The organism is Winogradskyella sp. SYSU M77433 (assembly GCF_029911945.1).
Lineage (GTDB): Bacteria > Bacteroidota > Bacteroidia > Flavobacteriales > Flavobacteriaceae > Winogradskyella.
In genome coordinates, this window is the sequence record NZ_JARYTG010000001.1 from 692060 (window position 1) to 785927 (window position 93868).

73 protein-coding genes and 2 tRNA genes (1 of these 75 only partly in view) are annotated in these 93868 nt (G+C 33.9%); 25 read left to right on the plus strand and 50 right to left on the minus strand.

All coding sequences use genetic code 11. The features are described from left to right. On the plus strand, positions 1–514 hold the 3' portion of the coding sequence (locus QGM60_RS02865; RefSeq protein WP_281138721.1) for a LacI family DNA-binding transcriptional regulator. Its footprint begins 512 nt before the window's first position; 514 of the gene's 1026 nt are visible here — the last part of the coding sequence; its start codon lies off the left edge, out of view; the stop codon is at positions 512–514. A gap of 28 nt (positions 515–542) precedes the next feature. Here QGM60_RS02865 and QGM60_RS02870 read toward each other — a convergent pair whose 3' ends face one another. The 17 genes from QGM60_RS02870 to QGM60_RS02950 all read right to left on the minus strand — a co-directional run bounded on the left by QGM60_RS02870 (position 543) and on the right by QGM60_RS02950 (position 22750). Continuing rightward, complete coding sequence (locus QGM60_RS02870) at positions 543–2156, minus strand: altronate dehydratase family protein (RefSeq protein WP_281138722.1); 1614 nt, start codon at positions 2154–2156, stop codon at positions 543–545. A gap of 20 nt (positions 2157–2176) precedes the next feature. After that, complete coding sequence (locus QGM60_RS02875; protein WP_281138723.1) at positions 2177–3637, minus strand: tagaturonate reductase; 1461 nt, start codon at positions 3635–3637, stop codon at positions 2177–2179. An 11-nt stretch (positions 3638–3648) separates the two neighbouring features. After that, positions 3649–4944, minus strand: coding sequence for a TRAP transporter large permease subunit (locus QGM60_RS02880; RefSeq protein ID WP_281138724.1), 1296 nt, complete (start codon positions 4942–4944; stop codon positions 3649–3651). Between the two features lie 2 nt (positions 4945–4946). Beyond that, positions 4947–5402 (minus strand): TRAP transporter small permease, encoded by a 456-nt coding sequence (locus QGM60_RS02885; protein WP_243473804.1) that lies wholly within the window; start codon positions 5400–5402, stop codon positions 4947–4949. 4 nt (positions 5403–5406) lie between these two features. Further along, entirely contained in the window at positions 5407–6387 is a 981-nt protein-coding gene (locus tag QGM60_RS02890; protein WP_281138725.1) for a TRAP transporter substrate-binding protein, read from the minus strand. A 9-nt stretch (positions 6388–6396) separates the two neighbouring features. Further along, complete coding sequence (locus QGM60_RS02895; protein WP_281138726.1) at positions 6397–6744, minus strand: cupin domain-containing protein; 348 nt, start codon at positions 6742–6744, stop codon at positions 6397–6399. Between the two features lie 10 nt (positions 6745–6754). After that, positions 6755–8155 (minus strand): glucuronate isomerase, encoded by a 1401-nt coding sequence (uxaC, locus tag QGM60_RS02900; protein ID WP_281138727.1) that lies wholly within the window; start codon positions 8153–8155, stop codon positions 6755–6757. Positions 8156–8167: 12 nt separating this feature from the next. Continuing rightward, the gene (locus QGM60_RS02905) at positions 8168–8935 is read right to left on the minus strand and encodes an SDR family NAD(P)-dependent oxidoreductase (protein ID WP_281138803.1); all 768 of its coding nucleotides are present in this window, start codon (positions 8933–8935) and stop codon (positions 8168–8170) included. Continuing rightward, positions 8935–9774: a 5-dehydro-4-deoxy-D-glucuronate isomerase gene (kduI, locus tag QGM60_RS02910; RefSeq protein WP_281138728.1), complete on the minus strand. Its 840-nt coding sequence runs from the start codon at positions 9772–9774 to the stop codon at positions 8935–8937. The genes QGM60_RS02905 and kduI overlap by 1 nt, the downstream gene beginning before the upstream one ends. Before the next feature lie 255 nt (positions 9775–10029). Further along, a complete protein-coding gene (locus QGM60_RS02915) occupies positions 10030–11646 on the minus strand; it encodes a sodium:solute symporter (protein WP_281138729.1) in 1617 nt (538 codons plus the stop codon). A gap of 3 nt (positions 11647–11649) precedes the next feature. Next, positions 11650–12960, minus strand: a complete 1311-nt coding sequence (gene xylA, locus QGM60_RS02920) for a xylose isomerase (RefSeq protein ID WP_281138730.1) — start codon at positions 12958–12960, stop codon at positions 11650–11652. A 29-nt stretch (positions 12961–12989) separates the two neighbouring features. Further along, entirely contained in the window at positions 12990–14474 is a 1485-nt protein-coding gene (locus QGM60_RS02925; protein WP_281138731.1) for an FGGY family carbohydrate kinase, read from the minus strand. A 60-nt stretch (positions 14475–14534) separates the two neighbouring features. Then, positions 14535–15587, minus strand: a complete 1053-nt coding sequence (locus QGM60_RS02930) for a glycoside hydrolase family 43 protein (RefSeq protein ID WP_281138732.1) — start codon at positions 15585–15587, stop codon at positions 14535–14537. 18 nt (positions 15588–15605) lie between these two features. After that, complete coding sequence (locus QGM60_RS02935; protein ID WP_281138733.1) at positions 15606–17033, minus strand: MFS transporter; 1428 nt, start codon at positions 17031–17033, stop codon at positions 15606–15608. 33 nt (positions 17034–17066) lie between these two features. Beyond that, positions 17067–19682, minus strand: a complete 2616-nt coding sequence (locus QGM60_RS02940; protein WP_281138734.1) for a glycosyl hydrolase 115 family protein — start codon at positions 19680–19682, stop codon at positions 17067–17069. Between the two features lie 6 nt (positions 19683–19688). After that, positions 19689–21611 (minus strand): sialate O-acetylesterase, encoded by a 1923-nt coding sequence (locus tag QGM60_RS02945; RefSeq protein WP_281138735.1) that lies wholly within the window; start codon positions 21609–21611, stop codon positions 19689–19691. Positions 21612–21616: 5 nt separating this feature from the next. After that, positions 21617–22750 carry an endo-1,4-beta-xylanase gene (locus QGM60_RS02950; protein WP_281138736.1) on the minus strand — a complete coding sequence of 378 codons (1134 nt, stop codon included), beginning with the start codon at positions 22748–22750 and terminating at the stop codon, positions 21617–21619. A 98-nt stretch (positions 22751–22848) separates the two neighbouring features. Here QGM60_RS02950 and QGM60_RS02955 point away from each other — a divergent pair, with 98 nt between their 5' ends. Both QGM60_RS02955 and QGM60_RS02960 read left to right on the plus strand, forming a co-directional pair. Beyond that, positions 22849–23835, plus strand: a complete 987-nt coding sequence (locus QGM60_RS02955; RefSeq protein ID WP_281138737.1) for an aldo/keto reductase — start codon at positions 22849–22851, stop codon at positions 23833–23835. A gap of 83 nt (positions 23836–23918) precedes the next feature. Further along, on the plus strand, positions 23919–24950 hold the full coding sequence (locus tag QGM60_RS02960; RefSeq protein ID WP_281138738.1) for a LacI family DNA-binding transcriptional regulator: 1032 nt from the start codon (positions 23919–23921) through the stop codon (positions 24948–24950). A gap of 52 nt (positions 24951–25002) precedes the next feature. On the opposite strand, the gene QGM60_RS02965 is transcribed toward QGM60_RS02960, so the two are convergent. The 7 genes from QGM60_RS02965 to QGM60_RS02995 form a co-directional block, all read right to left on the minus strand. Beyond that, positions 25003–27270, minus strand: coding sequence for a glycoside hydrolase family 3 C-terminal domain-containing protein (locus tag QGM60_RS02965; RefSeq protein WP_281138739.1), 2268 nt, complete (start codon positions 27268–27270; stop codon positions 25003–25005). 228 nt (positions 27271–27498) lie between these two features. Then, positions 27499–29118: a sodium:solute symporter gene (locus tag QGM60_RS02970; protein ID WP_281138740.1), complete on the minus strand. Its 1620-nt coding sequence runs from the start codon at positions 29116–29118 to the stop codon at positions 27499–27501. Positions 29119–29137: 19 nt separating this feature from the next. Then, complete coding sequence (locus QGM60_RS02975; RefSeq protein ID WP_281138741.1) at positions 29138–30322, minus strand: aldose epimerase family protein; 1185 nt, start codon at positions 30320–30322, stop codon at positions 29138–29140. Between the two features lie 28 nt (positions 30323–30350). Next, positions 30351–31847 (minus strand): L-arabinose isomerase, encoded by a 1497-nt coding sequence (gene araA / locus QGM60_RS02980; RefSeq protein WP_281138742.1) that lies wholly within the window; start codon positions 31845–31847, stop codon positions 30351–30353. 15 nt (positions 31848–31862) lie between these two features. Beyond that, complete coding sequence (locus QGM60_RS02985; protein WP_281138743.1) at positions 31863–32564, minus strand: L-ribulose-5-phosphate 4-epimerase; 702 nt, start codon at positions 32562–32564, stop codon at positions 31863–31865. After that, positions 32548–34239, minus strand: a complete 1692-nt coding sequence (locus tag QGM60_RS02990; protein WP_281138744.1) for a ribulokinase — start codon at positions 34237–34239, stop codon at positions 32548–32550. The genes QGM60_RS02985 and QGM60_RS02990 overlap by 17 nt, the downstream gene beginning before the upstream one ends. Further along, positions 34236–36197 (minus strand): glycoside hydrolase family 127 protein, encoded by a 1962-nt coding sequence (locus QGM60_RS02995; protein ID WP_281138745.1) that lies wholly within the window; start codon positions 36195–36197, stop codon positions 34236–34238. The genes QGM60_RS02990 and QGM60_RS02995 overlap by 4 nt, the downstream gene beginning before the upstream one ends. Positions 36198–36333: 136 nt before the next feature. Here QGM60_RS02995 and QGM60_RS03000 point away from each other — a divergent pair, with 136 nt between their 5' ends. The 4 genes from QGM60_RS03000 to QGM60_RS03015 all read left to right on the plus strand — a co-directional run bounded on the left by QGM60_RS03000 (position 36334) and on the right by QGM60_RS03015 (position 44525). Continuing rightward, positions 36334–37023, plus strand: a complete 690-nt coding sequence (locus tag QGM60_RS03000) for an NUDIX domain-containing protein (RefSeq protein ID WP_281138746.1) — start codon at positions 36334–36336, stop codon at positions 37021–37023. 534 nt (positions 37024–37557) lie between these two features. Further along, positions 37558–40686, plus strand: coding sequence for a TonB-dependent receptor (locus QGM60_RS03005; RefSeq protein WP_281138747.1), 3129 nt, complete (start codon positions 37558–37560; stop codon positions 40684–40686). Between the two features lie 11 nt (positions 40687–40697). Next, positions 40698–42614: a RagB/SusD family nutrient uptake outer membrane protein gene (locus tag QGM60_RS03010; RefSeq protein ID WP_281138748.1), complete on the plus strand. Its 1917-nt coding sequence runs from the start codon at positions 40698–40700 to the stop codon at positions 42612–42614. 375 nt (positions 42615–42989) lie between these two features. After that, the gene (locus QGM60_RS03015; protein ID WP_281138749.1) at positions 42990–44525 is read left to right on the plus strand and encodes a carbohydrate binding domain-containing protein; all 1536 of its coding nucleotides are present in this window, start codon (positions 42990–42992) and stop codon (positions 44523–44525) included. A 259-nt stretch (positions 44526–44784) separates the two neighbouring features. Here QGM60_RS03015 and QGM60_RS03020 read toward each other — a convergent pair whose 3' ends face one another. The 12 genes from QGM60_RS03020 to mutS all read right to left on the minus strand — a co-directional run bounded on the left by QGM60_RS03020 (position 44785) and on the right by mutS (position 61117). Next, complete coding sequence (locus QGM60_RS03020; RefSeq protein ID WP_281138750.1) at positions 44785–45912, minus strand: glycoside hydrolase family 88 protein; 1128 nt, start codon at positions 45910–45912, stop codon at positions 44785–44787. Positions 45913–45954: 42 nt separating this feature from the next. Then, positions 45955–47088 (minus strand): endo-1,4-beta-xylanase, encoded by a 1134-nt coding sequence (locus QGM60_RS03025; RefSeq protein ID WP_281138751.1) that lies wholly within the window; start codon positions 47086–47088, stop codon positions 45955–45957. Between the two features lie 92 nt (positions 47089–47180). Next, positions 47181–48494: a glycoside hydrolase family 30 beta sandwich domain-containing protein gene (locus tag QGM60_RS03030; protein WP_281138752.1), complete on the minus strand. Its 1314-nt coding sequence runs from the start codon at positions 48492–48494 to the stop codon at positions 47181–47183. 33 nt (positions 48495–48527) lie between these two features. Continuing rightward, entirely contained in the window at positions 48528–50306 is a 1779-nt protein-coding gene (locus tag QGM60_RS03035) for a glycoside hydrolase family 43 protein (protein WP_281138753.1), read from the minus strand. A 116-nt stretch (positions 50307–50422) separates the two neighbouring features. Further along, entirely contained in the window at positions 50423–51565 is a 1143-nt protein-coding gene (locus tag QGM60_RS03040) for an endo-1,4-beta-xylanase (protein ID WP_281138754.1), read from the minus strand. Positions 51566–51792: 227 nt separating this feature from the next. Next, complete coding sequence (locus QGM60_RS03045; RefSeq protein ID WP_281138755.1) at positions 51793–53751, minus strand: sialate O-acetylesterase; 1959 nt, start codon at positions 53749–53751, stop codon at positions 51793–51795. A gap of 106 nt (positions 53752–53857) precedes the next feature. Continuing rightward, positions 53858–54997 (minus strand): mannonate dehydratase, encoded by a 1140-nt coding sequence (uxuA, locus tag QGM60_RS03050; protein ID WP_281138756.1) that lies wholly within the window; start codon positions 54995–54997, stop codon positions 53858–53860. A gap of 27 nt (positions 54998–55024) precedes the next feature. Next, positions 55025–55765 carry an SDR family oxidoreductase gene (locus QGM60_RS03055; protein WP_281138757.1) on the minus strand — a complete coding sequence of 247 codons (741 nt, stop codon included), beginning with the start codon at positions 55763–55765 and terminating at the stop codon, positions 55025–55027. A 15-nt stretch (positions 55766–55780) separates the two neighbouring features. Beyond that, positions 55781–57961 carry an alpha-glucuronidase family glycosyl hydrolase gene (locus tag QGM60_RS03060; RefSeq protein ID WP_281138758.1) on the minus strand — a complete coding sequence of 727 codons (2181 nt, stop codon included), beginning with the start codon at positions 57959–57961 and terminating at the stop codon, positions 55781–55783. Between the two features lie 247 nt (positions 57962–58208). Then, a tRNA-Leu gene (locus tag QGM60_RS03065) sits at positions 58209–58293 on the minus strand. A 44-nt stretch (positions 58294–58337) separates the two neighbouring features. Continuing rightward, a tRNA-Gly gene (locus QGM60_RS03070) sits at positions 58338–58409 on the minus strand. A 95-nt stretch (positions 58410–58504) separates the two neighbouring features. Next, on the minus strand, positions 58505–61117 hold the full coding sequence (gene mutS / locus QGM60_RS03075; protein WP_281138759.1) for a DNA mismatch repair protein MutS: 2613 nt from the start codon (positions 61115–61117) through the stop codon (positions 58505–58507). A gap of 122 nt (positions 61118–61239) precedes the next feature. Here mutS and QGM60_RS03080 point away from each other — a divergent pair, with 122 nt between their 5' ends. After that, positions 61240–61776 (plus strand): RNA methyltransferase, encoded by a 537-nt coding sequence (locus QGM60_RS03080; protein WP_281138760.1) that lies wholly within the window; start codon positions 61240–61242, stop codon positions 61774–61776. A 289-nt stretch (positions 61777–62065) separates the two neighbouring features. Beyond that, positions 62066–62716, plus strand: a complete 651-nt coding sequence (locus QGM60_RS03085; RefSeq protein WP_348634883.1) for a class I SAM-dependent methyltransferase — start codon at positions 62066–62068, stop codon at positions 62714–62716. 65 nt (positions 62717–62781) lie between these two features. Here the strand turns inward: QGM60_RS03085 and folK are convergent, their stop codons facing one another. Beyond that, a complete protein-coding gene (folK, locus tag QGM60_RS03090) occupies positions 62782–63909 on the minus strand; it encodes a 2-amino-4-hydroxy-6-hydroxymethyldihydropteridine diphosphokinase (RefSeq protein WP_281138762.1) in 1128 nt (375 codons plus the stop codon). A 72-nt stretch (positions 63910–63981) separates the two neighbouring features. On the opposite strand from folK, the gene QGM60_RS03095 reads away from it, so the two are divergent. The 4 genes from QGM60_RS03095 (at position 63982) to rpsU (ending at position 68733) form a co-directional block, all read left to right on the plus strand. Then, positions 63982–64686, plus strand: coding sequence for a queuosine precursor transporter (locus tag QGM60_RS03095; RefSeq protein WP_281138763.1), 705 nt, complete (start codon positions 63982–63984; stop codon positions 64684–64686). A 105-nt stretch (positions 64687–64791) separates the two neighbouring features. Further along, a complete protein-coding gene (locus tag QGM60_RS03100) occupies positions 64792–67461 on the plus strand; it encodes an AsmA-like C-terminal region-containing protein (protein WP_281138764.1) in 2670 nt (889 codons plus the stop codon). 112 nt (positions 67462–67573) lie between these two features. After that, the gene (locus tag QGM60_RS03105) at positions 67574–68437 is read left to right on the plus strand and encodes an RNA polymerase sigma factor RpoD/SigA (RefSeq protein ID WP_281138765.1); all 864 of its coding nucleotides are present in this window, start codon (positions 67574–67576) and stop codon (positions 68435–68437) included. 101 nt (positions 68438–68538) lie between these two features. After that, complete coding sequence (rpsU, locus tag QGM60_RS03110) at positions 68539–68733, plus strand: 30S ribosomal protein S21 (protein ID WP_281138766.1); 195 nt, start codon at positions 68539–68541, stop codon at positions 68731–68733. Positions 68734–68805: 72 nt separating this feature from the next. Here rpsU and QGM60_RS03115 read toward each other — a convergent pair whose 3' ends face one another. Together QGM60_RS03115 and QGM60_RS03120 are read right to left on the minus strand one after the other, a co-directional pair. Continuing rightward, a complete protein-coding gene (locus tag QGM60_RS03115) occupies positions 68806–69060 on the minus strand; it encodes a hypothetical protein (protein WP_281138767.1) in 255 nt (84 codons plus the stop codon). A gap of 66 nt (positions 69061–69126) precedes the next feature. After that, complete coding sequence (locus tag QGM60_RS03120; protein ID WP_281138768.1) at positions 69127–69918, minus strand: DUF2797 domain-containing protein; 792 nt, start codon at positions 69916–69918, stop codon at positions 69127–69129. A gap of 53 nt (positions 69919–69971) precedes the next feature. Between QGM60_RS03120 and QGM60_RS03125 the strand changes: the two genes are divergently transcribed. Both QGM60_RS03125 and QGM60_RS03130 read left to right on the plus strand, forming a co-directional pair. After that, positions 69972–71489 (plus strand): GH3 auxin-responsive promoter family protein, encoded by a 1518-nt coding sequence (locus tag QGM60_RS03125; RefSeq protein WP_281138769.1) that lies wholly within the window; start codon positions 69972–69974, stop codon positions 71487–71489. Positions 71490–71625: 136 nt separating this feature from the next. After that, positions 71626–72822 (plus strand): hypothetical protein, encoded by a 1197-nt coding sequence (locus tag QGM60_RS03130; protein ID WP_281138770.1) that lies wholly within the window; start codon positions 71626–71628, stop codon positions 72820–72822. Positions 72823–73084: 262 nt separating this feature from the next. Here the strand turns inward: QGM60_RS03130 and clpX are convergent, their stop codons facing one another. From clpX to QGM60_RS03160, 6 genes are all read right to left on the minus strand, one after another. Further along, positions 73085–74317: an ATP-dependent Clp protease ATP-binding subunit ClpX gene (clpX, locus tag QGM60_RS03135; RefSeq protein WP_281138771.1), complete on the minus strand. Its 1233-nt coding sequence runs from the start codon at positions 74315–74317 to the stop codon at positions 73085–73087. Between the two features lie 77 nt (positions 74318–74394). Continuing rightward, positions 74395–75069, minus strand: coding sequence for an ATP-dependent Clp protease proteolytic subunit (locus QGM60_RS03140; RefSeq protein WP_281138772.1), 675 nt, complete (start codon positions 75067–75069; stop codon positions 74395–74397). An 88-nt stretch (positions 75070–75157) separates the two neighbouring features. Continuing rightward, positions 75158–76480 (minus strand): trigger factor, encoded by a 1323-nt coding sequence (gene tig / locus QGM60_RS03145; protein WP_281138773.1) that lies wholly within the window; start codon positions 76478–76480, stop codon positions 75158–75160. A gap of 63 nt (positions 76481–76543) precedes the next feature. After that, the gene (locus tag QGM60_RS03150) at positions 76544–76909 is read right to left on the minus strand and encodes a phage holin family protein (protein WP_281138774.1); all 366 of its coding nucleotides are present in this window, start codon (positions 76907–76909) and stop codon (positions 76544–76546) included. An 18-nt stretch (positions 76910–76927) separates the two neighbouring features. Beyond that, on the minus strand, positions 76928–77692 hold the full coding sequence (locus QGM60_RS03155; protein ID WP_281138775.1) for an alpha/beta fold hydrolase: 765 nt from the start codon (positions 77690–77692) through the stop codon (positions 76928–76930). A gap of 6 nt (positions 77693–77698) precedes the next feature. Then, positions 77699–78412 (minus strand): pyridoxine 5'-phosphate synthase, encoded by a 714-nt coding sequence (locus QGM60_RS03160; RefSeq protein WP_281138776.1) that lies wholly within the window; start codon positions 78410–78412, stop codon positions 77699–77701. Positions 78413–78503: 91 nt separating this feature from the next. Between QGM60_RS03160 and QGM60_RS03165 the strand changes: the two genes are divergently transcribed. From QGM60_RS03165 to murI, 8 genes are all read left to right on the plus strand, one after another. Further along, positions 78504–79160: a CBS domain-containing protein gene (locus tag QGM60_RS03165; RefSeq protein WP_281138777.1), complete on the plus strand. Its 657-nt coding sequence runs from the start codon at positions 78504–78506 to the stop codon at positions 79158–79160. Positions 79161–79162: 2 nt separating this feature from the next. Further along, complete coding sequence (locus QGM60_RS03170; protein ID WP_281138804.1) at positions 79163–80041, plus strand: NAD kinase; 879 nt, start codon at positions 79163–79165, stop codon at positions 80039–80041. Positions 80042–80151: 110 nt separating this feature from the next. Continuing rightward, on the plus strand, positions 80152–80841 hold the full coding sequence (locus QGM60_RS03175) for a DUF6089 family protein (protein WP_281138778.1): 690 nt from the start codon (positions 80152–80154) through the stop codon (positions 80839–80841). Then, a complete protein-coding gene (locus QGM60_RS03180) occupies positions 80842–81585 on the plus strand; it encodes an isoprenyl transferase (protein ID WP_281138779.1) in 744 nt (247 codons plus the stop codon). Beyond that, positions 81554–84178 (plus strand): outer membrane protein assembly factor BamA, encoded by a 2625-nt coding sequence (gene bamA, locus QGM60_RS03185; protein WP_281138780.1) that lies wholly within the window; start codon positions 81554–81556, stop codon positions 84176–84178. The genes QGM60_RS03180 and bamA overlap by 32 nt, the downstream gene beginning before the upstream one ends. A 151-nt stretch (positions 84179–84329) precedes the next feature. Then, on the plus strand, positions 84330–85445 hold the full coding sequence (locus QGM60_RS03190) for an OmpH family outer membrane protein (RefSeq protein ID WP_281138781.1): 1116 nt from the start codon (positions 84330–84332) through the stop codon (positions 85443–85445). A 29-nt stretch (positions 85446–85474) separates the two neighbouring features. Beyond that, entirely contained in the window at positions 85475–85975 is a 501-nt protein-coding gene (locus tag QGM60_RS03195) for an OmpH family outer membrane protein (RefSeq protein ID WP_281138782.1), read from the plus strand. 64 nt (positions 85976–86039) lie between these two features. Further along, complete coding sequence (murI, locus tag QGM60_RS03200) at positions 86040–86819, plus strand: glutamate racemase (RefSeq protein ID WP_281138783.1); 780 nt, start codon at positions 86040–86042, stop codon at positions 86817–86819. Between the two features lie 6 nt (positions 86820–86825). Here murI and QGM60_RS03205 read toward each other — a convergent pair whose 3' ends face one another. From QGM60_RS03205 to QGM60_RS03215, 3 genes are read right to left on the minus strand one after another with little or no spacing between them, the layout of a single operon-like run. After that, a complete protein-coding gene (locus QGM60_RS03205; RefSeq protein WP_281138784.1) occupies positions 86826–87344 on the minus strand; it encodes a gamma carbonic anhydrase family protein in 519 nt (172 codons plus the stop codon). A 2-nt stretch (positions 87345–87346) separates the two neighbouring features. After that, positions 87347–88081 carry a LytTR family DNA-binding domain-containing protein gene (locus QGM60_RS03210; protein WP_281138785.1) on the minus strand — a complete coding sequence of 245 codons (735 nt, stop codon included), beginning with the start codon at positions 88079–88081 and terminating at the stop codon, positions 87347–87349. Position 88082: 1 nt separating this feature from the next. Next, positions 88083–90242 carry a histidine kinase gene (locus tag QGM60_RS03215; RefSeq protein ID WP_281138786.1) on the minus strand — a complete coding sequence of 720 codons (2160 nt, stop codon included), beginning with the start codon at positions 90240–90242 and terminating at the stop codon, positions 88083–88085. 215 nt (positions 90243–90457) lie between these two features. Between QGM60_RS03215 and QGM60_RS03220 the strand changes: the two genes are divergently transcribed. Next, positions 90458–91492, plus strand: a complete 1035-nt coding sequence (locus tag QGM60_RS03220) for an SIMPL domain-containing protein (protein ID WP_281138787.1) — start codon at positions 90458–90460, stop codon at positions 91490–91492. A 4-nt stretch (positions 91493–91496) separates the two neighbouring features. After that, positions 91497–92669 (plus strand): vWA domain-containing protein, encoded by a 1173-nt coding sequence (locus tag QGM60_RS03225; protein WP_281138788.1) that lies wholly within the window; start codon positions 91497–91499, stop codon positions 92667–92669. 44 nt (positions 92670–92713) lie between these two features. Here QGM60_RS03225 and QGM60_RS03230 read toward each other — a convergent pair whose 3' ends face one another. Then, a complete protein-coding gene (locus tag QGM60_RS03230) occupies positions 92714–93727 on the minus strand; it encodes a type IX secretion system membrane protein PorP/SprF (RefSeq protein WP_281138789.1) in 1014 nt (337 codons plus the stop codon). Between the two features lie 6 nt (positions 93728–93733). Further along, on the minus strand, positions 93734–93868 hold a 135-nt coding region (locus QGM60_RS03235), incomplete at its 5' end, for a T9SS type B sorting domain-containing protein (protein ID WP_281138805.1).

The window sequence follows — 93868 nt, forward strand, 5'->3', positions numbered from 1 at the left end:
AGCCACAAAACATCTTATTGAGCAAGGTTGCAAGCGTATTGCTCATCTTTCTAACAATCGTTCGTTAGAAATATTTAAAAACCGTTATCTAGGCTATAAGCAAGCCATAATAGATCATGGTTTAGAGTTCGACGAAAGCATAGTCATAGAAACTTTTAGTAAGGTTTTAGAAGGTAGAAAAACAACGAAAAAGTTGTTGAATATGGATAACCCACCTGATGCTATATTTTCATCTAGTGACTTCACTGCATTAGGAGCTATTCAGGAAATAAAGGAACAAGGTTTAAGAATACCGGAAGATATCAGCGTTATAGGATTTAGTAACGAGCCTTTCACAAAGTTTATGGAACTATCCATTACTTCTGTGGATCAATCTCCAATAGAAATGGGAAGAATTGCCGCTAAAGTATTCTTAGAAGAAGTTGATAGCGATACACCAAACCAAAAGAATGAAAAAATAGTGTTACAGCCAGAACTTATAATTAGAGATTCCTCTCTGAAAGTTAAAGCGTAACACTATCCAAGAAAACTAATTTATATTTTTAGAGTGAAACTCCTCTTTTCCAAGGAATAAAATCGTCTTGATTTAAAATACTTGCTTTTGATTTTATGGTGCCACTAGCAACATCAACAATATATTGAAGCATCGTTTCTGCCATTTCCTCTATCGTCTTTTCACCTTTGATTACATCACCAGTATCAACATCAATAATATCGCTCATTTTTGCTGCTAATTCAGAGTTTGATGATACTTTTATTACTGGTGTAATTGGATTTCCTGTTGGTGTTCCCAAACCTGTTGTAAACAACACTATATTGGCTCCAGAACCTACCATAGCCGTAGTACTTTCCACATCATTTCCTGGCGTGCACAATAAGTTAAGTCCTGGATTAGTTACATATTCTCCATAATCCAAAACATCTACAACTGGTGATGTTCCACCTTTTTTAGCTGCACCAGCAGATTTCATGGCATCTGTTATCAATCCGTCTTTGATATTTCCTGGTGAAGGGTTCATATCAAAACCAGAACCAGCATCTACAACAGATTTTTCAAAGGCTTGCATTAAGCCTAAAAACTTGTTCGCTTTGTCCTCTTCTACACATCTGTTTACCAATTCCTGCTCTACACCACAAAGCTCTGGGAATTCGGCTAAAATTGCCGTTCCACCAAGCGCCACTAACATATCCGAAGTATAACCCAAGGTTGGGTTAGCTGATATACCTGAAAAACCATCAGAACCACCACACTCTAAACCTACTTTAAGCTTCGATAAAGGAGCTGGTTGTCTCTCAATTTTATTAGCCTCTTTAATGGCTTCAAAAGAATTTTTTATAATAGCTGTTAGCATTTCATCAACCGTACCCATCTGTTGCTGTTCGTACATCAACACTGGCTTTTTGTTGTTTGGGCTAATTGCCTCTAATGCTTTATTGAATATATCAATCTGAAGATTTTGACACCCTAAACTCAATACTGTTGCACCTGCTACATTTGGGTTTTTCACATAACCAGCTAACAAACGTGCTAAACTTTCAGAATCTTGACGAATACCACCACAACCTCCAGGATGCGTAATGAATTTCACTTCAATATTATCAAAAACATTTGTGGTTTGTTCTGGTTCAACCGCAGTATTTCCATCACCTTCATTAACCAACGAACGTAATAACATTCTGTGGTTATTAGACTTTTGAGTCAATAGTTCTTTTTCAAAAATATCTTTTAATAACTCAATGTTTCTGTTTTCGCAAAAAACCAAAGGAAAGAATAACCACGTATTGGCAGTACCAACTTGTCCATCTTCTCTGTGGTAACCCATGAATGTTTTGTCTTTCCACTTATCTACATTTGGTGCAGACCAACCTGTAGTATCTGTTTTCTGAGTGACTTTGGCACTTTCGTGTTTTACATTGTTTATGGTTAAAACATCACCGAGCATAATCGGTGTATTAGCTTTACCAACCAAAACACCGTACATAATGATTTTGTCTCCAGATTGCAAATCAGTAAGAGCAATCTTATGCTTTGCCTTAACATCTGAAACTACTTCTATATCTTGTCCTTCGAATGTTACAACTTCACCTGCTTTTAGGTTTACTAAAGCAACTGCTACATTATCACTTGGATGTACTTTTATTAATTTCTTTTGCATCACCTTTCGGTTTATTAATCTTAAATTTTATCCTTAAAGTTTTTCAAACCTTGCTCAACTCCATTAGCATCAATTTCTTCTAGAGCTACTGCTATAGTTTCAACAAGATTATTGACTTTAGTAAGGTCTTCATCCCAAAAATCTGTCTTTTCAAGTGTAGCACTTGCAACACTTTTATAGTCATTATTAGACCAAATTGTTTTGAACGTCTCTACAATAACTTCGCTATCATTTATAGGCAATGCTTTACCATGCCATTCTCCTTTGTAGAATCGAATTAAACAAGCAAAGGCAAATGTTAAATGTGCTGGTAATTTTTGGAATTTTTCGTTGTATTCCAATAAACTTGGTAATACTCTCACCTTAAATTTAGAAATAGAATTCAAAGCGATATCAGCTAATTTATGCTTGATGAATGGATTTCTAAAACGGTCTAGGATTTCTTCAGCAAAACTATCTAATTCTGCTTTATCCATTGGTAACACATGATTGATTTCATCAAAAATTGCACTGTTTACAAAAGCTCCTGTAAATTCATTATCAACAGTTTCTTTTACCGTTTCATTTCCGTAAAGCAATGAAAATGGTACCATAGAAGTATGCGCACCATTTAAAATGCGTACTTTTCTAGTACGGTAAGGCTGCATATCCTTAACGATTTTTACATCCAAATCCGTTTTATCGAAAGGTAGTTTTGCTTTTAGGTCATCACCTCCTTCAATAACCCAAAGTAAAAAGGTTTCCGCTGAAACTATTAAATTGTCTTTATAATCTAACTGCGCGTTATATTCTTCAATTTGATCTTTTGGATAACCAGGAACGATGCGATCGACTAAAGTGTTGTGGAACGAACAGTGTTCAGTTAACCATGCTTTAAAGCCTTCTTCAAGATTCCAGTCTGCACAATATTTTAAAATAATTTCTTTTAAAGTATCTGAGTTGTAATTGATTAACTCACATGGAATAATCGTCAATGCTTTATCTGAAGCGCCATTAAAATGCTGAAAACGTTTATGTAATAACATCGTCAGTTTAGCTGGAAACGAGCTTGGTGGCTGCATTTCCATAGTATCACTTTCTACATAAGCGATACCTGCTTCAGTTGTATTAGATATAATAAATTGTAATTCTTCTTCTTTTGCTAGATCTAAATACTGCTGAAAATCCGCATAAGGATTGATACCTTTAACAATATTAGTAATAAGTTCTTTAGTCTGAATTTCTTCCCCTTTTTGAACACCCTTCAAAAACAGGGTATACAGTCCGTCTTGATCATTCAACATATCAACCATACCTCTATCAATAGGCTGCACTACAGCTACACCTGCATTGAAATCTGCTGACTTGTTTAATTGCTGAATAGCATAATCTACAAATGCTCTAAGGAAATTACCTTCACCAAACTGTATAACTTTTATAGGTAATCTTTCTTCTAATCCTAAGTTTGATCTATTTAATTTATTGTCTATCGTTACTGACATTCTAATCTATTTTAAAGGTTAAATACACTTGGCAACCAAAGTGTTAATTGCGGGAAATACGTTACTAAAAATAAAGCTACTACCATAGCCAAGAACAACGGTAATAATGGTTTCATTACCTTCTGAATGGTTGTTTCGGCTACACCAACTCCAACAAAGAGGACGGATCCAACGGGTGGTGTACATAGTCCAATACATAAGTTAAGAACCATGATAATACCAAATTGAATTGGATCCATACCAAGATCTACTACTACTGGTAAGAAAATTGGAGTAAATATTAATACTGCTGGTGTCATATCCATAAATATGCCCACAAACAATAAGATTAGATTGATGATTAAAAGTATAATTATAGGATTATCACTTATTGCTAATAATGATGTGCTGATACTTTGAGGTATGTTTTCAAAAGACATTACCCAAGACATACTCATTGACGCTCCAATCAATAACATAACCACTGCTGTTGTAGAAGAAGAGTCTAATAAAATCTCTGGTAAATTTTTAAAACTGATTTCTTTGTAAGCAAAACCAAGAATTAATGTGTATAGAACTGCTATTGCTGAGGCTTCTGTTGCCGTAAAAATACCTGTAACAATTCCACCAATGACAATTACCAATAAGAAAAGGCTTGGTACAGCATCAATAAATGTTTTAAAAACTTCCTTTAAAGAACTACGCTTTCCTAATTTATATTTTTTCTTTTTAGCCCAAAACATTGCTACTAACATTAGGAATAAACCAGTAAGAATTCCAGGAATATAACCTGCTAAAAACAATGCTGCAATAGACACACCTCCACTCGCAAGTGAATATACAATAAGGACATTACTAGGTGGAATAATTAAGCCTGTAGTTGCAGAAGTAATATTAACTGCTGCACCAAATTCTTTAGAATACCCTTCTTTCTCCATTTCTGGCCCAAGAATACTTCCCATCGCAGAAGCCGAAGCCATTGCCGAACCTGCAATTGCTCCCATAAGCATTGCACCAATTACATTTATGAGTGCTAATCCACCAGGAAGAGAACCTACTAAAGTCTTTGCAAAAGCAATGAGTCTATGGGCTATACCTCCTTTATTCATCAATTGACCAGATAAAACAAAAAATGGTATAGCCAATAATGCAAAACTATCTAAACCAGTTCCCATACGTTGTGAAACCGTAGTAAAGGCTGGCATCGCAGGAATGCTAACTAACATTGTAAGTACTGAAGAAATGGAAATACTCCAAGCTACAGGTGTACCAATGGACAATAAACCCACAAAACTTATAACTAATACTAAAATTGGGATATAATCCATAACTACTTAATATTTATAATGTCTGAAACTTTATAATAAATAATCAACAAACCGCTTACAGGAATTGCTAAATAGACAATAGCCAATGGGATTTGTAATGCTGGTGATTGTTGATCTAAAACATAGGTAATATATACAAGTCTACTTCCTCCTATTACCATAGCAAAAAGTGCAAATAGAATTATAAGTACATATACTACTATCTTTAATTTCTTCTGTGTTTTATTTGATGCTTTTTGAGGTAAAACATCAATAGCCACGTGCATATTTCTACCTGAAACATAAGCCGCACCTAAAATACCCAACCAAACCATAAGGTATCTTGCCAATTCATCTGTAAATGAACTTGGAGTACCTACAACAAACCTTGTAAATACTTGCCAAATAACATTGATAACCATGACACCCATTATAACAATGAGAAGGTTTCCTAAAATCTTATCTATCTTTTTTCTCATCGATCTAATTATTCTTAATACGATTGATTAGGTCTTTCATATCCTCATCTTCACTATAGGTTTCATAAACATCTTTCACATCTTCTTCAAAAGCTGTTTTATCTGGCCTTACCACAGTTACTCCTGCTTTCTGCACCTCTTCTAAAGCTTCTTGTTCTGCTTCTGCCCAAAGTTTACGTTGATAACCAACAGACTTATCTACAGCTTCTTTTAACCAAGCTCTTTGCTGCTCAGATAATCTATCCCAAATATGTGTTCCTATGATTAGTACATCTGGTAATACTGTATGCTCGTCTAACGAGTAGTATTTACATACTTCATAATGTCTAGATAAATAAAAACTTGGAGGATTATTTTCTGCTCCATCTACAACGCCTTGTTGCAAAGACGTGTATAATTCTCCCCAAGATATTGGAGTTGGTGAGCCACCTAAGCTTTTTACCATGTCCATAGCAGTTACACTTTCCATAACTCTAACCTTAAGACCTTTTAAATCTTCAGGTGTGTTAATTGGCTTATCTTTGGTGTAAAAACTTCTACTTCCAGCATCGTAATAACACATGCCTTTAATCCAGTACTTGGTACCTTCATCTAAAAGTTCTTGACCAATTGGACCATCTAAAACCTCAAAAGCATGCTCTCTATCCTTGAACAAATATGGCAATCCAAAAACCTTCATACGAGGAGCGAAATTTTCCATAACTCCTACTGAAACTTTGGTCATATCCAAGCTTCCGATTTGAAGTAGTTCTATACACTCACGCTCGGTTCCTAATTGTTGACTTGGGTAAATTTCCAACTGCATTTTTCCGCCTGAAATCTCAGCCAAATCTTCACCCATTTTAACCATAGCTTTGTGCACAGAATGATTAACGTCAAGACTATGCGCCAACTTTATGGTTTCTACATCACTCATTTCACCACAACTAAAAACTGACAGCATAGTTGCTAGAAAAAGAATAAAATATTGGGATGTTTTCTTCATAATTTCTCTTTAAATTTTATTCTCTAAAAAATCTTTTCTAACAGGATTAAAAACATCTATCAGCATTCCTTCTTCTAAACAAACTACTCCGTGCATTATATTTGATGGTACAAAAAAGGAATCTCCTTCTTTCAATATTTTTTTCTCATCACCGATAGTGACTTCAAATTTACCACTTGATATATGTGTAGACTGTGTGTGTATATGATTGTGAATTTGCCCTACTCCATCTTTCTTGAACTTTACATTAACCATCATCATTGTATCATCATAACCAACGATTTGACGACTAATTTTATCCTCTAGAATTTCCCATTCCATCTTATCTTGCTCAAAAAAAACATTTGCCTTAGACATACTCTACTGCTTAAAAGTTGAAATATTCCTTAGCGTTAAAATAACTAATATCTGAAACGATTTTACCAATCCATTCTAGCTCTTCTTTTGGCAATTCACCTCTTTGTATTTCGTCACCAAGTAAATTACATAATAATCTTCTGAAGTATTCGTGTCTTGGGAATGAAAGGAAACTTCTAGAATCAGTTAACATACCAATAAAGCAACTGATAAGTCCCATATTAGATAAGGCATTCATCTGTTTAGTCATGCCGTCTTTTTGATCTAAAAACCACCAACCAGAACCGAACTGCACTTTACCTTTCACACTACCATCATTAAAGTTACCAATCATGGTCGCCATTACTTCATTGTCAGCCGGATTTAAATTATAAATTATAGTTTTTGTTAATTTATCTTTTCCGTCTAATGTGTTTAAGAACGCTGATAGTTTTTCGGCTTGTGGATAATCACCAATAGAATCCCAACCCGTATCTGGACCAAGAATACTATGCATACGTGCATTATTATTTCTTAGTGCACCAAGGTGAAATTGTTGTACCCAACCAAATTCGCGATAAGTTTCAGACAAGTATAGAAGGATAGCTGTTTCAAACTTAAGTACCTCTTCTTTTTCTAAAGTTTCACCACTTAATTTCTTTTTAAAAATAGCTTCAACTTCATTGTCTGTATATTCAACAAACGAAATTTGATTCAATCCATGATCACATAATCTGCAACCATTATCATTGAAATAATTTATTCTGCTTCTTAAGGCATCTTTTAGATCTTGATATGTAGAAATTTCAATATCTGCAGCTTTGCCTAAAGCATTTATATAATCGTTATAACTGTCATTAGCTATTAAAATAGCTTTATCTGGTCTAAACGCTGTACTTACTTTTATTTCTAAATCACTTTTAGCTAATGATTGATGATGTTCTAAGGTATCGATAGGATCTTCAGTAGTACAAACCAATTCAGCATTAACTTTACGTAACAAGTTTCTACAGCTATAATCTGCTGAACTTAATTGTTCTGAAGTCGATTCGAAAATACGCTCTGCTGATTTTTCATTCAACAAATCCGTAATACCAAAATAACGTGTCAATTCTAAATGCGTCCAATGATACAAAGGGTTACGCATGGTGTATGGTACGGTTTTAGCCCAGTTTAGAAACTTATCTTTATCTGAAGCGTCGCCTGTGATATATTTTTCGTTAATACCCAAAGTACGCATAGCTCTCCATTTGTAATGGTCACCATTAATCCACACCTTAGTAAGGTTATTATAAACTTTATCCTCTAGAATTTCTTGAGGAGGTAAGTGATTGTGATAATCTATTATTGGCTGATTTTTTGCATAATTGTGATATAGCTCTTCGGCATATTTATTTTCAAGCAAAAAATTATCGTGTATAAACTGTTTCATTTCTTTTAAAATTTATCTACCCATCCAACCGCCATCAACGGTTAAAATTGAACCTGACATATAATCACTTGCTTTTGATGCAAGGAATACAATAGGACCTTTAAAATCTTCTGGTTTTCCCCATCTACCTGCTGGAATTCTAGCTAAGATAGACTGACTTCTATCTTCATCATTACGTAAAGCTTCCGTATTATCTGTAGCGATGTAACCTGGAGCAATAGCGTTGACTTGTACATTTTTTGAAGCCCATTCGTTAGAAAGTGCCATTGTTAACTGACCAATTGCACCTTTTGAAGCGGCATAGCCAGGAACTGTAATTCCACCTTGAAATGTAAGCAACGATGCGGTAAAAATGATTTTACCAGAACCATTAGCAACCATATCCTTACCTATTTCTCTACTTAGAATAAACTGCGCATTTAAGTTAACCTCAACAACTTTATCCCAATATTCATCAGGATGTTCTGCTGCTGGCTTTCTTAAAATTGTACCTGCGTTATTTACTAGAATATCTATTTTAGGGTGATTAGCTTTTACAGCCTTTATAAAGTCGTAAAGTGACTCTCGATTAGAAAAGTCACATTGGTATGCTGTGAATGTTTTGCCTATTTCAGCAACTCTTTTACCTATTGCAGAGCCTTCTTTTTCTAATGATGCCGAAACACCAATAATATCTGCACCAGCCTCTGCTAAAGCTTCTGCCATTGCAAAGCCAATACCTCTTTTACAGCCAGTAACGAGTGCTGTTTTCCCTGTTAAATCAAACATAATATCAAGGATTATCTTAACTCATTAATCTTACAAACATCCATATCTCCATAATCCAAGTTCTCACCTGCCATTCCCCAAATAAAAGAATAACTAGCTGTACCTGAACCAGAATGAATAGACCAAGGCGGAGAAATCACTGCCTCTTCATTACCCATCCAAATGTGTCTTGTTTCTTGTGGTTGCCCCATAAAGTGGCAAACAGCTTGATCTTCTGGAACTTCAAAATAGAAATAAACTTCCATTCTTCTGTCGTGCACGTGAGCTGGCATAGTATTCCAACTACTTCCTGTTTTTATGGTTGTCATTCCCATTTGTAACTGGCACACATCCACAACACTGTTTACGATGTATTTTCTCAATGTTCTTGCATTTGCAGTTTCTGCAGAACCCAACTCTATAACCTCAACATCATTAGTTCCTATTTTTTTGTTTGGGAATTTTTTATGTGCAGGTGTAGAGTTTAAATAGAATTTAGCTGGCTCACTAGCATCTTTGCTAGAAAACTCAACATCTTTATTTCCCTGACCAAGATATAAGGCTTCCTTATGATCTAACTCATAAGTATCTCCATCTACAGTTATAACTCCAGAACCACCTACATTGATAATTCCTAATTCTCTCCTTTCTAGAAAAAATGATGATTTAAGTGGATCTATCGTTTCTAGTTTTATCTTTTTGTTAACTGGCACAAGTCCTGCTACCATAAACCTGTCGTAATGCGTATAAACCCATTCCAACTCATCTACTTTCATCATATTTTCAATCAAGAATTCATCACGTAATTCTTGCGTGTCATACTTTTTTACTGCTTGTGGACTTGATGCGTATCTTGTCTTATAATTGGTCATAATTTTTTTAAATTGTAATCGATTACACAAATATATAAAGAAATAATTTAAAACCTATTTTAGAAATTGAAGAATATAGATTTCGTTTCTAAAAATAAGGAAAATATATTTTAGGATTTTACCTCTCATATTAAAAAACCATTACAATATTAAAAGAACAATTTTTAGTAGTGACCTCATCATAAAGCAATACTAAGTGAACATAAGTTTAAAAAACGTAGAAAATAATTAACTCATAAACTGCGCTACTTATTTTCAACCCGTAAAGTATGTTAAAACACCTATAACTACTATAACTAGCACAACTGATAATATAACATCAATTGTATCAAAGCTGTCTTTATTGTCTTGTTGTTGTCCTTCTGACAATGTACCAAAGGCTAAACCTTTTATTCTTTCATAATTTGGTGCTTGTGTTGCTAAACTTACCGACACACATATTATTATTGAAAATATGAACATGAAAATTGCCATATGAGCAAAATTGATTGTTGCAAAAGTATGAGCTACACCAGATAAGCTTTCGACACTTAATTCTGCAGCAATACGTAATACAGCTACAACCAAACCTGACATTAAAGTCACAATTGCTGCTTTAGCATTAACACGTTTCCATAAAATACCCAACACAAAAACTGCGGTTATAGGTGGTGCTATATAAGATTGAACACTTTGAAGATACTTATACAAAGTACCGCCACCTATTTTCTCCATAATTGGTATCCAGATAATACCTAAAACAACCACAATAGCTGTTGCAATTCTTCCTATTCTAAGAAGCTTTTTCTCTGGCATATCTGGTTTTAACTTCTTATAAATATCTATAGTAAATATTGTTGAGCACGAATTAAACACCGAAGCCAAAGAACTCATCAATGCAGCCATCAATCCACCTGCTACTAATCCTTTTAAACCCGTTGGCAGTAATGTTTTAACCATTACAGGAAATACTTCATCTGCTCTATCATAACTTAAAACCCCTTGTTTTGAAAGTGCAAAAGCTATGATACCAGGAATTAAAAAAATGAAAATCGGTAAAATCTTCAAGTAAGCACCAAAAATAGCTCCTCGTCTTCCAATCTTTATGTTTTTTGCGGCCAAAGTACGTTGTACAATATACTGGTCTGTACACCAATACCAAACACCTACTACAGTACCTCCAAACAATAAACCTGTCCACGGAAAGTCTGGATCGCTCATTGGCCTCCACATATTAAAATGTTCAGAGCCAACTGTAGCTCGCAATTCACTCCATCCACCAACTTGTTCTAAACCTAAATAAGTTATAATTACAGAACCAAGAATTAAAATAACCGTCTGAAGAGTTTCGGTATAAATTACAGCTTTCATACCGCCAACAATGGTGTATAAACCTGTAAACACAACAATACCTATGGCTCCATACCAAAAAGGAATACCTAATAGTTCTGAAACTACAATACCACCTGCATATATTGTTACCGAAACTTTGGTAAGTACATAACCCACTAATGAGAAGACAGACAAAAACCATCGCGATCGTGTATCGAAACGTTTTTCTAAAAATTCTGGCATTGTAAATGCTCCACTTCTTATGTAAAAGGGTAAAAATAACCACCCAAGTAAAAGAACAATCCAAGCATGCAATTCATAATGGGCCATTGGCATTCCTGACTCTGCACCTGTACCTGCTAAACCAACCACATGTTCTGATCCGATATTTGAAGCAAAAATTGAAGCACCAATAACAAACCAACCCACGTTTCTACCTGCAAGAAAATAATCCTCGGTATTCTTATTTTTCTTTAAAATCACCCAAACTGCTACAGCTATGAGTGCTAAAAAATACAGTCCTAGGACTACCCAATCTAACCCATTAAGTATGCTATTCATTTATTAAATGTATTGGTTGATAATATTTTCGAAAAGTTCTTGTTTTCCACTCTTAAGCTTTAACTCTCCATTTTCATGAGCTATATCATATAACGCTTCTAAATTCAGTTTCCCTTGTTCAAAATCCTTTCCTTTACCAGAATCAAAAGAACTATAGCGTTCCTCACGAAGCTTTTTATAAGGAGATGATGACATAATCTTATCTGCTGTAATTAGTGCACGTGCAAAAGTATCTGCACCACCAATATGCGCGTGGAAAATATCCTCTAAATCCGTTGAGTTTCTTCTTATTTTTGCATCAAAATTCACACCTCCACCTTGAAGTCCACCTGCCTGTAAAAACACAAGCATAGCTTCTGTTGTTTCAAGTATATTATTTGGAAACTGGTCTGTATCCCAACCATTTTGATAATCTCCTCTGTTAGCATCTACACTACCTAACATTCCTGCTTTTGCTGCCACTTCAAGCTCATGCTGAAATGTGTGTTGCGCCAATGTTGCATGGTTGACTTCAATATTTATTTTAAAATCTTTCTCTAAACCATATTCTCTTAAGAAGCCTATAGCGGTAGCGGTATCAAAATCATACTGATGCTTAGAAGGTTCCATTGGTTTAGGTTCAATAAAGAAAGTTCCTGTAAACCCTTGCTTTCTTGCATAGTCTCTCGCCATAGTTAAGAATTGAGCCATATGATCTAACTCTCTTCCCATATCTGTATTTAGCAAAGACATGTAGCCTTCACGACCTCCCCAGAACACATAATTTTCACCGTTGAGAGCCATAGTAGCATCTAAGGCTAATTTAACTTGCCCACCTGCTCTAGCTACCACATCAAAATCTGGATTGGTTGCAGCTCCATTCATATATCTTGGATTTGAAAAACAATTGGCTGTTCCCCAAAGAAGCTTGATTCCTGTAGCATCCATTTTAGGTTTGATATAATCCACTATTTGAGATAAACGCTTTTCAGATTCTGCAAACGTTGCACCTTCTTGAACTAAATCGTAATCATGAAAACAGAAATAGTCAAATCCCATTTTTGAAATAAATTCAAACGCAGCATCAGCTTTATCTTTTGCAGCCTGTATTGGATCTGAAGCTTGGTCCCATTCAAAATTTTGCGTACCTGGACCAAATGGATCTGCCCCTTGCCCACAGAATGTATGCCAGTAAGCTATAGCGAACTTAAAATGTTCGCGCATAGTTTTTCCAGCCACCACTTTGTCTGGATCATAATATTTAAAAGCCAAAGGGTTATCGGATAAATGCCCTTCATATTTTATTTTATCTATTCCTTTAAAGTATTCTTTCATCTCTTTATTATTTTATGTTTTTTATTTAATTATTTATATCTATTTTCTAAATATTGAACCCATGAATCATAGGCATCTTTATACTGTTGTTTATCCGTTAATGGATAGTAAGTCAATACCTTTTCATTTTCAGAAAAAGCAGATTCTAACGTTTCAAAATCTTTGTTGGCAACACCTGCTGCTCTAGCAGCACCCACAGCACCTGTAGAATCCATAATATCTATTTTGGCATTTGTTAATGTTGCTATTGTTTTTGAAAATATTTCAGAGCGGAACAAATTATCATTTCCAGCTCGTATTCTTGAAACTTCTACGCCATCTTCCTTGAGGATATTTATGCCGTACACAAAAGCAAAAGCAATACCTTCTAAAGCTGCTCTAAAAAGATGTTGGCTTTGATGTTTATTGAAATTTAAATTAAATATTGACGATCCATTATTTGTGTTTTCTAGCATACGCTCCGCTCCATTACCGAAAGGTATAATTCGTAAACCATCAGATCCTACAGGAACTCTAGCTGCAAGCTCATTGATATCATTATAACTAGAGCTTGATGCCAATTGACTTTTCATCCAGCTGTATTGAATACCTGCTCCATTAATGTTTAAGAGTTTGCCAATAACAGGCTTTTCTTTCGTATAATTTACATGGGCAAAACTATTTATCCTAACACTTTCCTTAGAATCCGTTCTGTCTGTCAATGCATAAACAACACCGCTTGTACCTCCGGTAGCTGCAATTTCACCAGGATTTAGCACGTTTAAAGACAAGGCATTATTAGGTTGGTCCCCAGATCTGTAAAGTACTGGTATGCCTTCTGGCAAACCAATTTCTTTTGCTGCTTCTTTATTCACTAAACCTTGGTCTGAGAATGTCGGAACAATTTCCGGAATTAAATCGGTACTAATACCAAAATGCTCAAAAAGCCATTCGGCAGGTTTGTTTTCTTTAAAATCCCACATAATGCCTTCAGAAAGACCCGATATAGTCGTTGTTGGTTTACCCGTTAACTTTAACGATATAAAATCGCCTGGTAATAAAAACTTATAAATTTTACTGTAAACTTCAGGTTCATTTTCCTTAACCCATTTTAGTTTTGACAAGGTGAAATTCCCAGGAGAATTCAAAAGATGTGAAATACATTTTTCTTTTCCAACTTCAAAAAAAGCTTGATTTCCTATATTAACAGCTCTACTATCGCACCAAATTATCGACGGTCGAAGTACATTATGATCTTTATCTACTGTAACGAGTCCATGCATTTGATAAGCAATACCAATACCTTTTATTTGGCTTGAGCTGACTCCTGTTTCTGTCAAAAGTTTTTCAGTAACCTTTATAATATTTTTCCACCACAATTCCGGTTGCTGTTCTGCCCAACCTGTCTCTAGGGAAATAATTTTCATCTCATTTTCAGGATAATTGGTAATACCAATAGATTGTCCGCTTGAAGCATCAACTAAAGCAGCTTTTACCGAAGAGCTCCCCAAATCATATCCTATATAATATGCCATTACTTATTTTAATTTCGTTCTATTTGATTGAGTTTATTAATTTCTCTCTACTTTTTGATACTAAGATAAAATCTTTTCATTAGTATAAGGCTCTATTGTTTGAATGCTACCATCATCATTATATGCAATTTCTGCCACTTTGATTGACCTTAGATGCGTAACCCCTTTTGAAAGTGACGAATCATGATAGAACAAATACCATTTTCCTTCAACCTCGCAGATAGAATGATGGGACGTCCAACCTACTACTGGATTTAGAATTCTCCCTCTATAAGTAAATGGACCATAAGGATTATCGCCTATGGCATAGCAAATAAAGTGTGTATCTCCTGTTGAATATGAAAAATAGTACTTTCCATTATATTTATGTAGCCATGCAGCTTCAAAAAAACGTCTTTCATTATCTCCCGCCAATAGCAAATCTCCGTTTTCATCGAGGATTTCAATCTCCTTTGGTTTTTCAGCAAACTCTAATAAATCATCGGTCATTTTTGCAACAAAAGGCAATAATGCTGGTTCATCATCCTTTGGCAAATGCGCTGTTGGACTTTCTGGTTCTTCAGCATTAAAACTTCCCGTTCTCCAACGTTGTAATTGTCCGCCCCAAATTCCACCAAAATACATATAATAACTGCCATCTTCATCTTCAAAAACTGCTGGATCTATTGAAAAACTATCCTTTATGGCTTCTGGTTGAGGCTTGAATGGTCCTGTTGGCGAATCGCTAACTGCTACACCAATTCTAAAAATACCATCATAACCTTTAGCTGGAAAATACAAATAATATTTCCCGTTTTTGTGTGCTGCATCTGGTGCCCACATTTGCTTTTCTGCCCAGTCTACGTCATTGACATGTAGTACTAAACCATGGTCTACAGCTTCAGCATCAACAGTATCCATAGAAATCACGTGATAATCTTCCATTGCAAAATGACTTCCTAAATCATCAAATGCTTCACCTGCATCAACATCATGTGATGGATAAATATATATTTTCCCGTTAAAATAATGTGCAGAAGGATCTGCTGTGTATATGTGCTTTACCAAAGGCTGAGAAATGGCCTTTTTATTTAATTCTTCAAAATCTATATGATCAATACTATCTTCTGGCATAATGTCTTTTCTATTTATTTAAAATCGTCTTGCTTTAAGTTCTGTTTCTATTTGAGTTTCCATCTTTTTATTTATTTCATAAAAAAACAATAAACCAGCTCCTATTAAAAATGGTATAGCTGGATAAATACTCACCAACATTTTTGTTCCATTTATTGCCGTTGCTGATTGGGTTTCTAAACCGGCATCATAACCATAGCTATTTAATATAGATGCGACCAAGGCACTACCAATACTTAGTCCAATTTTTAATCCTACCATCATTGCTGAAAAAATAATAGCTGTTGCTCGACGATTGGTTTTCCATTCGGAAAAATCAGCAACATCCGCAATCATAGCCCAAAGTATTGGAATGGTAATACCATAAAAGAAACCATGAAAAATTTGAGACACAAACATAAATTTTACTGACTCTGATGGGAAGAAGTAAAACAGTAAAATAAACAATGTTGAAATGAAAAGGAATATTCCAAAAACATCGCGTTTACCATATTTATCGGCCAGTTTTTTAGAAAGTCCTATTCCTACTATCATAAAAATTATTCCGCCAGCGTTGAATAAACCAAATCCTGCTGAAACGGGATTATCACCAAATAATGTTTGACCTAAATCACTACTCAACACAGGACTTAAAAAGTTTGCCAAAGCATCTTTATCTACATAATTCTCAAAATAATAGACATAAGAACCGCCTTTCATGGCTAACGTTATAAATATCAAAGTAGTTAAGGTTAACATGATTAACCAGGGTCTATTTTTAATTAAATCTTTAAGGTCTTCTGCTAAGCTAGATTTTTGTTCTGGCTTAGGTATTACTCTTTCTTTTGTAGTAAAAAAGGTTATTAGTAACATTATTGTTCCTATAACGGCCAGCCATGTCATTACTTTTTCAATACCAATAGCTTTATCGCCTCCACCAACAGTTTCTATAATAGGTAGCATAAATACCTGCACAAAAAATTGTGCGAACATTACAGCTACAAAACGATACGCAGACATACTATTTCGTTCTGACATATCACCTGTAATTACACCACTCAAGGCTGAATATGGCAAATTGTTGGCTGCATATAACAATAACAACAAGGTATAGGTAACTACAGCATAAATTACTTTTCCTTTGTATGAGAAATTTGGAGTACTAAATGCCAATAGCGCTATAACACCCAATGGAACAGCTGTCCATAATATCCAAGGACGAAATTTTCCCCATTTAGAATTAGTTCTATCTGCAATTGCACCAATTATAGGATTGAATGCAAATCCTGCAACAAGACCAACGGTTAAAATAATTGCAGATGCATGATTGTTCTCTAACCCATATATATCAGTATAGAAGTATGCCAAGTAGGTTACCAATGTTTGAAAAACCAGATTAGCCGCTAAATCTCCTAAGCTATAACCGACTTTCTCTAGTACTGATAATTTTTGTGATTCTTTATTCATTTTAATTAGTTTAGTTCGTTTAATGATGCATCACTATTCGGAAAAGTGACTTTGAGGTGGACCTAAATAACTTTTAGGCAAGCTATTTTCTGAAGTTTCTATGACGATTTTTTGAAGTACCAAACCTTCATCTACTCTAAAATAATTTAGGGTATGATTTCCAATTTCATTAATCTCAAATTCAGTAGTAATAACTTTAATATTATCACCAACATCATTATGCCAATTGCTAGGTACTTTTCCGTTGTAATTAAATATTAGTGAGTCCGAATCATAGTTTACTAATGTTGGTTTTTTATCATTAAAAGATAAACCGTAATACATACCTTCTCTTGTAGAATAGTTAATTGTAGGCGAAAAATAAGCGTGTACCTTTATTGTTCCTTTACTTTTGAAGTAAACATCATATGATAACTTTGGCGAATTAGAAGTTAACTCTACTCTACCTTTTTTAATAGGTAACGAAATTACTGAAGATCCTGTTTTTCCTAAATTTTCAACTGTCTTCCACTCAAAAGATTCTGGCTCTGATTTATCAGTGAAATTTGTAGCTTCTATTGAAATGTAATTATTGCTTTCAACAAACCCTTTTGCTCCATTAGGGATTTCTATTTCAGCATCGTTTTTTTCTTCTTCTACAGTATTGTATTCTGTGTTTTCCTCGACAAGTGTTGTCTCTGGAATATTATTATATCTTGGTGAATTCCAATAGGTGTAACCAATATGGGTTTGAGACATCATACCATTCCATTTTCCTCCGGCTAACTCTTCATGATAGTATTTTGTGATTAAGGAGTCCTTCACAAACAACTCTTCTACTTTTTTAGCATAATCGTTTGCTAACGGATTACCTTGTTCTGCATACCATTTATTTTTTTGAGCAGCTACATACAACTCATTTAAATTTGCACTTGCCTCTATTGGATGCTCAACTAAATGGTAATAAGCATCATAATATTCTTTTGGTAATTTTTGTTTTAGATCCTGAACTTCCTTTAGCAAAGTGTTATAGTCTTCAACTATTTTATCGGCTTCATTGAAGTTAGTTAGACTATACATATAGTCATTAAGTTGTTCTGGTTTTCTTCTTGCGTTAAACTTGGTATATTTTTTTACAAATTCACCTATTACTTCAGCATGTTCTTTACCGAATTGTTTTGCTGCCCATTGTGTGTAGTAATCTTGAAGGTTATCTGCCGTCCATTTATCTGGATTCCAAGCATAATCTAGAAAAAATTCAATAGGAAATTCCATTGGTTTTATATCACCAACATTTACGACCCATACATTTTTCACATCATGTTCGTAAGCCAAGTGCATTTGTTCCCAAACGCGCTCAATTTGTGTTGTATTAATCCACTTGTAACTTCTTGGTCCACCAACATAATCGAAATGATAATAAATACCGTAGCCACCTTCTCTAGGTTCAGCATCTAAAGCAGGAAGTTTTCTTATGTTTCCCCAATTATCATCACAAAATAATAAGGTAACATCATCTGGCACTTTCATTCCTTTGTCATAATAATCTTGAACTTCTTTGTAAAGCGCCCACATTTGCGGTGTTTCTGAAGCTGGTTTCCCTGTTACTTCTTCAATAATTTCACGTTGAGCAGCCACAACTTCCTCTAATGTTTCAATAGCAGTATCTTCACTCATAGCCTCATCTCCATCACCTCGCATACCAATGGTTACAAGTGCTTCTTTATCTCCTTTTCTTTCCATTCCTTCTGTCCAAAACTTTTTGAGATTTTCTGGATTAGTAGAATAATTCCACTCACCTTCTCCAAATCGACTCCATTCTGCATGGGCACGTGTTAAAGGTTCGTGATGAGAAGTGCCCATAACAATTCCATATTCATCTGCTAAAATGCCATTTTGAGGATCGTCTTCATAAAACATTCTTGGTTGCCACATGGCAGGCCAAATGTAATTGCCTTTCATTCTTAAAATAAGCTCAAAAACCTGATCGTAAAATTCAGAATTAAAATCTCCGTATTTTGGATAAACCCAACTTGTTAGTGCAGGTGCTTCATCATTTATAAATATACCTCTGTATTTTACTTTTGGAGTACCTTTAGTGTGCTTGCCTCTTTTTATGAAAACATTTTCCTTTTTCTTAACAGGAACATCTGCCCAAAAATATAATGGAGACACTCCCATTTCATAAGACATATCGAACATGCCATATATTGTTCCGCGTTTATCACTTCCGACAATAACTAATGCTTCATCGACACCTTCAAATGGATTTTTTACGGTTTCGATTAAAAATGTTTCCCATTTTCCTTTTATGGAAGATACATCTAGTTTTTTATCTGCAACCAACTTATCTATTAATTCGGATTTACCTATTGTTCCAACGACTATAGCATTTCCTTGCGATGGGATTGTATTTGTTATTAATTCTGGTTTTACCGAAGTCACTCGTTCTATATCTGTTCGGAATTTTTCAGCGATTTTTAAAACTCCAGAATAATCATTTTTATCTAAAAAAATTGAGGTTGCGTTTTTAGTATTAACTACAGGAAAACCTGAATTAGGTTGTACGTAAGATTGAAATAATTCGTCTTCACTAACCTCTTCACTATTTTGCTCACAAGAGAGCGAGAACAAGGATATTAAAAATAAAAAAAGCTTAATAGATTTCATATGTTGTTACCATTTATCAGTTTTAAAAGGTGAAGCTGGTAATTCTTCTTTATTGTACAAATTGGCTTCGTCAGGATTATCTGCCCAAGCATACCTAACGGCTACTGGGTTTGTAATACTTGGGTTTGTAACTATTACTTTATCTCCTTTTATTTCTGCTTTTGCCCAAACAAATTTTTTATCTGCACCAGCTATTGCAAACTCTTTTAACTCGCCTCCTTTAGCCATTAAACCACTACCTGTATTTTCAAATTCTAAAATAATCTCATTCTCTTGTACTTCATATGACTTAAGTATTGGGCCAGAATACACAACTTCAGAGTCTTTATAGGCTATTTTTTTAGCTGCTAAAGCCAATCTTTTGCCAACATCTTTTTTATTTAGAGGATGAATATCATTCCATTCACCAATATCAATAGTAACAGCCATAGCGGTATTTGGAAGAGATAACGTTTTTAACTGTGCATTTCTCAATTCAGCCCAACTACTTTCAGTTGGTGTATCATTAGCCTTTAAGTAGTTAGCCAGCTGAACAAATAAAAACGGAAGATTATCTTGGTTGAATTTCGCTCTCCAGTTTTCTATTAAGCATGGGAAAAGTGTTTCGTATTCCTTTGGATTTTTAACGTTAGATTCTCCTTGATACCAAATTACACCTTTTAATTCGTAATTTAATAATGGTGCTATCATCGCATTATATAAACCTGTAGGTTTCCAGCGAATAAAAGTTTGACTGGCTTTTGCGGGCATATCAGCTCCCAACTTATAATTCCATGTACCTTTTAAATCAATCGTGTCTTTTTCTGAGGTTATGCGATAAGGTTTATCTTCATAAAAACCACCATTTCCACTTTCATTGATAACTCTAACGGTAATGTTGTTTTCACCTTCAACCAAAAGATCTTTTGGAATTGTATACCATCTTGGTGGATACTTATATCCTGTAGTACCAACAAAGGTTCCATTAACATAAACAGAATCTGAATCGACAACTCTACCAAGCTCTAATGACAACGATTGATTTAGCATTGACTTTGGCACATCTATATCTTTCCTAAACCATACCACACCATGTTTGTCGCCAAGTTCTTCATCAATCCAATAGCCTGGCACTTCCATTTCATCCCAGTTTGATATGTCTAAATTCTTGCTATGCCAAGGAGTGTCTTTATTACCTATATCCTTTTTATGAAGTGTATAATGCCAATCTTGCCAGTGATTGTTATCATGATTTTGAATGGAATCTATTAGCTCATCATTTTTAAATTGTTGCAATTCATTAAAATAATGTGGGAATTTTTTTAGTTCATCTTCGCTTAACCAAGATTCGGCAGGTGAGCCACCTAAACTCGCATTTATTAAACCTATAGGCACCTGATAGGTATCGTATAATTCTTTAGCAAAAAAATAGGCAACGGCAGAAAAATCTGAAATAGTTTCTGGACTAACTTCTTGCCATTTTACTTTTTCAATATTTTGTTGTGGCTGCTTAAAATTATAACGTTGTGGAATTTCAATATAATGTATTCTTGAATTTTGAGCTGTCGCAATTTCTTCTTTATACAAAGGTTTTACTCTTCGCATAGGCAATTCCATGTTTGATTGCCCTGAACAGAGCCACACATCACCAACGAATATATTATTTATTGTTATGGTGTTTGTGCCTGAGATTACCATTTGATATGGTCCGCCTTCTTGTAAATCTTTTAAAACCACCATCCACTCTCCATCTGAGTTGGTCTTAGTTTCAAGATTTATGTCATTAAAATCTACGGTTACCCTTTCATTTGGTGAAGCCCAACCCCAAACTTTAACCTCAGCGTTACGCTGAAGTACCATGCCATCACTAATAAAGCTTGGCAGTATTACCTCAGCACTTAAGCCATAACATGTCAATAAAAGACTTAATGTGAATACTATTTTTTTCACCAAAATCATTTAGAATCTGATTTCAATTTTATAAGTGAATGATATGCTTTTTTCTTTTTGTTGTTTCTATCAAATAATAAAGGATAGTTGGTTCTACCTTCTATTGGCCAATCATTTTTCCAAGAGTTACCATCGTTAACTCCCCAAAATGTCACTCTATTAATTTTATCTTTATGCTTCAGGAAAAGCTTAAAGATATCTTCGTAACGTTTTGCCAATTGATCTTGTATTGAATCTGGTAATTGCTTTGGATAAGGATTCATTGTTGGGTCAGTGCTTTCAAATTTCACATTAACATCTGCACCTGAAAAATCCCACGGCATTGGTATTACCGAAACATCTAGTTCTGTAATATCAACTTTAATTCCTAATTCTGCATATTGTACTATACTGGTTTCTATTTCTTCAATGCTTGGACTATTCAAATCCCAATGACCTTGCATACCTATTCCATCTACTCGCACTCCTTGTTCTTGCATTCTTTTTATAATTCTTATAGCACCAGCACGTTTGTTAGGATTAGTCATACTATAATCATTATAAAATAACTCTACTTCAGGATCTGCTTTTTGAGTGAGATTGAAGGCTAAGGACAAATAATCTTCACCCAGAACATCTAGAAAAACTGTTTTGCGTAAAGTACCATCATCATTTAGTGCTTCGTTAACAACATCCCACGCATCAATCTTTCCTTTATATCTACCAACTATTGTATTTATATGGTCTTTTAAAACTTCAACCATTGCTGTACTATCTGATATCTCCTTAAAAAACGGTGACAACTGACTATGCCAAACTAAAGTGTGCCCTTGAATGTGCATCTCATTTTTTTCTGCCAAGGCTACAAGTTTATCCGGTAAATCAAAGTTATAAGTATCTTTATTAGGATGAATTAATAAAGACTTCATAACGTTTTCTGGAGTTACGCTATTAAACTCACCACTTATCAATTTATTTTGAATAGAGTCTTGCTCTTCTATCTGACTTGCATTTAGAGCTACACCAATCAGAAAATCTTCTTTATAGGCATCTTTTAAACCTACACTGTTATCTTTTTCAACTTCTTCTTTTTTTTGCTCACAACTGTTTAAAATCAATAGGCTTAAAAACAAAGCAAAATAGTGACTTACATTTTTCATCTTAGTTATTTTTTTGCACAAATGCAATCGGTTGCGTAAATATAAAAAAAAACAGAGTATAATCACTATCTTGCACACTAATTGTTTAAGTTCTACATATGAAATATAGAGATTTAGATTATAAAAAACTCACAGTAAGCGAAGTAGGTTTAGGCTGTTGGCAATTAGGTGGAGATTGGGGAAAAGATATTTCTGAAGATAATGCCTTTGCCATAATGAATAAAGCGGTTGAAAATGGAGTGACTTTTTTTGACACAGCCGATGTATACGGAGCTGGCAAGAGCGAAGAACTCATTGGAAAATTTTTAAAGTCAACAGAAACTAATATTAAAGTTGCTACAAAGTTTGGTCGTGATGCCAGTGTTTTTCCAGATAACTTTAGCGAGAAAGCTTTACGACAATCAGTTGAAAATTCATTAAGGCGATTGGGCTTAGATTCTATTGATTTACTTCAACTTCATTGTATTCCACCTGATGTTTTATATGAAGGAGTGATTTTTGATTGGTTAAGACAGCTAAAACAAGAAGGGCTAATTAAGGCTTTTGGCGCCTCTGTAGAAACTATTGAAGAAGGATTATTTTGCATTGAACAAGAAGGTATAACTTCACTTCAAATAATATTTAATGTATTAAGACAAAAAGCTCTAGATGAACTTTTACCAAAAGCCAAGAAAAAAAATATTGGTATTATTGTTCGCTTACCTCTGGCTAGTGGGTTACTAACAGGTAAGTTTAATAAGGAAACAACATTTGCAGACTCTGACCATAGAAACTTCAACAAAAACGGTGAAGCTTTTAATGTAGGCGAGACATTCGCTGGTTTACCATTTGAAAAAGGTGTAGAACTCTCTAAAGCGATAGAGGAAAAGTTTTTGCCTCAAGGATTAAGTATGGCTCAATTTTCACAAAGATGGATATTAGATCATGATGCCGTTACGTGCATAATTCCAGGTGCTAGCTCGCCTGCGCAAATAGATTCTAATTGCAGTACATCTGAAATAAGTGAGTTAAGCTCAGAACTACATTTACAATTAAAAGCATTTTACAAAAACAATATACACGAATACATTAGAGGTGTCTATTAACCAAAAAGCAACCTTATATAGCCTTGAAAAATAGGTATATGTTTTATTGTATTATTTTTGCTAACTAAACACTAATAAATAATATGGCCAATAATAGAGACATTACTATTTATGACATTGCTAATGAGCTAAATTTATCAAGCTCTACAGTTTCAAGAGCTTTAAAAAACCACAGGAGCATTAGTAAAAAAACCATAGAAAGGGTGAATGAAATGGCTAATAAAATGGGATATACCCCAAATGTATTAGCTTCTAGTTTAAGAAATAATAAATCAAAAACTATTGGAGTATTAATTTCTCGTATTAACAGGCCATTTATGGCTTCCTTAATTTCTGGTATTGAGGAAACCGCTCAAAAAGCTGGTTACAATGTTATTATTACACAGTCTCATGACTCCTATGAAGACGAAGTAAACATGGCACAAGCACTCTATAATAGTAGAGTAAGTGGTATTATATGTTCTCTTGCTATGGAAACCACAAAAACTAATCACTTTGAACAGTTTATGGAAAAAGACATTCCATTAGTTTTTGTTGATAGGGTTCCGAAAGATTTTGACACTTACAGAGTAATGATTGATAATTATTCTGCTGGATATAAAGCCACCAATCATTTAATTGAAATGGGAGCTAGACGTATAGCACACATAGGTGGATTAAAATTCAGGAACATATACAAGGAGCGTGAAAGAGGTTACAGAGATGCGCTAAAAGAGCATAATTTGCCTGTTGAAGAAGATTTGATTCAACATGTAAAAACAATGAGTTACGAGGAAGGTGAAAAAGCAACGAATAAACTACTTGATATGGACAATCCGCCAGATGGTATTTTTTCATCAAATGACACCACAGGAGTTGCTGCAATTCAAGTTGCAAAACAAAGAGGACTGATAATACCTGACGAACTTAAAATCATTGGTTTTAACAATGACCCTTTATCTCAAATTATTGATCCAGGACTTTCAACTATATCACATCCTGCCTATGAAATGGGTAAAACATCATCAAAAAAGATACTTAAACACCTTAAGCATTCGGAAAAGAAAAGTATTACCGAAATTACTTTTTTAAACACCGAAATCATAGTTCGTGGTTCTACCAAAAGTAATAATTAGTAAATCATAGCTTTCAACAAGTTATAATTGCAGATATTTTATGGAGTAACTTCTATTGAAAGGTAATAGAAGTTTCAACCATATTAACACCTAATTCCTTACTACGAGGCATTGGACTAGAACCACCCACAAAAATTTTAAACTCACCAGTTTCAAAAACCTTTTCACCATCTTCATTGATTCCCTGAAACATTTCTGAATTTAATTTAAAACTTACTGTTTTGGTTTCACCTGATTTTATGTTGATACGTTTAAAAGCTTTCAATTGAGAATTCGGAACTCTAAAAGAAGCTTCAACATCTGTAATGTATAATTGTACAACTTCATCCGAATCTACATCTCCTTCGTTTGTTACGTCTACAGAAATAGTTACAGTATCATTTTTTGATATCGATTTTGAAGATAAATCAATATTACCATACTTAAATGTGGTGTAACTTAGACCATACCCAAACGGATACATCGGATCTAAATCCATATATTTATACGTACGTCCTATCATTGAATAATCTTCATAATCAGGAAGCTGATCTAAAGATTTCGGGAAGGTAATAGGCAATTTTCCTGAAGGTGAAATTTTGCCAAACAACACATCTGCTATAGCATTACCTCCTTCTTCGCCTGGATACCAAGCCAACAATACTGCATCAGATAATTCTTCTACTTCGGCAAGATTCATTGGACTTCCACCTGTGACAATAGTAACAATAGGTTTTTTGTTGTTTGGATCTTTATCAGCAGCTTCCCTTAATCCTTTAAGGTAATCTATTTGACTTTTTGGCAAATTATAATCTAATCTATCTCCTTTTGTTTTTGATGCAATGGAAGCTCCTTCTTCCCCTTCTATCAATCCAGATATCCCTAAAGCAACAAAAGTAACATCTGAATTTGATGCATTTCCCGTAGCATAATCTAACGGGTTTTCTTTTGGAACCGTAAGCATTGCACCCATTCTATACTGTAATTGACTTGCTGGATTTATAGCTCCTGCTATACCTTCCATAATGGTAACCATCTTAGGGTTTACACCATAATAATTACCTAACAACACTTCTGTATCTATAGCTACAGGACCAGTTATAAAGTACTTGGATAAATCATTCTTTACAGGTAGAACACCGTTATTTTTGAGCAGTACAATACTTTTCTGTGCTACTTCTCTAGCCAAATCTCTATGTGCATCACTATTGATTACATCTTCAGAAATATCATCATAAGGATTGCTTTTAGGCGGATCGAATAAACCCAATCTAAATCTTGTTCTAAGTAATATAGCTAATTTTTCATCTATTTCAGATTCTGTAATCAGACCTTGTTTTACAGCCTCAGGAAGTCCATCTAAATAAGAATCCCCACAATTTAAACTTACTCCATGTTTTACAGTCATGGCAGAAGCTTCTGCCTGAGTATTCGTTACACCATGACCTCCTTCTCCTTTCGGAGTATAAAAATCTACGATTGCCCAACAATCACTTAACACATGCCCTTTAAAACTCCATTCATCAAGTAAAACATCTTGTATTAAATATTTATTAGCACAACATGGTTCTCCGTTTGTACTATTGTAAGCACACATAATGGCTTCAACATTGGCTTCCTTAACTAAAACTTCGAATGCAGGAAGATAAGTTTCCCATAAATCTTTCTTGCTCGACACAGCGTTAAACTCATGTCTTAATTCTTCCGGACCACTATGAACAGCATAGTGTTTAGCACAGGCTGCTGTTTTTAAATAATCAGGATTATCACCTTGTAAGCCCATTACAAATGACTTCCCAATAACAGACGTTAAATAAGGGTCTTCACCATAAGTTTCTTGACCACGACCCCAACGAGGATCTCTAAATATGTTGATGTTCGGAGTCCAAAAAGTTAGGCCTCCATATTGTTTATGATAACCTTTTTCTTTTGCTACATTATGCATTGCTCGGGCTTCGTCTGAAATTGCAGAAGACACTCTAAATGCTAAATCATCATCAAATGTGGCTGCCAAACCAATAGCTTGAGGAAAAACAGTCGCTACTCCTGAACGGGCTACGCCATGTAGCGCTTCATTCCAGTAACTATATGGTGGAATATCAAGGCGCTCAATTGCACTTGTATTGTGCATCATTTGATCTGCTTTTTCTTCTAAACTTAATCTTGAAATTAAATCTTGAATACGCTCTTCCATAGACAAGGACGTATTATAAAACGGAAATTTAGCTTCATGTAAAGTTTGTGTTTCGTTATCATCAATGTTCTTGTTAGATTTAGTGTTCTCACAAGAAAACAAAAACATTACACCTAGTAATGACAGAAAAAAATAAGATGTTTTCATACAGAATTGCCTATTGATTAGTTTTAGATTTTATTGAAAAGATTGCCTTAAGCTTAATTACGCAATCGATTGCAATATATTGAAATTTTACTTAAAATCATTTCTTTGCAAAAAAAACAAAGCTTCTAAATGTTATCTATAAGTAACATTTAGAAGCTTTGTTTACTAGAAATTAGATGACAAGCTGGCGGTTCGAATTTGTTTTGAAGAAGAGTTAAATTTAATTAGTTACTCACCATTAAAAAATAACATAACTGCAACAACAACAGCAATAATTAGAAGAGAAACTAACACATCAACCCAGTTATAACTGCTTTTGTTTTTAGATTTTTCTTCTTCTGAAATTGTTCCGAAAGTAAGATTTTCTACCTTTTCTTTAGCTGGTTTTCCTGTTAGTAAACTTACTACAACAATAAGAATTATACAGAATAAGAAGAACCAAGATGCAAAGGTTAAAAAGTTCATATCTCCAAATTGATATAAAATGCTGTCTGTACTAAAGTTGTCTTTAACCAACTCTAAAACGATACGTATAGTCGCTACAACAAGCCCAGCGACTAATGTTACAAAAGCACCTGTTCCGTTAATACGTTTAGAGAATATACCTAATAAAAATACCGCTGTAATTGGTGGTGCGATATACGATTGTACGCTTTGTAGATATTCATATAATACACCAGAAATATTTGCCATTACCGGAATCCATAACATACCAATTAACACGATAATTCCTGTAGCGATTTGACCCGTTCTTACTAATTTTTTCTCAGGTGTTTCTGGCTTTAATTTCTTATAAATATCAATAGTAAATAATGTTGAACAAGAGTTAAATACTGATGCTAAAGAACTCATTAACGCAGCTAATAAACCTGCTGCAACAAGACCACGTAAACCTGAAGGTAGTAAGTTACTCATTAACACAGGAAAAGCTTGATCTGCACTTTCCCATTCTAATTCACCTCTCATTTTTAAAGCTAAAGCAATAATACCTGGTACTAAAAACAAGAATACTGGTAACAGCTTTAAGAAGGCACCAAAAATGGTTCCTCTTCTACCTTCTTTAATATTTTTTGCTGTTAACACACGTTGTACAATATATTGGTCTGTACACCAATACCAAATACCAGTAATGGTACTTGCAATTAAAAGCGGTAACCATGGGAAGTTTGGATCATCCATAGAACGCCACATATTTAAATATTCTGGTGTTACGGTTTGGGTCATACTTTCCCAACCACCAACTTTATCTAAACCAATAATGGTTAAAGCTGCTGCACCAATCACTAATAATACAGCTTGTAAGGTTTCGGTGTAAACTACTGCACGCATTCCTCCTAAAACGGTATAAATTCCTGTTAGGATTACGGTTGCCAGTGCACCAGTCCAAAAATCGATACCTAATAATGCAGAAACCACAATTCCTCCAGCATAAATAGTTACCGAAATTTTAGTTAAAACATAAGCAACAATAGAAAAAATGGAAAGAATCCAACGCGAACGTGCATCAAAACGTTTTTCTAAAAATTCTGGCATAGTGAATACGCCACTTCGTGCATAAAAAGGAAGGAAAATCCATCCTAACATTAATACAACCCAAGCTTGAATTTCGTAAATAAGCATTGGTAATTTGTCGCCAGCTCCTGCTCCTGCTAATCCTACAACGTGTTCTGAACCGATGTTAGATGCAAAAATGGATGCTCCGACTACAAACCATCCGACGTTTTTTCCGGCTAGAAAATAATCTTCTGTGTTTGCATTTTTCTTTCGTATTACCCAAACTGCAATTCCTGCTAATACCAGAAAGTAAAAGACAATTGCAATCCAGTCATATAAATCTAAAGTTTGCATAGTTAGTTAGTTTAGTTAGTTATTTAGTTGAAAACTTAAACGTAGTTTTAGTTTTATAAGTGTTACCAGGATTTAAAACCGTTGACGGGAAGTTATCTTGGTTTGGCGAATCTGGATAATGTTGTGTTTCTAAACAGAAACCTGTTCTGTGAGCATACGTTCCGCCATTTACCATTGGCAAAGTACCATCTAAAAAGTTACCTGTGTAAAACTGAATTGCAGGTTCTTCGGTAAAGATTTCCATAAAACGTCCGCTAGTTTCATCATAAGCCGAAGCCACAAAACGCATATCACCTTTTTCTCCGTTTAAAACCCAGCAATGGTCGTAACCTTTTCCTCGTTTTAATTGTTCGTTGTCTGCGTTAATTTCTTCACCTATTTTTTTAGATGAATTAAAGTTGAAAGGCGTTCCTTCTACTTTTCTTATTTCACCTGTAGGAATCAAAGTTTCATCTACTGGTAAAAAAGCATCAGCATTAATTACAACATCATGATTTAAAATGTCTTTTGAAAAATCTCCAGTTAAGTTAAAATAAGCGTGTTGTGTTAAGTTAACCACTGTTGCTTTATCTGTAGTAGCTTCGTAAGTCACCTCAACAGCATTGTCTTTTGTTAATGTGTAAGTTACTGTTACTTCAAGATTTCCTGGGTAACCTTCTTCACCATCTTTACTAGTATAGGTTAATTTTAACGTTGAATCTTCTGTTCCTTCAACTGGTGTCGCTGTCCAAACTACACGGTCAAACCCATTAACACCGCCATGTAAATGGTTAGAACCATCGTTAGTTGCTAGCGTAAATTCTTCACCATTTAAAGTGAATTTTCCTTTAGCAATACGGTTACCGTAACGACCAATTAAGGCTCCAAAAAACGGATTGTCTTTTTGGTAATCTTCAATATTATCAAAACCTAAAACCACGTTTTCTAATTTACCATCTTTGTTTGGTACTTTAAGCGAAGTTATTCTACCACCATAAGTAATAACGTCCATTTCTACTCCATTGGCATTTTTTAAAGTGTATTGCTCAATAGTTGTGCTGTCTTCAGTTTTACCAAATTCTGATTTTGTTATTGCAAGTTTTTCTTGGACCATAGTTTCTGGTTTTTCGGTTGATTCTTCTTTTTTAGATTCTTTACACTGAATGTTAAGACTTGCTACCAAAGCAAACACAAAACAATATAAAACGGGTTTTAAGTTTTTCATTTTTATGTTAGTTTAAGTTAGTTTCTGTTTAACGAAACATGTGGTAAGCTTCATTAGCTCTAATAGATTCTTTGAAGTTTCTAATTGTCGTATCTTCATCTATTACTAAAGCTTCGATGTTTGCCATTTCTGCAAAATCTTCTAATTGCTCTACCGACACGTTTTCGCTATAACATGTATGATGCGCTCCGCCACCTAAAATCCAAGCTGTACAAGCTGTTTTGAAATCTGGTAATGGTTTCCACATGATTCTAGCTACTGGTAAGTTAGGTAAATCTTCTGTTACTTCTTCACCAACTGTTTTATTGATTAATAATCTAAAACGGTTACCAAAATCCATTAAAGCTGCCACTAAAGAATCGCCAGCTTTACCATTAAATACTAAACGTACAGGATCTTCTTTACCGCCAATTCCTAAAGGATGAACTTCGCAAGACGGTTTATTGGCTGCTAAAACAGGATCTACTTCTAACATGTGTGATCCTAAAATACGTGGTTTTTGTGGATCTAAATGATAGGTGTAATCTTCCATAAATGCATTACCGCCTTCAAGACCAGATCCCATAACCTTCATTGCTCTTACTAAAGCAGCTGTTTTCCAATCACCTTCTCCAGCAAATCCGTAGCCTTTTTGCATTAAACGTTGTACTGCTATTCCTGGTAATTGTTTCATGCCATGAAGATCTTCAAACGTATCACTAAAACCTTTAAAACCGCCTTCTACTAAGAATTTTTCTAAACCTAATTCGATACGAGCAGATTCTATTAAAGAGGAACGTTTATCACCGTTTTCTAGTAAATTTTCGCTTACGTTATAAGATGCTTCGTATTCTTTAACTAAAGCATCAATTTCAGCATCTGTTACCGAATTAATTACTTCAACTAAATCACCAACCGCATAGGTGTTTACTGAAAAACCAAACTTAGTTTCAGCTTCAACTTTATCGCCATCTGTTACGGCAACAAAACGCATATTATCACCAAAACGAGCGAATTTTGCTCCTTGCCAATCATCCCAAGCAGCTGCAACGCGTGTCCATTCTCCAATGCTTTTTTGCACTGAATTTTCTGACCAATGACCAACAACTACTTTTCTGTTTTTACGCAAACGACTTACCATAAAACCAAACTCACGGTCACCATGAGCCGCTTGATTTAGGTTCATAAAGTCCATGTCGATAGAATTCCAAGGAATGTCTCTATTAAACTGCGTATGTAAATGTAATAATGGTTTTTGTAGTGCTGTTAACCCACGAATCCACATTTTTGCAGGTGAAAACGTATGCATCCAAGTAATCACACCAATACAGTTTTCTTCTTGGTTTGCAGCGGTTAGTGTTTCGTAAATTTCTTCTGTAGATTTAACGGTTGGTTTATAAACTACATTTACAGGAATTGAAGAAGAAGCATCTAATGCTCTTACAATTTCTTCAGAATTTTTAGCTACTTGCGCTAAGGTTTCTGGTCCGTATAAATGTTGGCTACCTGTAATAAACCAAACTTCTTTATTTGAAATATCTATCATTTTTATTAACTTAATTTATTGACCGTAATAGGCATTTTTACCGTGCTTACGTTCGTAGTGTTTTTTAATTAATGAATCTTTTAATCGTGGTGCTTCTGGATTAATCTGAAGCGTATAATAAGCCATTTCTGCAACGACTTCTAAAACCTTACTGTTATATACTGCTTTTGCAGCATTTTTTCCCCAAGTGAAAGGTCCATGATTTCCTATTAAAATCATTTCTACTTCTTGATGAGATAGATTTTTTTCTTTGAAACAATCTAAAATCTGAATACCTGTGTTATGCTCATAATTTCCTTCAATTAAATGATCTGCCATAGGTGGCGCACAAGGTATATCTGCAGTTAAATGGTCTGCATGTGTTGTACCAAAAATTGGCACATCTTTTTGGGCTTGTGCCCAGGCACAAGAAAACTTAGCATGTGTATGTGCTACACCGCCTATATCATTCCAATTTTTATATAAATAAGAATGGGTTTTAGTATCAGAAGAAGGACGCATTGTTCCTTCAACTATATTATTATCGTAATCTAAAATTACGATGTCTTCTGGTTTTAAAGTCTCGTAAGGCACGCCACTAGGCTTAATGGCAAAAACGCCATTTGCTCTATCTACCGCACTTACATTTCCAAAAGTGTACACCACAAGATCTAATGCGTTAAGTTGCATATTTGCCTCGTAGCATTCTTCTTTAAGTGATTTATACTTGGAACTCATATTTTTTTGATTTTATTGATGCTTCTACAAACTCGCCTAAAGCTTTATAGTCTTCCATAAAGTCTGCATAAATTTTTACTTGATTAGCTTGTGGGAAATATTCTGCTTCAAAATCGCTTCCCATAACTTTGCTTGCCTCTACCACATTACTGTAAACACCTCCTGCTACTGCTGCATAAATTGCTGCACCCAAAGCTGGTGCTTGATCAGACTCTGCTACCTTTATTGGCATATTTAATACGTTAGCTAATGTTTGCATGATAAATGGCGATTTACGTGCTACACCACCAATACCAATTACAGTATCTATTTTTACGCCTTCGTCTTCAAAACGATCTACAATCATTTTAGAACCGAAACAAATAGCGTTAACCAATGCCTTAAAAATATGAGGCGCTTTAGTACCTAAAGACACACCTGTAAATGCAGCTTTTAATTCTTGATTGGCATCTGGCGTACGTCTACCGTTTACCCAATCTAAAGCGATTGGCACAGCTTCTTCTAACGGAATTTTTTCAGCTTGACTTGCTAAAGTTCTTATAAAGTTGGCTTCAATTTCTTCTTTTAGTTGAGATTTTTGGTCTTCTGAAAGTATTGAAGATGTCATTACTAAATTATCAATTGGCCAATCTAAAACAGACTTAAACCATGCTAACACATCTCCAAAAGCTGATTGTCCAGCTTCTAAACCAATAAATCCTGGAATTACTGAACCATCTACTTGTCCACAAATTCCTTTAACGCAATTACCTCCGATAACAGCTTCATCTGCAACCATAATATCACAGGTTGAAGTACCCATAACACGTACTAAAGCGTGTTTATCTACTTTAGCTCCAACTGCTCCTGAGTGTGCATCAAACGTACCAACAGCAATGACTGTTTTGGTAGTTAAACCTAATTTATTTGCCCATTCTTCATTTAAATGACCTGCAATTTCATCTGAAGTGTAAGTTTCATCGTATAAATTCCCTCTTAATTCAGCTAAATAAGGATCTAGTTGATAAAGAAATTCTTCCGCAGGTAAACCATTCCAGCTTTCGTGCCACATGGCTTTATGCCCAGCTGCACAACGACTACGTTTAAAGGTTTTTAAATCTGGATTATCTGCTAATAAATAAGTTATGTAATCACAATGCTCCATCCAAGTATGCGCCGCTTCTTTAACTGCTTTATCTTGTCTAGCTATGTGTAAAATTTTTGCCCAAAACCATTCTGAAGAATAAATTCCACCTTCGTATTTTGTGTAGTCTTCTCCGCCCCAATTCCTTGCTAATTCATTAATTTCATTAGCTTCATTAACTGCGGTATGATCTTTCCAAAGTACCATTAACGCATTTGGATTTTCTTTAAAACCATCTACTAAAGCTAAAGGCTTTCCTTCGCTATTTAAAGGTAATGGTGAAGAACCTGTAGTATCTATACAAATACTTGCTATAGATTCTGGCGCTACGCCACTTTGTGAAATTACTGAAGTTATCGTGTACTCTAATCCTTCTATGTGATCTAACGGATGTTGCCTAAACTGATTGATACCAGGGTTACAATATTGCTGTTCTTTCCATCTTGGATACCAAAATACTTCTGAAGCCAGCTCTGCTCCATTTTGCGTGTCTATCAATACTGCTCTTACAGAATCTGAGCCATAATCAAGTCCTATTACGTATGTTTTCATTTATCTTTATTTAAGGGTAACCAAACTTTCATTTTTCCTACACCTCTGTTTGCCCATGAATAGTATGGGATTGCCTTGAGTTTTTCATTTGAAACAGAATAAATACCCTCAAGAATTTGTTCTTCATTAACCTTGAATTCATCTGAAGGTGACACAGTAATATCATTAAATTTTGGATTATCCACTTCTTCTACAGCGTATACTAAAGGCCCATATTCTAATGATAATTTATTTTCATTGTCTTCTACTTTTTCATTTGTTTCTACAGTACGTACTTCCATTGGAAAGTTGATTTCAATTTTATCGTCAGCACTCCATTTTCTAGTGATTTCAAAATAACCATTACTTACTGAAGTCTTTACTTTTTCTCCATTGATGGACAAACTCGGTTCACCTTTATATATGTCCGTATATGTGTATAAATCACTTGGTAAAACTTCATTTCTACTCCAACCTGGCACACGAAACTTTACAGTTGTCTTAGAATCAGCTTCAATATTGACACTTACTTTTCCATTCCAAGGATATGATGTCTTTTGAGTCACCTTAACAGCTTTACCTTTTAAATCAATATCAGCTTGACTTGAGGCATATAGATTTATATAAACCGTATTATTTCCTTTGGAATATATTAATCCTGGAATTGATGGTATAAAACGAATGATATTGGTAGGACAACATGAACAATCAAACCAAGCTTGACGAGTGCATGAACCTCGGTTAAATTTATATTCACCATCAGACTCTAAAGCATTTGGATAGAAAAAGTTGGTTCCGTCTAATGATAATCCAGAGATTAGTCCATTATATAAAGTTCGCTCAATAACATCAAAATATTTAGCTTCGCCATAAAAGTTATGCATTCTGTGATTCCAGTAAACACTACCAATAGCTGCACAAGTTTCACTATAAGCCGTTAAATTTGGTAGTTCATAATTTTCACCAAAGGACTCACCATCATGCCTTGCGCCAAGTCCACCTGTGATGTACATTTTTTTGGAAACCATATTTCTCCATAGCTTATCAACGGCTCTTTTATATAAACTGTCATTTTTAATAGCAGCAATATCAGTCATTGCCGCATACATATATACTGCTCTTACAGCGTGACCAACAACCTCATCTTGCTTTACTACTGGAATATGATCTTGGGAATATGCTCCAAAAAGATCGTGATTTTTAGGATTACCACGATTATCTAAAAAGTACTTAGCTAAGTTTATATATTCTTCTTTACCCGTGATTTGATAAAGTTTTATTAAACCTGTCTCAATAATCTGATGTCCTGGAACGGTATGAATTTTACCTTCATCATTTCCAAATGTTTTAACCATAAGATCTGCATTCTTCAATGCTATATCTAAGAAGTTTTTTTTACCCGTTGCTTTATAATGCACTGCTGCTGCTTCATAAAGATGACCTGCATTATACAATTCATGACTGGCTGCTAAAGACTCCCAACGTTTACCCTCCTTTACTTCAACCCACCATGCAGGTGGCTTAGCTGGATTTATCGTTCTCCATGTCGTTAAATATCCATCTTGTTCTTGACCTGTTTTAACAATACTTATTAAAGAGTCTAAAACCATTTCCAATTCTTTATTTGGGGCGCTTATTAATGAGCTTGAAGCACCTTCGATAATCTTGTAGACATCTGTATCATCAAAAGGCATTTCACCTCTAGTTTCACCTTCCATTTCACCACCAGCTATCAAAAAATTATCTAAACGGCCTTCTTCTTCACATTTTGCAATAGCATAATCAATGGTTTTTTCTTGAACACGTTTAATTATCGGCAACCAAAAATTATCAGTAACCCTTACGTTTTTAATATCGACTGGAGAAATCTTATAACCTACTTTTAATTCTTGTACATCAGCAATATTTTTTTTGTCCTTATTACAGCTTAGCAATATGACTAATGAAGCTAAAGTCAAGATGTTTTTTAATAATCGCATATGAACAGCTTTTTAATTATAGAAGTGCTATATTTTAGATTTTGAACCTATTAAGAAATGTAAATCTAACACTTATTAATTTTTAATAATAGTTTTAATTAAAAAACTTTATCTTGGCGAAAGATAATTTTGCACTATGATAGTTGGCTACAACCCTGAAGATAAAGTTCTATTAGCTGTAGATTGTATAATTTTTGGGTTTGATAATGAAGATTTAAAAGTTTTGTTGGTTAAAAGAGATTTTGAACCTGAAAAAGGAAAATGGTCTTTGATTGGAGGTTTTTTAAAAACCGAAGAAACATTAGACGATGCTGCCCAACGAATTCTTCATAAGCTAACTGGTATGGATGATATTTATATGGAACAATTCTATACTTGGAGTGAAATTAATCGAGATCCTGCAGAAAGAACAATATCTACTTCTTATTACGCTATTATAAATATTGAAGAGCACAATGAAAAACTAATTGAGTATCACAATGCCAAATGGTTTAGTCTATCATCAGCTCCCAGTTTAATATTTGATCATAATGAAATGCTATCTAAAGCGACTAGACGCTTACGCAGAAGAACATCCATCAGTCCAATTGGATTTGGTCTTCTGCCTGAAAAATTTACAATGCGACAACTTCAAAAATTGTATGAGTCTATTTTAGATAAAAAATTAGACAAAAGAAACTTTGTGAATAAAATAAAGTCGATGGATATATTAATTAAGTTAAACGAAAAAGATATGACCTCTTCTACTAAGGGATCTTATCTATACATTTTTGATCAAGAAAAATATGACGCAAAGCAATCAAACGACTTTTATTTGAAATTATAATTTATTTATCTGTATCTACTTTTAAAATCCTCAATTGATATAATTGATATAATTAATACCTATTAATTTTATACATAAATAAATGAAAGATTCATTTTAAATAAAAACTCTCCTATATATACTACTCTTAAAACACGAAAACTTATTACATTACTTACTTGCTTTTTATTATTTCTTATATATTCAAGAATCAAATAACTTATTCTTATAAAACTTTACTTAAAAATCATTTTTTCTCAAAAAACACATCGAAAACAAACCATATTTGGACACAAAAATGAGTATTAATGCTTCCAAATAGAGATTTAAACCAAAAGCTCATATTTTAACATTTAATTTTAAATAACTGAAATACAGTTTTTTACATATAAATTAAGAGAAATTTAAGAATTGTCGTATAAATTTTTACAAAAAATTAACGCAATCGGTTGCATAATTTGAATAATAATGTAATTTTACAGTAACAAAAATAAAAAGCATGCATTTTTAAGAATGTGTTTCTTTTTTATATAAAAAACTAAAAACTTAATAAAAATGATCAATCAACTATCTAATGAACATTTAAGAAGACTAAGGAAGCTACTTTTTCTTCTCTTATTCGGTGGCTTTGTTTTACCCGCTTTTGCGCAAAATATTTCAGTCTCAGGAACTGTATCTGACAAAAACGGACCTATTCCAGGTGTTAACATTATTGTATCTAATACTACTAATGGAACACAAACAGATTTTGATGGTGAATATACTTTAAACAATGTTTCGCCTGATGCTGTCCTTATATTTAGTTACTTGGGTTATACAACTCAAGAAATTTCTGTTAATGGACGAACTAGTATAAACATTACATTAGAAGAGAATCAAGAACAATTAGAAGAAGTTGTAGTAATTGGATATGGTACTCAAAGTAAAGAGTCTGTAACGGGTTCAGTGGTTTCTATTAAAGGTGAGGATTTAAATGAAGTACAAGCTGCTAACTTTCAACAAGCATTACAAGGTAGAGCTGCAGGTGTTAACATCCAATCAACAAGTACTAGACCTGGATCAGCACCACAAATTAGAATACGTGGTGTACGTTCACTTTCTGCAGATAACAATCCATTGATTGTACTTAACGGTATTCCTTTTGCAGGTGGACTTAACGATATTAATCCAGTAGATATCAAAAGTATTGAAATACTTAAAGATGCATCCGCTACGGCAATTTATGGGTCTAGAGGTGCTAATGGTGTTATTTTAATCGAGACAAAATCTGGTAGCATTGGTCAAAAAGCTCAGTTTAGTTACAATACTTATTATGCCGTTAAGGAGGTATTTGCGAAATATCCATTAATGAATGCTGCCCAACTAATACAATTACGCGCTGATGTAGCTGCGCATCCGCGCCAAAATGGTAATCCAATTTATGGTTTGGGCGGAGATGAGTTTTTAGGGAATGATACCGATTGGCAAGATTTATTATATGGTAGTGGATTACAAACCGCTCATGATATCAGTGTACAAGGAGGTAGTGAGAGTGGCTCATATAATGTAGGGCTTGGTTACTTTAAAGAAACATCAGTAGTTCCTGGTGATTCTTTTGATAGATATACTTTTCGTGCTCAAATTGATCAAAATGTAGGAGATAACATCCGCTTTGGTATAAATACTGTAACTAACTTTAGTGAAACGAGTAGTATTGTTGGTGTCGGTGGTGTTCTTTCTGCCTCTCCTCTATTAAGCCCATATGATGAAAATGGCAATTTTTTAGAATCGGTTCGTCTTACAACTGAAGCTGACCAATTGTGGATTCCAACAAGAAATGAAATTAATCGAGTAGGAAAAGGTAGAGCAAATGAACAAATAGATTTTGGTACTTATAACAATATTTATGGTGAAATAAAATTACCATGGATTGTTGATGGTTTAAAATACCGTTTAAATATAGGTTTGAATTATCGTACATCTAGAGATGGGAATTTTAGAGGACAAGGTGTGTTTAACTTTAACCCTACAACACCTTCTAATGCTAGCTACGATACATCAATGCTGTGGGATTACGTCATTGAGAACCAATTACTTTTTGATCGTACATTTGGAAAACACAAGGTCAATTTCGTTGGGTTGTTCTCATCTCAAAAAAATCATTTTGACAATTCTGGTTTGGCAGTTCAAAATATTCCTGATGAAACTTCATTATGGTACAACTTAGATTCTGCTCTTTCAGAAGATATTTTAAGATATGGAACAGGCTATTCTGAAAGTGGTTTATTATCCGTTATGGGTAGAATACTTTATCAATACGACAATAAGTACTTACTTACAGCCACTCTAAGATCTGATGGTTCATCTAGATTAGCCCCTGGTAATAAATGGTTTACTTATCCTGCAGTTTCCTTGGGTTGGAATATTGGTAATGAGCCTTTCTTAGAAAATGTAAGTTGGATTAATCTTCTTAAATTAAGAGCAGGTTATGGGGAAACTTCTAACCAGGCTATTGCTCCTTTTTCCGTTCAAGGTAGATTATCTCAAGTAGAATATAATTATGACACTACTTATGCTAATGGTTTTTATGTGACACAATTACCAAACCCTGAATTAGGATGGGAATTCTCAGAGACATATAACTATGGAGTCGACTTTGGTTTCTTTAATAATCGCTTATCAGGAAGTATAGAATACTATATAACCAAGACTAATGATATTCTATTAGGTCTAGCCCTTCCTGAAACTTCTGGTGTAGGTAGTGTAACCTCTAATATTGGTTCTACTGAAAACAGAGGTTTAGAAATTGCTCTTAATGGTACTATTTTTGACAATCCTGATGGTTTTTCATGGGATGTAGGAGTTAATGTCTACACTAATAGAAATGAAATTACTTCACTATCTTCTGGTCAAACTAGAGACGAAGGTAACTTATGGTTTGTGGGACAACCTCTAAACGTAATTTTTGATTACGACCGTGTTGGTCTTTGGAACGAATCAGATCCAGATTACCAATATTTTGAGCAATATGAACCTGATGGTACATTAGGTATGATTAAGGTACGTTACACAGGAGATTATAACGATGACGGTTCACCAACAAGAGCTATAGGTGCTGAAGATAGGGTTATTATTGATCCAACACCAGATTTTCAAGGTGGTTTTAATACGCGCTTTGCTTACAAGAATTTTGATTTCACAACGATTGGAGCCTTTCAAAGTGGTGGTGTTTTGGTGAGTACTCTATACAGTTCAAACGGTTACCTTAACTTACTTACAGGTAGAGGTAATAATGTTGATGTAGACTATTGGACACCAACTAATACTGACGCTAAATACCCTGCGCCTGGTGGTGTACAAAGTGGAGACAATCAAAAATACGCTAGTACTTTAGGTTACTTTGATGGTTCTTATTTAAAGATACGTGCAATGACATTGGGTTACAATATGGATTCCAAAGTTTTAGATAAAACATTTATACAAAAGCTTAGAATTTATGCCACTGTACAGAATCCTTTTGTTTTGTTTTCACCTTTTCATGATGAATCTGGATTAGATCCTGAAACAAACTCTGGAACTAATGGTGATGGATCACGTCAAAATGTAGCTGTAAACACAGGGAATATTGCACGTGGTATACCAACGATAGGTACCAATGTGCCTACTTCAAGAAACTTTTTGCTAGGATTAAACATAACATTTTAAAAAAGATGAACATGATAAAGATTAGATTTAAAAATGTATCAATAGCAATACTATTAATTGCATTGCTTACAGGCTCTTGTACAGAGGATATAATCCAAGAAGAGCCAAGAGGCGTATTTACACCTGAATTCTTCCAAACAGAATTAGGAGTACAAGGTGGATTAACCTTTCTTTATGAGAGATTAAGAGATGTTTACGGTTTCGCTTATTTTTTAAATTTAGGTGAAACAGGTACCGATGAATATTGCGCTGCTCAAAGTGCAAATAATAACTTTTTTGATTTAGATCTTGCTGGACAAGGTAATTTGCGACCTGAAAGTGGTTTTTCTATAGGAAGACCTTGGGGTGCGAGCTGGCCAGCAATAAATACTGCTAGCGGTATTATTGAAAACGCAGAAGCTGTTGGGCTAGATGAATCATTAATTGCTGAAGCTCAATTTTTCCGTGCTTTTTATTATTTTCTATTAGTTCAAACTTATGGTGGTGTACCTTTAGATTTAGGATCTGGAGAACTTGCTTTTAACCAATCTGCTGTTAGAACTTCTGTACGTAACACTGTACCTGAAGTATATACTCGAGCAATTATACCAGATTTAATTGCTGCAGTAGATAATTTACCAGATAATCCAAGACTAACAGGAACTGTAACTAAAAATGTAGCTAGACTATATTTAGCAAAAGCTTATTTAACTTATGGTTGGTGGTTAGAAAACCCTAATGGAATACCAACCTACCCTGATACTCCAAGAACAGATCCAGATGGTAATGGTCCTTCTTACTATTTTCAGCAGGCTTATAACTTAGCCGTTAATGGTATTGAAAACCCTGGTCCTTACAGACTATTGGACTATTTCTATGATGTTCACGTAGGATCAAATGATCGTCATGAAGAAATGATGCTTTACTCAGACCGTACTGAGACAAGTGCTATATATAACGGTGGACCATTAACAGGTTTTGGCGGTACTGATGGTACAAACACCGCTGTTTGGATGGTGACATCTAATTATACTACCATAAGTGTAGATGGTGTTGCTGCTGTACAAAGAGAAGCAGCACAAAGCTACGGAAGACCTTGGACACGTATGGCTCCAACAATAGGTGTATTCACGCAAACATTCACGAACAAAGATATAGACTCTCGCTACGATGGTACTTTTGTAACTAGTTATAGAGGTAATTGGGATAAAGGTGGTGATGAAACACCTACCATTACAGCTGCTAATGGTCTTGAAATTGAACCTGGTGATGCCGTTGTATCTTTCTTAGATGAATACGACCCTAGTGTGAGTTATGTCAACGGTGGAAATATTGGTGGTGGAGAAATATCAGGTAGATCTGATTATGTCATAAACTTAAATGAAATAAATAGAAGGTTTTATCCAGGCTTATGGAAATTAGGCACATACCGTACTGATAACCAAGGTGGATTAGGAGAACCAAATGTAGGAAATACACGACCATTTCCAATTGCAAAGTATTCAGAATTTTACTTGGTAGCTGCTGAAGCTGCAGTAAAGGGTGCTTCAGGATCATATACAGCTAGAGATTTAGTGAACGTTATTCGTGCACGTGCAGGTATGTGGCGTTTTGATAACGGAGAACAACAAGAACGTATAGAAGATAATAGTGCAGCTATGGTAAATGCTACACCTGCTGTAATCGATATCGATTATATTCTCGCAGAGCGTTCACGAGAATTCTTCGGTGAAGGATACAGATGGTATGATTTAGTGCGTACTCAAAAATGGAATGAATATGCTAGTAGTTATGAAATTGGTGGTAACGACGCTTCAGACCATAACCCTACAGTAACAACAAGAACTATAGAACCTTATCATTATTTAAGACCAATCCCTCAAACCCAATTTGACAGAATGGATGCAACAGAAGCTGAGAAAGCAGCTTACCAAAACCCTGGATATTAGATATGTTAGAAACTATAAACATTAGTTTGAATTAGTTAGTTGCGTTTATTTTCCGAAAAAGGGCTGTTTGTACAAACAGCCCTTTTTTTTAGCAACAATAAATTTTGTCAAAAAATAGTCAATTTACAATGTGTTTAATTATGATGTTCACTATAGTGAATTAACTAACCACAAGAAATTAACATTTTTAACAAAAAAATTACGCAATCGGTTGCGCTTTTTAAATTATTGACTATATTTACATTATAAGAACTGATTTTTACAATGATGATTAAAATATCAAGTTCTTTTTAACAAATTGATAAAATTATACCTAATTATAATTTTTGAAGTAAAGAACCAATTTTCATATTAATCAATTAAATTTTAAAAAAAATGTTAAAAGCTCTGAGACTAATAGGTGTATTTTTGGCTATAATATCTGTCCTTTTTGTAGTCAGTTGTGAGGATGATGATTCTTTTAGAGAAGTTTCAATTATTTCTATTTCACCAAATGAAATTTTCCCTGGTGATGAAGTAACTCTAGAAGGTGAGAACTTCAATGACGTTTTATTTGTTTTCTTAAACAGTAATCAAGTTCCTTATCAACTAGATGGTAACATGATTACATTTACAACACCAATCAATGGAGGTGTTGGAGAAAGAACCGTTACTTTAGTAATGCCAGATGGTTATATTGTTACAACAGACATTACAATAGTACCAAGACCTTTTCCTATTATTGAGGCTCTTTCTGCAAATGCAGTTCCTGAAGGTGAGGATCTTACAATTCGTGGTACTTCCTTAGATAACATTCAATCTGTAACTGTAGGTGAAGTTGAAGCAACCGTAGTATCATCCACATCGGAAGAATTAACAATCACTATTCCTGCAGGATTAAACCCTAATATCCCAACTGAAGTTCTTATCACAACTACTGGTGGTGAAGCATCAACTGGTGAGAGTTTCTATGTTGGCGAAAACTTACTAGCTAATGGAAATTTTGAATTAGGATCTGGAGATGATTTTACTAATTGGAGTAAGTTTAACGGTGCTGATGTTTTAACAGCAACAACAGCTAGTGGTGAAACTTATTATGGTAGGTCTCTACGTGCTGAAGGGCTTGGTCCTAATCCATGGAACACACAATTTGTAAGTGATGATGCAATAACTCAAGATGGTGCAGAATATACTTTCTTCATGTGGATTAAAGGTCAATCAGGAACTCCTGGAAATGGTGGTAATATCAGATTTTCAACCAATCCTGGTGGCTCTGCTCAATATAGTGGCAATTATGATATTACTGCTGAATGGCAACAGATCTCTTGGACATTCACAGCAAATTCAGCTCAGACAAGAATAGTAATGGATTTAGGTGCTGTAGAAAATGCGGTTTATTTTATTGATAACGCAACTTTAGTAGGCCAAGGTACACCACCACCACCACCTGTTAATATAAACGGTAGCTTTGAAGAGTCTGACTTGGGTGCTGCTGATAACATAACTGGTTGGGGAGGTTTAAATAGTACTCTTGCCACTGGAGAAATAACTGATGAAGACAGCCATGATGGCGATAAAAGTCTTAAAATGACTATTAATGAGCTAGGTGCTAATCCTTGGAATATTCAACCTAATTCTAGTATGGATGTAGTAGATGGTCAAACATATATTTTAAGTGTTTGGTTTAAAGGTACAGGCATTTCAAATATAAAAGTAGCAATAGATCAAGGAGGTGATCCGGGTTGGGCTGAATGGGGTGCACCAGAGGTTGGTTTTACTAATAACCAATGGACTGAGGTTACTTATGAATTCACAGCAAGCACAACAAACGGCGGCCCTAATAATGCTCGATTTGCTATAAGTATGAGTTATGATGGAAACGTAGGAGGTATTATATACATAGATGACTTGGAGGTTACACCTGTACAATAATATAAATGTAAAACTAAATAAAAGATAACCTAAATTGTTTATTGCTTAAAAAGCCGCTCGTTACTACAAGCGGCTTTTTAATTTAAAATCAACTATATTAAAACGTAGCAATAAATAATGTCCACAATGTCCTTCTACAATATTTAATTAATACAATAGTTTATAGAATTTTTCAATAAAAAAACAGAAATGAATAGTAGTATTTTTTAATTAAAATATTAGTAATTGAACTACTTAAAGCTTAATCAAAATGAAATAATTATTTATGATTTTCCAATATACTTTGGGCAAACCATAGAATTGGAGCTTGTCCATGTAAATCACCAGTAACTCTTGGTCTATTAAGGTAATAGTTTATATCATCACTTTGACCAGTTCCGACACACACTTCCTTAACCTTACCATCATCATGAATGTAATAAACAAGTGCATTCCAAGCTTTTTTATAGGCAACGGCGTTGTTTTCTTTTGACAATAAACCCTTTTTAACTCCTACAGATATTGCAAAACCAAACATGGCTGTTGAAGATGTTTCTTTAAAAGAATTTTTATTATCTATTAACTGATGCCACATACCATCATTATTTTGATAACGGATTAAACTTTGCATCATCTTTTTATATCCTTTTAGTATAGAATTATAATGTGGATTCTTTTCAGGTAATACAGATAATAACTCTGCCATTCCAGCCGCAACCCAACCGTTTCCCCTTCCCCAAAAGAAATGAGCATCTTCTCCATGGTAGAAAAGACCATTTGGCTGTTGTAACTTTTTTATATAAGAATCAATTTCAGTTGCAGCACGTTCAAGATATATCATATTTCCAGTCGCACGATAGGCTTGAACCTGCAAACAACCTATCATATAAACATCATCTATCCAATATCTAGTCTGAGATGTTAAACCATTTGGTAAGGGATTTTCCCATTGTCCATTAGCGAATCTTAAGCCTTGTTCTAAATATTTTTTATGGTTAGTTTGAATATAAAGTTCTAAAGGTAATATACCGTAAACATTAGCATCTACGTGATTAGAGGTATTTATAATTTCATCATAAAGAGGGTCTCTATAACGTTCTATAAACTTATTGATTATTGCCTCATCATCTACTAAAGCTGCCAATTTTATAGCACCATACGCAGCACATACTTCTGCATAATGTAATGCTTGTACCTCTTCTGTTTGGTACATCATAAAACCTGAACGCGACAACAAATCATTGGTAACCAACCTACCCGTATGCTCTACTGATTTAATATAAGCTGATTCATCATTTCTTTTTGGATTATCACAAGAAATAAAGAAGCTTATTACTATAAAAAATAATACTTGACTCTTTGTAAAAAAATATATTTGGAACTTATTTATTATACCAAGTGTATACATCCGAATTTAGTATTTAATTTGAGCAATATCATGCTTTTATTACTAGTCAGGGCTTAGTCCCTTCAGGCCATTTGTAAGTCCTATATAGGCTTGTTTTCTATCAAAGTTATTGTCAAAAAGTAAAGGCCAATCGGTACCGTTATCATACAACCAACTGTCTATATCCCTTAATCCCCAAACTGTAACTCCGAACTGTTGAGGAGAAGGGACAATTGTTTTGTAATAGTATGCAGCTCTATGAAATTGGTCTGACTGTGCCTGAGCTCTCTCCGATGTGAATTCAGTAATATCGTCATTGTAATTTACTTTTACATCTATTTCTGAAATATGTACTAGTAACCCTGTATCTGAAATCTGCTGTATGGCCGTTTGTAGTTCTGAAGGAGATGGCCAATTGTGGTTTAAGTGCATTTGCATTCCAATACCATCAATAGGAATATCATTAGCTATGAATTGATTAACCATCGATAGTAATTCATTTCGTTTGTTAGGATCTCCTGCAATATTATAATCATTGTAAAATAGCTTTACCTCAGCATCACCTTGTCTTGCCCATTGGTGGCATTTAGCAACGTAATCCTCACCTATTCTTTGTCTAAAAACGGCATTCATAGCTTCGCTAGTAAGTGCCTCGTTAACTACATCCCAACTTTCAACGATAGGGTTTCCGTTATCATCTTCAAATTCAGCAAAGTGGGCTACTGTGTTGATGATGTAATTTTTTACCTGATCTTCAAATTCTTGATCCGTACCCGAAAAACTTTCCAACCAATTTGGTATGGAATATTCTGGATGCCATAATAAAGTATGACCATGCACACGCATTCCATGTTCTTGAGCATAAGCCACAAGGTCGTCACCATCACTCCAATCATATGTGTCTGGTGCAGGAAACATGTTATACATTTTCATTTCATTTCCGAAAGTGAGGCTGTTAAATTCATTATTCATCACTTCTCTGTAGGTTATCATACTATTTGAATTTGACGTTATTTGCTCATAGGACAAAGCAAGACCTATTGGAAAACTCACGTGCTCTCTTAAATACTCTACTGGTTCTTGCCCTCCATTATTTCCTCCTGAAGGACCTCCAACATTAATATTAGAATCGTCTCCGCTACTACAGCTAATTAATATTAAGACAAAAAGTATTTGTGAGAACTTGTTTAGTTTCATGATTTTAAAATTTTCAATTAGTGAAAAATCTTAAGTCTTTATTCGACTTAAGGCTATTTATATTTATTCTTAGTTGTATAACTCTACATTAGTTAGTTAGTTACAAAAGTTGTAATACTATTCGGCGGTAGATTATATAAAAACGCATCTATACTCGATTCTATATTGACAACTTCTTGTACTTCTAAATTTTGGTTACTACTTGTAATATAAGGGGTAACACTATCGCTGCTTGTTCCTGAAATAACAAATTGTTGCTCTACAGTTTGCTCTGTTTGATTTATAGCTACAACCACAATCCTACCTTCACCTGAATAAGCACTAACAGAAATTCCTGTCTGAGGATTAGCCTCTGCCGCTATCCTTGTATAACCAGGTTTAATAAATCTTGAGAAGTTTGACATCACGTAACCTCGCTTGGTTACAACACCGTTAGAAGTTCCTTCTTCACCATCTCCTATAAAACCGTAATATCTTTTACCATACCACCATACATAAGCACTGTATTGACCAATTACCATACAATCGTGAACTTCCTTTCCAACTAATAAAGCATCTGGCCATAAATTAGCACTTCTATCACTAGATGTATAGTGCTCAGTCATCCAAAGTTCTTTCCCTTTTTCTAAAGCAAGAGGATATGGATAATTATCGATGGCCGTACCATAAATATGACCTCCTACAATATCTACATTATCTACTGCTACAGGATCGTTAAGTGTTAAGTCCGTATGCTCGTGTCTAAACTGAAATGATTCGGATGGCATCAATTGAGTATTAGTGATAAGACCACCATAATCTCTCATAAAATCACGTACTTGGGCTGCAGACCAGTTGCAAGACTCATAAGAAACTTCATAATCACCCTCGTTCTGAATGCTTATAACTTCTAAAGGGGCTCCATTAGTATCCATATAAGCAGCAAAATCATTCAAGTAATTTGCATAGTCTTCATAAGATTCTGTCTTTAAAGCCCCTCCAATTAGGTCATTATTAGTTTTCATATCCGCAGGAGGACTCCAAGGTGTTGCCATAATTAAAGCGCCTCTTTGAGAAGCTAGTTGGGCATGTCCAAGCTCAATTGCTCTTGCGTTATCGTCTGGAGCAACACGAATCCTTAAAATTGAGAGACCTATTTCCCCCTCATCATTTCCATATAATTTGTCCATATCGTTAGCGCTAAGTGGATTATTCAACCTAAAAACTGTTGCCGCACCAAAACCACTAATATTTTGTTCTACCTCTGTAGGTGTAACTGTAGAAGCATCAGGTTGTAATACTGTAGGATCTGATGGATCAGAAGGACCGGTTGGCCCACCCACATTAACACCTCCACCTTCATCACTGCTACAATTGAAAGTTAAAATCAATACAAATAGCATTAATATTTTTATAATTGTTTTCATTGTACTTAATGTTTAGTTTATTTTTTCCTTTATTTATTTTGGTTGTATATCATTTGCTGAAGTAGCATATAAACCTAACAAACAACCCGTAAAACCACCTGCAATATCTGTAGATAGGATATCTCCAGATACTGTAGTGCCTAGTTTCTTTAGTTCAGTATTTCCAACTGCATATTTAAATTCATATTTGTCACCATTAGCCGAAATTTCAAGTTTAATATCATCATCTAGCTCTATTTTAGAGCTTGCTATTACTTCTGAAATTACGTCTCCCTGTCTTCCTGGCCATTTATTTTTTTGAAGTACTATATAAAAATTGTTTCCTTTTTTGGTTACTCCAAACACATAGTTTGATCCTTCATTTTGCAATGCTACAACACCTGCTAAATCCTCTTCTGATTTTGGGCGATAAGATAATGTTGTTGAAAAGGTAAAACTATTGTGTTGCTGTCTATGAAATAGTGTTGATGTAGGTTTTCTTTCTTTTATATTCACATCAAAAGGCTTGATTTTTAAACCCTCTTTAACTTTAGATATGAAAGCTTCTCGTGGTCCTCGTATACCTATCCAACGGTAATCGAGCTTATCAGAAGTAAAATCTTCTTGAAAAGTAAAATTACCATTAGGGAAAAATTCTTTACTTCCTGTTTTATTTAAAACACCTTCTGGCAACTTCAATTTTGGTTTCATAGGAACCAACCCATTTTCAAAAACAGGAAATTCACCAGACCAATCTACTGGTAACATAAAGGTTTCTCGACCAGTATTAACACGGTTTTCTTCATTTGGTCGTACTGCCAAAAACACTCCATAGTATTGATCACCATCAAACTGTACTAAATCTGCATGACCAGCCCAATCTACTTTATTTTGTCTGTCTTTTTCAAAATATCTTTGGGTAAGTATAGGATTACTAGGTGCTGGTACAAAAGGGCCTGTAGGTTTATCACTCTTAAATATGACTTCACTGTGCCATCCTCCTGTTCCACCTTCAGCACACATTAAGTAGTAAAAACCATCTTTTTTATAAAGATGTGGTGCTTCAATCCAAATAGGCTTTTCATTGATATTAACCCCACCATTTACAATAATTTTATCTGTTCCTGGAATAACATCATCTTTTTCCAAATCATACTCCCAAACTTTTATAACTCGGTGTCCACTATACAATTCTTTACCCTCATTTGGTGCATCATTATGTACTACATACGCTTTACCATCATCATCGAAAAAAATCGAGGGGTCTATGCCACTAAAACTCAGTTTATATGGTTCACTCCATCCTTTCATTGGGTCTTTAGTTTTAACAACCATATTTCCTGCTCCATAGACTACAGTGGTAATCATGTAAAATGTATCGTTATTTGGATTATAAGTGATACCTGGTGCATATACACCATGACTAATACCAACTTTGCTAACATCCAATTGGGAAGGTCTGTCTAAAACGTGTCCTATTTGAGACCAATTAACCAAATCTTTTGAGTGAAAAATAGGGACACCTGGAAACATTGCAAATGAAGAACAGACCATATAGTAGTCATCCCCTTTTTTAGTTATCGCAGGGTCTGGATAACACCCTTGTAAAATAGGATTATAGAACTCATTTTCTGCTAAAGGATTGTTCGTATATATATCATCGTTACCTTTATAAACGACATTTTTGAAAATCGGTTGGTTTGAGGGCTTTGTGAGCTTACTTAATGAATCATTATGTACACTTGTAAATGATGATATGACCAAAGGTATAGTTGTTAAAAGAAATACACTTAGTATTACCTTTAGTGCTTTTGAAGGTTTATTTTTCAACATTTTAATTCTAATTTTTATTAAAGCGAGTAATTATGGACTCTTAAACAAAAAAGACCTTGCTCTTCAAACAAAAACAAGGTCTATATGAGATATTCAATATTTTAGTAAATTATATTCTAAAGTCCGTCTGCAAATCCTCTATGTGCTATTTTAAACTCATAGTTTTCATTGTAAAGTAAAGGCCATTCTGTACCTCCATCATATCTCCAACTATCTTGATCTCTTACACCCCAAACGGTAATACCATACTGTTGAGCAGCTGGAACAATAGAGTTATATTCAGAAGAAACATGATTGTAATAGCTCTCTTGCAGTTGAGCACGTTCTAAAGTTAGCGATGTAATATCTTCATCAGGGTTAATTCCTATATCCAATTCTGAAATATGGACTAATAATCCAGAACCTGCAACACTTGTAATTGCATTGCTTACTTCGTTAAGAGAAGGCCATGCACTACTTAAATGCATTTGCATACCAATACCATCTATAGGTATTCCACTATTTTGAAAACTAGTTGCCATAGATAAAATAGCGGCACGCTTATTTGTTTGCCCTGCAACGTTATAGTCATTGTAGAAAAGTTTTACATCTGGATCCGCTTCTCGTGCCCATTGAAAAATCCTTTCAATATAGTTTGCCCCCATTCTTTGAGTGAAAAGAGAGGATCTTATACCACCATCATCACTAAAGTATTCATTCACTACATCCCATGCCTCAACTATAGAATTTCCGTTTGCATCTACCTCTTGTGCAAAATGTTCTACAGTAGTCTTTACATAATTTTCTATGTGAGCCTCGAACTCTTGGTCTGTACCTGCAAAATTCTCTAACCAATCTGGAATAGCATATTCTGGGTGCCAAACTAATGCATGTCCATGAACTCGCATTCCGTTAGCTTTAGCATAAGCAACTATGGCATCACCATCACTAAAGTCAAAACTATCTGGTCCTACAAATATGTTGGCCATTTTCATATCATTTTCTGCCGTAATACTATTGTAGTCATTATTTAGCATACTTCTGAATTCTGTTTCAGACGAAGAAGCCAAACGTGACGCAGACACAATATTTCCAATTGGAAAACTAGCCATGTCTTTAAGATTTTCTGTGGGATTATATAAAAGAGGATCTCCTGAATTTCCTCCATCATCATCTGAACTATTTGTTGGCCCACCAACCCTAACGCCATTCGATTCGTCTGGGCTACAGCCAGTCAAGATAAAACCAAAAACCAGTACACTAAGAAAGATTTTTTTCATTATATTAATTTTTATTTATATTATAATTTAGATTGTTTTTTCTTTTTTGAAATAAAGAATTGCGAAGCTTTAAAAACTCTACTATATATAGTAAATAAACTAAAAAAAAGCTTTAAAAGCAAAATTTATGCAATCGATTTCGTAAATAGATTCATTTTTAACAATTTCACCGTATTTAATAGTATTTCAACACTTTAAAACTCTTGAATTACACCTTAGATAAACGCCTACTCAATTCTGAAAGGTGAAGCTGGTAAACCTTCTTTATTATATAAATTAGGATTGTCTGGATTATCAGACCAGGCATATTTTACATACTTCGGATGAGGCACAGTATCACTCCATACCACAACCTTGTTATCCACTATTTTTGCATTTGCCCAAACATATTCACCATCTTCACCTGCAATTGCAAACTCGCTGAGCTCTTCGCCATCATCTGTAATAAGTCCACCTCCAATATTTAAAAAGGAGATAATAACTTTATCTTTTTGTATAATATGGCTTTTATATAATGGTCCTGAATGGACAATATCTTCCTTATAAGCTAATTTTTGTGCCGCCAAAGCCATTCGTTCACCCACATCTTTTTTATTATCTGGGTGAATATCATTCCACTCTCCTAACTCAATATTAACAGTCATAGCAGTATTGGGCACTACTAAAGACTTCAATTGAGATTCGCGTAACTTTGCCCAACCACTTTCTGTAGGCAGATAATCTACATCTCCAAAATTAGGAAGCTGAGCATATATAAATGGTAATTCTACATTAGTAAACTTAGCTCTCCAATCCTTTATCAATGCTGGTAATAATTCAGCATATTCTTCTGGTCTCCCAGCGTTACTTTCTCCTTGATACCATAGAACTCCTGTTATTGGATATTCCAAATAAGGTGCCACCATAGCATTGTAAAGTGCTGTAGGTTCATTTTGAGGATTAATTCTTCGAGGACCTGCAAAACTGCTTCTATCTCGAGGAGGAAACACTTCACCTACTTTATATTCCCAATATCCTTTTAGATCTACAGTATCTCTTTCATTAAAAATCTTGTACGGTTTGTCTGGTACAAAACCACCTTTTCCACCATAATTTGTCACACGAATCACAAACAGATTTTCACCTTCTTTTAAAACATCCTTAGGCACATTGTAGCGTCGTTGTGGATATTGGTAAGTTGTTTGAGCTATCTTTTTTCCATTGATGTAAAGCTCATCTGCGTTTACAATTCTACCTAGAAATACCTCAGCTTCCTCGCCTGTCATAGATTGAGGCAACTGAATTTCTCTTCGGTACCAAACTACTCCATTTAAATCTCTAACACCTTGGTCTTCCCAGTATCCTGGAATATTTATTCTACGCCAATTTTTGGGTTCAAAATCTAATGAATACCAAGGGGTTTCTCTGATAAGACCTTTATCTTTAGAAAGAGGAGAACTAATGGTATTGTTATGGTTACCATTTAAGCTATTGACATAACTTGTATCTTTATTTCGTTCTATGACTTCTAAAAATTTAGGAAAATTTTTGTAACCATCCTCACTTATCCAAGCCTCGATAGGTGTTCCGCCAACACTAGCATTTATCAACCCTATAGGAACATTATATTTTTCATATATTTTTTTTGCAAAGAAATAGGCTACTGCAGAAAATGGTCTTACTTCTTCACCTATGGCTTTTTGCCATTTGCCACCGTCTAAATCTTTGATTGGACCATTTAAGTCAGTATTCGTAGGAATTTTGAAATGCCTTATTTCAGAATAATTCACATTTTTAATTTCATCTGCATAAGTAACATCATGAATATCTAGTTGATGTACCATGTTAGATTGACCAGAACATAACCAGACATCACCTATAAGGACATCATTCAAAATAATTTCATTAGTTCCTGAAACCTTTAAAGTAAAAGGACCTCCTGCTTTCATTTTTGGCAACTCTATACTCCAACTACCATCGCGAGATGTTTTTGTTGTTTTAGACTTTCCGTTAAATTTCACCCTTACTTTTTCACCAGGTGAAGCCCAGCCCCAAACCTTAATATTGGTATGTCTTTGCAAAACCATGCCATCTTGAAAAATAGTAGGAAGCTTAACTTGCCCGGAAGAAGAAAAAATTACAAACAAACAAAAGGTTAGCTGTAAAATTCTTTTTTGAAGTGTTATAATTCTTAATCTTTCCTTCATACTATCGTTTCGTTTTTGGCTTCAGATGCTTTATTAAACAATTAATAATTAATGTTTTATAGTTTTGCTTTTATCAAATATTTCAACTATTCTGAAACTAACCATACTAATTAGAAATTCCCATTTCTAATCCTCTCAGTTCTGCTAGTCCTTTCATTCTTCCTATAAGCGAATATCCAGGATACTGTTCTTTTTGTCCTTCCATAGAAAAAAGAAAACCATGATCTGGTCGCATTGGTAAGTTAACTTTACGTTTTTCCATTAGCTTTAAAATCTCTATCATGACAGACTTCATCTGAACATCTCCATCTAGATGGGCTGATTCTCTAAAAACATCCTTATTTTCTCGTTTTACATTTCTTAAGTGCAAAAAGTGAATACGCTCATCAAATAGATTTATAATCCTTATTAGATCATTATCTGGATGAGCACCTAAAGAACCCGTACAAAAACAAAGTCCATTAGCGACTGAAGGAACAGCTTCAAAAATCTGCTGAAGATCGCTAGTTTGTGACACAATACGAGGTAAACCCATTACAGAAAAAGGAGGATCATCAGGGTGAATGGCTAACTTAATACCTAACTCTTCAGCTACTGGGACAACTTCTTTTAAAAAATAAATGAGATGATCTCGAAGTGAAGAATCATCAATATCCTTGTAGTTATCTAAAAGAGCCAATATTTCTTTAGCTGTAAAATTTTCTATACTTCCTGGAAGTCCCAATAATACATTTCTAAATAATTGTTCTTTTTCACTATCGGTAAGGTTTTGTCCGTATTGAAGCGCAACCTCAATTTCTTCTTCTGAATAACTTTCTTTACTTCCTGGTCTTTTCAAAAGAAATACGTCAAAATAAATGAATGCTTTATGGTCGTATAGCAAAGCTCTTGTTCCGTCTGCATTTACATACGCGTGATTGGTACGAACCCAATCTAGTATAGGCATAAAATTATAAGTCACCACATAAATACCACAAGTGGCTAAATTTTTAAGGCTGGTCTTATAATTATCAATGTGAATCTTGAAATCTTCTTTCTGTCGTTTGATATCTTCACTTACCGGAAGACTTTCCACAACGGCCCATTCCATTCCTTCGTCACGAATTTCCTGTTGACGTTTTTTTATGTCATCAACAGTCCAAATATCTCCAACAGGGATATGATGTAATGCTGTAACTATGCCTTTTACATCACATTGTCTAATATCCTGAAGACTAATTTTGTCTTGTGGACCGAACCAACGCATTGTATGTAACATCTGATATTTCATAAACTAAAAACCAATGGAATTACCTCCATCAACACACATGGTGACACCTGTTACAAATTTGGCTTCATTGCTAGCAAAAAAGAAAACAGCATCTGCAATATCTTCTGGCTCACCCATTTTACCCATTGGTGTACGAGAAAATACTTTATTTTTTCTTTCAGGATCTGAGTTAAGTGCTTCTGCTGTCATTGGAGTTTTTATAAAACCTGGTGCAACACAATTTACTCTAACTCCGTACTGAGCAAGGTCCACAGCCATAGAGCGCGTCATACCCTCAATAGCTGTTTTACTAGCCGTGTAGGCAATTACCTTTGGAATACCATACTGAGCTGCCATTGAGCTTATATTTACTATATTTCCTCCTCCACTATTCTTCATCACCTTTACAACTTCTCTAGATATCGAAAAAACACTCTTCATATTGGTATGAATGATTTTATCGAATTCTTCATCAGTAACCTCAATAAATTCCTTTTTCATATTAATTCCGGCATTATTAACCAAAACATCAATATGTCCTTCGGTTTCTGCTATTTGACTAATCATTTCAGGTATTTTATCTAACTGATCAAGGTCAAATACGATTGGTTTTGCCAATTCACCTATTTCTTCGCAGGCCTTAGCTGTTTTCTCTTGGTTTCTACCAACTATATAAGTGGTATAACCATTATCGCAGAATTTTTTGGCCGTGGCATAGCCCAGACCAGAATTACCGCCAGTTACGATTGCCGTTTTGTTTCTCATTAAAATTGATATTGATTACCATCTTGGCCTTATACCTGGCGCATATGGATATGTCATTGATTTATATTCTTCTAATGTTTTACCTGGTTTTGGCACACCATTAGGAATTGGTTTTCCTGAAAATTCTTGAAAATAGACTAAAGAAGAATCTCTCCACCACTTGGCTTCTTTCAACTGAATGGAAAGCAACATTTTCACTTCCTCAAAACGTTCCTCATCTATATATGGTTTCATTTTCTCCCAAGTGCTTATCATTTTGTTTACTTGGTTAACACCTTCTTGATATTTAAGAGCTAGTGCATCCCAAAGTATATTTCCATCTTTCATTTTATAATCCCAAGACAAATGATGAAACCAAAGCAATAGTTCCTCTGGTGTAGTTGCAGGTTCATTGAAATTTTTCGCCACCGTTTCTTCATATTGGGAAACGGCGTTAGTACCTGTTTCGCTTCGATTAAAACCTATACCTTCTTTGTCTGCCTTATGATAATATGTAGGATTCCACTCTGGTCTTGAAAGATCATCTACCCAAGGTCCTGGTCCATAATGATGACCTGTAGCCATTAAATGATGAAGACCAAGTGGAGTCATATAATTAACTACAGCTTCTCGAGACTCCATAAGTATAGGAATCATTGTTTCAATAAAATTAGGATCTGTGCTAAACGTTAGCTTTAACCATTCTTCAGCAATTTCTTCTTCTGACAAATAAGGATCCCAAGCCAAACGCCCAAAACCATACCAATTTGCTTGAGCAAAAGGATGACCTGTCCAATTTATATCAGTACCGATATTAGACACACCGGCCATTCCTGATATTGATTTATTATGAAGTGAGCCATCAACAACTTTAGCTACTGTTGATCCCTCTCCTTCACGATAGGTATCAGCTTTCAGAACTTCTTCATATAATTTTGGGAGAAAAACCATATGTGTACTAAATCCTAAGTATTCTTGGGTTATTTGAAACTCCATCATTAAAGGCGTCTTCGGCATAGCACCAAACATTGGGTGAAAAGGCTCTCTAGGTTGAAAATCTATAGCACCGTTTTTTACTTGAATTATTACGTTATCACGAAATTTACCATCGTAAGGCACAAATTCACTGTAGGCCTGTTTTGCTCTATCGGTAGGATCGTGTTCTGAGTATACAAAAGCCCTCCACATGATAATACCTCCAAAAGGAGCAACAGCATCTGCCAACATATTAGCACCATCAGCATGATTGCGACCATAATTCTGAGGACCAGGCTGTCCTTCTGAGTTAGCTTTTACTAAAAAGCCACCAAAATCTGGTATTTCTTTATAAATCTCCGCTGTTTTTTTTGCCCACCAATTCTTTACTTTCTCATCGAGAGGATCAGCCGTTTCCAACTCTCCTATTTCTATTGGTGCAGAAAAGCGTGCCGTTAGATAAACTTTGATTCCATAAGGTCTAAATAGATCAGCTAAAGCTTTTACTTTTTCTATATATCTTGGTGTTAACACTAAAGCGTTAGCGTTGACATTTGTTAAAACCGTACCATTTATGCCTATACTGGCGTTAGCTCTTGCGTAGTCTTCATATCTAGGGTCTATATACTCTGGAAGCTTATGCCAGTTCCAAATAGAAAACCCAGCATAACCACGCTCTACAGTTCTATCTAAATTATCCCAATGATTTAACAGTCGTATATCAGTTTTAGGACTTTCAATAATATTGAGACGAGACAAATCATTTTGCATTTGCATCTGTTTCAACAATTCAAAAGTTCCATAGAGTAATCCTATTTCAGAATTTCCTGCTATAATAATTTTATAATCGTCATTGATTTTTACATACTTAATACTAAATCCCTCTTCACCAATACTCGCCCAATCTTGAGGAACATTTTTTTCTAATTGCTTTGGATAGTTCTCTTTATTTACAAATATTAGTTTAGCTTTTAAATAGTCATTTTCCCAAAGAACTTTTTCTTTAAGCATGCCTTCCGAAGCTCTAAGAAGTTCATTTTTAATAACTACTAAGGTCTCACTTTCTCCACTAATATTAATTTTATTAAAATATTGACTGTAATTCTCGCGTATCTCACTATTATTTAAATAGCTGTAACGTAACCAAAGATCATATCCATTTTCGGCATTAAGAGAAATTGAAGGGACTAGAATAAAACTTAAAATCAGTAAAGCGTGATAACGCACTATTAAGTTTCTCAAAAAAATACTCGTTTTCGACATTAATTGTGAATAAATTATCCTACAAATTATTTATCTGTATTCATTAATTCTTCCAAATATAAACTTTTAGATCAAGAATAACGCAATCGGTTGCGTAAATTTGTAATTATTTTGTTAAAACACTATTATTCAATCTAAAAAAATATGACAAAAACCTAGAGAATAAGTGACATAGAAACACTTGTGAAATAAAAAAGCCTCATCAAAATTTTGATAAGGCTTTTTGTACTGAAGGCGGGACTTGAACCCGCACGGCCATAATGGCCATTGGATTTTAAGTCCAACGTGTCTACCAATTCCACCACTTCAGCGTCCAAGTTACAGACTGTAACTTTATTGGTATATATTATTGTAGAGCGAAAGACGGGATTTGAACCCGCGACCCTCACCTTGGCAAGGTGATGCTCTACCCCTGAGCTACTTTCGCAGTTTTAAAAGAACTATTTCGCTGTAAAAGCGGATGCAAATTTAAAATAAATCTTATAAATGCAAAGCCTTTTTTAAAAATAAATACAATTTATTTTAAGCTTGCTTTTTCTTCACCAACATTCGCTTTATTTCATTGAGTTTCATCAAGGCCTCAACCGGTGTTAATGTATCTATATCTGTATGCAAAATCTCATCTTTAATTTCCTCAAGTAGAGGATCATCTAAGTTGAAAAAGCTTAACTGCATATCATCTTTCATTGATTTAATGTTATCTGTAAGCTCTTCGCTAGAGTGAGACTTCTCTAATTTAGATAATATTTTATTTGCTCTTCTGATGACTTGCTGTGGCATGCCTGCCATTTTAGCCACATGGATACCAAAACTATGCTCACTACCACCTTCAACCAACTTACGTACAAAAAGTACATTGTCTTTCAGCTCTTTTACTGAAACATTAAAGTTCTTTATACGTTTAAATGTCTCACACATTTCATTGAGCTCATGATAATGTGTAGCAAATAAAGTTTTAGGTTTTGAAGGATGTTCATGTAAATATTCGCTAATGGCCCAAGCGATGGAAATACCATCATACGTACTTGTTCCTCTTCCTATTTCATCTAATAATACTAAACTACGCTCAGAGATATTATTAAGAATGGATGCGGTTTCATTCATTTCTACCATAAAAGTAGATTCTCCCATAGAAATATTATCACTGGCACCAACACGAGTAAAAATCTTATCTACCAAACCTATTTTTGCTTCAGTAGCAGGAACAAAACTTCCTATTTGCGCCAATAGCACAATTAAAGCTGTCTGTCTTAATATGGCCGACTTACCAGACATATTAGGTCCAGTTATCATTATAATTTGTTGAGACTCTCTATCGAGATAAACATCATTAGCAATATAAGCTTCACCCAAAGGCAACTGCTTTTCTATAACAGGATGACGACCATCTTTTATTTCTAAAGCAAAGCTATCATCAATTTCAGGATAATTATAACTGTTTGATTTTGCTAAACTCGCAAACCCACACAAACAATCTAGCTGACCAATAAGTTGTGCATTCTGCTGTACTTGCACAATAAACTGGTGCATCCAGGTTACTAACTCAGAAAACAATTGTTGCTCTATAGCCAATATACGCTCTTCAGCACCAAGAATTTTAGCTTCGTACTCCTTAAGTTCTTCAGTTATGTAGCGCTCTGCATTTACCAGAGTTTGCTTACGAATCCACTCTTGCGGAACTTTGTCTTTATGAGTATTTCGAACTTCAATATAATATCCAAAAACGTTATTAGATGCTATCTTTAAAGATGGAATCCTTGTACGCTCACTCTCACGTTGAAGCATATTGTCCAAATAGGTTTTTCCAGATTGTGATAAACCTCTGAGCTCATCGAGTTCTTCTGAAAAACCATCGGCAATGGTGTTACCTTTAAGAACGTTTACAGGCGCTTCTTCGTTAAGTGTTTGCTTAATTTTTTCTCTAAGCAAGTCACAATTATTCAAATTAGAACCCAATACTTTCAGCGCATCATTCTCACAACTTTCAGCAATTGATTTAATTGGTACAATAGCTTCTAACGAGTTCTTTAATTGCACCACTTCTCGTGGACTCACTTTAGTCGTTGCTATCTTAGATATTAAGCGTTCTATATCTCCGATATGCTTTATTTGACCTTGAATTTTTAAAAGTTTAGCTTCATTTTCCAAAAGGTATTTTACCACCTCATGACGCTGTTTTATTTTATCAGCATGCTTTAACGGAAGCGCTAACCAACGTTTTAAAGTTCTTCCTCCCATAGCCGAAATTGTCTTATCAATAACATCAATAAGTGTTACGGCATTGGTGTTTGAGGAATGGTAAAGCTCAAGATTGCGAATAGTGAATTTATCCATCCAAACGTAATCATCTGTTGCAATCCTTGAAATTGTTGCAATATGCTCTAACTTATTGTGCCTAGTTTCACTTAAATAATGAAGCACAACTCCCGAAGCAATAATACCTTCGTATAAATCGTGAATACCAAATCCTTTTAAGGTTTTTGTATTAAAATGCTTCGTTAAAGTTTCATTGGCATAATCGGCTTGAAAAACCCAATCTTCTAAAAAGAAGGTATGAAAATCGTTACCAAAAGTTTCAGCAAATTCTTTTCTAGCTTTTTTAGAAATTAGAACTTCACTAGGATTGAAGTTTTGCAATAACTTATCAATATACTCCGCATTACCTTGAGAAGTTAAGAACTCACCTGTTGAGATGTCTAAAAATGAAATCCCAATATTTTTCTTGTCAAAATGAACCGCACAGAGAAAGTTGTTGGATTTCGACTGAAGTATATCATCATTTAAAGCTACACCTGGTGTAACCAACTCTGTAACACCACGCTTTACAATTGTTTTGGTTTGCTTAGGATCTTCCAACTGATCGCAAATAGCTACACGCTCACCAGCACGAACCAATTTTGGCAAATAGGTATTTAACGAATGATGCGGAAAACCAGCCAATTCGGTTTCACTTTCACTACCAGCACCTCTTTTGGTAAGAATAATATCTAGAATCTTAGCCGTTTTAACAGCATCGCTACCAAAGGTTTCATAAAAATCACCAACTCTAAACAATAGTAACGCATCAGGGTATTTAGCCTTGATAGCATTATACTGTTTCATTAAAGGAGTCTCTTTTTTTGCTTTTTTAGCCAATGGTATTCTAAGTTTTTAATTCTATTTTTGTTACAATTGTAAGATTGCTAATGTAGCCAAATAGCCTTGTTATATAAAAGGAATACTAAAGAAGTTATCTACAAAAAACACAAGATTTCAACATGCGAAAACTGAAAAACAGCGAACTAGACCGATTGGAAATTGAGGAATTTAAAGCTGCCAAAAAATCACCGATAATCATCATATTAGACAATATTCGAAGCCTAAACAATATTGGCTCTGTCTTTAGAACAAGCGATGCTTTTTTGATTGAAAAAATCTACTTGTGTGGTATAACAGCACAACCGCCTCATAATGACATTAGAAAAACCGCATTAGGCAGTACCAAAACTGTTGATTGGGAGTATGCAGAAAATACGCTTAGTGTTGCTGAACAGTTAAAGTCTGATGGTGTAAAAATTTGCTCCATTGAACAAGCCGAAAATGCCACCATGCTCAATGATTTTCAACCTCAACCAAACACTAAATATGCTTTTGTTTTTGGTAATGAAGTAAAAGGTGTTTCTCAAGATGTTATTAACGCTAGTGATACCGTTATTGAAATTCCACAATATGGCACCAAACATTCCCTGAATATTTCGGTGAGCTGTGGTGTTGTTGTTTGGGATGTGTTTTCGAAGATTATGAAAACTATCTAATATTTTTCTAAAATGTTGAATGATTAATTTTTTCGATTTTTTATTTTAAATATAATCAGGAAGACTATCATAAGAATTACTAAAGCAATCAAAAAATCCTAAGGTGTTGCGTTTGACGAGCCACTATTATCACCTCTTGGCACATTTACTGGCCCACTAAAAGGAGTTCCTTTTTGAATTAGAAAAATAATAAAACAATTCATATTAAATTAAAACTACAACTATTTCGCAATATTTAAAAGTATACTCTACAACAAAATAGATTCACATCAAGTATTGAATGACAATCATGAAAAAACAAAAAAGTCCTTGGCCAACCAAAGCCGTAATGCAACAGATTTATAGAAAGCATTTTTGGGGCGGACAAGGTTCCGATTTTTATTCTGGCGAAGGCTCTCACAAACCTAAGATTATTGAGCCATATCTCAAGGTAGTTATCAGCTTTTTAAAATCATATCAAAATTTAACCGTTTGTGATTTAGGTTGTGGTGATTTTAATATTGGGAAACACCTTGTAGAATACACACAACATTATTTTGCTGTTGATATTGTTCCTGAGCTTATAGATCGTAACAAAACATTGTTTGAAGCTGAAAATTTAGAATTTTTATGTTTAGATATTTCCAAAGATCAATTACCGAAAGCCGACTGTGTTATTTTACGACAAGTGCTTCAGCATTTATCTAATGAGGAAATTCAACAAATTTTAGACAAACTTCAGCATTACAAATACATCAATCTAACAGAACATGTCCCTATTGGTCATTTTACACCAAATATTGATATTATTGCTAATCGCAGTAACAGATTAAAACATAAAAGCGGAGTTGATATAACAGCAGCACCTTTTAACTTTAAAGCTAAGGAAGTTCTTTTATTGAATGAAGTCATATTAAGTAGCGATAACAGCAAAATTATAACAACGCTTTATTCGCTTTAAAATTAGCTGATGAGATTCTGAAATACTGAAATAAATTCAGCAATAGCAAGTTCAGAATAACAAAACTACGAACTGATTTCTCTTAGAAGCCACAAATAATCTTCACGATTCTTCACAAAATCTTTATCTGAAATATCAATGATTTTTACATTGAGTTCAGACTGTGATTTTAAAAATTCTAGATATCCGGAATTGATTTTATTTAAATATTCATCTTGAATTTCTTTCTCGTATTTACGTCCTCGCTTTTTAATATTAGCTTGTAAACGTTCTGTGTTTTGATAGAGATAGACATACAAATCTGGTCTCGCAATATCTTTATAAACCTGATAAAATAATTTACGGTACAATCTAAACTCATCATCAGGCAGTGTAACCTTTGAAAAAATCAGCGATTTATGCACATCATAATCGCTTACCATAAAATCCTTGAATAAATCTAACTGCGATAAGTCATCACTAATTTGTTGGTAACGATCTGCCAAAAAAGACATTTCTAATGTAAACGCATAGCGCTCTGGCTCTTTATAAAATTTTGGCAGAAATGGATTATCTGCAAAACGCTCTAAAATTAATTTCGCATTGAACTCTTGCGAAATCTTAGTCGCCAGACTTGTTTTCCCTGCACCTATATTTCCTTCAATGGCAATAAAATTGAAGTCCGTAAAATTATAATGCCGTTTTGGACTTTTTAACCAAATATTTACGGGTTCTATAACCGAAGTATCTTCACAATAATCTAACAAACTTTCAATAGTAAACTTTAAAACAGGGTGTTCTACTTCTTTTGTAATATCTAAAAGTGGCTGCAAAACAAATTTTCGTTTTTGCATGTGCGGATGCGGAATTACTAAATTACTATCATTTAGCACCTCGTCATCAAACAAAAGAATATCAAGATCAATTTCTCTAGACTCATAAATTTCAGAAGTCTTAGTTTTTCGTCCCAGCTTAAATTCAATAGCCTTAAGCTCCTTGAGTACTGATTTTGGTTTAAGCTCAGTTTCAACTTTGATACAAGCGTTATAAAAGTCGTCACCTTCAAAACCAAGTGCTGGTGTTTTGTAAACTTTTGAGATTTTTTTTACGACACCAACCTTTTCAAAAACAGCATCAATGGCAGATTGCAAATACTGCATTTTATCGCCTTTGTTACTACCTAATGCTATGTAAATGGTTTTGACAGATTTCATAAGAGGAAACAAAATAACTAAAACAAAATTTATTACTTTATCTTTACTGAAACTATTTATCAACCATTTTTAATGCTATTAAAAGACAAGCTTTTAGCGCAACGTATCTACTTACTCCTTGGCGCTCTTTTTATAACCTCACTTGTGGTTTCTAATCTTATATTTCAAAAATTCTTTTATTGGTATCCTGTTGATATAGAATTTTTTGGCAGTAAGCTTTTTGAGATTTCGGTTGGCATTCTCCCTTATCCTATTACATTTTTAATCACAGATCTAATCAGTGAGATTTATGGTAAAAAGAGAGCTAATGATATTGTGGTTGCAGGCATTTTTGCATCTCTATTTTCTGTCGGAATAATTTTAGTAGCAGATCAAGTTCCTGCATTATCTAATTCACCAATAGACAATCAAACATTTAATTCCGTTTTCAGCAAAACCATTGTTGCCGTCGGCTCTAGTATGCTCGCTTATCTTTTTGCTCAATTTATTGATATAAAAATTTATCACTTTTGGAAGAACCTTACAAAAGGTAAACACTTATGGATACGTAATAACTTCTCTACTTGGCTATCTCAATTTATCGATACCTTTTCAATTATATTCCTTCTTTGTTCATTCGAAGTTTTGCCGTGGACAAGTTTTAAAGGATTACTGATCAGCGGTTTCCTTTTTAAAGTATTTGTAGCAGTATTCGACACTCCTTTTTTATACTTAGGCGTATACCTTTTTAGAAAACGCTTCAAACTCAAAGTAAATGAGGAAATAAATTTGGCATAAGAGATTACCCAAACATTAAATTCTTCTTAAACTTGAAACACATAGCAACTATTATACAGAACTTAGCGTATATTAGATAATAGCACTAACAACCTTACTTATATTATGAAGAAAATTTTCAAAATTATTGGAATCATCTTACTCATTTTTATAGCCATTTTAATTGCTATACCTTTTGTTTTAGAATCCAAAATAGACACTATTGTTCAAAATTATGCTGACGAAAATCTTGATGCAGATCTCAGTTTTGATGATATAAGCCTTAGCCTTATAAGTAGTTTTCCTAAAGCAGAAGTAAGTGTAGACAATTTAAAAATTACCAACCGAGCTCCATTTGAAGGCGAAACCTTAGCTACAGCCAAGTCCCTATCTTTCGAAATGGCGATTGGTGAACTTTTTAAAAGTTCTGACGAGCCTTTAGCAGTCAACGAAATTATAGCAGATGAATTATTACTCACCATAAAAAACAACAAAAACGGAACTGTAAACTACGATATCGTTAAACAAACAAACGATGCGCCTTCTACTACGACAAAAACTTCTTCTGGCAGTTTTACTTTCGATATAAAAAATTACGAGTTGAATAATAGCGCTTTCACTTATATAGATGAAGAAACAAACACACAAGTTTATGTTACAGAAATTAACCACTATGGAAAGGGAATATTTTCTGGGGAAAAATCTGAATTAGACACCAATACGGAAGCTAATGTTAGTATGTCTGTTGATAGCGCTCAATATTTAAATAATAATATCATAAAATTAAAAGCTTTAATCGATTTAGACTTAGAGCAACAGAAATACACCTTCAAGGACAACAAAGGTTACATCAATGCTTTACCTTTAGAGTTTGAAGGTTTTTTACAAATGGTTGAAGAAGGTCAACAAATAGACATTACTTTCAAAAATCCCGAATCGTCTTTCAAGGATTTTTTAGCTGTAATTCCTAAAGAGTATTCAAAAAATATTGAAAACGTTACCACCACAGGAAACTTTACAGTAAACGGAATCATTAAAGGATTAGTTTCTGAGGAAACTATTCCGACTTTAGATATTAACATGAAGTCCGATAATGCTTCCTTTAAATATCCAGACTTACCAAAAAGTGTAGATAATATTCACATAGATGCTTCGGTTAAGAACACCACAGGAAATGTAGATGACACTTATGTAGATGTTAATCGGTTAGATTTTAGAATAGACCAAGATGTTTTTAAATCAGAAGCACATATTAAAAATCTTACAGGCAATATGCTGGTTGATGCCAACTTAGATGGTATTTTGAACTTAGCTAACATTACAAAAGCTTATCCTGTAGACTTAGAAAATGAGCTTAGTGGTATTCTAAGAGGTAGCCTAAGCACCGCTTTTGATATGGAAGCAATTGAAACCAATGCTTATCAGCGCATTAAAAACAACGGTAATGTTTCTGTATCTAATGTTATTTTTTCTTCTGAAGACATGGCAAATCCTATTCAAATCAATAAAGCAGATTTAACTTTAAATTCTGGAAATGTAAGCCTAAAAAACTTTGAGGCTTTAACTGGTAAGAGTGATCTAAATGCTTCGGGAAGTATTAATAACCTTCTTGGATTTTTATTGAGCGATAAAAAATTAGAAGGCAACTTTACGGTTAACTCAAATACTTTTGCTATTTCTGATTTCATGACAGAAGATAAAACTGCTTCAGAAGGTTCAAGTTCAAACAAATCAGCTTCTAGTACTCCTACAGAGACCATGAAGATTCCTGATTTCTTAGATTGTACTATAACGGCAAATGCTAAAACTGTAATCTATGATAACCTGAACTTAAAAAATGTAAAAGGTCAACTAGTTATAAAAGACCAAAATGCCAGTCTTAAAAATATGACAACTGACATTTTCAATGGTCAGTTAGGTCTTTCAGGTAATGTTTCTACCAAAGAAGCTAAGCCAAAATTCGACATGCAATTAGCAATGCAGCAATTTGATATTTCGCAATCTTTTCAAGATTTAGAAATGCTTAAAGCCTTAGCACCTATTGCAAAAGTTGTTCAAGGGAAATTAAATTCTACAATAGACATTAGCGGTTTATTAGGTGAAGATTTTGCACCAGACTTAAGTACCATTTCTGGTAATGCTTTAGCAGAGTTATTGACTTCAAATGTAGATGTATCTAAAAGTCCTTTATTAGCTGGTTTAGATAATAAGTTAGAATTTTTAGATCTTCAAAATCTTCAAAAAGATATTAATACTACACTTAGTTTTGAAAATGGTCAGGTTTACGTAAAACCTTTCACATTAAAGTATAAGGATATTCCTATTGAAATTTCAGGAATGCATACCTTCTCTAACAATTTAAAATATGATGTTGTACTTCAGGTTCCTGCTAAATATTTAGGAAGTGAAGTGAATCGTCTAATCGGAAAAATTAATGATGATGAAGTGAATAATATTTCTATTCCTATTACAGCAAACATCAACGGAAGTTTTTCTAGCCCAAATATTTCAACAGATTTAACCAGCGGAGTTTCTAACCTTACCAAACAATTGGTTGAGATTGAAAAACAAAAACTTATTGGTAAAGGAAAAGATAAAATTAGTGACCTGCTTGGTAATGTATTAGGAGGAAATTCTAATTCCAACACAACTAAAACCGACTCTACAGCAACAGTAAAAGACAGCACCAAAACTTCAACAAATGATAAAGTTAAGGAAGGTGTGAAAAATGTGTTAGGCAATGTCTTTGGAAAGAAAAAGTCTAAAACAAGTCAAGATTCGACTAAAAATCAGTGATTTTGAATAAAAACAGCTCTGTTTTTGCCAAAATTTGTTAATTATTTGTGGTTTTCTTGTATATCTTAAAAATAAAGTTATGTTATAGGTTCACTAATTTTAAAAAGGATATATGAGGCAATTAAAAATCACCAAGCAAGTTACCAACAGAGAAGATAAATCTTTAGATAAATATTTACAAGATATAAGCAAGATTCCGTTGATAACTGCTGATGAAGAAGTGGAATTAGCACAACGCATTAGAAAAGGTGATCAGGTTGCATTAGATAAACTAACTACAGCCAACTTAAGGTTTGTGGTTTCTGTTGCTAAGCAATATCAAAATCAAGGATTAAAATTACCAGATCTGATTAATGAAGGTAATGCTGGTTTAGTAAAAGCTGCTAAACGTTTTGATGAGACCAGAGGTTTTAAATTTATATCTTATGCCGTCTGGTGGATCAGACAAGCCATTTTGCAAGCTTTAGCCGAGCAATCTCGTATTGTTCGTTTACCGCTTAACAAAATTGGAACGATAAATAAAATCAATAAAACGTTCTCTCACTTAGAGCAAGTACATCAACGACCTCCGAATGCCGAGGAAATTGCAAAAGAACTAGACATTAGTACACGTGAAGTAAAACAATCCATGAAAAATTCTGGTCGTCATTTATCAATGGACGCACCATTAAAAGATGGAGAAACTTTCAGTTTATATGATGTAGTAAGTTCTGGTGAATCACCAAGACCTGATAAAGAACTAATGAATGAATCGTTAAATCTTGAAGTAGAACGTGCTTTGGAAACGTTAACTCAAAAGGAAAGTGACGTTATTCGTTTGAATTTTGGTATTGGAAATCAACCTCCTATGACCCTCGAAGAAATAGGAAGTATTTTTGATTTAACACGTGAGCGTGTAAGGCAAATTAGAGAAAAAGGGATTAGACGATTACGCCATGCAAGTAAGAGTAAAATCCTAAAAACATATTTAGGATAAAAAATAACATTGAAAACGCTTATTTAATTTTTTATTTTCAAATAGTTGCTATATATTTGCCGACCATTTGCAAGAATTAGATAACAAAAAATATCGATATAATGATAAAGATCGAAATTAAAGAAGGTGAAAATATAGAGAGAGCGCTTAAACGTTATAAGCGTAAACACAGAAATGTGCAAATAATGCAAAACTTAAGAGAGTCTCGTTATTTTACTAAGCCTTCTGTTAAAAGAAGAAGAGAGATTCAAAAAGCTGCATACATTCAGTCTTTAAGAGATCAAGAAGAAGTATAGAGATATCTTCTATAAAAGATATTAGAGGAGCTACATATTAATGTTGCTCCTTTTTTTGTTTCACCTCGTTAATTAACTTCTAGGGTTTTCATTTTCTGCTTCAAAAACAATAGAACTTATTGGTCTGTCTTCATAAAAATGAGCAAAAGTCTTATTGGTTGAATAATTATCAGTCAATACCTTATAGACCATAAGCACAATAGAAACTTGACCTACTACCGTGATATAAAATACCCAGTTAAAAGGTAAATCCATAGCACTCATTATAGTGATAGTAATCAGTAATAGAGTTGTAATAATAACGTAAAGTATGGGAGAGGTTTTCATATTGTTTTTATTATAATCTAATAAAAAACTAAAAACCAAAGTTATAGTTTAACGCATCTATAACATTTAGACATTCATTGCGATAACTAAGCCTTCATTACCTCTGATATTAAAAACAGTTTCATCTTCAAATATGAGGTATTGTCCTTTTATACCAACCAATTTTCCTGAATACTCATTGGTTTTCTCTAGGTTTAAACTCTTAGGTTTTAAAGGATATTTTTCTACTGGGAAGTGTATATGCGTCTCTGTATTAGATTCTATAAAATAATCTTTAGCTTCTTCAGGAATATATTGCTTCAGGTTTTGTCTCCATTCCATTAAATCTTCATCTTTAATATCATTCTTCAGCATATTGCGCCAGTTTGTTTTATCAGCTACATAGTCTTTCAAAGCAACTTCTGTAATACCTGCCAGATAACGATTAGGCACCTCAACAATTTCTATAGCTTCATGCGCACCTTGATCAATCCATCGTGTGGGCACCTGACTTTTTCTGGTAACACCAACTTTAACATTACTGGAATTTGCCAGATAAACAATATGTGGTTGAAGTTGTACTTTCTTTTCATACTCCAAATCTCTATCCTCTTTATCTAGATGTGCTGTACTTAACTCTGGTCGCATTATCCAATCACCAGCTACAGGTTTATCAAAAAAGCAACTCTTACAAAACCCTTGTCTGTAAATAGGCTTATCTAATCCACAGCTTAGGCATTGGTGACCAATAAGTTTCATTTCGATTGTTTTATTTAGTAATTGATTCATATGGATAAAGTCATTTTCAAAAACCAAATAATATTGAATCGGATCTAAAAACTCTGTTTGCATTTTAGTGAGTACACCTGTATAAACCATGAAAGAAATTTAGTATTTTTAGCGTTAAATATCAGTGTAAAGATAGCCAATCCATGCCAATTCCCATTGTTAATTCTATTGCTTCGTGGTTTTTAAAAAAACGATTCCATCAAATTGAATTGTTCTTAAAATATCCTAATGAGGTACAAAACGAATTGCTTTTCAGTTTATTGAAATTTGCCAAAGACACCGAAGTGGGAAAGAAATATGATTTTGCTTCTATAAAAACCTATAAAGAATTCAATGAGCGTATTCCTATTGTTAATTACGAAATAATTCAACCTTCAATTGAGCGTTCTCGAAGTGGTGAGCAAAATATTTTTTGGCCTAGACCTATAAAGTGGTTTGCTAAATCTAGTGGTACAACTAATGCTAAAAGCAAATTTATACCTGTTAGTACTGATTCCCTTGAAGACTGCCACTATGCAGCCAGCAAGGACTTACTTTGCATGTATTTAAGCAATAATGAGGACGCACAATTATTCACTGGCAAAAGCTTAAGACTAGGAGGCAGCAAAGAACTTTACAAAGAAAACGGCACTGCTTTTGGTGACTTAAGCGCTATACTAATTGATAATATGCCTTTTTGGGCCGAATTTAGCAGCACACCTAGCAACAGGGTTTCATTGATGAGTGACTGGGAAACAAAAATGGGCGCAATAGTAGATGAAACCATAAATGAAAATGTAACAAGTTTGGCTGGTGTACCATCTTGGATGCTAGTGCTTTTAAATAATGTTTTAGAAAAAACAGGCAAAGACAATATTTTTGATGTTTGGCCAAATCTAGAAGTCTATTTTCACGGAGGAGTAAGTTTTAATCCTTATATAGAACAGTATAGAAATATACTTCCTAAAAAGAGTTTTAAGTACTACGAAATTTACAATGCCTCCGAAGGATTCTTTGCCATTCAAGACCAGAATTATTCGGGCGATTTATTATTGATGTTAGATTACGGTATATTCTATGAGTTTATTCCAATGGACACTTATGGTACAGAAGAGCAAAAAGTTATCCCTCTTAGCGAAGTTCAATTAAATACCAACTATGCCATTGTCATTACTACAAATGCTGGTTTGTGGAGATATAAGGTAGGAGACACTATTCGCTTTGTAAGTCTAAAACCACATCGCATAAAAGTTTCAGGAAGAACCAAACACCATATTAATGTATTTGGTGAAGAACTGATTATTGAAAATGCCGAAGACGCTTTAAAGAAAGTCTGCAAACGAACTTCTGCAGAAATAGTTGACTACACAGCTGCACCAATTTTTATGCATGGAAAAGAAAAGGGAGCTCATGAGTGGATTATTGAATTTAAAACACCACCAGAAGATATGGCTTATTTTGAGGAATTATTTGATAATGCCTTAAAATCCTTAAATTCTGATTATGAAGCTAAGCGTTACAACAACATGACGCTTAACAAACCTAAAATTCATTGTGGCAGACCAAACTTATTCTACGATTGGCTAAAAGAAAACAACAAACTTGGAGGACAACATAAGGTGCCTCGCCTTTCAAATACCAGAAATTATGTTGAAGAGCTTTTGAAAATCAACAACATGTAATTTCATCGGATAAATCTGCATTTCATTTTTGATTATCGGTTAATATTGGTTAGTTATCTAATAAAACCGCTACAATATTAGTTTCTAGACTTTTGAAACTATATTGGTACTGCTATTAATCCATTATCCCTACGTTATGAAATTTACAGTCCATGTGCTGCTTTCTGCAGCTATGCTTTGTACAAGTACTCTATTTGGCAAAACAGATCCTATCAAAAAAAATGAAGTTGATGCGTTAAACAAAAGCGGTTATGCTTTTACAGTTAACGTTTCTCAAATTAATTCTAGATATTCTGAGATTCCAAGCGCTATGTTTAGAGACAGACTTGTTATTGTGTCTTCAAAAAAAATTGGTGCTTTTAGTAGCAAAAATCCAGTTACTAATGAACCGTTTACAGATTTGTTTTATTTAGACATTTCAGAAAATGGTAGTTTCTCTCAACCACTATTATTCAGTAGTATTCTAAATACTAAAGCTAGTGAAGGGCAAGCATCTTTTTCTCCAGATGAACGCACGGTTTACTACACAAGAAGTAGTCGTAAATATCCTAGGATTTATAAATTATACATGGCTAAGTTACATGAAGAAATTGATGGCTATTGGATGGATGAAACAGAACTTACTATTAGCAGTCATTTCTATTCTGTAGAAAACCCTCACGTATCCGCTGATGGCAAATACCTTTATTTTTCTTCTAATAAGCATGGTGGTTTTGGTGGTTTTGACATTTATAGAGCAAAAATAAACCCTGACGGTAGTATTGCAGATGCAGAAAATTTAGGAAGTACAATTAACACTGAAAAAGACGAAAAATATCCTTTTACTACTTCAGATAATTCTGAATTATATTTTTCTTCCAAAGGTCATAATAGTATAGGAGGCTATGACATCTTTATTTCTAGTATTTATTCTAAGGCATACAGTTCACCAAGAAATTTAGGACAAGCTATCAATTCTAACAAAGATGACGTTGGTTTTATGATTATAAATGGTAACAGAGGGGTGTTTTCTTCAAATAAAGATAAAGAATCAGGATTTAACATCTATCATTTTGAAGCTGAAGCTATTTATCAGGAATTAAATGGAATTGTAATGACAAGTAATGAAGAGGTTTTACCAAACTCTACAGTTATTTTATTGAATAGTACTGATCAGGAAATTGATAGACTAACAACAGATGAAACTGCCACATATAATTTTAGAATAATGCCTTTTGAAGACTATAAAATTGTAGTGAAAAAGGAAGGCTATGAAGAATATGTGATAAATCTTAATTCTAAAGATAGACTAAAAACTATTCTAAAATTATCTTCTAAACTTACAAAACTATAGTTGTTGTATTTTTAACAGTTCATCGTTTAAAAAAGTTTCTAATTTTCCTACAACGATAATTCTTGAAGTTTAACCAAAAACCAATTCAAGTTTGAAATAAGCCACTACTTTAGACGTAACAAATGTGCTATTAATCAAAACATTTAATAATAAAATTACATATTGCAAGTAATATTATATTAATCAATCCCAAACTAAATAAAAACCACAATATCATTTCTGAAATTGTGGTTTTATTTTTTTGTTCTATTTACTCTTTTACTTAAGACACTGCCTTCAATTTTTTTAAAGTAGATTTAGACAACCTGTCCTCAGCATAAGCTTTAGTAACATTTAGTTTAGTCTCACCTGAGCCTGGCAAATCAAACATAGCTTCCGTTAAAACTTCTTCACATAACGAACGTAAACCTCTAGCACCAAGTTTATACTCTATAGCTTTGTCAACGATATACTCCAAAGCACCATCAGTTATAGTAAACTCAACATCGTCCATCTCAAACAGCTTTTTATATTGTTTTATGATAGCATTTTTGGGCTCTGTAAGTATTGCTCTAAGCGTTTTAGCATCAAGAGGATCCATATGGGTTAGCACAGGTAAACGACCTATAATTTCCGGGATTAAACCAAAATCCTTAAGATCTTTAGGAATAATGTATTGAAGTATATTATCATTATCTACATTATCACCTGAATTAATAGAACTATAACCAATTGCTTGCATATTTAATCGCTTGGTTATTACACGTTCTATACCATCAAAAGCACCACCTGCAATAAATAGGATATGCTCTGTATTAACTTCTATAAATTTTTGATCAGGATGTTTACGTCCTCCTTTTGGCGGCACATTAACTACTGTTCCTTCTAAAAGCTTTAAAAGTGCTTGTTGCACACCTTCACCAGAAACATCTCTAGTTATAGATGGATTATCACTCTTACGAGCTATTTTATCAATCTCATCAATAAATACAATTCCTTTTTCAGCTTTTTCAAGATTATAATCCGCAGCTTGTAGCAAACGTGTTAAAATACTCTCAACATCTTCACCAACATAACCAGCCTCTGTCAATACCGTAGCATCTACAATTGCCAAAGGCACATTAAGCATTTTAGCTACAGTCTTTGCCATTAAAGTTTTACCTGTACCTGTTTGCCCAACCATAACGATATTACTTTTTTGTATTTCTATATCGTCATCGCTAGCAGGTTGTAATAATCGTTTGTAGTGGTTATAAACCGCAACCGACATTACACGTTTAGTGTACTCTTGACCAATTATATATTCGTCTAGAAAAGACTTAATTTCCTTAGGCTTTCTAAGCATTAATTCAGCACTTAAGTCTGAATTCCCAGCTTGTTTAGACTCTTCAACTACAATACCATGAGCTTGCTCTATACATCGATCACAGATATGAGCATCCAATCCTGCAATTAGCAAATTGGTTTCCGGCTTTTTCCTACCACAAAATGAACACTCTAATTCTTCTTTTGCCATCTTTATTTCATTTTAGTTTCCCTCATTGAAGAGGGAATCTTTTTCTTATTTCCCTTTTTAGTCGAAAGTAATTTAAATTACTTGCGCTCTAAAACTTCATCAATCATTCCGTACTTAAGAGCTTCGTCTGATTTCATCCAATAATCTCTATCAGAATCTTTTTCTACTTGCTCATAAGATTTACCTGAATGATTTGCTATAATATTATATAATTCCTCTTTAACTCTTAAAGTTTCTTTTACAGCAATTTCCATGTCTTTAACCTGACCTTGCGTACCACTCATTGGTTGGTGAATCATCACTCTAGAGTGTTTTAAAGCAGAGCGTTTCCCTTTTTCACCTGCACACAATAACACTGCTGCCATGGATGCTGCAATACCTGTACAAATCGTTGCTACATCTGGTTTTACAAATTGCATTGTATCATAAATACCTAAACCAGCATATACACTACCTCCTGGTGAGTTAATATAGATTTGAATATCTTTTGAAGCATCTACACTTTGTAAGAATAATAATTGTGCTTGAATAATATTTGCTACTTGATCATTAACTCCCGTACCCAAGAAAATGATGCGATCCATCATTAAACGTGAGAAAACATCCATTGCCACAGCATTCATCTGACGCTCTTCAATAATGTTTGGTGTTAAATTTGTAGGATACATACTTGTAAGTATCTTATCGTAATGCGCACTATTAATCCCTTGATCTTTTATGGCGAATTTTTGAAATTCTTTTCCGTAATCCATATTTTTAAGTAAGTTTTTTTTGATTTAAAAAAAAAGCGTAAAACTATTCAGTTCCACGCCTTAAAGATACTAATTTATTCATTAACCATTAACTGTAGAATTCTTTAACAAAATCATCATAAGTGATTTCTTTTGTCTTTATATTTCCTTCAGTTTTATATAGGTTTAATAATTTTTGACTCATTAATTGTTCTGACAAACGTCTTACCTCATCTTGGTTAGAAAGGATACGAGCAGCTATATCTTCTAATTCTTTCTCAGAAGGGTTCATTTGACCAAATTGTGCCATTTGAGCTTTGATCATTTCCATAGCGTGTGCTTTTAAATCCTCAAACTGAACTTGTAGGTTATGCTCTTGAATTAATTTACCTTCTATCAATTGGTAACGCATACTCTTTTCAGACTTCTCATACTCTTCTTTTGCCTGATCTTCCGTCATTGGCTCCTCGCCAGCAGTTTGCATCCATTTTTGTAAGAAGTTAGCTGGCAAGTCGAATTTTGTACTGTCAACTAAATACTCTGTAAAATCATTCAACAACTTTTGATCTCCTTGTTGTGCAAATTGTTTTTCAGAATCTTCCTTGATTTTTTCTTTTAATTCAGTTACTGATGTTACGATATCTTTTCCGAATAGCTTATCGAATAACTCTTGATCTAAATCAGCTAATTCTCTTTCGTTGATTTCTGAAATTTCAAAATCAACTTTGATATCTAAACCATGAGCATCATCATGAGACACTTTTAAGAATGTCATTAAATCATGATCGTCATTAAAAAGTCCTTTAGTTTTTAAAGAAAGAACATCCCCTACTTTAGCACCAACAAATTTCTTAGCATTAGTTTTTCCTTTAACCTTATCTAAAGTAATTGTTGCTACATTTTCTATACCTTCTTCCTCATTAGTGAATTTTCCAGTAATTTCTGATTCTTCAGTAACTTCAGTTTGAGAAACTAGTTTACCATATTGCTTCTGAATATGCTTAACTTGGTTATCAATCATTTTGTCATCTGCAACAATATTGTAATGTGTTATTGCTTTTTTGTTTTTTAGGTCAACATTAAAATCTGGTGCTAAGCCTAATTCAAATTCAAAAGAAAATGCATCAGCATCCCAATCTAAATCATCTTGTGGTTTAGGTAATGGGTTTCCTAAAACATCAAGCTTTTCCTCTGTTAAGTACTTTCCAAGCGCATCTTGCAATAATTTATTAACCTCATCTACCAATACTGCTTTTCCATACTGCTTCTTCACCATTCCCATTGGTACGTGACCTTTTCTAAAACCAGGAATGTTAGCCGACTTGCGGTAATCTGTTAAGATTTTCTCTACTTTATCGCTATAATCTTCTTTAGCGATATCCACTTTTACGACTGCATTTAGCTCATCGATGTTTTCTCTTGTAATATTCATTCTTAATTGAAACTAAAAATTGGGCTGCAAAAGTACAATATTTTTCACAACCCAACAATAGTTTTAAGCGTTTGATTTATAGCTATTTTTATCTTCTTTAAAGAAGGATTGTAAGATAGACTGAAGTATTGACAGCAAAACACTAAAAAGTATAGCTATCCATATTCCGTCAACAGAAAACCCGTCTATTAATTTATCCGCTAACAGAATAATTAGCGCATTAATAATCAACAAGAAAAGCCCTAATGTTAATATTGTTACTGGCAAGGTTAATATGACTAAAATTGGTTTTACCAACAGATTAAGTATGGCTAAAACAATGGCCACGATGAGTGCACTACCATAACCATCTACATCAACACCACCTAAAACATAAGCCAAAATAAAAACAGCCAACGCATTCAATAAAAGTCTAATTATAAGATTCATTTGTATAAATTTTTAGCTTTAAGATACAAAATTCATTACTGCATCATAAAAATCTTTTGGGTTTTCTGCATGAAGCCAATGACCAGCATTTGAAATGGTTACTATGTCTGAATTCGGAAAATGCCTATGAATTATTGAAGCATCAGATTCTCCTATATATTCCGATCTATCTCCTCGGAGAAATAAAGTATCTTTATCAAAAATTGCGTGAATTGGTAAAGCTTCACCAACCTCAGACACATTTTCCTTTAAGGCTTCTAAATTCAATCTAAGACCAAGCTGTCCTTTTTCTACCCAATACAAATTTTTGAGTAAGAACATTCGGGTTCCTGTGTCTTTAATGTATTTTGCTAATTCATCATCTGCCTCTCCTCTACTTTTTATTTGTGAAAAATCTAAACTACTTAGTCCATTTAATATCGCATCATGATGAACAGGATAATACCTTGGTGAAATATCGGCAACTATAAGCTTCTTTACTAATTCGGGATATAAAGTTGAAAATAACATTGCTGTTTTTCCACCCATAGAATGCCCTAAAAGTATAATGTCTTTTAAATTGTTTTCTTCACAATACGTCTTTAAATCTTCGGCCAGAACTTCATAATTAAAGTCATCGGAATGAAAACTACGACCATGATTACGCTGATCGACTAAGTGAACTTCAAAATTTGATTCTGAAAATTGTTTGGCTAAAGTTTTCCAATTATCTCCCATACCCAAAAAACCGTGTAAGATGATAAAAGGTTGGCCTTCGCCAATAATATTAGAATATAAACTCATTATGTATTATTTCAATTTTTCTAGATATTGCTTAATTACAGATTCTGCTCCCATATACAGACTTTCAGCAATTAAGGCATGACCAATAGAAACCTCTAAAAGGCCTGTTATATTTTCTTTGAAAAATTTAATATTATCCAAAGACAAATCATGACCTGCATTAATTCCTAATTGCAAAGTATTAGCTAAACCAGCACACTCCATATATGGTTTTATAGCTTCTTTATTACCTAAGCTATATTGATGCGCATAAGATTCTGTATAAAGTTCTATTCGATCTGTTCCTGTTTCCTTTGCTCCTTCTATTTGATGTAAATCTGGATCCACAAAAATCGAAGTTCTAATACCATTATTTTGAAATTCCGTGATCACTTCCTGTAAAAAACTTTTGTGTTTTATCGTATCCCAACCTGCATTTGAGGTAATAGCATTTTCAGCATCTGGAACAAGCGTAACTTGTGTTGGTTTCACTTCAATAACCAAATCTATAAATTTAGGAACAGGGTTTCCTTCAATATTGTATTCGGTATAAACTATAGGTTTTAGATCGTAAGCATCTTTATATCTAATGTGCCTTTCATCTGGTCTTGGATGAATGGTAATACCTTCGGCACCAAAGGCCTGAGCATCCTTAGCAAATTGTATAACATTAGGAACATCACCACCTCTACTGTTTCTTAAGGTTGCAATCTTGTTTATATTAACACTTAGTTTGGTCATCTCTAAATAGTTTTTGAGTCACAAAAATACGAAGTAGAACACGCTTTTTGCTTTATTTTTGATTAATTTGCAACATATTTAACACACAGGTATGCAGCTACAAGATTTTGTAATTAACGATGTAAAACCCTTAAATATCACTGATAAAATTAGCGATGTTCAATTGCTTTTTAATCAGTTGACTTATTCTCACATTCCAGTTCAGAATAATGGTATCTATCTTGGTTGCATTTCCGAGGCAGATGCCTATTGTTTTGAAAAAGCAAAATCTATAAGTGACTGCAACTATGCTATTGAAGGTTTTTACGTAAGACCAACCACAAATTGGCTAGATGTTCTTGAAGCTTTTGCACAAAATGACACTAACATAATGCCTGTACTAGATGAGAAGAATAAGTACTTAGGCTATTATGAACTCAACGATATTATACACTTGTTCAATGAAACACCTTTCTTCTCCGAACCTGGAGGCATTTTAATTGTTGAGAAAGGTATACACGATTATTCTTTTAGCGAAGTTTGCCAAATTGTTGAGTCAAACGACGCCAAACTCTTAGGTGCATTCATTTCTAAAATGGGTGGCGACTTAACACAAATCACCTTAAAAATAGGAAATGCCAGCTTTAATGAAGTGATACAAACTTTTAGAAGATATAGTTATAACATTATTTCTGGTCATGAAGAAGACTCTTATATCGAAAGCTTAAAAGAGCGTTCTCAGTATTTAGACAAATACCTAAATATGTAATGATGAAAGTAGCCATCTATGGACAAAATTACGTTAAGGATACAACCCAAAGCGCTGTAGAAAAACTTCTAGGCTATCTATTGGTTAAAGAAGTTGATGTATATTTTGAAAAAGAATTTCTTCAAACCCAAGACACAACTGTAATCAACAATAAAAACATTAAAATTTTTGAAACACTAGATCAAAGTTTTAACCTACTTATAAGTGTTGGTGGTGATGGCACTATACTTAGAGCTATAACTTTTGTAAGGGATTTAGGAATTCCTATCGTTGGTATCAACACAGGTCGTTTGGGATTTTTAGCCACTATACAAACTGAGGAAATTGAAAAAGCAATGTCTGAAATATTTAAAGGAAATTATAATATTTCAGAACGTTCTCTTTTAAGCATTTCAACAGATCCTGAAAATAGCGACATTGCGAAAACCAATTTTGCACTTAATGAATTAGCCATAAGCAGAAAAAACACCACATCGATGATTACTGTGGAAACACATCTTGATGGCGAATACTTAACTTCTTACTGGGCTGATGGTCTAATTTTATCCACCCCCACGGGTTCTACTGGGTACTCTTTAAGTTGTGGTGGACCAGTAATTACTCCAGCAGCAAAAAACTTTGCTCTAACACCAATAGCGCCGCATAACTTAAATGCTAGACCGTTAATAATCCCAGACAACACCATAGTAACATTCAAAGTAGATGGTAGAGAAGATCAATTTTTAATGTCTCTCGATTCAAGAATAGCTACACTTCCAAATACAACAACAGTTACCGTAAAAAAGGCTTCTTTTACAATTAAAATGGTGGTGCTTTTAGAAGAATCTTTCCTAGATACATTAAGAAAAAAGCTCCTTTGGGGAGAAGACCGTCGCAACTAAGCTAAATTTATACAATAAATCCTCATTAAATCTGTTTATCTGTAAGACAATTTGAATCAAATTGTTGAACACAAATCTTAATTGTTATATTTGCGAACTTTGAAAAATTTATGAGGTATTTTTTTCTGATTTTTATAAGTACTTTTGCCCTTAATAATGTTGATGCTCAAATCTATGAGCTTGGTATTTTTGCTGGTGGTAGTAACTTTATTGGTGATGTTGGTGCTACAGATTATATTTCACCAAATCAACTAGCTATAGGAGCTATTGCCAAGTGGAATAGAAGTCCTAGACATTCGTTTAGAGCTTCTATTATTTATTCGGACTTAGAAGGTATTGATTCTAAATCAGATGACCCTAGAAGAATAGAAAGAGATTATAGTTTTAATGCGAGTATTTTGGAAATTTCTTTAGGTATGGAATTTACATTTTTGGATTTTGATCTTCATTCAAGCGGAATGAAAGGCACCCCTTATCTATATACAGGAATAAGTACGGCATACCATAATAATTTCTATTTTTCACCAACAGGTAACAGAGTATCAGAAAACACAAGTAGTTGGGCGTACGGTATACCAATGGTATTGGGTTATAAGACTAACATTTCAAATCATCTTATATTAGCAGCAGAAATTGGTGCTCGTTATACTTTTTCTGATGAATTAGATGGCAGCGTTCCAGATTCTGAAGATAGAGAGCAACTCAGTTTTGGTAACACAAACAGTAATGATTGGTATGTGTTTTCAGGAATTACCTTAACTTATACCTTTGGTAGAAGACCTTGTTATTGCAATTTTTAAATGAGTTTAAAAGAACAAATAAATAAAGAAAAGCTACCCAACCATATTGCAATAATTATGGATGGAAATGGTCGCTGGGCTAAACAACAAGGTTTAATGCGTGTGATTGGTCATGAAAATGGCACCAAATCCGTTAGGCAAACTGTAGAAGCTAGTGCTGAGCTAGGTGTTAAAAACTTAACGCTTTATGCTTTTTCTACCGAAAATTGGAACCGTCCTAAACTAGAAGTACAAACACTGATGAAACTTTTGGTTAAATCACTAAAAAAAGAAATTAAGACCTTACAAGACAATAACATTAAGCTTTCAGCTATTGGATGCCTACACGATTTACCTAAAAAGGCGCACCAAGAACTAATAGATGTTATTGAAAAAACAAAAAACAATACAAATATGACATTAACTCTAGCTCTAAGCTACGGTTCTCGTGAAGAAATTGTTAATGTTATTAAGGAATTATCAGTTAAAGTTAAAAATAATATAATTTCTCCCGAAACTATTGATGAATCAATTATAAATAATCATCTTTACACGCAAAATTTACCAGATGTAGACCTACTTATTCGCACAAGTGGTGAACAAAGAATTAGTAATTTTTTGCTGTGGCAAATAGCTTATGCAGAATTATATTTTACGGATATTTTATGGCCAGATTTTAAAAAGGAAAATCTATACGAGGCAATCATAAACTATCAAAACAGAGAACGAAGATTTGGAAAAACGAGCGAACAACTTACCCAATAGAGCAGTGTTAAAGTCATTTATTAAATTTATTTGCATTCTATTATTCTTTACGATTTCATTTTCCGGTAATGCCCAAGTAACTGGTGGAAAAAAATACCTTATCAAAGAAATCAATGTAACAGGTAATACTAATTTTAGCCCACAAACCATTATTGCTTATTCTAAACTTAGAAAAGACGAAGAAATACAAATTGGAGGTGAAAAAATTGCCAATGCTGTAAAAACCTTATGGAAATCTAATCTTTTCAGTAGTATTGATATTTATGTAACCGATATTGATGGTGATACTGCTAATCTTGAGATTCATCTTATAGATCTCCCAGAGTTAAAAGATCTTACCATTGAAGGTGTTAAGAAAGGTAAGAAAGAAGAAATTATTAACGAAAATAAGCTTCAGGCAGGCCAAAAAGTAACAGAAAACCTTATTGCAACTACAAGAAACTATCTAACCAACAAGTATCAAAAAAAGGGATTCCTAAATACTAAAGTTGATATTTCTACATCTCAAGTTATTGACTCAGTTGAAAAAGAAAGAGTCAATATGCTTATCAAAATTGATAAAGGAGAAAAAGTAAAAATCAAGAAAATTACTTTTGAAGGTAATGAAAAAATAAAGGATAAAAAGCTTCGTAAAGCTATGAAAAACACGAAGCAAAAAAGTCTTAGTCCTTTAAGAATCTTCAAACGTTCAAAATATATTGAAGAAGATTTCAGAGAAGATTTAGTTAGTCTTGTTGATTACTACAAAGAGAATGGTTATAGAGATGCTAGGGTTATCTCAGATTCTATATCCTATGTAAATGATAAAAACATTAACTTAAATATAAAAGTAGAAGAAGGAGAGAAATACACTTTCGGTAAAATTACTTTTGTTGGTAATACAATATACTCTGACCAACAACTTTCTAATATTTTAGGTATTAAAGAAGGGGATACATATAATGGTGTAGAATTAAGAGAGCGTATTGCTAACACTAAAAATCCAGATGCCGATGACTTAACCAACGCTTATCAAAACTTTGGTTATATGTTCTCTACCATAAATCCAGTGGAAATTAGTGCAGAGGGTAATGTTATTGATATGGAGATTCGTATTTCTGAAGGTAAACCTGCTTTCTATAACGAAGTTACTGTTGTAGGAAACGATGTCACTAATGACCATGTTATATATAGGGAGATTAGAACGCGTCCGGGTGAGCTTTACAGAAAATCAGAGATTATAAGAACAATAAGAGAGCTTGGTCAGCTAGGCTTCTTTGATGCACAACAAATCACTCCTAATATAAAAAACCCAAACCCTGTTGATGGTACTTTAGATATTGAATATTCTGTAGTAGAACAAGGTTCTAGCCAAATACAACTACAAGGTGGTTATGGTGGAGGTGGCTTCATAGGTACTTTAGGTCTTTCTTTTAACAATTTTGCTATCAAAGATATTTTCAAGAAAGATGCATACAAACCTGTACCAAGAGGTGATGGACAGAGTTTAGCATTAAGACTTCAAGCTAGTCAATATTTCCAGACCTATAGCTTTTCATTTAGTGAACCTTGGTTTGGTGGTAAAAAGCCATATCAATTATCAACATCAATTTCTCACTCAAAGCAGTTTCTATATAATTCTGTAACCCGAAGAGCAGATAGAAGCCAAAGCTTTAATATTACCGGTATTACACTTGGTTTATCTACCCGATTATCCAAACCTGATGATTACTTTGTATTATCTCAAGCTTTAGGTTTCCAACACTATGATTTAAACAACTACAACACAAGGCTATTTACTTTTGGTGACGGTTCATCTAATAATTTATCTTATACTATTGGCTTAAGTAGAAACAACCTTTACACAGACCCTATTTACCCTACTGGTGGTTCAAATTTTAGTGTATCAGCCAAGTTTACATTCCCTTATTCACTAGTAAATGGTGTAGATTACGATGATCTTGCTGATGACAGAGCTGGTCAAACAGAAATAATAAACGATTATCAATCTGGTTCAAATAATGTCTCCCAAGCTGCATATAATGATGCATTAGATAGAAGAGCTGAAATTGACCAAGAACGTTATAAGTGGTTAGAATTCTACAAAATTAAGTTTAAGGTAGATTGGTATACAGCACTTACAAAAAAGTTAGTACTAAGACCTAGCATGGAGTTTGGTTTCTTAGGTGCCTACAACAATGCTAGAGGTGTTATTCCTTTTGAGCGATTTTTTGTCGGTGGTGACGGTTTAGCCAACTATTCATTAGATGGTAGAGAAGTTGTACAGCTACGTGGTTATCCAAACCAATCTTTATCTAGTACAGATGGTGGATCTATTTATAATAAATTCTCATTAGAGTTACGCTACCCTATTACACTGGGTGCTCAAGCTAAGATATACGCATTATCTTTCTTAGAAGCAGGTGCTTCAGTTGATACATTCAAAGATTTTGACCCATTTAATCTAAATCGATCTGCAGGATTTGGTCTAAGAATATTTATGCCAGCCTTCGGACTTTTAGGTATAGATTTCGGTCATGGTTTCGACAACCTACCAGATGGTTCTGCACCAAGACAGTGGGAAACACACTTTATAATTGGGCAACAATTTTAAGTTTGGCACGATATTTTCTAAAAGCATAATAAGTATTTGATCATGGTGTTAAAATTTTTAAGAATATATTTCGTTAACTTTGAAGCGAAGCGACTCTAAGCCAAAAGTTTTAGATTAGCTTATAGAAGTCTCAAATAAACAAAATAAACTAATGATGAAGTACAAAGTTCTTTTTTTACTAATAGCACTAAGCTTTATGAATTTCAGTGCTTATGCACAACGTGGAGTAAGAATTGGGTATATAGATACTGAATATATTTTACAAAATGTACCAGAGTTTCAAGAAGCGTCATCTCAGTTAGATAAAAAAGTGCTTCAATGGAAAAGCGAAATTGAAAAACGCTTGAATGAAATTGATCAAAAGAAAAAAGAATTAGAAAACGAAAGCATACTTCTTACTAAAGAGTTATATGAAGAACGTTTTGAAGATATTTCATTTGAAGAAGCAGAAATTTTAGACTATCAACAAAAGCGTTTTGGACCTGAAGGAGATTTAATGATTCAAAAGCGTCAATTGGTAGAGCCTATACAAGATCAAATTTTTGCTGCAGTGCAGGAAATAGCAGAATCAAAGCAATTCGATTTTGTTTTTGATAAATCAGCAGATGTTGTAATGCTTTATTCAGCCGAACGCTATGATATTAGTGAGCAAGTATTAAGAACAATAACTCGCGCATCCAACAGAAGTCAAGCAAAAAACAAAAAAGAACGAAAAGAATTAGAAGATGAAGAAGTTATCCCTGTTGTAGATGGCGATAAAGATGAGCGCCAGAGAGCTTTAGATGAAAGAAAAGCAAAACGTGAGGCAGATTTAGCAGCAAAACGTGCTGAAAGAGAAGAAGCATTGGCTAAAAGAAGAGCTGCGCAAGATTCAATTAGAAATGCAAATAGACTAGAAGCTGAGGCTCGTCGCCAAAAAATACTAGATCAACGCAATGGAAACTCTGATGATGACGATAAAGCCAAGACAACGAAAAAAGATTCTTCAGTACAAGCCAAAACGATTGTAAAAGCCGATAGTACTAAAGCTAAAAATGCTATTAAAAAAGATTCAACAGCTGGTAAGGAACCTAAAACAGAGGCTGAGATATTAAGAGAGGCTCGCGAACAAAAAGTAAAAGATAGAGAAGCTAGACAAAAGTCTCTAGAAGAACGAAAAAAGAAAATAATAGAACAACGAAAAAAAGCACGTGAAGAACGTGAAAAACAAATACAAAAGAGAGATTCTATAGCTAACGCTAAGAAAAACGAAGACGAAAACAATTAATTTATAACACACAAACACAATTTAGAAAAATGAAACATTTAAAATCGTTATTATTTGCAGCAGTATTATTTGTAGGTGCTACGAGTTTCAGTAATGCACAAAGTAAAGTTGCTCATATTGACAAGCAAGAGCTTATCAAAGCTATGCCAGAATACACAGCTGCTCAGGCAGAAATTGAAAAACTTGGTAAAACTTATGAAGCTACAATCCAAGGTTCTCTTAAAGAATTGGATACAAAATTAAAGCAATACAATGCTGAAGCTGAAGGAAAAACTGAAGAAGAAAACATGAAGCGTATGCAAGAGGTTGAAGGCATGAAACAAAGTTTAGGTCAATACCAACAACAAGCTCAAAAAGACTTACAGGAAAAAGAATTCAATTTATTGAAGCCTATTGTTGAGAAAGCTGACAATGCAATCAAAGCTGTAGCTAAAGCTCAAGGTTTTCAATATGTTTTAGATTCTGCTATGTTAGTCGTTGCAGATGGTAAAGACTTATTGGCAGATGTAAAAAAACAATTAGGTATTTAATATCTTAAAAAATAATATTTTTAGAAAGTCGCTTTGTTTAAAGCGACTTTTTATTTTTGTAACTATGAGCAACAAACCTATAGGCATTTTTGATTCTGGTATTGGAGGCACTTCTATTTTTAAGGAGATAAACGCACTTCTACCTAACGAAAATATCATATATCTAGCAGATAGTAAAAATGCTCCCTATGGTAATAAATCTGCAGAAGACATCCTTCAGCTAAGCATAAAAAACACGGAATACCTTCTAAAAAAAGGTTCTAAGATAATTGTAGTAGCATGCAATACCGCCACAACTAATGCTATTGATTTTCTACGTGAAAATTACAACACCCCATTTATAGGTATTGAACCAGCTATAAAACCTGCAGCACTAAATACTGAAACTAAAGTGATTGGCATTTTAGCCACCAAAGGTACTTTGAGTAGCCAATTATTTTATAAAACCTCTAGTTTGCATACAAACGGTATTAAAGTTATTGAACAAATTGGAGAAGGTATCGTTCCACTTATTGAAACAGGAAAGTTAGAATCTGAAGAAATGCAAGCCCTTTTAGAAACTTATCTAAAACCAATGCTAGATCAGAATATAGACTATTTAGTGCTAGGCTGTACACATTATCCTTACCTAATCCCTATGTTGGTTAAAATGCTTCCTAAGCACATTAAGATCATTGATTCTGGAAGAGCTGTTGCCAAACAAACTCAAGCCATCTTAAATTCTAATAATTTATTGAATTCTGAAGTAAGGAAACCTGAGGTTAACTTATATACCAACGGAAATTTAGAAATATTAAATACTATAGTAGAAAATAAATTCAATACAGCTTATCTAGACTTTTAAGTAGATTTATTCTTCTTTAAACCAACTTGAATATTTTACATAGTTATTTGCAATTCTATCAATTTCACCTGAAATTAATTCTTTACTAATATCTTTTACCTTTTTTGCTGGTACACCAGCATAAATGCTACCAGATTCTACAATGGTATTTTTAGTCACTACGGCACCTGCGGCAATTATACTATTGCTTTCTACCACACAATCGTCCATAACAATACTTCCCATACCAATTAGCACATTATCTTTTATTGTACAACCATGAACTATGGCATTGTGACCAATAGAAACATTATTGCCTATAGTTGTTGGGGACTTTTGATAAGTAGCATGGATTACAGCTCCGTCTTGAATATTGACTTTATTACCCATTTTTATAAAATGGACATCACCTCTTATTACAGCGTTAAACCAAACACTACAATTAGTTCCCATAGTAACTTCGCCTACTATAGTTGCATTGTCTGCAACAAAACAATCTTCTGGTATATGAGGATGTATTCCTCTAACAGGTTTTATTATTGGCATAATTATTTAAAATAAGATAATAAATTAGACTTTTTAGAAGCTGAAACCATAATTTCCTTTCCGTTACTTAACACCACACTTCCTCCTTTGCCTTTAACATATTTCACAACTTCATTGACATTGATTAAATAACTTTTATGAACTCTTGCAAAATTAGCTTCTGCTAAGTTCTCTTCAATATACTTTAAAGTTTTACTAACGAGCTTCTTTTTATTGTTTTTCAGGTAAATTTCTGTGTAGTTATCATCGGCTTTGCAATACATAATTTCAGATGTTTCTAAGACTTCAAAACCATCTTGTTGTGGTATCGTAATTTTACCATTTACAATATTTGTTTTAGGCACCAAAACCTGATCTTGCAAAGCGTCTTCTTTAGTTTTAATTTCCAGAACATAATCAACTGCCTTTATTAATTCATCTATTGAAATTGGCTTCATTAGATAATAGGATGCATGTGCATTCAAGGCATCAATTGCATAATGATTATATGCGGTCACGAAAATAGTTTCAAAATCTATATCTCCAACTTTATCCAACAAATCAAAAGCATTTCCATAAGGCATTTCTACGTCAAGAAATACAACATCTAAGTCATTATTTCTAATTAAAACTAAGGCTTCATCGACATTAGATGCTTCTCCTATTATGGAAATATTAGGACAATATTTAGTGAGGTAATTTCTAAGTATTTCCCTACTAGTCTCTTCGTCTTCTACAAGAATGGCATTTAATTTCATCTTAATCCTTTTTTAAAGTCACTATTACTTTAGTTCCTACATCATCTAGTTGCTGAAAATCTTCAATAAAAACATCGACTTTGTCTTTGTACATTTCATTTAATATGGCAACACGTTTTTTTATGTTATTCATACCTTTTGAGTTTTGTTTTTTCTGATGACTAGTTTTTAAAGCTTTTGAACGTTCCCTACCAATACCATCGTCAGTAATGGTAATTGTAATTTCATCTTTTGATTTAGGGGCTATACTAATTTTTAAATGTCCTTTTTCAATTTTATATCGCAATCCATGCCACACAGCATTTTCTATGTAAGGTTGTAATAGCATTGGTGGAATTTGAAAATCTTCAGTATCAATAGTCTCGTCTACCTCAATAGAATAATCAAACTTGTCTTGAAATCTAAAGTGTTCTAGTTTTGTATAAAGCTGAAGCAATTCAATTTCTTTTTTCAACGAAATAAAATCTTCTTCACTATTTTCTAAAACTGACCGCATAAGCTGAGAAAAATCCGAAAGATATTTGTTTGCAGTTCGTTCATCATTGGTTGCAATAAAACTATTCACTGAGTTTAAAGCATTAAAAATAAAATGCGGATTCATCTGACTTCTCAATGATTTTAAAGCTAATAAGTTATTTGCCAAGCGCTGTTGCTTAATGTATTTGAACATAAAATATGCGGTAACAAGTAATAAAATTAGACCTCCAATAAGTGAGTAAATAATTAATTGCTGACGCTTATTACGCTCTGTTGTAAGGGCATATTTACTTTGAGACAAAGCTCTATCACTTTCTAATGACGTTATCCTATTCTGTTGTTCTACCATGTTCCTGCTAAAACGTGCTGCTTGAGAAATTTCCTGAGATTTCTTCGCATACAAAGCGTCTACAACATTCTTAAACTCATCAATAGCAGCTCTTCCCTTTTCTTCATCACCAAGATTGTAATACGCTTCTGAAACACGTCGTGTAGCATCTTTCTTTACTTCTAAATCTCCTTTTTTATCGGCTTCTTCAATACTTTTTTCAAAATAAGGAATGGCATTAGCCCAATCGTTTTGTAACAAATAAGCGTTACCTATTTTATAATTTTGCTTTTGTAAGGTTAATGCACTTTCATTAGGAATGATGGAATCGCTTTCAATATCTTCTATACCTTCAATGGCCTCTTTTCTTAGTACAATTTCCGATTCGTAATCTCGATTGAGATTATTAAACTCAGCGACTTTAACCTGTTCTTGCACAGCTCGCTTTTTATTTTCCCCAGAAGCCAGATTTAACGAATTGGTATAATAATTTTTAGCTTCAGCTTTATTACCTTGAATACTATAGCCTTCAGCTATTTTAGAATTTAAATCGGTTACTTTAGGAGCTATGAGATGTTCCTTTGCCACTTTCAGTCCTTCTTCATAGGCTTTAATAGCTTCAGAGAATTTTTTTAGTTCAAGTTTTGTATCCCCTAAACCTTCATAATAAGTTGTCTTCTCGTAATTGGATAAATTGGATAGGTTTATCGAATTATATGTAGAAATACTTTCGTTAGGTTCACCGTTTTTTAAATAAGCTTTGGCAAGTTTTAAGTTAGCTGAAGACGTATCTTGATTTTGTAAACTGATTTTATAAGCAGAAATGGCTAAATCAAATTGTTTCCAGTACATATATATATCGCCTAACAATTCATGAGCTTCTGCACTTTGGCTAGAATTGATATCTACATTTAATGCGTCACCAATAAATTTTATACTTTTTTCTGCATCCTTTTTAAGATAGGTATCTGCAGAATCAATCATTTTATTGAACTGTCTGAAATTGCTACTAAGTTTATTTTGTCTAGTCGACTTATCAGCTTCTACAACCTCTATAGTTATACGTTCATTGGATCTTATGGTATAATATATCGTTTCAAAATCTTTATGACTTACTATAACTTCATCACCAATTTTTGCTTTTATGGTAAACCTACCATCAAAATCTGTTGTAGTATATTTTCCTCCGTTTATTAAAACTTCTACATCTTTATATGGCTCACGCGTTTTTTTATCGTAAACAGAACCTCTAATATTAAGAAGTGCTTCAGGTTTATAGTTATCCTCATACTTGTTTTGGCTAAAACTTAAAGTACAACATGCAATTACTATAATAAATGTAAGAAGTGTTCTCACCAGTCAATTTCAATTAATTGGAATAAACTTACATACTTTATTTGATTTGCTAAAATCATAACCTCTCATTTATATTCTCTTTTCTGTAAAAAATGACTGCATAACTAAAAAAAGTGCTCAGTTCCCTAATCTAAATGACTAGCATACTCATTCTCACTTTTTATTACTGTTTTTTCAATAGAGCTTTACGCATTAATCAAAAAACATTAAAACAAATGAAAAAACACACATTAGTAGTATTACTCCTCCTCTTTGGAAGTTACTACTTTCTATCCGCTCAACACAAAGGCAATTACAACCAAATCACCCCAGAAATTTCTAGACAAAACATCTTGACTTCTGGAAACGCCCACATCTACAACCCTACCGTTCAAAAACAAATACATAAAGTATTACAACCAAGTAATGTTTTGAGTATTGATGTGAAAGCACTTCAAAATGTTATGGCTACTACTTATACAGCAGTGTTCAATGTTTCGCAGATTGGCACTTCAGCAGAAAACACCAATACTTTAATGAAAGAACGCGTAGACAATATTAAAAAAGAACTAAATGCTATAGGTATCGTCGCAAAGGATGTTGCAATCGATGTTATTTCCTTTGTTCCTGTCTACGAAGTTGAAGTCACTAAAAAATTATTTAGTAAGACCTATACTGAAGTTCCGAAAGGTTTTGAGCTTCAACAAAACATACACATTCAGTTTACCAAAACAAATCAATTTGAATCTATTCTTGAAGCGTGTGCAAAAAGTGAAGTTTACAACTTGGTAAAAGTAGATTACTACATTGAAGATATCCAAGGCGTCTATAAAAATCTTCAAGATGAATTACTGAAACTCATAGAAGATAAAAAGAGTTATTACAAAGTCCTTGGTTTTGATTTAGCTAAATATGATGTTGCAATAGCAGACGATAAATACTGCTATTTTCCAAAAGATTTCTACCAAAGCTACCAAGCTTACAATAGTGTTTCTTTTGAAGCTTTTGATAGAAAAAAAGGAGTTACAAGTGCTCAAAAACAAACTTCATATTACTATCAGCCTCTAACTTATGAGAATTATGATCTGGTTGTAAACCCTTCAATATTGGAGCCCGTAGTTCAAATAGGTATGAATATCAAATTAGTTTTTACTCCAAAACCAAAAGAAAAGAAAGAAGAGGTTACCGTGAAGACTGAAATAGATCACAAGTATTATGTGATATCTCCGAACGGAACTATTGACGTTAAAGAATTAAATACAAAAAAATAAGACTATGAAAACAATTTCCAAATCCTTAGTAATAGCATTAGGACTAACAACAATTTTGTCCTGCAATGCAAAAACAAAAAATGATTCCGATAAATTAGCAATAGCTGAAACAAAAATTGAAACTCCATTAGTTAGAGTAGAACCAGAAATAAAGGTTGCGCTGTTACTTGACACTAGTAATAGTATGGATGGGCTCATAGACCAAGCAAAAGCACAATTATGGCAAATTGTAAATGAGCTTTCTTACGCCAAATGTGAAGAAAAAAGTCCCAATCTCAAAATAGCACTTTACGAGTATGGTAATGACAACTTAAATGCAGATGAAGGTTATTTGAGACAAGTAATAGCGTTTAGTGACGACTTAGATGAAATCTCAAAATCATTATTTTTACTTACTACAAATGGTGGAAATGAATATTGTGGTAAAGTTATTCAAACAGCCCTAAATCAATTAGAATGGGGAGAAGAAAAAAATGATTTAAAACTCATATTTATTGCAGGAAACGAGCCTTATACCCAAGGTAACGTAAGCTACAAAGAAGCTTCAGGTTTAGCCCATAAAAATGATGTTACTGTAAACACTATTTTTTGCGGAGATTATAATCAAGGTATTTCAACCTATTGGAAAGACGGCGCAGACTTAACTCATGGAAATTACATGGCTATAAATCACAATCAAGCAACAGTACACATAGCTTCACCTTATGACGATAAAATTTTAGAGTTCAATGAAAAGCTAAATAAAACATATATAGCTTATGGTAGAAATGGTAGAGCTAAAATGGAAATGCAAGCCGAGCAAGACCTAAATGCTATGAGCTATGATAAAGCAAATGCAGTTAGCAGAACAGTGAGTAAAAGTTCTAAGTTTTACACAAATACCTCTTGGGATCTAGTAGATGCGGAAAAGGAAGATAATTTCTCTTATGAGGATTTAAAAGAAGAGCAATTACCTGAAGAATTAAAAGGTAAATCTAAAAGTGAAATTAAATCTTATGTTGAAGCTAAACGAAAAGAACGTGAATCAATACAAAAAGAAATTACAGAACTCAACTCTAAACGAAAAGCATATATTTCCAACAAATCAAATACTACTGAAAACGGATTAGAAAATGCGATGATAAAAGCAATTAAAACCCAAGCTGAAAAGAAAAATTACAAATGGGAAAAATCTTAAATAAAAAAGGCTCAATTTAAAATTGAGCCTTTTTTATTATTTTATTAGTTTATCGCTGGACAGTTACATTCGTATTTCTCTCTTCTACAATTGAAATTATAACCAAGAGTTATTTGATGAAAACCACCAGTATTAAAATTAACCGTATTAGCTTGATATGAATACGTATAAGCAAACACAAATTGATTAAAATCAACACCTAAGAAAGGAGTTATATATTGTGCTTTTTGATTACTTACACCTGTACCGTCAAAAAACTCTGCACCATCAAGGCTTCGTCTATAAGATAATCCACCCCAAACTTTACCAAAGTCCATTTCTCTGTACACTTTCAAATTCACATCTATGGATGATTCTTTAGTAGCATCTCTATACATATACATTAAAGAAGGTTCATAACTCCAATCACTTCCAAATTTACTTATTGTATAACCAGCAGATAATAAATAACGTCTTAGATTTTTAAACTCAAAATCCCCATTTTCATTTACATTAACGCCATCATTTTCTAAAATGTTTTTTGCTGTTGCATGAACATAAAAATCCACATAATGATATGAAAATCCAAAATCAATATTAAAATTAGTTGCGCTTTGTTCTGAAGGATCTACAAGAGGATCAAACTCACCAGGAGCTAACCAACTTGTTTGATCTAAGTTATACTGAAGAAAACCAGCACTCAAACCAAAAGACAACATATTTAAATCGATCTCATTCCTAGAAAACATAAGATGGTAAGCAAATGTTGCATAACCACCAACTGTTGAGTGATAACCATTTTCATCATTAAAAACAACACCACCAAGAGCAACTGGAGAATCTCCTAATCTTCCATTCATACTCAAAGTTTGTAAACTTGGTGCATCATCAACACCAAACCACTGTTGCCTAGCAGTCAACCTTACCTTGGCACAATTAGCAACTCCAGCCATAGAAGGGTGAATTAAATAATAATTATCGGTTAAGTAATCCGAGTAAACTGGGATACCTTCCTGTGCAAAACCAAAATTTGCAACTAAAGCTAAAAGTGCTACTAAACAATATTTTTTTAATCTCATATTTTTTTATCGTTTCAAGGTAAAATGGGCTTTAAATTCTTTAGGTTCGTTTGTTGTTGGTTCGACATATTCCACGGTGAACCAATAATCGCTACTCGGCATTAGGTTCCCATTAAAGGTACCGTCCCAACCAGATCCCGA

What these genes read in the sequence shown, in the direction of transcription:
- QGM60_RS02870 (WP_281138722.1), bottom strand. Translation starts at nt 2,156, where the DNA reads ATGCAAAAGAAATTAATAAAAGTACATCCAAGTGATAATGTAGCAGTT.
- QGM60_RS02875 (WP_281138723.1), bottom strand. Translation starts at nt 3,637, where the DNA reads ATGTCAGTAACGATAGACAATAAATTAAATAGATCAAACTTAGGATTA.
- QGM60_RS02880 (WP_281138724.1), bottom strand. Translation starts at nt 4,944, where the DNA reads ATGGATTATATCCCAATTTTAGTATTAGTTATAAGTTTTGTGGGTTTA.
- QGM60_RS02885 (WP_243473804.1), bottom strand. Translation starts at nt 5,402, where the DNA reads ATGAGAAAAAAGATAGATAAGATTTTAGGAAACCTTCTCATTGTTATA.
- QGM60_RS02890 (WP_281138725.1), bottom strand. Translation starts at nt 6,387, where the DNA reads ATGAAGAAAACATCCCAATATTTTATTCTTTTTCTAGCAACTATGCTG.
- QGM60_RS02895 (WP_281138726.1), bottom strand. Translation starts at nt 6,744, where the DNA reads ATGTCTAAGGCAAATGTTTTTTTTGAGCAAGATAAGATGGAATGGGAA.
- uxaC (WP_281138727.1), bottom strand. Translation starts at nt 8,155, where the DNA reads ATGAAACAGTTTATACACGATAATTTTTTGCTTGAAAATAAATATGCC.
- kduI (WP_281138728.1), bottom strand. Translation starts at nt 9,774, where the DNA reads ATGACCAATTATAAGACAAGATACGCATCAAGTCCACAAGCAGTAAAA.
- QGM60_RS02915 (WP_281138729.1), bottom strand. Translation starts at nt 11,646, where the DNA reads ATGAATAGCATACTTAATGGGTTAGATTGGGTAGTCCTAGGACTGTAT.
- xylA (WP_281138730.1), bottom strand. Translation starts at nt 12,960, where the DNA reads ATGAAAGAATACTTTAAAGGAATAGATAAAATAAAATATGAAGGGCAT.
- QGM60_RS02925 (WP_281138731.1), bottom strand. Translation starts at nt 14,474, where the DNA reads ATGGCATATTATATAGGATATGATTTGGGGAGCTCTTCGGTAAAAGCT.
- QGM60_RS02930 (WP_281138732.1), bottom strand. Translation starts at nt 15,587, where the DNA reads ATGCCAGAAGATAGTATTGATCATATAGATTTTGAAGAATTAAATAAA.
- QGM60_RS02935 (WP_281138733.1), bottom strand. Translation starts at nt 17,033, where the DNA reads ATGAATAAAGAATCACAAAAATTATCAGTACTAGAGAAAGTCGGTTAT.
- QGM60_RS02940 (WP_281138734.1), bottom strand. Translation starts at nt 19,682, where the DNA reads ATGAAATCTATTAAGCTTTTTTTATTTTTAATATCCTTGTTCTCGCTC.
- QGM60_RS02950 (WP_281138736.1), bottom strand. Translation starts at nt 22,750, where the DNA reads ATGAAAAATGTAAGTCACTATTTTGCTTTGTTTTTAAGCCTATTGATT.
- QGM60_RS02955 (WP_281138737.1), top strand. Translation starts at nt 22,849, where the DNA reads ATGAAATATAGAGATTTAGATTATAAAAAACTCACAGTAAGCGAAGTA.
- QGM60_RS02960 (WP_281138738.1), top strand. Translation starts at nt 23,919, where the DNA reads ATGGCCAATAATAGAGACATTACTATTTATGACATTGCTAATGAGCTA.
- QGM60_RS02965 (WP_281138739.1), bottom strand. Translation starts at nt 27,270, where the DNA reads ATGAAAACATCTTATTTTTTTCTGTCATTACTAGGTGTAATGTTTTTG.
- QGM60_RS02970 (WP_281138740.1), bottom strand. Translation starts at nt 29,118, where the DNA reads ATGCAAACTTTAGATTTATATGACTGGATTGCAATTGTCTTTTACTTT.
- QGM60_RS02975 (WP_281138741.1), bottom strand. Translation starts at nt 30,322, where the DNA reads ATGAAAAACTTAAAACCCGTTTTATATTGTTTTGTGTTTGCTTTGGTA.
- araA (WP_281138742.1), bottom strand. Translation starts at nt 31,847, where the DNA reads ATGATAGATATTTCAAATAAAGAAGTTTGGTTTATTACAGGTAGCCAA.
- QGM60_RS02985 (WP_281138743.1), bottom strand. Translation starts at nt 32,564, where the DNA reads ATGAGTTCCAAGTATAAATCACTTAAAGAAGAATGCTACGAGGCAAAT.
- QGM60_RS02990 (WP_281138744.1), bottom strand. Translation starts at nt 34,239, where the DNA reads ATGAAAACATACGTAATAGGACTTGATTATGGCTCAGATTCTGTAAGA.
- QGM60_RS02995 (WP_281138745.1), bottom strand. Translation starts at nt 36,197, where the DNA reads ATGCGATTATTAAAAAACATCTTGACTTTAGCTTCATTAGTCATATTG.
- QGM60_RS03000 (WP_281138746.1), top strand. Translation starts at nt 36,334, where the DNA reads ATGATAGTTGGCTACAACCCTGAAGATAAAGTTCTATTAGCTGTAGAT.
- QGM60_RS03005 (WP_281138747.1), top strand. Translation starts at nt 37,558, where the DNA reads ATGATCAATCAACTATCTAATGAACATTTAAGAAGACTAAGGAAGCTA.
- QGM60_RS03010 (WP_281138748.1), top strand. Translation starts at nt 40,698, where the DNA reads ATGATAAAGATTAGATTTAAAAATGTATCAATAGCAATACTATTAATT.
- QGM60_RS03015 (WP_281138749.1), top strand. Translation starts at nt 42,990, where the DNA reads ATGTTAAAAGCTCTGAGACTAATAGGTGTATTTTTGGCTATAATATCT.
- QGM60_RS03020 (WP_281138750.1), bottom strand. Translation starts at nt 45,912, where the DNA reads ATGTATACACTTGGTATAATAAATAAGTTCCAAATATATTTTTTTACA.
- QGM60_RS03025 (WP_281138751.1), bottom strand. Translation starts at nt 47,088, where the DNA reads ATGAAACTAAACAAGTTCTCACAAATACTTTTTGTCTTAATATTAATT.
- QGM60_RS03030 (WP_281138752.1), bottom strand. Translation starts at nt 48,494, where the DNA reads ATGAAAACAATTATAAAAATATTAATGCTATTTGTATTGATTTTAACT.
- QGM60_RS03035 (WP_281138753.1), bottom strand. Translation starts at nt 50,306, where the DNA reads ATGTTGAAAAATAAACCTTCAAAAGCACTAAAGGTAATACTAAGTGTA.
- QGM60_RS03040 (WP_281138754.1), bottom strand. Translation starts at nt 51,565, where the DNA reads ATGAAAAAAATCTTTCTTAGTGTACTGGTTTTTGGTTTTATCTTGACT.
- QGM60_RS03045 (WP_281138755.1), bottom strand. Translation starts at nt 53,751, where the DNA reads ATGAAGGAAAGATTAAGAATTATAACACTTCAAAAAAGAATTTTACAG.
- uxuA (WP_281138756.1), bottom strand. Translation starts at nt 54,997, where the DNA reads ATGCGTTGGTTCGGTCCACAAGACAAAATTAGTCTTCAGGATATTAGA.
- QGM60_RS03055 (WP_281138757.1), bottom strand. Translation starts at nt 55,765, where the DNA reads ATGAGAAACAAAACGGCAATCGTAACTGGCGGTAATTCTGGTCTGGGC.
- QGM60_RS03080 (WP_281138760.1), top strand. Translation starts at nt 61,240, where the DNA reads ATGCGAAAACTGAAAAACAGCGAACTAGACCGATTGGAAATTGAGGAA.
- QGM60_RS03085 (WP_348634883.1), top strand. Translation starts at nt 62,066, where the DNA reads ATGAAAAAACAAAAAAGTCCTTGGCCAACCAAAGCCGTAATGCAACAG.
- folK (WP_281138762.1), bottom strand. Translation starts at nt 63,909, where the DNA reads ATGAAATCTGTCAAAACCATTTACATAGCATTAGGTAGTAACAAAGGC.
- QGM60_RS03095 (WP_281138763.1), top strand. Translation starts at nt 63,982, where the DNA reads ATGCTATTAAAAGACAAGCTTTTAGCGCAACGTATCTACTTACTCCTT.
- QGM60_RS03100 (WP_281138764.1), top strand. Translation starts at nt 64,792, where the DNA reads ATGAAGAAAATTTTCAAAATTATTGGAATCATCTTACTCATTTTTATA.
- QGM60_RS03105 (WP_281138765.1), top strand. Translation starts at nt 67,574, where the DNA reads ATGAGGCAATTAAAAATCACCAAGCAAGTTACCAACAGAGAAGATAAA.
- rpsU (WP_281138766.1), top strand. Translation starts at nt 68,539, where the DNA reads ATGATAAAGATCGAAATTAAAGAAGGTGAAAATATAGAGAGAGCGCTT.
- QGM60_RS03115 (WP_281138767.1), bottom strand. Translation starts at nt 69,060, where the DNA reads ATGAAAACCTCTCCCATACTTTACGTTATTATTACAACTCTATTACTG.
- QGM60_RS03120 (WP_281138768.1), bottom strand. Translation starts at nt 69,918, where the DNA reads ATGGTTTATACAGGTGTACTCACTAAAATGCAAACAGAGTTTTTAGAT.
- QGM60_RS03125 (WP_281138769.1), top strand. Translation starts at nt 69,972, where the DNA reads ATGCCAATTCCCATTGTTAATTCTATTGCTTCGTGGTTTTTAAAAAAA.
- QGM60_RS03130 (WP_281138770.1), top strand. Translation starts at nt 71,626, where the DNA reads ATGAAATTTACAGTCCATGTGCTGCTTTCTGCAGCTATGCTTTGTACA.
- clpX (WP_281138771.1), bottom strand. Translation starts at nt 74,317, where the DNA reads ATGGCAAAAGAAGAATTAGAGTGTTCATTTTGTGGTAGGAAAAAGCCG.
- QGM60_RS03140 (WP_281138772.1), bottom strand. Translation starts at nt 75,069, where the DNA reads ATGGATTACGGAAAAGAATTTCAAAAATTCGCCATAAAAGATCAAGGG.
- tig (WP_281138773.1), bottom strand. Translation starts at nt 76,480, where the DNA reads ATGAATATTACAAGAGAAAACATCGATGAGCTAAATGCAGTCGTAAAA.
- QGM60_RS03150 (WP_281138774.1), bottom strand. Translation starts at nt 76,909, where the DNA reads ATGAATCTTATAATTAGACTTTTATTGAATGCGTTGGCTGTTTTTATT.
- QGM60_RS03155 (WP_281138775.1), bottom strand. Translation starts at nt 77,692, where the DNA reads ATGAGTTTATATTCTAATATTATTGGCGAAGGCCAACCTTTTATCATC.
- QGM60_RS03160 (WP_281138776.1), bottom strand. Translation starts at nt 78,412, where the DNA reads ATGACCAAACTAAGTGTTAATATAAACAAGATTGCAACCTTAAGAAAC.
- QGM60_RS03165 (WP_281138777.1), top strand. Translation starts at nt 78,504, where the DNA reads ATGCAGCTACAAGATTTTGTAATTAACGATGTAAAACCCTTAAATATC.
- QGM60_RS03170 (WP_281138804.1), top strand. Translation starts at nt 79,163, where the DNA reads ATGAAAGTAGCCATCTATGGACAAAATTACGTTAAGGATACAACCCAA.
- QGM60_RS03175 (WP_281138778.1), top strand. Translation starts at nt 80,152, where the DNA reads ATGAGGTATTTTTTTCTGATTTTTATAAGTACTTTTGCCCTTAATAAT.
- QGM60_RS03180 (WP_281138779.1), top strand. Translation starts at nt 80,842, where the DNA reads ATGAGTTTAAAAGAACAAATAAATAAAGAAAAGCTACCCAACCATATT.
- QGM60_RS03190 (WP_281138781.1), top strand. Translation starts at nt 84,330, where the DNA reads ATGATGAAGTACAAAGTTCTTTTTTTACTAATAGCACTAAGCTTTATG.
- QGM60_RS03195 (WP_281138782.1), top strand. Translation starts at nt 85,475, where the DNA reads ATGAAACATTTAAAATCGTTATTATTTGCAGCAGTATTATTTGTAGGT.
- murI (WP_281138783.1), top strand. Translation starts at nt 86,040, where the DNA reads ATGAGCAACAAACCTATAGGCATTTTTGATTCTGGTATTGGAGGCACT.
- QGM60_RS03205 (WP_281138784.1), bottom strand. Translation starts at nt 87,344, where the DNA reads ATGCCAATAATAAAACCTGTTAGAGGAATACATCCTCATATACCAGAA.
- QGM60_RS03210 (WP_281138785.1), bottom strand. Translation starts at nt 88,081, where the DNA reads ATGAAATTAAATGCCATTCTTGTAGAAGACGAAGAGACTAGTAGGGAA.
- QGM60_RS03220 (WP_281138787.1), top strand. Translation starts at nt 90,458, where the DNA reads ATGAAAAAACACACATTAGTAGTATTACTCCTCCTCTTTGGAAGTTAC.
- QGM60_RS03225 (WP_281138788.1), top strand. Translation starts at nt 91,497, where the DNA reads ATGAAAACAATTTCCAAATCCTTAGTAATAGCATTAGGACTAACAACA.
- QGM60_RS03230 (WP_281138789.1), bottom strand. Translation starts at nt 93,727, where the DNA reads ATGAGATTAAAAAAATATTGTTTAGTAGCACTTTTAGCTTTAGTTGCA.